At 52.9% G+C, this 114,229-nt stretch carries 110 protein-coding genes and 4 tRNA genes (1 of these 114 cut by a window edge); 71 read left to right on the forward strand and 43 right to left on the reverse strand.

The window, feature by feature from the left end; all coding sequences use genetic code 11:
- A partial coding sequence (locus tag OGY10_RS05860; protein WP_286576437.1) for a hypothetical protein occupies nt 1-274 on the reverse strand: 274 nt, incomplete at its 3' end.
- A gap of 135 nt (nt 275-409) precedes the next feature.
- Here OGY10_RS05860 and OGY10_RS05865 point away from each other — a divergent pair.
- Nucleotides 410-2,131, forward strand: coding sequence for a SulP family inorganic anion transporter (locus OGY10_RS05865; protein WP_008785980.1), 1,722 nt, complete (start codon nt 410-412; stop codon nt 2,129-2,131).
- A gap of 198 nt (nt 2,132-2,329) precedes the next feature.
- On the opposite strand, the gene OGY10_RS05870 is transcribed toward OGY10_RS05865, so the two are convergent.
- Nucleotides 2,330-3,991 (reverse strand): fatty acid--CoA ligase, encoded by a 1,662-nt coding sequence (locus OGY10_RS05870; RefSeq protein WP_079935388.1) that lies wholly within the window; start codon nt 3,989-3,991, stop codon nt 2,330-2,332.
- A 49-nt stretch (nt 3,992-4,040) separates the two neighbouring features.
- Between OGY10_RS05870 and OGY10_RS05875 the strand changes: the two genes are divergently transcribed.
- A complete protein-coding gene (locus tag OGY10_RS05875; protein WP_286576439.1) occupies nt 4,041-4,361 on the forward strand; it encodes a helix-turn-helix transcriptional regulator in 321 nt (106 codons plus the stop codon).
- Between the two features lie 82 nt (nt 4,362-4,443).
- Here the strand turns inward: OGY10_RS05875 and OGY10_RS05880 are convergent.
- The 6 genes from OGY10_RS05880 to aspA form a co-directional block, all read right to left on the reverse strand.
- Nucleotides 4,444-4,519 (reverse strand) — tRNA-Phe (locus tag OGY10_RS05880).
- A 152-nt stretch (nt 4,520-4,671) separates the two neighbouring features.
- A complete protein-coding gene (locus OGY10_RS05885; RefSeq protein ID WP_008785982.1) occupies nt 4,672-5,247 on the reverse strand; it encodes a transcriptional regulator in 576 nt (191 codons plus the stop codon).
- Nucleotides 5,248-5,283: 36 nt separating this feature from the next.
- A complete protein-coding gene (locus OGY10_RS05890) occupies nt 5,284-6,993 on the reverse strand; it encodes a protein-disulfide reductase DsbD (protein WP_286576440.1) in 1,710 nt (569 codons plus the stop codon).
- Nucleotides 6,969-7,316 carry a divalent cation tolerance protein CutA gene (gene cutA / locus OGY10_RS05895; protein WP_003025447.1) on the reverse strand — a complete coding sequence of 116 codons (348 nt, stop codon included), beginning with the start codon at nt 7,314-7,316 and terminating at the stop codon, nt 6,969-6,971. Before cutA ends, OGY10_RS05890 begins: the two co-directional genes overlap by 25 nt.
- Before the next feature lie 128 nt (nt 7,317-7,444).
- Entirely contained in the window at nt 7,445-8,746 is a 1,302-nt protein-coding gene (dcuA, locus tag OGY10_RS05900; protein WP_003830670.1) for an anaerobic C4-dicarboxylate transporter DcuA, read from the reverse strand.
- A 115-nt stretch (nt 8,747-8,861) separates the two neighbouring features.
- Nucleotides 8,862-10,298 carry an aspartate ammonia-lyase gene (gene aspA, locus OGY10_RS05905; RefSeq protein ID WP_003830668.1) on the reverse strand — a complete coding sequence of 479 codons (1,437 nt, stop codon included), beginning with the start codon at nt 10,296-10,298 and terminating at the stop codon, nt 8,862-8,864.
- Nucleotides 10,299-10,636: 338 nt separating this feature from the next.
- Between aspA and OGY10_RS05910 the strand changes: the two genes are divergently transcribed.
- Nucleotides 10,637-11,113: an FxsA family protein gene (locus tag OGY10_RS05910; RefSeq protein WP_003025457.1), complete on the forward strand. Its 477-nt coding sequence runs from the start codon at nt 10,637-10,639 to the stop codon at nt 11,111-11,113.
- 49 nt (nt 11,114-11,162) lie between these two features.
- On the opposite strand, the gene yjeH is transcribed toward OGY10_RS05910, so the two are convergent.
- Nucleotides 11,163-12,428 (reverse strand): L-methionine/branched-chain amino acid transporter, encoded by a 1,266-nt coding sequence (yjeH, locus tag OGY10_RS05915; RefSeq protein ID WP_057066611.1) that lies wholly within the window; start codon nt 12,426-12,428, stop codon nt 11,163-11,165.
- 275 nt (nt 12,429-12,703) lie between these two features.
- Here yjeH and OGY10_RS05920 point away from each other — a divergent pair, with 275 nt between their 5' ends.
- The 3 genes from OGY10_RS05920 (at nt 12,704) to OGY10_RS05930 (ending at nt 15,290) form a co-directional block, all read left to right on the forward strand.
- On the forward strand, nt 12,704-12,997 hold the full coding sequence (locus OGY10_RS05920) for a co-chaperone GroES (protein WP_000027827.1): 294 nt from the start codon (nt 12,704-12,706) through the stop codon (nt 12,995-12,997).
- A gap of 43 nt (nt 12,998-13,040) precedes the next feature.
- The gene (groL, locus tag OGY10_RS05925) at nt 13,041-14,684 is read left to right on the forward strand and encodes a chaperonin GroEL (protein ID WP_048236304.1); all 1,644 of its coding nucleotides are present in this window, start codon (nt 13,041-13,043) and stop codon (nt 14,682-14,684) included.
- Between the two features lie 252 nt (nt 14,685-14,936).
- Nucleotides 14,937-15,290, forward strand: a complete 354-nt coding sequence (locus OGY10_RS05930; protein WP_003025468.1) for a DUF4156 domain-containing protein — start codon at nt 14,937-14,939, stop codon at nt 15,288-15,290.
- Between the two features lie 88 nt (nt 15,291-15,378).
- Here OGY10_RS05930 and yjeJ read toward each other — a convergent pair whose 3' ends face one another.
- Together yjeJ and epmB are read right to left on the reverse strand one after the other, a co-directional pair.
- Nucleotides 15,379-16,242 carry a YjeJ family protein gene (gene yjeJ / locus OGY10_RS05935; protein ID WP_071446089.1) on the reverse strand — a complete coding sequence of 288 codons (864 nt, stop codon included), beginning with the start codon at nt 16,240-16,242 and terminating at the stop codon, nt 15,379-15,381.
- 183 nt (nt 16,243-16,425) lie between these two features.
- Nucleotides 16,426-17,454, reverse strand: coding sequence for an EF-P beta-lysylation protein EpmB (gene epmB, locus OGY10_RS05940; RefSeq protein ID WP_250671472.1), 1,029 nt, complete (start codon nt 17,452-17,454; stop codon nt 16,426-16,428).
- Between the two features lie 41 nt (nt 17,455-17,495).
- Between epmB and efp the strand changes: the two genes are divergently transcribed.
- From efp to ecnB, 3 genes are all read left to right on the forward strand, one after another.
- A complete protein-coding gene (efp, locus tag OGY10_RS05945) occupies nt 17,496-18,062 on the forward strand; it encodes an elongation factor P (RefSeq protein WP_003025478.1) in 567 nt (188 codons plus the stop codon).
- A gap of 57 nt (nt 18,063-18,119) precedes the next feature.
- Nucleotides 18,120-18,254: a lipoprotein antitoxin entericidin A gene (gene ecnA, locus OGY10_RS05950; RefSeq protein ID WP_048236299.1), complete on the forward strand. Its 135-nt coding sequence runs from the start codon at nt 18,120-18,122 to the stop codon at nt 18,252-18,254.
- Nucleotides 18,255-18,361: 107 nt separating this feature from the next.
- Nucleotides 18,362-18,508 carry a lipoprotein toxin entericidin B gene (gene ecnB / locus OGY10_RS05955; protein ID WP_003025482.1) on the forward strand — a complete coding sequence of 49 codons (147 nt, stop codon included), beginning with the start codon at nt 18,362-18,364 and terminating at the stop codon, nt 18,506-18,508.
- A 36-nt stretch (nt 18,509-18,544) separates the two neighbouring features.
- Here ecnB and OGY10_RS05960 read toward each other — a convergent pair whose 3' ends face one another.
- Nucleotides 18,545-19,144, reverse strand: coding sequence for a LuxR C-terminal-related transcriptional regulator (locus OGY10_RS05960; protein WP_048236298.1), 600 nt, complete (start codon nt 19,142-19,144; stop codon nt 18,545-18,547).
- A gap of 256 nt (nt 19,145-19,400) precedes the next feature.
- Between OGY10_RS05960 and sugE the strand changes: the two genes are divergently transcribed.
- Nucleotides 19,401-19,718 (forward strand): quaternary ammonium compound efflux SMR transporter SugE, encoded by a 318-nt coding sequence (gene sugE, locus OGY10_RS05965; RefSeq protein WP_000118520.1) that lies wholly within the window; start codon nt 19,401-19,403, stop codon nt 19,716-19,718.
- Here the strand turns inward: sugE and OGY10_RS05970 are convergent.
- Nucleotides 19,715-20,248: a lipocalin family protein gene (locus OGY10_RS05970; protein WP_286576445.1), complete on the reverse strand. Its 534-nt coding sequence runs from the start codon at nt 20,246-20,248 to the stop codon at nt 19,715-19,717. The genes sugE and OGY10_RS05970 overlap by 4 nt on opposite strands.
- Nucleotides 20,249-20,341: 93 nt before the next feature.
- Complete coding sequence (blaCMY, locus tag OGY10_RS05975) at nt 20,342-21,487, reverse strand: CMY-2 family class C beta-lactamase (RefSeq protein ID WP_048236297.1); 1,146 nt, start codon at nt 21,485-21,487, stop codon at nt 20,342-20,344.
- Between the two features lie 131 nt (nt 21,488-21,618).
- On the opposite strand from blaCMY, the gene ampR reads away from it, so the two are divergent.
- Nucleotides 21,619-22,494 carry a LysR family transcriptional regulator AmpR gene (gene ampR / locus OGY10_RS05980; RefSeq protein ID WP_020996269.1) on the forward strand — a complete coding sequence of 292 codons (876 nt, stop codon included), beginning with the start codon at nt 21,619-21,621 and terminating at the stop codon, nt 22,492-22,494.
- A gap of 41 nt (nt 22,495-22,535) precedes the next feature.
- On the opposite strand, the gene frdD is transcribed toward ampR, so the two are convergent.
- Genes frdD through frdA form a run of 4 tightly spaced genes read right to left on the reverse strand, consistent with a single transcriptional unit; the run spans nt 22,536 to nt 25,826 of the window.
- Complete coding sequence (gene frdD, locus OGY10_RS05985; protein WP_003025535.1) at nt 22,536-22,892, reverse strand: fumarate reductase subunit FrdD; 357 nt, start codon at nt 22,890-22,892, stop codon at nt 22,536-22,538.
- 10 nt (nt 22,893-22,902) lie between these two features.
- Nucleotides 22,903-23,298, reverse strand: coding sequence for a fumarate reductase subunit FrdC (gene frdC, locus OGY10_RS05990; RefSeq protein WP_003025537.1), 396 nt, complete (start codon nt 23,296-23,298; stop codon nt 22,903-22,905).
- A 10-nt stretch (nt 23,299-23,308) separates the two neighbouring features.
- Nucleotides 23,309-24,043 (reverse strand): fumarate reductase iron-sulfur protein, encoded by a 735-nt coding sequence (frdB, locus tag OGY10_RS05995; protein WP_003025540.1) that lies wholly within the window; start codon nt 24,041-24,043, stop codon nt 23,309-23,311.
- Entirely contained in the window at nt 24,036-25,826 is a 1,791-nt protein-coding gene (frdA, locus tag OGY10_RS06000; RefSeq protein ID WP_003830519.1) for a fumarate reductase (quinol) flavoprotein subunit, read from the reverse strand. Before frdA ends, frdB begins: the two co-directional genes overlap by 8 nt.
- 324 nt (nt 25,827-26,150) lie before the next feature.
- Between frdA and epmA the strand changes: the two genes are divergently transcribed.
- Together epmA and yjeM are read left to right on the forward strand one after the other, a co-directional pair.
- The gene (epmA, locus tag OGY10_RS06005) at nt 26,151-27,128 is read left to right on the forward strand and encodes an elongation factor P--(R)-beta-lysine ligase (protein WP_003830517.1); all 978 of its coding nucleotides are present in this window, start codon (nt 26,151-26,153) and stop codon (nt 27,126-27,128) included.
- Between the two features lie 214 nt (nt 27,129-27,342).
- The gene (yjeM, locus tag OGY10_RS06010; protein ID WP_198802538.1) at nt 27,343-28,845 is read left to right on the forward strand and encodes a glutamate/gamma-aminobutyrate family transporter YjeM; all 1,503 of its coding nucleotides are present in this window, start codon (nt 27,343-27,345) and stop codon (nt 28,843-28,845) included.
- Nucleotides 28,846-29,026: 181 nt separating this feature from the next.
- Here the strand turns inward: yjeM and mscM are convergent, their stop codons facing one another.
- From mscM to rsgA, 3 genes are all read right to left on the reverse strand, one after another.
- Nucleotides 29,027-32,341: a miniconductance mechanosensitive channel MscM gene (mscM, locus tag OGY10_RS06015; RefSeq protein WP_008785996.1), complete on the reverse strand. Its 3,315-nt coding sequence runs from the start codon at nt 32,339-32,341 to the stop codon at nt 29,027-29,029.
- Between the two features lie 17 nt (nt 32,342-32,358).
- A complete protein-coding gene (gene asd / locus OGY10_RS06020) occupies nt 32,359-33,327 on the reverse strand; it encodes an archaetidylserine decarboxylase (protein WP_048212901.1) in 969 nt (322 codons plus the stop codon).
- Between the two features lie 92 nt (nt 33,328-33,419).
- Nucleotides 33,420-34,472 carry a small ribosomal subunit biogenesis GTPase RsgA gene (rsgA, locus tag OGY10_RS06025; protein ID WP_170974257.1) on the reverse strand — a complete coding sequence of 351 codons (1,053 nt, stop codon included), beginning with the start codon at nt 34,470-34,472 and terminating at the stop codon, nt 33,420-33,422.
- A 105-nt stretch (nt 34,473-34,577) separates the two neighbouring features.
- Between rsgA and orn the strand changes: the two genes are divergently transcribed.
- From orn to OGY10_RS06045, 4 genes are all read left to right on the forward strand, one after another.
- On the forward strand, nt 34,578-35,123 hold the full coding sequence (gene orn / locus OGY10_RS06030) for an oligoribonuclease (RefSeq protein WP_020996267.1): 546 nt from the start codon (nt 34,578-34,580) through the stop codon (nt 35,121-35,123).
- 196 nt (nt 35,124-35,319) lie between these two features.
- Nucleotides 35,320-35,395, forward strand: a tRNA-Gly gene (locus OGY10_RS06035).
- Nucleotides 35,396-35,432: 37 nt separating this feature from the next.
- Nucleotides 35,433-35,508: transfer RNA gene (locus OGY10_RS06040), tRNA-Gly, on the forward strand.
- Between the two features lie 157 nt (nt 35,509-35,665).
- Nucleotides 35,666-35,741, forward strand: a tRNA-Gly gene (locus OGY10_RS06045).
- A gap of 269 nt (nt 35,742-36,010) precedes the next feature.
- Here the strand turns inward: OGY10_RS06045 and queG are convergent.
- Nucleotides 36,011-37,150 (reverse strand): tRNA epoxyqueuosine(34) reductase QueG, encoded by a 1,140-nt coding sequence (queG, locus tag OGY10_RS06050; protein WP_286576448.1) that lies wholly within the window; start codon nt 37,148-37,150, stop codon nt 36,011-36,013.
- Between queG and nnr the strand changes: the two genes are divergently transcribed.
- From nnr to OGY10_RS06125, 15 genes are all read left to right on the forward strand, one after another.
- A complete protein-coding gene (gene nnr, locus OGY10_RS06055) occupies nt 37,149-38,696 on the forward strand; it encodes a bifunctional ADP-dependent NAD(P)H-hydrate dehydratase/NAD(P)H-hydrate epimerase (protein WP_153753864.1) in 1,548 nt (515 codons plus the stop codon). The two genes, queG and nnr, sit on opposite strands and share 2 nt — an antisense overlap.
- A complete protein-coding gene (gene tsaE / locus OGY10_RS06060; protein ID WP_008786002.1) occupies nt 38,668-39,129 on the forward strand; it encodes a tRNA (adenosine(37)-N6)-threonylcarbamoyltransferase complex ATPase subunit type 1 TsaE in 462 nt (153 codons plus the stop codon). The genes nnr and tsaE overlap by 29 nt, the downstream gene beginning before the upstream one ends.
- A gap of 16 nt (nt 39,130-39,145) precedes the next feature.
- The gene (gene amiB / locus OGY10_RS06065; protein ID WP_286576451.1) at nt 39,146-40,477 is read left to right on the forward strand and encodes an N-acetylmuramoyl-L-alanine amidase AmiB; all 1,332 of its coding nucleotides are present in this window, start codon (nt 39,146-39,148) and stop codon (nt 40,475-40,477) included.
- Between the two features lie 9 nt (nt 40,478-40,486).
- Nucleotides 40,487-42,373 carry a DNA mismatch repair endonuclease MutL gene (gene mutL / locus OGY10_RS06070; protein ID WP_079934476.1) on the forward strand — a complete coding sequence of 629 codons (1,887 nt, stop codon included), beginning with the start codon at nt 40,487-40,489 and terminating at the stop codon, nt 42,371-42,373.
- A complete protein-coding gene (miaA, locus tag OGY10_RS06075) occupies nt 42,366-43,316 on the forward strand; it encodes a tRNA (adenosine(37)-N6)-dimethylallyltransferase MiaA (RefSeq protein ID WP_286576453.1) in 951 nt (316 codons plus the stop codon). The genes mutL and miaA overlap by 8 nt, the downstream gene beginning before the upstream one ends.
- An 84-nt stretch (nt 43,317-43,400) precedes the next feature.
- Nucleotides 43,401-43,709 carry an RNA chaperone Hfq gene (gene hfq / locus OGY10_RS06080; protein ID WP_003025584.1) on the forward strand — a complete coding sequence of 103 codons (309 nt, stop codon included), beginning with the start codon at nt 43,401-43,403 and terminating at the stop codon, nt 43,707-43,709.
- A 74-nt stretch (nt 43,710-43,783) separates the two neighbouring features.
- Nucleotides 43,784-45,064 carry a ribosome rescue GTPase HflX gene (gene hflX, locus OGY10_RS06085; protein ID WP_003830495.1) on the forward strand — a complete coding sequence of 427 codons (1,281 nt, stop codon included), beginning with the start codon at nt 43,784-43,786 and terminating at the stop codon, nt 45,062-45,064.
- A 189-nt stretch (nt 45,065-45,253) separates the two neighbouring features.
- On the forward strand, nt 45,254-46,507 hold the full coding sequence (gene hflK, locus OGY10_RS06090) for an FtsH protease activity modulator HflK (protein ID WP_008786005.1): 1,254 nt from the start codon (nt 45,254-45,256) through the stop codon (nt 46,505-46,507).
- Nucleotides 46,508-46,509: 2 nt separating this feature from the next.
- On the forward strand, nt 46,510-47,514 hold the full coding sequence (gene hflC / locus OGY10_RS06095; RefSeq protein ID WP_003830491.1) for a protease modulator HflC: 1,005 nt from the start codon (nt 46,510-46,512) through the stop codon (nt 47,512-47,514).
- A gap of 82 nt (nt 47,515-47,596) precedes the next feature.
- Nucleotides 47,597-47,794, forward strand: coding sequence for a DUF2065 domain-containing protein (locus OGY10_RS06100; protein ID WP_003025602.1), 198 nt, complete (start codon nt 47,597-47,599; stop codon nt 47,792-47,794).
- Nucleotides 47,795-47,896: 102 nt separating this feature from the next.
- Nucleotides 47,897-49,195: an adenylosuccinate synthase gene (gene purA, locus OGY10_RS06105; protein WP_003025606.1), complete on the forward strand. Its 1,299-nt coding sequence runs from the start codon at nt 47,897-47,899 to the stop codon at nt 49,193-49,195.
- 216 nt (nt 49,196-49,411) lie between these two features.
- The gene (gene nsrR / locus OGY10_RS06110; RefSeq protein ID WP_003830485.1) at nt 49,412-49,837 is read left to right on the forward strand and encodes a nitric oxide-sensing transcriptional repressor NsrR; all 426 of its coding nucleotides are present in this window, start codon (nt 49,412-49,414) and stop codon (nt 49,835-49,837) included.
- Nucleotides 49,838-49,875: 38 nt separating this feature from the next.
- Nucleotides 49,876-52,338 carry a ribonuclease R gene (rnr, locus tag OGY10_RS06115; protein ID WP_191226501.1) on the forward strand — a complete coding sequence of 821 codons (2,463 nt, stop codon included), beginning with the start codon at nt 49,876-49,878 and terminating at the stop codon, nt 52,336-52,338.
- Between the two features lie 72 nt (nt 52,339-52,410).
- Complete coding sequence (rlmB, locus tag OGY10_RS06120; RefSeq protein WP_003830482.1) at nt 52,411-53,142, forward strand: 23S rRNA (guanosine(2251)-2'-O)-methyltransferase RlmB; 732 nt, start codon at nt 52,411-52,413, stop codon at nt 53,140-53,142.
- A gap of 120 nt (nt 53,143-53,262) precedes the next feature.
- Nucleotides 53,263-54,885, forward strand: coding sequence for an isovaleryl-CoA dehydrogenase (locus OGY10_RS06125; protein ID WP_286576454.1), 1,623 nt, complete (start codon nt 53,263-53,265; stop codon nt 54,883-54,885).
- An 86-nt stretch (nt 54,886-54,971) separates the two neighbouring features.
- On the opposite strand, the gene yjfN is transcribed toward OGY10_RS06125, so the two are convergent.
- Together yjfN and bsmA are read right to left on the reverse strand one after the other, a co-directional pair.
- A complete protein-coding gene (gene yjfN, locus OGY10_RS06130) occupies nt 54,972-55,247 on the reverse strand; it encodes a DUF1471 family protease activator YjfN (protein ID WP_020996263.1) in 276 nt (91 codons plus the stop codon).
- Between the two features lie 147 nt (nt 55,248-55,394).
- Complete coding sequence (gene bsmA / locus OGY10_RS06135; protein ID WP_008786010.1) at nt 55,395-55,724, reverse strand: biofilm peroxide resistance protein BsmA; 330 nt, start codon at nt 55,722-55,724, stop codon at nt 55,395-55,397.
- A gap of 181 nt (nt 55,725-55,905) precedes the next feature.
- On the opposite strand from bsmA, the gene yjfP reads away from it, so the two are divergent.
- Nucleotides 55,906-56,655, forward strand: coding sequence for an esterase (gene yjfP / locus OGY10_RS06140; protein WP_191226499.1), 750 nt, complete (start codon nt 55,906-55,908; stop codon nt 56,653-56,655).
- Here yjfP and ulaR read toward each other — a convergent pair.
- Both ulaR and ulaG read right to left on the reverse strand, forming a co-directional pair.
- Nucleotides 56,652-57,407 carry an HTH-type transcriptional regulator UlaR gene (ulaR, locus tag OGY10_RS06145; RefSeq protein ID WP_003025646.1) on the reverse strand — a complete coding sequence of 252 codons (756 nt, stop codon included), beginning with the start codon at nt 57,405-57,407 and terminating at the stop codon, nt 56,652-56,654. The genes yjfP and ulaR overlap by 4 nt on opposite strands.
- 106 nt (nt 57,408-57,513) lie before the next feature.
- Nucleotides 57,514-58,578 carry an L-ascorbate 6-phosphate lactonase gene (gene ulaG, locus OGY10_RS06150; RefSeq protein WP_286576457.1) on the reverse strand — a complete coding sequence of 355 codons (1,065 nt, stop codon included), beginning with the start codon at nt 58,576-58,578 and terminating at the stop codon, nt 57,514-57,516.
- Between the two features lie 367 nt (nt 58,579-58,945).
- Between ulaG and ulaA the strand changes: the two genes are divergently transcribed.
- Genes ulaA through OGY10_RS06180 form a run of 6 tightly spaced genes read left to right on the forward strand, consistent with a single transcriptional unit; the run spans nt 58,946 to nt 63,355 of the window.
- Nucleotides 58,946-60,343 (forward strand): PTS ascorbate transporter subunit IIC, encoded by a 1,398-nt coding sequence (ulaA, locus tag OGY10_RS06155; protein WP_003830456.1) that lies wholly within the window; start codon nt 58,946-58,948, stop codon nt 60,341-60,343.
- Between the two features lie 15 nt (nt 60,344-60,358).
- Nucleotides 60,359-60,664 (forward strand): PTS ascorbate transporter subunit IIB, encoded by a 306-nt coding sequence (gene ulaB, locus OGY10_RS06160; RefSeq protein ID WP_003025655.1) that lies wholly within the window; start codon nt 60,359-60,361, stop codon nt 60,662-60,664.
- Nucleotides 60,665-60,674: 10 nt separating this feature from the next.
- The gene (gene ulaC / locus OGY10_RS06165; RefSeq protein WP_006686330.1) at nt 60,675-61,142 is read left to right on the forward strand and encodes a PTS ascorbate transporter subunit IIA; all 468 of its coding nucleotides are present in this window, start codon (nt 60,675-60,677) and stop codon (nt 61,140-61,142) included.
- 12 nt (nt 61,143-61,154) lie between these two features.
- Nucleotides 61,155-61,805: a 3-keto-L-gulonate-6-phosphate decarboxylase UlaD gene (gene ulaD, locus OGY10_RS06170; protein WP_286576458.1), complete on the forward strand. Its 651-nt coding sequence runs from the start codon at nt 61,155-61,157 to the stop codon at nt 61,803-61,805.
- A 9-nt stretch (nt 61,806-61,814) separates the two neighbouring features.
- Nucleotides 61,815-62,669, forward strand: coding sequence for an L-ribulose-5-phosphate 3-epimerase (locus tag OGY10_RS06175; RefSeq protein ID WP_003830452.1), 855 nt, complete (start codon nt 61,815-61,817; stop codon nt 62,667-62,669).
- A complete protein-coding gene (locus tag OGY10_RS06180) occupies nt 62,669-63,355 on the forward strand; it encodes an L-ribulose-5-phosphate 4-epimerase (protein WP_286576460.1) in 687 nt (228 codons plus the stop codon). The genes OGY10_RS06175 and OGY10_RS06180 overlap by 1 nt, the downstream gene beginning before the upstream one ends.
- 131 nt (nt 63,356-63,486) lie before the next feature.
- Here OGY10_RS06180 and yjfY read toward each other — a convergent pair whose 3' ends face one another.
- On the reverse strand, nt 63,487-63,762 hold the full coding sequence (gene yjfY / locus OGY10_RS06185) for a DUF1471 family protein YjfY (protein ID WP_191226496.1): 276 nt from the start codon (nt 63,760-63,762) through the stop codon (nt 63,487-63,489).
- A gap of 299 nt (nt 63,763-64,061) precedes the next feature.
- Between yjfY and OGY10_RS06190 the strand changes: the two genes are divergently transcribed.
- The 6 genes from OGY10_RS06190 to OGY10_RS06220 all read left to right on the forward strand — a co-directional run bounded on the left by OGY10_RS06190 (nt 64,062) and on the right by OGY10_RS06220 (nt 67,490).
- On the forward strand, nt 64,062-64,826 hold the full coding sequence (locus tag OGY10_RS06190; RefSeq protein ID WP_003830447.1) for a TSUP family transporter: 765 nt from the start codon (nt 64,062-64,064) through the stop codon (nt 64,824-64,826).
- Between the two features lie 158 nt (nt 64,827-64,984).
- On the forward strand, nt 64,985-65,380 hold the full coding sequence (rpsF, locus tag OGY10_RS06200) for a 30S ribosomal protein S6 (protein ID WP_003025672.1): 396 nt from the start codon (nt 64,985-64,987) through the stop codon (nt 65,378-65,380).
- 6 nt (nt 65,381-65,386) lie between these two features.
- A complete protein-coding gene (gene priB / locus OGY10_RS06205; protein ID WP_153687702.1) occupies nt 65,387-65,701 on the forward strand; it encodes a primosomal replication protein N in 315 nt (104 codons plus the stop codon).
- A 4-nt stretch (nt 65,702-65,705) separates the two neighbouring features.
- Entirely contained in the window at nt 65,706-65,933 is a 228-nt protein-coding gene (gene rpsR, locus OGY10_RS06210) for a 30S ribosomal protein S18 (protein WP_000135199.1), read from the forward strand.
- Nucleotides 65,934-65,974: 41 nt separating this feature from the next.
- The gene (gene rplI / locus OGY10_RS06215; protein ID WP_003025676.1) at nt 65,975-66,424 is read left to right on the forward strand and encodes a 50S ribosomal protein L9; all 450 of its coding nucleotides are present in this window, start codon (nt 65,975-65,977) and stop codon (nt 66,422-66,424) included.
- Nucleotides 66,425-66,566: 142 nt separating this feature from the next.
- The gene (locus OGY10_RS06220; RefSeq protein WP_008786017.1) at nt 66,567-67,490 is read left to right on the forward strand and encodes a DMT family transporter; all 924 of its coding nucleotides are present in this window, start codon (nt 66,567-66,569) and stop codon (nt 67,488-67,490) included.
- 64 nt (nt 67,491-67,554) lie between these two features.
- On the opposite strand, the gene OGY10_RS06225 is transcribed toward OGY10_RS06220, so the two are convergent.
- Nucleotides 67,555-68,205 carry a LysM-like peptidoglycan-binding domain-containing protein gene (locus OGY10_RS06225; protein ID WP_071446748.1) on the reverse strand — a complete coding sequence of 217 codons (651 nt, stop codon included), beginning with the start codon at nt 68,203-68,205 and terminating at the stop codon, nt 67,555-67,557.
- A 219-nt stretch (nt 68,206-68,424) separates the two neighbouring features.
- Between OGY10_RS06225 and bamJ the strand changes: the two genes are divergently transcribed.
- Entirely contained in the window at nt 68,425-69,045 is a 621-nt protein-coding gene (bamJ, locus tag OGY10_RS06230; RefSeq protein WP_032934269.1) for a BamJ family beta-barrel-assembly machinery protein, read from the forward strand.
- Nucleotides 69,046-69,353: 308 nt separating this feature from the next.
- Nucleotides 69,354-70,763, forward strand: a complete 1,410-nt coding sequence (cycA, locus tag OGY10_RS06235; protein ID WP_008786019.1) for a D-serine/D-alanine/glycine transporter — start codon at nt 69,354-69,356, stop codon at nt 70,761-70,763.
- 147 nt (nt 70,764-70,910) lie between these two features.
- On the opposite strand, the gene ytfE is transcribed toward cycA, so the two are convergent.
- Nucleotides 70,911-71,573, reverse strand: a complete 663-nt coding sequence (ytfE, locus tag OGY10_RS06240) for an iron-sulfur cluster repair protein YtfE (protein WP_003025690.1) — start codon at nt 71,571-71,573, stop codon at nt 70,911-70,913.
- A 244-nt stretch (nt 71,574-71,817) separates the two neighbouring features.
- Between ytfE and OGY10_RS06245 the strand changes: the two genes are divergently transcribed.
- Entirely contained in the window at nt 71,818-73,389 is a 1,572-nt protein-coding gene (locus OGY10_RS06245; protein ID WP_071446749.1) for a methyl-accepting chemotaxis protein, read from the forward strand.
- A 68-nt stretch (nt 73,390-73,457) separates the two neighbouring features.
- Here OGY10_RS06245 and OGY10_RS06250 read toward each other — a convergent pair whose 3' ends face one another.
- From OGY10_RS06250 to OGY10_RS06260, 3 genes are all read right to left on the reverse strand, one after another.
- A complete protein-coding gene (locus OGY10_RS06250; RefSeq protein WP_071446750.1) occupies nt 73,458-74,423 on the reverse strand; it encodes a DMT family transporter in 966 nt (321 codons plus the stop codon).
- A gap of 76 nt (nt 74,424-74,499) precedes the next feature.
- Nucleotides 74,500-75,324: an AraC family transcriptional regulator gene (locus OGY10_RS06255; RefSeq protein ID WP_071446794.1), complete on the reverse strand. Its 825-nt coding sequence runs from the start codon at nt 75,322-75,324 to the stop codon at nt 74,500-74,502.
- A gap of 81 nt (nt 75,325-75,405) precedes the next feature.
- Entirely contained in the window at nt 75,406-76,254 is an 849-nt protein-coding gene (locus OGY10_RS06260; protein WP_071446751.1) for an SDR family oxidoreductase, read from the reverse strand.
- A gap of 90 nt (nt 76,255-76,344) precedes the next feature.
- On the opposite strand from OGY10_RS06260, the gene OGY10_RS06265 reads away from it, so the two are divergent.
- Nucleotides 76,345-76,725 (forward strand): winged helix-turn-helix transcriptional regulator, encoded by a 381-nt coding sequence (locus OGY10_RS06265; RefSeq protein WP_071446795.1) that lies wholly within the window; start codon nt 76,345-76,347, stop codon nt 76,723-76,725.
- Nucleotides 76,726-76,772: 47 nt separating this feature from the next.
- Here OGY10_RS06265 and cpdB read toward each other — a convergent pair whose 3' ends face one another.
- A complete protein-coding gene (cpdB, locus tag OGY10_RS06270) occupies nt 76,773-78,716 on the reverse strand; it encodes a 2',3'-cyclic-nucleotide 2'-phosphodiesterase (RefSeq protein WP_286576467.1) in 1,944 nt (647 codons plus the stop codon).
- 188 nt (nt 78,717-78,904) lie between these two features.
- Between cpdB and cysQ the strand changes: the two genes are divergently transcribed.
- A complete protein-coding gene (cysQ, locus tag OGY10_RS06275; protein WP_008786026.1) occupies nt 78,905-79,645 on the forward strand; it encodes a 3'(2'),5'-bisphosphate nucleotidase CysQ in 741 nt (246 codons plus the stop codon).
- On the opposite strand, the gene OGY10_RS06280 is transcribed toward cysQ, so the two are convergent.
- The gene (locus OGY10_RS06280; protein ID WP_008786027.1) at nt 79,635-80,192 is read right to left on the reverse strand and encodes a YtfJ family protein; all 558 of its coding nucleotides are present in this window, start codon (nt 80,190-80,192) and stop codon (nt 79,635-79,637) included. The two genes, cysQ and OGY10_RS06280, sit on opposite strands and share 11 nt — an antisense overlap.
- Before the next feature lie 328 nt (nt 80,193-80,520).
- On the opposite strand from OGY10_RS06280, the gene OGY10_RS06285 reads away from it, so the two are divergent.
- Nucleotides 80,521-80,727, forward strand: a complete 207-nt coding sequence (locus tag OGY10_RS06285; RefSeq protein WP_003025710.1) for a DUF1107 domain-containing protein — start codon at nt 80,521-80,523, stop codon at nt 80,725-80,727.
- A gap of 66 nt (nt 80,728-80,793) precedes the next feature.
- On the opposite strand, the gene paeA is transcribed toward OGY10_RS06285, so the two are convergent.
- Together paeA and msrA are read right to left on the reverse strand one after the other, a co-directional pair.
- Nucleotides 80,794-82,134 carry a polyamine export protein PaeA gene (paeA, locus tag OGY10_RS06290; protein WP_003830418.1) on the reverse strand — a complete coding sequence of 447 codons (1,341 nt, stop codon included), beginning with the start codon at nt 82,132-82,134 and terminating at the stop codon, nt 80,794-80,796.
- Between the two features lie 150 nt (nt 82,135-82,284).
- Nucleotides 82,285-82,923 carry a peptide-methionine (S)-S-oxide reductase MsrA gene (gene msrA / locus OGY10_RS06295; protein WP_286576468.1) on the reverse strand — a complete coding sequence of 213 codons (639 nt, stop codon included), beginning with the start codon at nt 82,921-82,923 and terminating at the stop codon, nt 82,285-82,287.
- A gap of 212 nt (nt 82,924-83,135) precedes the next feature.
- On the opposite strand from msrA, the gene tamA reads away from it, so the two are divergent.
- From tamA to OGY10_RS06310, 3 genes are read left to right on the forward strand one after another with little or no spacing between them, the layout of a single operon-like run.
- The gene (tamA, locus tag OGY10_RS06300; protein ID WP_003025718.1) at nt 83,136-84,869 is read left to right on the forward strand and encodes an autotransporter assembly complex protein TamA; all 1,734 of its coding nucleotides are present in this window, start codon (nt 83,136-83,138) and stop codon (nt 84,867-84,869) included.
- Nucleotides 84,866-88,642 carry an autotransporter assembly complex protein TamB gene (gene tamB, locus OGY10_RS06305; RefSeq protein ID WP_286576470.1) on the forward strand — a complete coding sequence of 1,259 codons (3,777 nt, stop codon included), beginning with the start codon at nt 84,866-84,868 and terminating at the stop codon, nt 88,640-88,642. The genes tamA and tamB overlap by 4 nt, the downstream gene beginning before the upstream one ends.
- Nucleotides 88,643-88,644: 2 nt before the next feature.
- A complete protein-coding gene (locus OGY10_RS06310; protein WP_003025723.1) occupies nt 88,645-88,989 on the forward strand; it encodes a gamma-glutamylcyclotransferase family protein in 345 nt (114 codons plus the stop codon).
- Nucleotides 88,990-89,046: 57 nt separating this feature from the next.
- On the opposite strand, the gene OGY10_RS06315 is transcribed toward OGY10_RS06310, so the two are convergent.
- The 3 genes from OGY10_RS06315 to ppa all read right to left on the reverse strand — a co-directional run bounded on the left by OGY10_RS06315 (nt 89,047) and on the right by ppa (nt 92,938).
- Entirely contained in the window at nt 89,047-91,056 is a 2,010-nt protein-coding gene (locus OGY10_RS06315) for a TonB-dependent receptor domain-containing protein (protein WP_286576471.1), read from the reverse strand.
- A gap of 84 nt (nt 91,057-91,140) precedes the next feature.
- Complete coding sequence (gene yncE / locus OGY10_RS06320; protein ID WP_286576473.1) at nt 91,141-92,211, reverse strand: 7-bladed beta-propeller protein YncE; 1,071 nt, start codon at nt 92,209-92,211, stop codon at nt 91,141-91,143.
- Between the two features lie 199 nt (nt 92,212-92,410).
- Nucleotides 92,411-92,938 (reverse strand): inorganic diphosphatase, encoded by a 528-nt coding sequence (ppa, locus tag OGY10_RS06325; RefSeq protein WP_003025726.1) that lies wholly within the window; start codon nt 92,936-92,938, stop codon nt 92,411-92,413.
- A gap of 309 nt (nt 92,939-93,247) precedes the next feature.
- Here ppa and ytfQ point away from each other — a divergent pair, with 309 nt between their 5' ends.
- The 5 genes from ytfQ to OGY10_RS06350 all read left to right on the forward strand — a co-directional run bounded on the left by ytfQ (nt 93,248) and on the right by OGY10_RS06350 (nt 99,050).
- On the forward strand, nt 93,248-94,204 hold the full coding sequence (gene ytfQ, locus OGY10_RS06330) for a galactofuranose ABC transporter substrate-binding protein YtfQ (RefSeq protein ID WP_003025728.1): 957 nt from the start codon (nt 93,248-93,250) through the stop codon (nt 94,202-94,204).
- Nucleotides 94,205-94,307: 103 nt separating this feature from the next.
- Nucleotides 94,308-95,810 carry a galactofuranose ABC transporter, ATP-binding protein YtfR gene (gene ytfR, locus OGY10_RS06335; protein WP_048215067.1) on the forward strand — a complete coding sequence of 501 codons (1,503 nt, stop codon included), beginning with the start codon at nt 94,308-94,310 and terminating at the stop codon, nt 95,808-95,810.
- Nucleotides 95,811-95,823: 13 nt separating this feature from the next.
- On the forward strand, nt 95,824-96,846 hold the full coding sequence (gene ytfT, locus OGY10_RS06340) for a galactofuranose ABC transporter, ATP-binding protein YtfT (RefSeq protein WP_286576475.1): 1,023 nt from the start codon (nt 95,824-95,826) through the stop codon (nt 96,844-96,846).
- Complete coding sequence (gene yjfF / locus OGY10_RS06345) at nt 96,833-97,834, forward strand: galactofuranose ABC transporter, permease protein YjfF (RefSeq protein ID WP_008786036.1); 1,002 nt, start codon at nt 96,833-96,835, stop codon at nt 97,832-97,834. The genes ytfT and yjfF overlap by 14 nt, the downstream gene beginning before the upstream one ends.
- Nucleotides 97,835-97,937: 103 nt before the next feature.
- Entirely contained in the window at nt 97,938-99,050 is a 1,113-nt protein-coding gene (locus tag OGY10_RS06350) for a methyl-accepting chemotaxis protein (protein WP_206160191.1), read from the forward strand.
- Between the two features lie 76 nt (nt 99,051-99,126).
- Here OGY10_RS06350 and fbp read toward each other — a convergent pair whose 3' ends face one another.
- Nucleotides 99,127-100,125 (reverse strand): class 1 fructose-bisphosphatase, encoded by a 999-nt coding sequence (gene fbp, locus OGY10_RS06355; RefSeq protein ID WP_003830390.1) that lies wholly within the window; start codon nt 100,123-100,125, stop codon nt 99,127-99,129.
- A gap of 175 nt (nt 100,126-100,300) precedes the next feature.
- Here fbp and mpl point away from each other — a divergent pair, with 175 nt between their 5' ends.
- Nucleotides 100,301-101,677 (forward strand): UDP-N-acetylmuramate:L-alanyl-gamma-D-glutamyl-meso-diaminopimelate ligase, encoded by a 1,377-nt coding sequence (mpl, locus tag OGY10_RS06360; protein ID WP_003830388.1) that lies wholly within the window; start codon nt 100,301-100,303, stop codon nt 101,675-101,677.
- A 99-nt stretch (nt 101,678-101,776) separates the two neighbouring features.
- Here the strand turns inward: mpl and yjgA are convergent, their stop codons facing one another.
- Nucleotides 101,777-102,328, reverse strand: a complete 552-nt coding sequence (yjgA, locus tag OGY10_RS06365; protein ID WP_008786039.1) for a ribosome biogenesis factor YjgA — start codon at nt 102,326-102,328, stop codon at nt 101,777-101,779.
- 95 nt (nt 102,329-102,423) lie between these two features.
- On the opposite strand from yjgA, the gene pmbA reads away from it, so the two are divergent.
- From pmbA to OGY10_RS06420, 11 genes are all read left to right on the forward strand, one after another.
- A complete protein-coding gene (gene pmbA, locus OGY10_RS06370) occupies nt 102,424-103,776 on the forward strand; it encodes a metalloprotease PmbA (protein WP_003830385.1) in 1,353 nt (450 codons plus the stop codon).
- Nucleotides 103,777-103,862: 86 nt separating this feature from the next.
- On the forward strand, nt 103,863-104,249 hold the full coding sequence (gene cybC / locus OGY10_RS06375) for a cytochrome b562 (protein WP_003025756.1): 387 nt from the start codon (nt 103,863-103,865) through the stop codon (nt 104,247-104,249).
- A gap of 332 nt (nt 104,250-104,581) precedes the next feature.
- Complete coding sequence (locus OGY10_RS06380) at nt 104,582-104,890, forward strand: glycine dehydrogenase (RefSeq protein WP_003025758.1); 309 nt, start codon at nt 104,582-104,584, stop codon at nt 104,888-104,890.
- Between the two features lie 10 nt (nt 104,891-104,900).
- The gene (locus OGY10_RS06385) at nt 104,901-105,263 is read left to right on the forward strand and encodes an SFCGS family glycine-rich protein (RefSeq protein ID WP_003830384.1); all 363 of its coding nucleotides are present in this window, start codon (nt 104,901-104,903) and stop codon (nt 105,261-105,263) included.
- 2 nt (nt 105,264-105,265) lie between these two features.
- A complete protein-coding gene (locus OGY10_RS06390) occupies nt 105,266-105,565 on the forward strand; it encodes a DUF4312 family protein (protein ID WP_003025762.1) in 300 nt (99 codons plus the stop codon).
- Nucleotides 105,566-105,587: 22 nt separating this feature from the next.
- The gene (locus OGY10_RS06395; RefSeq protein ID WP_003025764.1) at nt 105,588-106,364 is read left to right on the forward strand and encodes a DUF4311 domain-containing protein; all 777 of its coding nucleotides are present in this window, start codon (nt 105,588-105,590) and stop codon (nt 106,362-106,364) included.
- 11 nt (nt 106,365-106,375) lie between these two features.
- The gene (locus tag OGY10_RS06400) at nt 106,376-107,020 is read left to right on the forward strand and encodes a DUF4310 family protein (RefSeq protein ID WP_003830379.1); all 645 of its coding nucleotides are present in this window, start codon (nt 106,376-106,378) and stop codon (nt 107,018-107,020) included.
- A gap of 79 nt (nt 107,021-107,099) precedes the next feature.
- Nucleotides 107,100-108,233, forward strand: coding sequence for an amidohydrolase/deacetylase family metallohydrolase (locus OGY10_RS06405; RefSeq protein WP_186413791.1), 1,134 nt, complete (start codon nt 107,100-107,102; stop codon nt 108,231-108,233).
- Nucleotides 108,217-109,335 (forward strand): DgaE family pyridoxal phosphate-dependent ammonia lyase, encoded by a 1,119-nt coding sequence (locus tag OGY10_RS06410; protein ID WP_032942188.1) that lies wholly within the window; start codon nt 108,217-108,219, stop codon nt 109,333-109,335. The genes OGY10_RS06405 and OGY10_RS06410 overlap by 17 nt, the downstream gene beginning before the upstream one ends.
- Complete coding sequence (gene dagF, locus OGY10_RS06415) at nt 109,332-110,072, forward strand: 2-dehydro-3-deoxy-phosphogluconate aldolase (protein ID WP_071446755.1); 741 nt, start codon at nt 109,332-109,334, stop codon at nt 110,070-110,072. The genes OGY10_RS06410 and dagF overlap by 4 nt, the downstream gene beginning before the upstream one ends.
- Before the next feature lie 21 nt (nt 110,073-110,093).
- On the forward strand, nt 110,094-112,007 hold the full coding sequence (locus OGY10_RS06420; protein ID WP_191238906.1) for a BglG family transcription antiterminator: 1,914 nt from the start codon (nt 110,094-110,096) through the stop codon (nt 112,005-112,007).
- Nucleotides 112,008-112,040: 33 nt separating this feature from the next.
- On the opposite strand, the gene nrdG is transcribed toward OGY10_RS06420, so the two are convergent.
- A complete protein-coding gene (gene nrdG, locus OGY10_RS06425) occupies nt 112,041-112,505 on the reverse strand; it encodes an anaerobic ribonucleoside-triphosphate reductase-activating protein (protein WP_048227187.1) in 465 nt (154 codons plus the stop codon).
- A 159-nt stretch (nt 112,506-112,664) separates the two neighbouring features.
- Nucleotides 112,665-114,229, reverse strand: partial view of an anaerobic ribonucleoside-triphosphate reductase gene (gene nrdD / locus OGY10_RS06430; protein WP_286576480.1) — the 3' portion only. It continues 574 nt past the right edge of the window; 1,565 of the gene's 2,139 nt are visible here — the last part of the coding sequence; its start codon lies beyond the right edge, outside the window; its stop codon occupies nt 112,665-112,667.

The following is a 114,229-nucleotide window of genomic DNA, read 5'->3' on the forward strand; positions in this document are numbered from 1 at the left end:
GGAGCGGATTTGAACGTTGCGCAGCAACGGCCCGGAGGGTGGCGGGCAGGACGCCCGCCATAAACTGCCAGGCATCAAATTTAATGAAGAAGCCCATCCTGACGGATGGGCTTTTTTGCGTCTGTGCGGGCTGAAAACCGCCGGATGCGGCGTACCGCCTTATCCGGCCTGCAGGGGCCGGGCTGAACGTATTTTGTAGGCCTGATAAGCGCAGCGCATCAGGCACATCACAACACCGCACCATCGGGTGCAAATCTATATCCTGAGCCTCCATAACACAAGCCATCCTGCGGTATATGCAGTAAACCCCCAATCTGAATTTTCTGTATTACCTCCCGAAAATATCAGGATCGCCTGCGACAGTTACGTGTACCTTTATCTATAAGTAAGGGTCTATCCGGAGAATAAAGTGTTCGGAAAAATGGTATTAAACTACATGCCAGGGCTAAAAAATTTATTAGCGTACGATAAAAGCTGGCTAAAACATGATGTTAAAGCCGGGTTATCCGTTGCTGCCGTAGCACTACCGGTTGCGATTGCTTACGCTGAGTTGGCGGGAGTCGGGGCTATCGTCGGGTTATATTCCTGCGTTTTGCCAATGCTAGCTTATGCGCTGTTTGGTTCTTCCCGCCAATTGATTGTTGGTCCTGATGCCACGACCTGCGCGGTGATTGCGGCCGTTGTGGTTCCTCTTTCTGCCGGAAACCCAGAACTTCACTGGCAGTTGACAATTGTCATGACTGTGATGATGGGGGGATGGTGCCTGCTTGCCAGTAAATTTCGCCTGGGTGCGCTTGCTGACTTGCTTTCGCATCCCATTCTAACGGGTCTGCTTAACGGGGTTGCCGTGACGATTATTGTCGGGCAACTCGGTAAGGTGTTGGGGATTACGCTTGATGAAGAGCAAGTGATTGAGAAGATCATTGCCCTGCCTGGCCGACTCTCAGAAATTCATTTATTAACCTTAGGTATCTCCATCCTAACGTTAGCGATTTTAATAGCTATCAAAACGTTTCGTAGCCAATGGCCAGCACCGTTGATTGCTATTGTGATAACAACGGCGCTGGTATGGATTACATCTGCGCAGCAGTATGGGATTGCCACTATTGGGGGATCGGGCTTTCAGTCTGGTTTGCCCGTCGTTCACTGGGGATCGTTTCAGCCTGGTCTGGCGCGTGATTTATTGATCCCTGCGCTGAACCTGGCGTTAGTCAGTTTTGTTAGCCTGATGCTAACCGCTCGCAGTTTTGCCGCAAAAAACGGATACGAAATAAATGCTGATGCTGAGTTCAGGGCTTTGGGTGTCGCGAATCTAATGTCTGGCTTATCTCAGGGGTTTGCGATTAGCGGAGCCGATTCCCGGACTGCGGTAAATGATTCCTCTGGAGGGAAAAGCCAGCTTGTTTCCGTTGTTGCTGCCTTAATCATCGGAATCGTCGTGGTATTTTTCACGCAGCCATTACAATTTATTCCGGTATCTGCATTAGGCATTGTTCTAATTTATGCATCGTGGTCATTAATTGATTTACGCGGACTCTGGAACCTGAGGCGAAGAAATAAACCCGCATTTCGCCTGGCGTTCTTCACCTTTGGCTGTGTTCTGATTATTGGTGTTATTCAGGGGATTGGCCTTGCGGTATTGCTGGGTCTGTTGCAGTTCCTGCGCACAGTTTTTCGTCCTACTGAACACTTATTGGGAATTGACGAACATGGAATGATTCACTCATTAGGTAATTCAACTGATGTGAAAATGATCCCTGGCGTGTTGATGTACCGATTTAACTCACCGCTGACTTATTTTAATGTGGCCTATTTTAAGCGCCGCGTTTTGAATTTAGTCGATGGTGCAGTACTACAACCTAAATGGGTGGTCATTGACGCCGTTTCTTGCTTTACCTATTCAGATATCAGCGTTCTGGCAACCATTAATGAGTTAAAACGGGACCTGAAGGGGCGGCAGATTAAGTTAATTCTTGCGGGCCGAAAAACGGAGTTAACACGCTGGTTTAAGGAGAGTCGACCGACAATGAAAGATGACGACATGATTCTGGCACCAGACCTTTATTTGGCGCTCCGGTTCATTCAAAGCAAAGAAAGCATGAGTGAGGGTGAATCTGGCGTTGTTGAATAATGCAGATTTAGGTAAGTGATCAGGCTGGATGGAAGGTCTGGGGGCGATGAACATGCCCAGGCACCCATTTTGCTAAAGGGCGATCAGCATCCGCGCGGGGACGGTGAGATCCCCGGCAGAGTATTGATACCGACATGCTACCTGAAATAGAGACAGCGTGACTGTTATTAACCTTACGCTATGAATGCGACAGATCGCTTAAATGCTTTCCTTCCCATTGCTGGCTTCGAGCTCGCGGATCAAGCGCTTGTTGATCTTGCCGACGCTGGTTTTGGGAATTTCTGGGACTATCCTTATCTGTCGTGGGATCGCCCATTTAGTGATGTGGCCGCGGTCGACGAATCCTTGTAGATGTGCCGCTATGGCCTGCGGCTCCAGGTCTTCCCCTTCCTTGCAAACCACCAGAGCCAGGGGGCGTTCGCCCCACTGTTCATCAGGTATCCCGACGACGGCTACCGACCTGACCGCCGCGTGTGAGCTGATGAGGCTCTCCAGCTCCAGCGTGCTTATCCACTCACCGCCCGTCTTGATTACGTCTTTGATGCGATCCTTTATTTCCACTATCCCATGGGGATCGATAGAGGCAATGTCGCCGGTATGCAGCCAACTGCCATTCCATAGCTCAGCTCCTTTCTCGGGTTCCTTCAGGTAGCCCTGAGTCAGCCAAGGGGCTCGCACCACTATTTCACCCAGGGCTTCGCCGTCGTGCACTACCTCCCGACCTTCGCCATCGACGATACGCAGATCCACCAACGGAACAGGCAGGCCGGTCCGAATCCGCAGGGGTAGCTGCTCATCCATGGGAAGGGCCAGCTCGGCATCGCTTAAGTGGGTCATACAGAGCAGGGGACAGGTTTCAGACATACCATAGCCAGCGTGAATGCGTATGCCCTTATGATGGGCCTGTGTCGCCAGTCCAAGGGACAGTGAACTGCCACCCAGCAACATCTTCCATCCTGACAGATCGGTCCGTGTGGCTTCGTCGCACTCGAGGATCATTTGCAAGATGGTTGGCACACAGTGCGAGAAGGTTACACCCTCATCGTGATAGAACCGCACCAGCTTGTTGGGTTCGTAACGACCGGGGTAGACCTGCTTCACACCCAGCATTGTTGCGACATAGGGAGCGCCCCAGGCGTGCACGTGAAACATAGGAGTGATCGGCATATAGACATCGTTCGATCGTAGCAGCGACTGTCCCTCGTGGGCTGCCAGGAGGCCCAGCTCATTGAGCGTGTGCAGGACCAGCTGACGATGGCTGAAGTAGACCCCCTTGGGATTGCCCGTGGTTCCAGTGGTGTAGAACAAGGTCGCTACCGAGTTTTCATCGAAGTCGGGGAAGTCAAAGCGATTTCCCGCGGCGGCCAGAAGGGTCTCATATTCCCCCAGCACCGGCAGGCTGGTTGCCTTCGATTCTTCGTCGCTAAGCTGGATGTATCCCCGGACAGTGGTCAGTGTCTCTGCCAGTGACTCGACAACCGGCAAGAAGTCGTCGTGCACCAGTACCAGGTTGTCCTCGGCATGATTCATGGTGTAAGCGATTTGGTCCGCCGAGAAGCGGACGTTCACCGTGTGTAGCACGGCACCAATCATAGGCACCGCGAAGAAGCACTCGAGGGCGCGATGGCTGTCCCAATCTAGCAGGGCGACGGTGTCTCCAGGCATGACACCGGCCGCTGTCAGCATGTTTGCCAGGCGATGGATGCGCTGTTTGAGGGTGCGATAGTCGTAACGCAGCTTGTCGGCGTAGACGATTTCTCGCTCGGGATGAGAACGCCCACCCGACAGCAGCAAGCTCTTGATCAGCAGCGGATAGGCATGGGCTCCCTGCGCTGACTGTATGACTCTTGTTTTCACCATCCAGGTTCCTCGTTGACTCATTATTTGCTCGGTATGACGGCAATTGTAGATGAAGGTTGGTATTTACTCCCTGGCGTTTGCTTCAGATGTCGAGGCGGCGCACCAACTCCAGCCCCTGGGGATGAATGTGCGTACCCTACAACGCCATCTGGAAGAGGGGGGGGCGACCTTCAGCGAGCTTATCAATGAAATGCGGCGCGACCTGGCGCTCCCGCAACAGTATTGTGCCCAAGGTTGTTCAGATAAATTACTCAAATCTGGCCTATGGATAAGCACGCCAGACAAAGAGGTGTGCCTGATACCGCTATATTTTTTGCAGTACCATCGTGGTTCCAGTGAAAGGTTTAAGTGTCGTGATGAGGTGGGGTAGGAGTCGCTGTTGGCAGAACGATAAGAAATCTCGCGGAGCCCAGAAAGCAAAAAACCCGCCATAGGCGGGTTCTTCTAAATAGTGGTGCCCGGACTCGGAATCGAACCAAGGACACGGGGATTTTCAATCCCCTGCTCTACCGACTGAGCTATCCGGGCAACGGGGCGCATTAAACCGTATTCACGTCTGTCAGTCAATCAAATTTCTGGAAACATTGTTCAACCGCTTAATATTGCGGCAATCTGCATGGTTATGCCTGAAGTTTGCACAAATATTTCCGACAGAGGCGACGAAAACAGATAATGCTCGCTTAGGTCAGCGCACCGCCCATTCGGCACTGGGCAAAGCGCAGGATATCTTCAGCCAGGCGGTGTGCCGTTTCGACATCAGCATGGCTACGATTAACCAGCATGCGGCTCAGGCAGCCTTCCAGCACCAGTTCCATCTGTTTGGCGACCATTGCCGGGTCGTCAACTTCCAGCGTCGTCAGCAGCTCATGGGTGAAGTCATGTGCCGCCTTTTTTTGCTGATCGGCTAACTGATGGATCGGATGCCCGGGATCGGGGTAAAACGTACAGGCGGCGATGAACAGACAGCCGGGATAGCGATTATTGCTCACGCATTCGGACAGCGCAGTGTAGCGCGCCAGTAATTTCTGCTCAGCGCTCAGCGTGTCATCCAGTAAAAGCTGACGCCGCCAGATATCCACCCGCTGGCTGAGGTAACGTAGCGCATCGTACAGAATGGCCTCTTTATCGGGCCAAAAGCGCTGCAGTTCATCCAGAGGATAATCGATGCGTTCGGCCACCATTTCCAGCGTGGTATTGGCTATCCCTTGCACCTCAAGTAATTTCAGGGCTTCTCCCAGGACATCTTCACGTTGCACGGTATTCTCCTCCGTATTTCCTGTTGCAAGTGTCGCTCACGGTTGGCGATCGCGCAAATGTGCGCTGAAGGTCGCGGCATCCATAAAGCCCGTAACCCGAGCTTCCGGGTGCTCTTTCCCCTCGGCATCAAAGAACAAGATAGTCGGCAAACCTAAAACCTGTAGATGTTTCAGGAGAGCGACATCCTGGGCATTATTTGCTGTCACATCCGCCTGCAATAGCACCGTGTTGCCTAGCGCTTGCTGAACCTGCGGATTACTGAACGTGTACTTTTCAAATTCCTTACAGGCTACACACCAGTCGGCATACAGATCCAGCATGACTGGCCTGCCTTTAGCTTGCGCCAGTGCTTGATTTAACGCATCTACCGATGCCACCGGCGTGAAGTTAAGATGTGCCTGGGTTTGAGCATGTGGCGCGCCGAACGCCCAGTCTTGCAATGGACGCACGCTTACCAGTGCTGCGGCTAACAGGACAATCTGCACGATACGCATCCAGGCGTGCTTTGCCTGTAGGCTGGTGATGAACGCCCAGCCAAAGAACGCGACGCCTAGCAGTGACCATAAGCGAACGCCCCACTCGTCGCCAACGATACGTTCGAGTAAGAAGACGGGAAGCGCCAGAATGACAAAGCCAAAAGCGGTTTTGACATGTTCCATCCATGGACCGCTTTTAGGCAGTAGGCGGTTGCCAAAGACGGTAATCAACATCAGTGGTAAGCCCATCCCCAGCGCGTACAGATACAGCGTACCGCCTCCCAGCCACATGTTCCCGCTCTGAGCGATATACAGCAAAATCGCGCTTAGCGGGGCCGTTGTGCAAGGAGAACAGATGAGACCAGCAATCGCCCCCATCGCAAAGACGCTGCCGGGAGATCCGCCTTGCTGGCGGTTACTCATTAGCGTGAGACGGGTTTGCAGTGATGAAGGCAATTGCAGCGTGAACAGGCCAAACATCGACAGAGCCAGCAGCGTAAAGATGACGGCAAGGCCAATCAGGACGTAGGGATGCTGAAGCGCAGCCTGGAACTGCAAACCGGCGGCTGCAACAACCAAACCCAGCGCGGTATAGGTGAGCGCCATCCCTTGAACGTAGATAAACGTCAGCAGCAGTGCCCGTCCGGTTGATAAGCGCTGCTTGCCACCCAGTACGATACCGGAAATCAACGGATACATCGGCAGTACGCAAGGCGTAAACGCGATACCAATTCCGATCAGCAATGCCCACAGTGCGGAGAAGGGGAGTTGGGCCGTGGGCTGCGGTTTCTCTTGCGGATCTGCAGTGGCTGGGGCTGGCGCAGAGGCGGCCGCGGAACCAGCAGACACTTCACTTAATGGCACCGTTTTTGTTTCTGGCGGATAGCAAAATCCGGCGTCGGCGCAGCCCTGATATGTGATCGTTAATGTTGCGCCAGACTTAGCCTGATTGACCGTGATCGGGACAGTCAGCTGTTTACGGTAAATCTCACTTTTGCCGTAAAACTCATCTTCATGCCAGACGCCTGGCGGCAGTTTTACCTCAGCAATATCGGCCTGAGATGGCATGATGCTTATCTGTTTGCGATACAGATAGTAGCCATCTTTAACCTGCCATGTGAGGTTCAGATCGTGTTGGTTTTGCTGAAAATCAAAAACAAACGCCCGATCGGCAGGAACAAACTGCGAGCGGCCAGGCGCGTCAAATAATCCGGCAAAGGTAGATGTGCTGCACAGCAGCAGGATCAGCGTAAGGATGCGTTGAGCCATGAGCGGTAATCAAAGTCTCCGTGAGTGACGGGTAAAACCAGAAGTTCAGGCGTTTGATACGGATGATGTGACTTCAGGCAATCGAGAAGGGCTTGCTGGTGTGTGACGGTGGTTTTTAAAATCATCTGGACTTCATATTCCTGTTCCAGTTTGCCTTCCCAATAGTAGAGGGAGGTCGCACCGGGTAGCAGGGTCACGCAAGCAGCCAGCTTTTCCGCCAGCACTTTGGCGGCGAGATCCTGGGCGGTTGCTTCATCCGGGGCGGTACAGAGCACCACAACGGTATCGGGGATGGAAATATCCTGACTCTTTACATCAAGCATAAACACCTCGAAAGAACAGAGTAACCAGCAAAAGAGTGGTCACTATACAACGGACGAGGGAAGGATGTTAGTTAAAGCGGGGTGGGGAGGAGGAACTGCAGGGCGCCCAGGCACCCTGCAGGAAAAACTTACAGCATGAAGCTGCCCAGCAAGAAGCCGAAGCAGACAGCCAGAACCACACCCAGAGTACCCGGGATGAAGAACGGATGGTTAAAGACGAATTTACCGATGCGAGTTGTACCGGTGTCATCCATCTGAACTGCCGCAACCAGAGTTGGGTAGGTTGGCAGAATGAACAGGCCAGAAACCGCGGCGAAAGACGCAACAGCAGTCAGTGGGGAAACGTTCAGGGCCAGAGCCATCGGCATCAGTGCTTTAGCGGTTGCAGCCTGAGAGTACAGCAGTGCAGAAGCAAAGAAGAAGATGACAGCCAGCAGCCACGGATGACCCTGAATTACGCTACCTGCAGTATCTTTGATCCAGTCAATGTTGTGAGATACGAAGGTATCACCCAGCCATGCAACACCCAGGATACAAATACAGGCGCTCATACCTGCTTTGAAAGTGCTGGAGTTCAGGATGGAGTCAGTTTCAACGCGGCAGATGATCGTGGTCAGCGTCGCGATGCTCAGCATGATGATCAGGATTGCGTTGGTGGTGTTCATCAGCGGCTTAGCGACCAGACCGAGGCTTGGGCTGTTGACGATCGCATATACGACGACACAAACCACGCCCAGCAGGAACAACCAAACAGAAGTTTTTGCGCCCGCTTTGATTTCAACTTGTCTTTCACCACGCAGTTCAACCAGGCCTTCTTCCAGACGCTTACGATAAATCGGGTCGTCAGACAGTTTGGAGTTGAACAGTGCAGTTACCAGGAAGGACATGACCAGAACAGCCAGCAGGGTGGATGGAATGACCACGGACAGCAGGTGAATGTAGCTGATGCCATGACCTTCCATTACAGAAGACATGTAAACCACGGCTGCGGAGATTGGAGAAGCCGTAATCGCAATCTGTGCAGAAACCACTGCAGTAGAGAGCGGACGGCAAGGTTTGATCCCTTGTTCTTTCGCAACTTCAGCGATAACTGGCAGCGTTGCCAGAGAGATGTTGCCGGTACCTGCGAAGATAGTCAGGAAATAGGTCACGATAGGTGCAAGGATCGTGATGTATTTCGGGTTTTTACGCAGCAGTTTTTCAGTTTGATGAACCAGATAGTCCAGACCACCTGCAATCTGCATAGCTGAAATGGCAGCGATAACCGCCATGATGATGGAAATAACATCGAACGGGATATTACCGGGTTTTACGCCGATAGCGGCGAGAACCAGAACACCCAGCCCACCTGCAAATCCAATACCGATACCCCCAAGTCTGGCACCTAAAAAGATTGCCAGCAAAACGATGATAAGTTCTAAAACTATCATATTAGCCTTCCTTGTTGTTTAACAAGTTGATATTAAATTGTTGTTTTTAAGTAACTTCGAGTAAGAAAAAAGGCACGTCATCATGACGTGCCTTCTCCGGTACTACCCTACACGATTACTGTTCGCTTTCATCAGTATAACGTTTTGCTTTATAAGCAGGGTGCATCAGGTTCTGTGCAGAGAAGATATCGTCCAGTTCAGACTCGGTCAACAGACCGCGCTCCAGGACAACTTCACGTACGCTCTTACCGGTTTCGGCACAAATTTTACCGACGATGTCGCCGTTGTGGTGACCAATGAACGGGTTGAGGTAAGTAACGATGCCGATGGAGTTGAATACAAACGCTTCACAGACTTCTTTGTTAGCAGTGATACCACTAACGCATTTTTCCAGCAGGTTGTAGCAAGCATTGCTCAGAATGTGAATGGATTCAAACATTGCCTGACCAATGACCGGCTCCATTACGTTCAGCTGCAGCTGACCAGCTTCAGATGCCATGGTTACAGTGATGTCGTTACCGATGACTTTGAAGCACACCTGGTTTACGACTTCCGGAACAACCGGGTTCACTTTAGCTGGCATGATAGAAGAACCAGCTTGCAATTCCGGCAGGTTGATCTCGTTCAGACCCGCACGCGGACCAGAGGAGAGCAAACGCAGGTCGTTACAGATTTTGGACATCTTCACAGCCAGACGTTTCAGTGCGCCGTGCACCATAACGTATGCGCCACAGTCAGAAGTTGCTTCAATCAGATCTTCTGCCGGAACACAGGCGAAGCCGGTGACTTCAGCCAGTTTCTGTACTGCCAGCGGAGAGTACTCTTTCGGTGTATTCAGACCAGTACCGATTGCTGTCGCGCCGAGGTTAACTTCCAGCAGCAGCTCAGCGGTACGGCTAATGTTTTTCACTTCTTCTTTCAACAGTACGCTAAAAGCATGGAATTCCTGACCGAGGGTCATCGGTACAGCATCCTGCAGCTGGGTACGACCCATTTTCAGGATGTCCTGGAATTCAACAGCTTTTTTCTCGAAGCCTTCGCGCAGCTGGTTCAGTGCATCAACCAGTTTGATGATGGATGCGTATACAGCGATACGGAAGCCAGTTGGGTATGCGTCGTTGGTAGACTGACATTTGTTAACGTGGTCGTTCGGGTTCAGGTACTGATATTCACCTTTCTGGTGACCCATCAGTTCCAGACCGATATTGGCCAGAACTTCGTTGGTGTTCATGTTGACGGAGGTACCCGCACCACCCTGGTAAACGTCTACCGGGAACTGATCCATGCATTTTCCGTTATTCAAGACTTCATCACACGCCGCGATGATGGCATTTGCCACACTCTTAGGAATGGTTTGCAGCTCTTTGTTGGCCATAGCCGCTGCCTTTTTAACCATTACCATACCGCGAACAAATTCAGGAATATCGCTGATTTTGTTGTTGCTAATGTAGAAGTTTTCAATCGCTCTCAGAGTATGGACACCGTAGTAGGCGTCCGCTGGAACTTCCCTGGTACCCAACAAGTCTTCTTCGATACGAATGTTGTTTAACATGTGAACCTTCTTTTTCAAGCTGCCAATGATTTGACTAAACACACAGGATATATGTGATTTCGATTGTTTCTCGACCGACGATTATCCCCTGCATCGGTCTGATACCCGAGATCATATGCTGGTTCAGGATTTCTACCGTAATCTGGATCACTTAAAGCGTGGAATTTACCCCTTATTTATTATTCTGTGAAATGGATCACCCCTTTGTGATTAACCCCAAATATTAGTGTACAAGCCACTTGAAATTTTGCTAACCACCACAATATCAAATCGATGCGATTAACATAATTTTTCGAACAGAAGTTGAACAAAACGGCTGTTATTAACAGGAGATCCCTTTGCGCTGGATACCATTACTTGCCATTTTTCTCTATGTTTACATAGAGATATCTATCTTTATTCAGGTTGCCCATGTGATGGGCGTCCTGATGACGCTGATTTTGGTTATTTTTACATCGGTTATCGGTATGTCTCTGGTTCGTAATCAGGGATTTAAGAACTTTTTACTGATGCAACAGAAAATGGCGGCAGGTGAAAGTCCGGCTGCAGAAATGATCAAAAGCGTATCGCTGATTATTGCCGGTCTGCTGTTGGTGCTGCCCGGATTTTTTACCGATTTCCTCGGTCTTCTTCTTTTATTACCCCCGGTGCAAAAACATCTGACGATGAAACTGCTGCCACATTTGCGTTTTTCGCGTATGCCTGGCGGTGGTTTTAGCGCCGGAACGGGTGGCGGTGAGACTTTTGATGGTGAATTTCAGCGCAAGGATGACAAGCGCGACAGCATCGAACATAAAGACGATCGTCGGGATTAAGCATCAGTATGTAGGCCGGATAAGCGTTAGCGCCATCCGGCAAAAGTGTTTATAGGCCGGATGATGGCGTCAACGTTGCCTTATCCGGCCTGCGGGGTAAAAACAGCCACAGTCCTGCCAGCATAATCAACGCGTACAGACTCTTCCAGCCGACCATCGCCAGTAGCAGTAGGCACAGCAGACCGCCAATGATCGCCAGTGCGCGATAATGCCCTTTCAGTAATCGACACCCCGCCAACATGCACAGCAAATAAATCATAATAAAGATGCCGTTGGCGTAGACGATTAACGCATCGAGATTGATTTGCAGCATATAGATGCACAGAGTACTGATTACGCAGCAGCCCAATACGGCGTTTAGCGCATTGCGCGGAAGGTGTCGGGGGGACAGACGAGCCAGATAACTCTCCGGCTTATACTGCGCTTGCGACCAGACCAGCCGGGCGAAGCTTTGTATATAAATGTTGAGGCTGGCAAAACAGGCCAGATAACCAATGATGCAGGCGACCCACAGAGCTTGTACGCCAAACAGTTGCACGACGATCTCTGGCAGCGACGCTGCGGCCGCCATTTGCTCGCCGTAGGCACCAAAATGGAGAACGACAACGGTGCATGCCCAATAAACAGACCCTGCCAGCAGCAGGCCGATCATCAGTGCGCGTGGGAAGTCTCGCTCCGGATTTTTGAATTCAGACGCCAGGTGAGCAAACGCTTCAAGGCCGACAAAGCACCAGAACATGACCGACAACGCGGCGAACAGGCCAGGAAGCTCAATATCGGTAATCGCAGGGAAGGGGATTTCGCCAGGTGTCAGATCGCCCGCCCACCAGATAGCAACAATCAGGGCAACAATCAGTCCTGCAATGACCGTTTGTAGATTCGCGCTGGAGCTTGCGCCGCGGGAGCCGATGTACCAAACCAATGCCAGCGTACCGAGCTCAGCCAGCAAAAGCTGCTCGTCATGCCAGCCAAACATCGCCTGACCGAATCCGGCGGCGATATGCAATGCCGCAGGCAAACCGACAGGAATGACCGACAAAAATAGCCATCCGGTGACGCGCTCCAGGCGTGAACCAAAGGCCATGCCGACAAAATGCGCCACACCGCCTGCGCTGGGAAAATGACGACCCAGTACGGCGAAGACAATCGCCACAGGAAAGACCAAAACAATCAGCACCGGCCATGCCCACAGGCTGTTGTTGCCCGCAACCAGTGCGGCCAGCGCGGGGACGGCAAAAACGCCTGTACCTAACAATGATGTCGACAACAGGCCAACGCCCTGAGCCAGTCCCAGCTCTTGTTTCAGTCCGCTCATAAGTTGTTATCCGGTTATGCCCATTGACCGGGCTACAGCGCAGATTTTTGATGGTATCACAATCAGATTTGCTTATGACGACATGACTGAAATCGTTATGAAATGTGAGGTGCGTCGGCGTTTTGACGGGATTTTCTGCTGATAAAAAATTTTTTTCGCTTGCCCCCTTGAAGGCACAAAACCCCATCCCCATCTCTCTGGTCACTAGCCGGGAAACCGTTTACGGGCCGGCGTCACCCATAACTGATAAAGACTTTCTCAAAGGAGAGCTATCAATGAGTATTCGTCCGTTACATGATCGTGTGATCGTCAAACGTAAAGAAGTTGAATCCAAATCTGCTGGCGGCATCGTACTGACTGGTTCTGCAGCAGGTAAATCAACTCGTGGCGAAATCATCGCTGTCGGTAAGGGTCGCATCCTGGACAACGGTACCGTACAGCCGCTGGACGTGAAAGTCGGCGATATCGTTATTTTCAACGATGGCTACGGAGTTAAATCTGAGAAGATCGACAATGAAGAAGTGTTGATCATGTCTGAAAGCGACATCCTGGCGATTGTTGAAGCCTAATCCGCGAACGACACTGAACATACGAATTTAAGGGAAAGAGAAAATGGCAGCTAAAGACGTAAAATTCGGTAACGACGCTCGTGTGAAAATGCTGCGCGGCGTAAACGTACTGGCAGATGCAGTGAAAGTTACCCTCGGTCCAAAAGGCCGTAACGTAGTTCTGGATAAATCTTTCGGTGCACCGACCATCACTAAAGATGGTGTTTCCGTAGCACGTGAAATCGAACTGGAAGACAAGTTCGAAAACATGGGTGCGCAGATGGTGAAAGAAGTTGCCTCTAAAGCGAACGACGCTGCAGGTGACGGTACCACCACCGCAACCGTACTGGCTCAGTCCATCATCACTGAAGGTCTGAAAGCCGTTGCTGCGGGCATGAACCCGATGGATCTGAAACGTGGTATCGACAAAGCTGTCGCTGCTGCTGTTGAAGAACTGAAAGCACTGTCAGTACCGTGCTCCGACTCTAAAGCTATTGCTCAGGTTGGTACCATCTCCGCTAACTCCGACGAAACCGTAGGTAAACTGATCGCTGAAGCGATGGACAAAGTCGGTAAAGAAGGCGTGATCACCGTTGAAGACGGTACCGGTCTGCAGGACGAACTGGACGTGGTTGAAGGTATGCAGTTCGACCGTGGCTACCTGTCTCCTTACTTCATCAACAAGCCGGAAACTGGCGCAGTAGAACTGGAAAGCCCGTTCATCCTGCTGGCTGACAAGAAAATCTCCAACATCCGCGAAATGCTGCCGGTTCTGGAAGCTGTAGCGAAAGCAGGCAAACCGCTGCTGATCATCGCTGAAGATGTTGAAGGCGAAGCGCTGGCAACTCTGGTTGTTAACACCATGCGCGGTATCGTGAAAGTCGCTGCGGTTAAAGCACCTGGCTTCGGCGATCGTCGTAAAGCAATGCTGCAGGATATCGCTACCCTGACCGGTGGTACCGTTATCTCTGAAGAGATCGGTATGGAGCTGGAAAAAGCAACTCTGGAAGATCTGGGTCAGGCGAAACGCGTTGTTATCAACAAAGACACCACCACCATCATCGATGGCGTGGGCGACGAAGCTGCAATCCAGGGTCGCGTGACTCAGATTCGTCAGCAGATCGAAGAAGCAACTTCCGACTATGACCGTGAAAAACTGCAGGAGCGCGTAGCGAAACTGGCAGGCGGCGTTGCGGTTATCAAAGTTGGTGCTGCGACTGAAGTTGAAATGAAAGAGAAGAAAGCCCGCGTTGAAGATGCCCTGCACGCTACCCGTGCTGCTGTAGAAGAAGGCGTGGTTGCTGGTGGTGGTGTTGCGCTGATTCGCGTAGCGTCTAAAATTGCCGGCCTGAAAGGTCAGAACGAAGACCAGAACGTAGGTATCAAAGTTGCGCTGCGCGCAATGGAAGCTCCGCTGCGTCAAATCGTTCTGAACTGCGGCGAAGAGCCGTCTGTAGTGGCTAACACCGTAAAAGCGGGTGACGGTAACTACGGTTACAACGCTGCAACTGAAGAATACGGCAACATGATCGACATGGGTATCCTGGATCCAACCAAAGTAACTCGTTCTGCTCTGCAGTATGCGGCTTCTGTTGCGGGTCTGATGATCACCACCGAGTGCATGGTTACCGACCTGCCGAAAGGCGATGCGCCTGACTTAGGTGCTGCCGGTATGGGTGGCATGGGTGGAATGGGCGGCATGATGTAATTGCCCACACCCTGCATCCTTCAGGCTGCAGATGCGTTGGCTGCGTTTGCTAACCCCAGTCACTTACTTGAGTAAGCTCCTGGGGATTAACAAACTGGCCGCCTTCCTGCAACCAGAATGATTTGGGTACTCATCTCCCAGAATTGAGAAACCCTCGGGCAGAAATGTCTGGGGGTTTTTCTTTTGGTCATCTTTTTAGTATATGATTCAGCTACGGACATAAGGTCCAACTAATTGAATATGGGGAATGACATGCACGTGAAATATTTAGCAGGGATCGTTGGTGCCGCGCTACTGATGGCGGGTTGTAGCTCCAGCAATGAACTGAGTTCAGCCGGGCAAAGCGTACGTTTTGTTGAAGACAAGCCTGGCGCAGAGTGCCAACTGATAGGCACCGCAACCGGTAAGCAAAGCAACTGGCTTTCAGGCCAGCACGGCGAAGAGGGCGGCTCAATGCGTGGCGCAGCAAACGATCTGCGTAACCAGGCTGCGGCAATGGGCGGCAACGTGATTTATGGCGTCAGCAGCCCATCGCAGGGAATGCTGTCCAGCTTTGTTCCTACCGCCAGTGAGATGATTGGACAGGTTTATAAGTGCCCTAATTGAGAACTGCTGCTGATGCCGGATGGCGACGCTAAAGCGTCTTATCCGGCCTACGGTACGAATGATCGTAGGCCTGATAAGCGCAACGCCATCAGGCATTCTGAGTCTTATGCGCAGACTGAACGCGTAAATGATGCAATGCGCGCAGGCACTGATCCTGATTGAGCTTTTGCGTCTTATCACCCGTCAACGTTCTGACAAACACCTGGCACGGTACACCGGCAAGTTTTTTCAGCCGCGGGCTGAAGTCGAGAAGACGGCGAGTAATGGCTTCGGCTTCTTTGCTACCGGAAAGGGCGCGAGTTTTCACTACCGAACCACAGAACTGGGCTTTTCCTTTATTGTCTGTATAGCGGTAAATAATCGCCAGATAATGATTAAACAGGTTATGTTTCCATTCGGGTTGTGTATAAGAGTCGTATTCCAGATTGTCGTTTTGCTGACAATCAACATCGTACAGCGGCAGGAAATCCAGCAGCGATGTTATTCGTAGCGCGAGTTCTCTCATGCCAGCATTATTTATTGCGTGAATAATTGCATGCGCCAACACCTGAATCTGTAATTCATTAACCAGTAATTCGCATGTTTGTCCGTCATGTAACGTCAGAGAAAATGTTAAATTCTCGCCTTTGTCATCCACTAACATCAGCGAATTTATGCGACGGTTAATATCCGCATTTTTTAGTTCATCTTCCTGAATTGACGGAATATTCTCGTGCATTTTTTTGCTGGCTTTATCACATGTCTTTTCATATTGCATACGCTCGTCTGTGTTTAGCTGTGAAATGGCGTACAGCCGGCTCTCCAGCGCGATAAGCAGGTCTCTAAGTCCAAGTGGAGAGAGAAAAAAGAGAGATTCTTTGTTTCTTGGTTCTTTTATTTTTAATGCCATGGCAACAAATTCATTCTTTTGGCGAATAATGCCAGTATTAACGCCCTTAATACTTATAGCCATAAAAGGTTCTCCCTAACCATATATTTATTAATATTCTGCATTTGAAACTATTGATAAAATTTACGAATGAATAATTGAACTGCGCTAATTAAAATAGCACAGATTAAAAGCGAGGCTCCACTTGTGGGTATTTAAATAATAAGTAATCGTGGTGAGTGTCCGGAATCGGACACTCAGTAATAGCTATTGTTGACGTAACTGCAGATCCAGCGGTGTTTTACTTGGCTCTCCACCAATTTCACGCGCCAGTTTGGGGACCATATAGCCGGAAACTAGCGTCAGAAGCTCACGCATAATGCGACGCGCTTCATCGTCGCCGACCATAAAGTGTGCGGCACCCTGCACTTTATCCAGCACGTGCAGGTAATAGGGCATCACACCGGCATCAAACAGTGCGTTGCTAAGGTTAGCCAGGGTTTGTGCGTTATCGTTCACGCCACGCAGCAATACGCTTTGGTTGAGTAACGTAACGCCCACGGCACGCAGACTGCTCATCGCCTGGCGAAACGTCTGATCAATTTCATTGGCATGGTTAATGTGATTGACCAGCAGAATCTGCAAGGAGGAGTGCGCAAAACGCTCGACCAGTCCTTCTGTAATGCGCGCCGGGATCACTATCGGCAAACGGCTGTGAATACGCAGACGTTTAATGTGCGGGATAGCTTCCAGTTGCGTGAGCAACCAGTCCAGTTCGTGGTCCTTGGCCATTAACGGATCGCCACCAGAGAAGATGATTTCATCCAGCTCAGGGTGCGCGTTAATGTAGTCGAGGGCGACCTGCCAGTTGCGCTTATTGCCCTGATTTTCGGCGTATGGGAAATGCCGGCGGAAGCAATAGCGACAATTTACCGCGCAACCGCCTTTAACCAGCAACAGTGCCCGATTGCGATATTTATGCAGCAGACCGGGAACCACGCTGTGCTGTTCTTCCAGTGGATCGGTTGAGTAGCCTGGCGCGGCCACAAACTCTTCCTGGGCAGTCAGTACCTGACGTAAAAGCGGATCGTCCGGGTTGCCTTTCTCCATGCGGGCAATAAACGCACGCGGCACGCGCAGGGCGAAAAGCCGTCTCGCGTCGCGTCCGGCCAACAGTTTTTCATCTGCATCTATGTTCAAAAGATGCAGAAGTTCATCGGGATCGGTCACAACATCGGCAAGTTGCGATAACCAATCTTCTCTGGATGGGGTATTTAGGGTTACAATATGCGCCATTTTGTGGCTTAGCTACCAGTTAACAATTTTCAGAGGGCCTTATGGCAACGTACTATAGCAACGATTTTCGTGCTGGTCTTAAAATCATGTTGGACGGCGAACCTTATGCGGTTGAAGCCAGCGAATTCGTTAAACCAGGTAAAGGCCAGGCGTTTGCGCGCGTTAAGCTGCGTCGCCTGCTGACCGGTACTCGCGTAGAGAAAACCTTCAAGTCTACTGACTCCGCTGAAGGCGCAGACGTAGCCGACATGAACCTGACCTTCCTGTATAGCGACGGTGAGTTCTGGCACTTTATGAATAACACCACTTTCGAACAGCTGGCTGCAGACGAGAAAGCGGTAGGCGATAACGCTAAATGGCTGCTGGACCAGGCTGAATGCATCGTGACCCTGTGGAACGGTCAGCCGATCTCCGTAACTCCGCCGAACTTCGTTGAGCTGGAAGTTGTTGAAACCGACCCAGGTCTGAAAGGCGATACCGCTGGTACTGGCGGCAAACCGGCTACCCTGTCTACCGGCGCAGTTGTTAAAGTTCCGCTGTTCGTACAGATCGGCGAAGTGATCAAAGTGGATACCCGCTCCGGCGAATACGTTTCTCGCGTAAAATAAGTTTTCCATTTGATCTTATGGCGCAGGTTGCTGCGCCATACTTTTTCCAGGGCAGGAATGATGAAACGTCTTCTCGGTCTTGTAATGCTACTCCTTTTCACCAGCACCCTCATGACGGGATGCAATACCGCGCGCGGCTTCGGTGAAGACATCAAACATCTTGGCAATTCAATTTCTCACGCCGCCAGCTAATCCTTTCATATAGTCTTAAAAACGGTTGTTTATCCATCACACTCCCGGATCTTGTCTATTATTAAGTAGCTATACACAAACAATATTGGCTAGAAAAGGAAGACGTTATGGTTAAGAAGACAATTGCTGCGATCTTTTCTGTGTTGGTACTTTCTTCCGTTTTAACCGCGTGTAATACCACACGAGGCGTAGGACAGGATATCTCTGAAGGCGGTAGCGCAATCTCTGGTGCAGCGACAAAAGCTCAGCAATAGCAATAATGAAGAACGGTACGACGTCGTGTCGTACCGTTAATCACCCTTCCTTGGGAGTGACAGGAACGGCGAGAAGCGGTTCCCCAGGTGCAGTTTCATACGGATATTCCGCTTATAGGTGTAGACCGTTTTGCCATGAATGCTGAGCGCGGCGGCAATGGCATTGTTACTCACACCATCCATCCACATTGATAATACTTTCTCCTCTTGCGGCGTAAGCAAAGGCGTGGCGTTTTTGGCTATTTCTAATGCGGGGCGAACCTGAAGCGCTTCCTGAATTGTGTGGGAGAGTGTGTTCAGCGTGGTGTGCTTGGTCAAGACCGAATGGGCTACGGATTGAGAGGGCACGATGGGGGCATGCTGTCTGTCTGCTGATTGCAGTAAAATCAGTGGGATGACGCCACAACTCATAAAAAAAGGTTTAATTGGCGGACTGGAGTGCGTCTCGCTAATAAAACTGTATAAATCCGCGATCACCAGATGCGGTTTCCATTGCAAAATATGCTCTTTTGCTAACAGGAGATTATTGATTCCTGATACCAGAAATGAGGAGCTGAACCTGCCAGAATGATTAAGCAAGGCCTCTATCCCTGTGCGGGTAAAGTGGCACCGGTCAATCACTAAAATTTTAAGCATAAACGTTTCGCATTCAGAAGAGGGGCAATCGACTTTCTGGTTTCAGAAAGCCCTTCATCATAGAGAACTCCGATGAGTGCCAAATGCGGGAACTACGCCGCTAATTATGCTTAATTCTTGCTTTTAGCAGGCAGTGAATAAAAAGGTTGAAATTCATTTTCTTCCGGGCAAAAATGCCATTTCACACATCAGCTTTGCAGGACGACCTGCAAACGCTTCATTCACCGGGGACGGCCCCATAGTTCTGGAGCCTGATATGTCCTGGATCGTTTTATTAATTGCAGGTTTGCTCGAAGTCGTATGGGCGATTGGCCTGAAATACACCCACGGTTTTACGCGTCTTACGCCAAGCATTATCACTATTGCGGCGATGATCGTCAGCATCGCCATGCTCTCCTGGGCAATGCGCACGTTGCCTGTTGGAACAGCTTATGCGGTCTGGACCGGTATTGGCGCTGTTGGGGCGGCCATTACAGGGATTTTGCTGCTGGGTGAGTCTGCCAGCCCGGCACGTTTGCTGAGCCTTGGGCTGATCGTTGCTGGTATTATTGGTCTGAAGCTGAGCACTCACTAAGCGCTAGGCTGTTTCACCCAAATCAGTTTATTCACTTCAAACCCTTCCCGGGTCGCGATGGCTAACATTTGCTGTTTCATTTCATCTGAAATAGTAGGGGTCCGTGAAAGGATCCACAGGTAGTCGCGATCCGGACCACAAACCAGCGCGTGACGATATTCCCGGTCGAGTGCAATTACGTTATACCCGCCATAGAAGGGGCCGAAAAAAGAAACTTTAAGCGCGGCTCTGCTTGGGTCGCCGGTGAAATAGGCTTTCCCTTCCGTTTTCTGCCACATCTCCCTGTCAGGGTTATAGCCCTTGTTAATAACGTTGATCCCGCCGTCGTCGCGCAAGCTGTATGTTGCGGTCACTTTATCCAACCCGCGCTCGAAACGATGGTCGAAGCGTGCAATTTCATACCAGGTTCCCAGATAGCGTTTGGCATCAAAGTTATTTACCACGGTAACGCCTTTCGGCGCTGTCGGGGAGCTACACGCGACAACCAGGAATGCAGCCGTAACTGCAGCAACGACGGGCAAAATGCGCATGGGATTTTCCTTGCTGTATTTTTGTTAAGTGTAGATGACAACAGGAAAAAAAGAGAAAGAAAGGAGGCCCAATATCCTGGGCCTCATCGTTAGTTATTGCAGCTTTTCAAGAATGCGCCAGGCCGCCTCGACACGGACAGGGTTAGGATAGCTTTTGTTTGCCAGCATCACGATGCCAAGGTTTTTTTCTGGAATGAAGGCTACGTAGCTGCCAAATCCTCCAGTGGATCCCGTTTTATGCACCCATGAGGCTTTCACTGCGGGGGCGGGCGGGTTTACCTCAACGGCGGGAAGCGCTGCCAATGCCACTTTGCTGTCGCTACCGTTGATGATCGAATCAGCTTTCAGCGGCCAGTTCAGCATCTCCCAGCCTAATCCCTGGTACATATCGCCAATACGCCAGTAGCGAGACTGCGCAAGCGCAATGCCTTGCTGGAGCGTTTTCTCCTGAACGCGGCTGGCGTCCATGTTGACCTGAACCCAGCGTGCCATATCGGTAACGTTGGATTTCACGCCATAGGCTTCGGCATCAAGTTGTCCCGGAGAAACGTGTACAGGCTTCCCTTCGCGATAGCCCCAGGCATAATCTTTTTGTTCGCTTTGCGGAACTGTAATCCAGGTATGCGCCAGTTTTAATGGCTGCAGGACGCGTCTGGTCATTGCCTCTTCGTAGCTCATACCTGAGGGTTTCACCGCCAGCGCACCAAACAGACCAATGCTGGAGTTAGCGTAAAGACGCTTAGCGCCCGGAGTCCATTGCGGCTGCCAGTTTTGATAAAAACGCAGTAATGCGGCTTTATCTGTAACGTCATCGGGGATCTGCAGCGGTAGGCCGCCTGCCGTATAGGTGGCTAAGTGCAGCAGGCTGATACCCTGCCACTGTTTGCCTGTCAGTTCTGGCCAGTATTTCGTGACCGGATCGCTGAGCTTAATTTCGCCGCGGGCGATAGCATCGCCGCCCAACACGCCGTTAAACGTCTTACTGACCGACCCTAGCTCAAACAGAGTTTGCTGCGTGACTGGGTGGTTATTGGCGATATCGGCTTTACCCCAGGTGAAATAATAGGGTTTTCCCTGGTAGATAACGGCAACGGCCATACCCGGAATAGCCTGCTCCTGCATCAACGGGGTGATGGTGCGATTAACGATATCGGCAATCTGTTGTTCTGTTTTGGCGGCGGCAAACGTGGAGAATGAGACTGTCAGCAGCAGAGCGCAGCATAACGATTTTTTCATCATGAAATCAGTTCCGTAATTAAAAGCAAAAGGGTGTCCGGGCCCGTCAGACGCAATCAGTGTGTTTGATTTGCGCCGTGTTGACAAACGGTTAAATTTAGCAGCAGATATAAGTTTTTCTAACAGGCCGGATGATGACGCGTAGCTATATCCCTCTTAACTCGCTGCGGGCTTTTGAAGCCGCGGCCAGACATCTCAGTTTTACCCGCGCCGCGATTGAGCTCAACGTGACGCATTCTGCCATCAGTCAGCATGTAAAAGCGCTGGAGCAGCAGCTAAATTGTCAGCTTTTTGTGCGCGGTTCTCGTGGATTAATGTTGACGACTGAAGGGGAAAGTCTGTTACCTGTACTTAATGACTCTTTCGATCGTATGGCGGGGATGCTGGATCGTTTTGCCACCAAACAGACCCAGGAAAAACTTAAAATTGGCGTGGTGGGGACCTTTGCGGTTGGGTGTCTGTTTCCTCTACTGGGCGATTTTAAGCGCAGTTACCCGCATATTGATTTGCATATTTCTACCCATAATAACCGCGTGGATCCCGCTGCCGAAGGACTGGATTATACCATTCGCTACGGAGGGGGAGCCTGGCATGATACCGACGCGCAATATTTATGTAGCGCGTTGATGTCTCCACTGTGTTCGCCAACATTGGCTTCGCAGATTCAAACGCCTGCGGACATCCTGAAATTTCCGTTATTACGATCGTATCGGCGGGATGAATGGACGCTTTGGATGCAGGCTGCCGGAGAGGCGCCCCCGTCACCGACGCACAACGTGGTGGTGTTTGATTCGTCCGTCACCATGCTGGAAGCCGCGCAGGCGGGGATCGGTGTGGCAATTGCACCAGTCAGAATGTTCACGCATTTACTCAGTAGGGAACGAATCGTTCAACCATTTTTAACGCAGATTGATTTGGGAAGTTACTGGATAACGCGTTTGCAATCGCGTCCGGAGACACCGGCGATGCGTGAATTTTCCCGTTGGTTGACAGGAATGCTGCACAAATAAAAAGGCCCGCCAATGGCGGGCCTGATAATTAACGCATGTACTTAGATGGTCAGAATACCAATAGCCGTTACAACGGTCAGGATTGCTGCCAGTCCATAGAATACCCATTTGCCAGCAGGCACGTGGATTTTCAGGTCATGCATCGCGTGGTGCATACGGTGTAAACCACACCACAGCGGCAGAACGATCATCAGGAACAGAAACGCACGTCCGATGAAGCTCTGAGCGAATGCCAGTACGCGTTCATAGCTGAAAGCATCAGGAACAAAGCCCAGCGGCAGCATAATGCCTACCAGCAGGATCATTACCGGCGCAATGATTGCGCTCCACATACCGCCTGCACCAAACAGGCCCCAGAATACGGGTTCGTCAGAGCGTTTTGGATTTGGATTAATCATTCCGGACTCCTTACCAGAACAGGGCAACAAACAGTATGACTACTGTCGCAACCACAGTAACTGCCCAGAGACCTTTGATGATCGGCTCTGGCCCCATTTTTTCGTCTTTTACGATGATGTTGGCTGCTTTTGGCGCCAGCTCAAACCAGGTTTTGGTATGCAGCAGCGCTGCTGCCAGGGCGATAATGTTAAGGATTACCACCACCGGGTTTTGCAAAAAGGCGACAAAGCCCATCCAGGACTCTGCACCATGCTTGAGTGCAAACAGGCCGATAATCAGTTCAATGCTGAACCAGACTGCCGGAACTGCCGTGCCTTCACGCAGCATGTAAAAACGATAAAATGGCAGCTTTTTCCACCAGGTGGACGTCATTGGCCGCACATAGGCTTTACGTTTAGTCGTCATCGTGCACTCCTTAGCGTGGTTTCAGGGTAGCGATAAGAAAGTCTTTTGAACTTTCAACTTTACCCTGCTGAATGGCCGCAGCCGGATCGACGTGTTTCGGGCAGACTTCGGAGCAGTAGCCCACGAAAGTACAGGTCCAGACGCCGTTCGGGCTGTTCAACTGAGCCATACGCTCCTTCTTACCGTGGTCGCGGCTATCTTCGTTGTAACGATGCGCCAACGTAATCGCAGCCGGTCCAATGAACTCAGGGTTCAGGCCGAACTGCGGACACGCGGCATAGCACAGACCACAGTTGATGCAACCGGAGAACTGATGATACTTCGCCATCTGCGCCGGAGTCTGGGTGTTTGGACCCTGATCCGGTGTACGCGGGTTACCGATAATGTACGGTTTGATCGCTTCCAGGCTTTCGATAAAGTGCGTCATGTCGACGACCAGATCGCGCTCAATCGGGAAGTTGCCCAGCGCTTCAACCTTCATGCCGTTGGTGTAATCACGCAGGAAGGTTTTGCATGCCAGTTTCGGTACATTGTTGACCATCATGCCGCAGGAGCCGCAGATCGCCATACGGCAGGACCAGCGGTAGCTCAGGTCCGGTGCCAGGTTATCCTTGATGTAGCCCAGCGCATCCAGCAGTGACGTGGTTTCATCATAAGGAACTTCGTAGAAAGCACTGTGCGGCGCGGTATCGGTTTCCGGGTTATAGCGCACCACCTCAACTTTCAGGTTTTTCATCTCAGCCATTCGCCTTCTCCTTCTTATCGGCTGCTTCCGCTTCGCCACCGTAAACACGTTTAGCTGGTGGCAGAGTGGTGATTTTCACGTCGCTGTATTCCAGGCGAGTCGTGCCGTCAGCATCGCGGAAGGCGAGGGTGTGTTTGAGGAAGTTCACATCGTCACGCTCGGTGCAGCCTTCATCCAGACGCTGGTGCGCGCCGCGGGATTCTTTACGCGCCAGAGCAGAGTGCGCCATACATTCAGCAACGTTCAGACCGTGACCCAGTTCGATGGTATACAGCAGGTCGGTGTTGAAGACGCTGGAGGTATCAGTGATACGTACGCGCTTGAAGCGTTCCTGCAGTTCCGCCAGCTTATCAACGGTTTTCTGCATGAGTTCCGGCGTACGGTAGATACCGCAACCTTCTTCCATGGACAGGCCCATTTCGTCACGGATCTTAGACCAGTTTTCGTTACCTTCCTGGTTAACCAGATCTTTCAGACGTTTTTCAACGCCAGCAACCTGTGCATCAAGAGCGGCACTGTTTGCAGCGCCAGCCGTTGCAGCGCGTTCTGCTGCCTGCTCACCGGCCATACGACCGAAGACCACCAGTTCTGCCAGGGAGTTAGAGCCCAGACGGTTAGCGCCATGCAGACCAACAGAGGAACATTCGCCTACAGCGAACAGACCTTTAATGCGGGTTTCACAGTGCTGATCGGTTTCGATACCGCCCATGGTGTAGTGCGCGGTCGGACGTACCGGGATCGGTTCTTTAACCGGATCGACACCCACGTAAGCTTTCGCCAGTTCGCAGATGAACGGTAAACGTTCGAGCAGTTTTTTCTCGCCGAGGTGACGCAGGTCGAGGTGAACCACATCGCCACGCGGAGTTGAAATGGTGTTGCCTTTGCGCCATTCGTGCCAGAACGCCTGAGAAACTTTGTCGCGCGGACCGAGTTCCATGTATTTGTTTTTTGGCTCGCCCAGCGGGGTTTCCGGACCCATGCCGTAGTCTTGCAGATAACGGTAGCCGTTTTTGTTGACCAGAATACCGCCTTCACCACGGCAGCCTTCAGTCATCAGGATACCGGATCCTGGCAGACCTGTTGGGTGATACTGAACGAATTCCATATCACGCAGCGGAACGCCGTGGCTCAGCGCCATGCCCATACCGTCGCCGGTTACGATGCCGCCGTTGGTGTTGTAACGGTAGACACGACCTGCGCCGCCCGTTGCCATCACGACAGCGTTAGCACGGATTTGCACCAGCGTGCCTTCCATCATGTTCATGGCAACCAGGCCGCGAGCATGACCGTCGTCAACCAGGATATCCAGAACGAAGTGTTCGTCAAAGCGCTGAATCTGCGGGAACTGCAAAGATGTTTGGAACAGCGTATGCAGCATGTGGAAGCCGGTCTTATCCGCGGCAAACCAGGTACGCTCGATTTTCATACCGCCGAAGCGACGTACGTTGACGCTACCGTCTTCACGACGGCTCCATGGGCAGCCCCATTGTTCCAGTTGCGTCATTTCAGTTGGGCAGTGGTGGACAAAGTAATCCACGACATCCTGCTCACACAGCCAGTCTCCGCCTGCTACCGTATCGTGAAAATGGTAGTCAAAGCTGTCATGATCCTGCGCGACAGCAGCAGAGCCGCCTTCGGCAGCAACGGTATGGCTGCGCATTGGGTACACTTTTGAGATCAGTGCGATTTTAGCGTTGGGATTTGCTTGTGCGGCAGCAATTGCAGCACGTAATCCCGCGCCACCGGCGCCTATAATGGCAAGATCGGCTTGAAAGGTTTGCACGACATTCCTCCAGATTGTTGTTATTTCATCCCTGCCTGAAATCAGATGCTTCATCGGCTTCAAACAGGTTATGAACGCGTTTCCACTGCTCCTTTATAGGTACAATAGTATAGTCTTAGGGATGTGCGGGAAATTTGACGTGTTCGATTTTTTTAGCGTGTCATAGGGGGGAATTATCATTGAATTTGATTAATTTAATTACTAAACCACCCTAAGTCGCTTTTTTTATCCAATTGCCAGTGATGATTAGTGCTGCCTGAAATTTGTCTCGTTAGCGCGATACGAGTAGACTTCGTGCCCTTGTCATAAATCGGAGAAACAACCATGAGCGAAACGGCAACCTGGCAGCCGAGCGCGTCCATCCCCAATCTGTTGAAACGTGCAGCAATTATAGCGGAGATTCGCCGCTTTTTTGCCGATCGTGGCGTGCTTGAGGTTGAGACCCCTTGTATGAGTCAGGCAACGGTAACGGACATCCACCTGTTCCCGTTCGAAACGCGTTTCGTTGGCCCTGGACACTCCCAGGGAATGAATCTCTATTTAATGACCAGCCCTGAATACCATATGAAGCGCCTGCTGGTGGCAGGATGCGGCCCGGTGTATCAACTGTGCCGCAGCTTCCGTAATGAAGAGATGGGGCGCCATCATAACCCTGAATTCACCATGCTTGAGTGGTATCGTCCGCACTACGATATGTATCGCCTGATGAATGAAGTGGATGATTTGCTCCAGCAGGTGCTGGACTGCTCACCTGCGGAAAGCCTTTCTTACCAGCAGGCCTTCCAGCGCCATCTGGAGATTGACCCGCTGTCTGCGGATAAAACCCAACTGCGGGAAGTGGCGGCGAAATTGGATCTCAGCAATATCGCTGATACCGAAGAAGACCGGGATACCTTACTGCAACTGCTGTTTACGATGGGTGTTGAACCACATATTGGTAAAGACAAGCCGACGTTTGTGTATCATTTCCCGGCCAGCCAGGCATCACTGGCGCAAATCAGTACCGAAGATCACCGCGTGGCTGAACGTTTCGAGGTTTATTACAAAGGTATTGAGCTGGCGAATGGTTTCCATGAATTGACCGACGCGCGCGAACAGCAGCAGCGGTTTGAACAGGATAACCGCAAACGTGCCGCACGAGGCTTACCACAGCAACCTATCGATACCAACCTGCTGGAAGCGCTGAAAGTCGGCATGCCGGATTGCTCAGGCGTGGCGCTGGGCGTTGACCGTCTGGTGATGCTGGCGCTGGGCGCAGAGAGCCTGGCCGAGGTAATCGCATTTACCGTCGATCGCGCATAACTTACTCTTCTGCAATACAAAGTGGTGGCTTAATCGCCACTTTGTAGCATATTTTTTCATTTCCCCTCTAATAGCCACAATTTACACCTGGATATTTGATATCGTTTAGGTATCAATTCTGTGTTGTTTTTTTTATCGCTGAACTCTGCAAAGAGAGCAGTGCCAACCGGTGAGCGGCGTTTGTTAAACGCTTGCCAGAGTAAGGGATGGTTTAATGACCCAAACAATAAAAAAGATGAGCCTGATAGGTCTCATTCTCATGATATTTACGTCAGTTTTCGGTTTTGCTAATAGCCCCTCCGCGTTCTATTTAATGGGGTATAGTGCAATACCGTGGTATATATTTTCTGCATTATTATTCTTTATTCCATTTGCTTTAATGATGGCGGAAATGGGTTCTGCCTATCGGAAAGAAGAGGGGGGAATCTATTCGTGGATGAATAATAGCGTTGGACCACGCTATGCGTTTATCGGCACGTTTATGTGGTTTTCTTCTTATGTGATATGGATGGTTAGTACTGCGGCGAAAGTCTGGGTACCTTTTTCAACCTTCTTGTTTGGCGCAGACATGACGCAGCACTGGCGTATTGCAGGGCTTGAGCCTACGCAGGTTGTCGGACTGCTCGCAGTCGGTTGGATGATCCTGGTGACCTGCGTGGCATCCCGGGGTATTAATAAGATTGCGCGTATTACGGCTGTAGGTGGAATTGCCGTAATGTGTCTTAATTTAGTTCTGTTGTTAGTGAGTGTCGCTATTTTGTTATTAACTGGTGGCCACTTTGCACAGGATATTAATTTCATCTCTTCGCCTAATCCAGGATATCAGTCTGGACTGGCAATGTTGTCATTTGTTGTGTTTGCCATTTTTGCTTACGGCGGAATTGAAGCTGTGGGGGGACTGGTTGATAAAACAGAAAAACCAGAAAAGAACTTTGCTAAAGGTATTGTCTTTGCCGCTATTGTCATTTCTGTTGGTTATTCACTGGCCATCTTTTTATGGGGCGTTAGCACCAACTGGCAGCAGGTATTAAGTAATAGCTCAGTTAACCTCGGGAATATTACCTATATCCTGATGAAAAGCCTCGGAATGACGTTGGGTAACGCGCTACATCTTTCCCCTGATGCCGCAATGGTGATGGGCGTATGGTTTGCACGTATTACCGGGCTTTCCATGTTCCTTGCCTATACCGGCGCTTTTTTCACCCTCAGCTACTCACCGCTGAAAGCGATTATTCAGGGCACGCCGAAGGCGTTGTGGCCCGCGCCGATGACCAAACTGAATGCCGTAGGGATGCCGACGACGGCAATGTGGTTACAGTGCCTGCTGGTGAGCCTGTTTATCCTGTTGGTTTCATTTGGTGGCGATACGGCTTCAGCGTTCTATAACAAACTGACGCTGATGGCGAATGTCTCGATGACGCTGCCATATCTGTTCCTGGCGCTGGCGTTTCCGTTCTTTAAATCCCGTCCGGGTCTGGAAAGGCCGTTTGTTGTCTTTAAAACCCGAGTGGCGACGCTGCTGGCAACGGGAGTGGTCGTGCTGGTGGTGACGTTTGCCAACGTGTTCACCATCATCCAGCCGGTAATTGAAGCCGGAGACTGGAACAGCGCACTGTGGATGACCGGCGGTCCGATCTTCTTCTCACTGCTGGCGATGGCGATTTATCAGAACTACAGCCGTCGCACGACCAACGAGCCTGAGTGGGCGGTGGAATAAAGGCCATCTGGCGTTTATTGCCTGTTGCCGATCCGGACGCATATTAAGCCCGAAAATGTCTGTGGTCGGCGATGAAATGCCCGATGGCGCAAGCTTATCGGGCCTACAGGTTAATTGCAGACCCGTAGGCCGGATTAGACCCAACGGGTCGCCATCCGGCATTTCTTGCCTGCATTGTGCGTTACAAACTACCCGCCGGGCGACTGCCTCTGCCCGCAGAACTTAACGTTCTCCCTGTTTGCTTACCGCCGAGGCTCTCCAGACGCATCTGGAACGGAGGGAACGGCATATCAATACCGTGCTCGCGGAAGCCTGCCAGAATTAGCTGGTGGATTTCATGGCGCAGCGGCATGCGATGCCCCATTTCTGCGGCATAAATACGCAGTTCGAAGATTTGAATCCCCTGCTGCAGGTCAACCAGGAAGACTTCAGGTGCCGGATTATCGATAACCAGCGAACAGCGCTGTGCGGCAGTCAGCAGGATCTGCGTAACCTCCTCGCTGTTCGCCTCCGACGGTGCCGGGATGGTTAACACCACACGGGTAACGGAATCGGATAACGACCAGTTGATAAACTGTTCGGTGATAAAGGCTTTGTTGGGCACGATGATCTCTTTACGGTCCCAGTCGCTGATAGTGGTGGCACGGGTATTAATCTTCGTCACGCTACCGGTAAGATCGCGAATCGTCACCGTGTCGCCAATGCGGATTGGTTTTTCAAACAGGATAATCAGGCCGGAAATAAAGTTGGCGAAGATCTCCTGCAAACCAAAGCCCAGACCGACACCGAGAGCCGCCACCAGCCATTGCAGTTTGGACCATTCAATACCGATCATCGAGAAGCCAACCAGACCGCCAATCAGCATCAGCAGATACTTAGTGATAGTGGTGATGGCATAACCGGTGCCGGGGGTTAAATCCAGATGTTGCAGTAGTGCCAGCTCCAGCAGTGCGGGTAGGTTGCGCACTAACTGGGTGGTGATGATAAATACCAGAATCGCGATAAGCACCGCGCCCAGCGTTATCGGTTCTAAGCTTTCCACGCCCTGAACCGTGGAGGTGACATCCCACAACGAGATGTTTTCCAGGAAGCCGAAAGCGGAATGAATTTCTGACCACAGTACAATGACCGAGAGCAGGGCGATAAGCATCAGGATAGAACGCACCAGGCGCAGCGATTGCGCGCTGATAGCATCCAAATCCACTTCGCTTTCATCAACGTCAATCGCGCCTTCAAGGCTGGTGGAATGCGGTGGTTCTTCTTCGCCCCGCGCGCGCTGCGCCAGCATTTCAGCGCGTCGATGCTTGGCGCGGTCGAACGCCAGGCGGCGGCGCTGGATCAGCATCCAACGGCGGATAACGTGATACACCACCAGTAATAAGAACCAAATCGCTACAGACGTTTCCAGACGTGCCAGCAGGGCTTGTGACGTGGCGAGGTAGCCTACTGCCGCGGCGAGAATGGCAATCAGCGGCGCACCCATCAGCATATTCCACAGCATGCTGTTGACCATGTTATCGCTGTTGCCCTCTTTATCGAGGTACAGCGGTATCCCGGCGCGTTTCAGGCTCAGGGTTACGACCGCCAGCGCACCGCAAATCAGAATAAAGCACAGACGTCCCAGTGAGGCGGAGAATTCCCGGTCATTGAGGTTATCAAACATAATCACCGCCATGATCAGCGGGACAATCAGCCCAATGCTCATCAGGTAATAGTGCATAGCTTTCGCGACGCGGTTCCGCGGCCAGCCAAAGTGGGCAATGAACAGACCGTTGGGGCGTGCAAAGGTGGCGCAGATCATTACCGCCCACAGCATGGGCACCGTGGCGGTAACGCCATCGCCGATCGCGACAGCCAACGGATAAGGCCAGGCTTCCTGCAATCCGTAACCGAGCGTTGCCCACAACACTGGCAATGGTGAAGCGACGAGTATTGACCAGAATACCGTGCGTATTGTCAGCCAGAAGTGGTCCTGGGTGACTTTCCCGACCCGCGCGGACGAGCGTTCAAGGAAACGGGTGAAGTGCTTGCGCGAAGAGAGGCTAAAGCCAACTAACACCAACGCCGCGAACAGCGGTAGCAGCGTTTCTTTGCTGGTCAGCATCATGATGCTGGCTTTGCCCAACTGATTAAACGTATCTAATGAGATCAGACGCCGCAGATCCTGAACGATGTCGACAGGCCAGGAGAGGGAGATAGGGCTAACGTCTGACGTCCAGAACAGGTAGCGGTGCGTCGCTTCGTTGACCTCTTTTAGCGCATCTTCCAGTTGACTGTTGGAAACTTTGAGCTTGGTCAGCTCAAGGATCAGCGTATCGCCGCCCTGCAACAATGAGTTCAGCAGCTCACGCTGGGTGCGTAGCTGGGCGTTGAGGATGCTGCTCTGTTCAGCGGTGAGAGGTTGTCCATCGGCCTGATGAATTTGACGCAGCTGCGGCTGTTTGTTGAGGAGATCCTCATAGCGCATGCGGTGTACGCGAAGCTGCGCCATTTCGGTATCCAACTGCTGAGGCTTGGGCATTTCCGGTAAACGGGATACCTGCGCTCGCAGCGCTTCTCCCAGCATATTTGAAACCCCAAGCCACTGAGACTGCTCTCGCAGCGTATTCAATGCCTGACGCACCTGCAGCGTTTGGCTGGCGGCCTGACGCTGCTGCGAAGCGACCAGGTCCATACGCTGTGCTTGCTGGTTTAAGGCCTGAGACAGCTCGCGGTTTACCTTGAACTGGTCGACAATGCCTTCCGGCAGTCCCGCGCTGTTTTCCGCCAGCAGTTCAGTGCTTTCCAGCGCTCGCTCAGCTTCACGCTGACGTTGACTGTTAAGCTGGTTGCGCAAAGCCTGCAGGTAAGCGTCGAGTTGTTGACTCTGTTTTTCCGCCAGTTCGGAGCGCATACGCGCCAGTTCCTGACGGTTATTGGCGGAAAGCTGCGCCAGCTCCAGTTCATCGACCTGGGCTTTAAGTTTGGCGGATTCAGCCTGCATCGCCTGATTCTGTGCGGAATTACCGTTGGCGGTACCAATGCGTCGCTCAAGCTCATTGAGCTGGCGGCGGGCATCGGTTTGCTGTTGAGGAAGCTGGCTTAACGAGTCGGCGATTTCCCGGGCGCGATCCTGCTCCTGCTGGGCCTGACGACTCTTTTCCAGCAGTTGGCTGCTAACCTGGAGGATCTCCTGGTTTAACGCATCGGTAGTGAGTCCGGTTGGCACATTGCGCGGTTCATCACGCAGGTTGCTAAGCTGCGCGCGTAACGTTGCGGACAGCTTGGGGAAGTTATCAATAACCTGCTGATATTGCTGGGCACGCTCGAGAGAGCCTTTACGCTCCTCAAGGGCATTCAGCGCGGACTGGAGCGCCTCGACGGTTTCTGGCTGAGCAGGTTTTGCCGCTTTTGCCTGCTCCAGTTCCTGGGTGAGTTGTTTGGCATCGGGGGCCGTCGCAGCGTACGCCCCCAGGCTGAGGCACCAGGCCATCAGAAAAGTGATAATCAGGCGCACAGCAGCGATTCCTATGTTTAACTTTCGTCTTTTTTGTCGTCAACCAGCGGGCTGGCGTCGTGTTCTGCTTCGATCTCTTCTTTCGCCAGCGGGGCCGGTTCTGCCTCTGGCGTCACGAAAGTCTCGGTTGAGATGGCCATTGGTTGGCCGATTTTGGTCACGGACAGATCCTGCAACTGCTCAACCAGGTTAACTTTGCCAGGTGCGAACAGGTTGATGACGGTGGAACCGAGCTTAAAGCGGCCCATTTCCTGACCTTTCAGCAGCGCCACCGACCCTTCGCTTTCGCCTTCCGGCCAGGTCCAGCGCTTGATGACGCCTTCACGCGGTGGGGTAATGGTGCCAGCCCATACGGTCTCAATGCTGCCGACGATGGTCGCGCCGACCAGAATCTGCACCATCGGGCCAAATTCGGTATCAAACAGACAGATTACACGTTCGTTGCGGGCAAACAGGTTCGGTACGTTTTGCGCAGTCAGGATGTTTACAGAGAAGAGATCGCCCGGCACATACATCATTTCACGCAGGATACCGTTACACGGCATGTGTACACGGTGGTAATCGCGTGGAGACAAGTAAGTGGTTACAAACGTACCGTTGCGGAATTTGTCCGCCATCTGATAGTTGCCAGCCAGCAGCGCTTCAAGGGTATAGCTGTGCCCTTTAGCCTGCAGCAGTTTGTCTTCCTCGATGTTGCCTAACTGGTTAATCACACCGTCAGCGGGCATGACCAGTACGTTTGGATCGGTATTAATCGGGCGAGCATCATCGCGCAGCGGGCGAACAAAGAAGTCGTTGAAGGTGCGATAGCTGGCGGTGTCCGGCTTTTGCGCCTCTTTCATATCGACCTTGTAATATTTCACGAACAGATCGATAACCAGTTTGGTCAGCCATCCCGCTCGTTTGCTCGCACCCCAACCCGCCAGGCGAGTGAGCCATAGTTTCGGCAGAATGTATTGTAGCGAAAGCTTAAATGAGTTTAACAAGGTAGCCTCCAGGCCATAATTTGTTCCCAATCCGGCATACGGGCCGGATCCTGAAAAAAGGGGGACGATTCTAGCGATGCTTAGCTTAGTTGTCAGTTGTCTGTATCAGAAAAGTTTTTACGCGTTTTTACCTGCGCCATGCTTTCCAGGATGCGGTGATAATTTTCAAACCGGGTTTCGGCTATGGCCCCTTTTTCTACAGCCTCACGGATAGCGCAGCCTGGATCGGTATCATGCTTGCAGTCGCGGTATTTGCAATGGCCCAGGTAGTCATGAAATTCGACAAAGCCATGCGTGATTTGTTCCGGCTCCAGATGCCACAGTCCAAACTCACGTACGCCAGGGGAGTCGATAACGTCGCCGCCGTGCGGGAAGTGATACAGGCGAGAGGCCGTGGTGGTGTGCTGTCCAAGGCCGGAGTTGTCAGAGACATCATTGGTCAGGATCTCTTCCTGCAGGCCGAGGAGATTATTGAGCAGGCTGGATTTACCTACGCCCGATTGACCGGCAAAAATGCTGATGCGATCGGTTAATGCTTCTTCAAGCGGTTTCAGGCCGTCTTTTGTGCGGCTTGATACCATCAACACCCGATAGCCAATGTTGCGATAGATATCCATCTGTTCGTTAACGAAGGCCATGCCTTCATCATCCAGCAGATCGATCTTATTCAGCACGATAATCGGTTCAACGTGTAGCGTTTCGCAGGCTACAAGATACCGGTCGATAATATTGAGTGACAGCTCGGGTAAGATGGCTGAGACAATAACGATCTGGTCGATGTTGGCGGCAATAGGCTTTACCCCGTCGTAAAAGTCGGGGCGTGTCAGTACTGAGGTACGATCGTGTACCGCTTCAACGATACCTTTGACATTCACGCCTTCAGCTGCCGCTTTACCCGGGCGCCAGACTACGCGATCGCCAGTAACCAGCGAGCGAATTGTACGGCGGATGTTGCAGCGGTGAATTTCACCGTCAGCAGACTCTACGTCGGCATGCATGCCAAAACGGCTGATAACGATGCCTTCAGCGGTTTCGCCAAACAGGTTGTCGTCGTAGTCGGGCTTCTCCGTGGACGTTTTAAGACGACGCTGGTGATTGGCGTTCACACGGCGCTGTTGGCCTTTGGAGAGTTTATTCTTACTCAATCGGACTGGCTCCTGGTCGCCCATGATGGGCAAAACATTTATGATACACACAATTTTAGATCAATGTAGTCACACTGAATGTGACGCTGAAGGGTGGAAAATAGCATGAGTGCCAATGAAAACAACCTGATTTGGATCGATCTGGAGATGACAGGTCTGGATCCCGAGCGCGATCGCATTATTGAGATCGCCACGCTGGTGACGGATGCCAACCTGAATATTCTGGCTGAAGGACCGACAATTGCGGTGCACCAGTCCGACGAACAGCTGGCATTAATGGATGACTGGAACGTACGTACGCATACCGGTAGCGGGCTGGTGGAGCGCGTGAAGGCGAGCACCATGGGCGATCGTGAAGCTGAACTGGCCACGCTGGCTTTTTTGAAAGAGTGGGTTCCGGAAGGGAAATCACCTATCTGCGGCAACAGCATCGGGCAGGATCGTCGTTTCCTGTTTAAATACATGCCGGAGCTGGAGGCGTATTTCCATTATCGCTATCTGGACGTCAGCACGCTCAAAGAGCTGGCGCGTCGTTGGAAGCCGGAAATCCTCGCGGGCTTCACCAAGCAGGGAACACATCAGGCGATGGACGACATTCGTGAATCTGTTGCTGAGCTTGCTTACTATCGCGAACATTTTATTAATCTTTGATTTTGTTCTCCGGTGGCTTGCGCCACCGTTTTTTTGACGCTAAATTGTTCAGCTTGATTGCAAATTAATCACTTGAACGAATTTTCGAAAAAAACGCTTTCAGGGGGGTTGCAGCTAAACGGATTTCTCGTATAATGCGCCTCCCGTAACGACGCAGAAATGCGAATTACGACAGCAACAAAAGCAGTACAGATTTGCGGGAATAGCTCAGTTGGTAGAGCACGACCTTGCCAAGGTCGGGGTCGCGAGTTCGAGTCTCGTTTCCCGCTCCAAAATTTGAAAATGCTTATTAAGCAAAGACACACCCAAGCGGGAATAGCTCAGTTGGTAGAGCACGACCTTGCCAAGGTCGGGGTCGCGAGTTCGAGTCTCGTTTCCCGCTCCAAAATTTGAAAGTGCTTGTTAAGCACAGACCACCAAATCGCAGGATTTCGAATTGCGACAAGGCGGCAACTGAATGAGTCCTTAGGAGCTTACTGAAGTAAGTGACTCAGGCGAATGAAGGCAGCCAACGCAGTAGTGGTTCGAAAGACGAAGATTAAGCGGGAATAGCTCAGTTGGTAGAGCACGACCTTGCCAAGGTCGGGGTCGCGAGTTCGAGTCTCGTTTCCCGCTCCAAATTCTTACCCCAATAAAAATATCCACAACGAATAATCGCGTTGGGGACGTTTTGTTTCGTCATTGACATACTCTTGTAAACAGACTTATCCACAGGTTCGGGTATTATTCCTGGAATGCAAAAAACTTCGCCGGGTGAATAGTATCATTTTAACTATTTGAAATTATTAATTTAATTATCATTGCAAATTGTTAATGCGATCACTTGACGATTTTTTCCCTCTTGAATATCAATGTGTTTTTATTTTTATACACAAGCTGTGGATGACTTAAGCGTCGCGCGGCAGACCCTTCTCAATGACCCTGACCAAACGTTGTTTCTGCGGTAGCTGCACCTCAACTACGCAGGCATTTCGCTTCTCAAATTGCTGAGCAACCGCCCACTCTATGTGTTCGTCGAGAAGTGGGTGCTCACCTCTGCGACTTTCCAGTGCGCGAAGAATGGCTTCATTCCAGGGAGCATTGCCCAACGCAACGGCGATATTTCGCAGCCAGCGCAGGTGGCCAATACGACGAATGGCAGACCCCTCCGTGACTTTTAAAAACCACGCTTCGCTCCAGCGAAACAGCTCTATTAACTCCGGAGCATGAAGCTGCTTGCGCGGGTTGAAGTCATCCTCTGCCGTCAACTGTGAATAGCGGTTCCACGGGCAAATGAGCTGGCAATCATCGCAGCCGTAAATTCGATTCCCTAACAATGGACGAAATTCTTCCGGGATCGCGCCTTCCAGTTCGATAGTGAGATAAGAGATACAGCGGCGCGCATCCACCGTATAGGGTTCAACAATGGCCCCGGTGGGACAGATGGTCATGCAGGCGACGCATTTCCCGCATCCTTCTTCTACTGGTTGGTCGATCGGCAAGGGTAAGTCGATCAGTAATTCCCCGAGGAAGAAAAATGAACCGGCTTCGCGATTGAGGATAAGTGAGTGCTTACCTGTCCAGCCAAGCCCGGCTTTTTCCGCTAACGGACGCTCAAGAATGGGCGCAGAATCGACAAAAGGTCTAAAATTCAGCGAAACGCAGTGCTGTTGAATCATCTCTCCCAGCTTTTTTAAGCGGTTACGTAGCAGCTTATGGTAGTCGCGCCCCAGCGCGTAACGGCTGACGTAACCCAGAGAAGGATTCTTCAACGTGCTGGCGAAGGCCGCATTGGCAGGAAGATAGTTCATACGTACGCTGATGACACGTAGCGTACCGGGCAATAATTCGTGAGGTCGGGCGCGCATCATGCCGTGACGGGCCATCCAGTCCATCTCGCCGTGGTATTGTTTATCCAGCCAGGCCTGCAGTTTGGGCTCCGCTTCGCTGAGGTCGGTATCGGCAATACCGACCTGCTGAAAGCCAAGCTCCAGCCCCCACTGCTTAATATTTTGCGCTAACTGATTGAGATCGAGGGGCTCTGACATGACGGACCATACAATGAAGAAAAACCCCGCAAGTATACCACACTCCATCTGGCACGCCGATGACATCAGGCGGATGGAGCGAGAGGCGGCAGACAGTTTAGGGCTGACGTTGTACGAACTCATGCAACGGGCGGGAGAGGCGGCATTTCAGGTCACTCGTGAGGCTTATCCGAATGCCCGGCACTGGCTGGTGCTATGTGGTCATGGCAACAACGGCGGTGATGGTTACGTAGTGGCAAGACTTGCCAAAGCGCTGGGTCTTGAAGTTACGTTGCTGGCGCAGGAAAGTGACAAACCGCTCCCCGAGGAGGCGAAGCAGGCACGTGATGCCTGGCTTAACGCTGGTGGCGTCATTCACGCGGCGGATATCAATTGGCCAAATAACGTGGATGTCATTATTGATGCGCTGTCAGGCACTGGCTTAAAACATGCGCCGCGTGAGTCTCTCTCGGTATTGATTGAATGTGCTAATTCTCACCCAGCCCCCACTGTGGCGATAGACATTCCCTCCGGCCTGCTGGCGCAGACGGGAGCGACGCCGGGCGCGGTCATCAACGCAGCGCATACCATTACCTTTATTGCACTCAAGCCGGGCCTGCTCACCGGTAAAGCGCGCGATGTCACCGGGCGTCTGCATGTTAACGCACTTGGGCTGGGCGACTGGCTGGCGGGGCAGAATGCGCCAATACAACGTTTTGATGCTCAACAGCTTGCGCACTGGCTAACGCCGCGTCGACCCACCTCGCACAAAGGCTCCCACGGGCGGCTGGTGATTATCGGCGGTGACCACGGTACGGCTGGCGCAATACGCATGGCCGGGGAAGCCGCGCTGCGAGCAGGTGCCGGGCTGGTCAAAGTGCTGACGCGCAGTGAAAACATTGCGCCTATTTTGACAGCCAGACCGGAACTGATGGTCGATGCGCTGACGCCGCAGACGCTGGAAGAGAGCCTGGCGTGGGCGGATGTAGTGGTGATAGGCCCCGGGCTTGGTCAGCAGGAGTGGGGCAAAAAAGCGCTGCAAAAAGTGGAGAATTTTCGCAAACCGATGCTCTGGGATGCGGATGCGCTGAACCTGCTGGCAATCAACCCCGATAAACGTCACAATCGCGTGATCACGCCGCATCCAGGTGAAGCCGCGCGACTGCTGGGTTGTTCCATTGCAGAAATTGAAGACGATCGCTTACTTTGTGCACAACGTCTGGTAAAACGGTACGGAGGCGTGGTGGTGCTGAAAGGCGCGGGTACGGTTGTTGCTGCTGAACAGGCGGAGTTGGGTATTATTGATACCGGCAATGCCGGGATGGCCAGCGGCGGAATGGGGGATGTGCTTTCCGGTATTATTGGCGCATTGCTCGGACAGAAGCTTACCCCGTATGATGCAGCATGTGCGGGATGTGTAGCGCACGGAGCGGCGGCGGATGTGCTGGCGGCGCGTTTTGGTACGCGCGGCATGCTGGCGACGGATCTCTTTACCACGCTACAGCGTATTGTTAACCCTGATGTGATTGACGTTTATCATGATGAATCGAGTAATTCCACTACCTGATGAGCAGGCGACTTTAGACCTGGGACTGCGGGTAGCCAAAGCCTGTGACGGCGCGACGGTTATATATTTGTACGGCGACCTGGGGGCGGGTAAAACCACCTTCAGCCGGGGATTTCTGCAGGCGTTAGGTCATAAAGGTAATGTAAAAAGCCCCACCTACACGCTGGTTGAACCCTATTCACTCGATAACTTGATGGTATATCACTTCGATTTATACCGACTTGCGGACCCAGAGGAGCTGGAATTTATGGGGATCCGCGATTATTTTGCCAATGATGCCATCTGCCTGGTGGAATGGCCGCAACAAGGTAAAGGTGTACTGCCAGACCCGGACGTCGAAATACACATTGAATACCAGGCGCAAGGTCGAGAGGCGCGTGTAAGCGCAGTCTCCTCATCAGGTGATTTATTGCTGGCGCGTTTAGCCGATTAACCTTAAGGGTGGCGGGATGATTTATCGCATCAGAAACTGGCTGATGGCAACCCTGGTCCTGCTGTGCGCGCAGGCAGGGGCCGCCAGCCTCTCCGATCTTCAGGTGTCCAATGGCGATCAACAGGCGCGGATTACGCTGAGCTTTATTGGCGATCCTGAATATGCCGTTTCGCAGGACGGGAAACGAACCGTCGCGCTGGATATTAAACAAACCGGAGTGATTCAGGGGTTACCGCTGCTGTTTAGCGGCAATAATCTGGTGAAATCTATCCGTTCCGGCACGCCAAAAGATGCGCAGTCTCTGCGCCTGGTGGTGGATTTAACCGAGAACGGTAAAGCCGAAGCAGTAAAACGCCAGAACGGCGGCAATTATACCGTCGTGTTTACCATCAACGCTGATGCGCCACCGCCGCCGCCTCCACCTCCCGTGGTTGCAAAGCGTGCTGAAGCGCCGATTGTTGCCCCACGTCCTGTCGAGCCAGCGCGAAATCCGTTTAAAGCAGAAAACGATCGCACTACGGCTGTGACTAACAGCAATACCTCCACGCGCCCTGCGGCGCGCGCCAGTTCCAGCAACGGCGATAAAGTGGTGATTGCCATTGATGCCGGACACGGTGGACAGGATCCTGGCGCTATTGGTCCTGGCGGCACGCGTGAGAAAAACGTCACGATTGCCGTGGCGCGCAAGCTGCGCAGTTTGCTCAATGATGATCCGATGTTTAAAGGCGTACTCACCCGTGATGGTGATTACTTTATCTCGGTGATGGGGCGTTCAGACGTCGCGCGTAAACAAAACGCCAATTTCCTGGTTTCTATTCACGCGGATGCCGCGCCAAATCGTGATGCCACAGGTGCTTCCGTTTGGGTGCTGTCAAACCGTCGGGCGAACAGTGAGATGGCTGGCTGGCTGGAACAACACGAGAAGCAATCGGAGTTGTTGGGCGGCGCGGGCGATGTGCTGGCAAACAGCCAGTCCGATCCTTACCTCAGCCAGGCTGTACTGGATCTGCAGTTCGGTCATTCGCAGCGCGTCGGGTATGATGTGGCGACCAGCATGATCGGCCAGTTAGAACGTATTGGTTCGATGCATAAGCGTCGTCCAGAACACGCCAGTCTTGGCGTACTGCGTTCGCCTGATATCCCGTCAGTGCTGGTTGAAACCGGCTTTATCAGTAACAACAGCGAAGAACGTCTGTTGGCGAGCGATGATTACCAGCAGCAACTGGCTGAGGCGATTTACAAAGGATTGCGTAACTATTTCCAGGCGCACCCGATGCAAACCGGGCCGCAGGGCGCACCGGCGCAAACCGCCAGCACCATATCGCCGGGTAACACGTTAACAAATTAAGGATTAGCCATGCCGATTCAGGTTCTACCGCCACAGCTGGCGAACCAGATTGCCGCAGGCGAGGTGGTAGAACGGCCTGCGTCAGTGGTGAAAGAGCTGGTGGAAAACAGCATTGATGCCGGTGCGACGCGCATTGATATCGATATTGAACGCGGCGGCGCGAAGCTTATCCGTATTCGTGACAACGGCTGCGGGATTAAAAAAGACGAGCTGGCGTTGGCGTTGGCGCGTCATGCCACCAGTAAAATAGCCTCGCTTGACGATCTTGAAGCCATCGTAAGCCTCGGATTTCGCGGCGAAGCGTTGGCCAGTATCAGCTCCGTGTCTCGCTTAACCCTGACGTCGCGTACGCAAGAACAACCCGAAGCCTGGCAGGCGTATGCCGAAGGGCGTGACATGGATGTCACAGTTAAACCCGCTGCGCATCCGGTGGGAACCACGCTGGAGGTGCTAGATCTGTTCTACAACACCCCGGCGCGGCGCAAATTTATGCGCACCGAGAAAACCGAATTTAATCATATCGACGAGATTATTCGCCGCATTGCGCTGGCACGTTTTGATGTGACGATAAATTTGTCGCACAACGGCAAAGTGGTGCGACAGTACCGGGCAGTGGCCGCGGATGGGCAGAAAGAGCGCCGACTGGGCGCGATTTGCGGCACGCCGTTTCTGGAGCATGCGCTGGCGATCGAATGGCAGCATGGCGATTTAACATTGCGCGGCTGGGTGGCCGATCCTAACCACACAACGGCAGCACTGGCAGAAATCCAGTACTGCTATGTGAATGGTCGGATGATGCGCGACCGGCTGATCAACCATGCTATCCGCCAGGCCTGTGAAGATAAGCTGGGAGCCGATCAACAGCCCGCTTTTGTGCTGTATCTGGAAATCGATCCGCATCAAGTGGATGTCAACGTACACCCAGCTAAACACGAGGTCCGTTTCCATCAATCCCGGCTGGTGCACGATTTTATTTATCAGGGCGTGTTGAGCGTCCTGCAACAGCAGCTTGAAACGCCGCTGCCGTTGGCTGATGACGACGAACCCGCCCCAAGGCACATCCCGGAAAACCGCGTTGCTGCTGGACGCAACCATTTTGCCGAGCCGGCTCCCGCGCGTGAACCTGCGACACCGCGGTACTCAGCATCCGCTGGCACTGGAAGTGGCAGTAGCGGTGGCAGTAGTGGTGGCGGTGGCCGTCAGGCGGGGGCCAGTTGGCCTCATGCTCAACCCGGATACCAAAAGCAGCAGGGCGAAATTTATCAGCAACTGATGCAGACGCCTGCTCCAACGCGTAAAACGCCGGTCTCTGAAACGCCATCGACGCCTCTGACTGGCAACAGTCAGGGCTTTGGCCGGGTGCTAACGATTGTTGGTGCAGACTGCGCGTTACTCGAGTGTGATGGCCATATTCGGTTGTTGGCATTACCGGTGGCTGAGCGTTGGTTGCGTCAGGCGCAGTTAACGCCGGGTCAGGGAGCGGTTTGTGCTCAACCGTTACTGATCCCTTTACGTCTAAAAGTGACCGCCGATGAAAAAGCAGCACTGCAAAAAGGACAGAGCCAACTGGCTGAGTTGGGCATTGAATTTCAGCTGGATGCGCAGCATGTGACCATCCGGGCGGTGCCTTTACCCTTACGCCAACAAAATTTACAAATCTTGATTCCTGAACTGATAGGCTACCTGGCGCAGCAATCCGTATTCGAGCCGGGCAATATTGCACAGTGGATCGCACGTAACCTGATGAGCGAGCATCCACAGTGGAGCATGGCACAGGCGATTACGCTGTTAGCGGATGTTGAGCGGCTCTGCCCACAACTCGTGAAGGCACCGCCGGGTGGTCTGTTACAACCTGTTGATTTACATTCGGTAATGAATGCCCTGAAACATGAGTGATACCCGTAAGGCGAGCCTGCCAAAGGCGATTTTTTTGATGGGGCCAACGGCCTCCGGTAAAACGGCATTAGCAATTGAATTGCGTAAAGTTTTGCCCATAGAGTTGATAAGCGTTGATTCCGCCCTTATTTACAAGGGGATGGATATCGGTACAGCTAAGCCTGATGCAGCTGAATTACAGGCCGCACCGCACCGATTGCTGGATATCCGCGATCCATCGCAGGCGTACTCCGCTGCGGATTTTCGTCGCGATGCGTTAGCCGAAATGGCCGACATCACCGCCACGGGCCGTATCCCGTTGCTGGTGGGCGGCACAATGTTATATTTCAAAGCCTTGCTTGAAGGACTGTCGCCGTTACCGTCGGCGGACCCGGAAGTCAGGGCCAGAATTGAGCAGCAGGCGGCAGAGCAGGGTTGGGACGCGTTACACCGACAGCTTCAGGACATCGATCCCGTGGCAGCGGCGCGTATTCATCCAAATGATCCGCAAAGACTTTCCCGGGCACTGGAAGTTTTTTTCATTTCGGGTAAAACTTTAACGGAGCTGACGCAAACGTCAGGAGATGCTTTGCCGTATCAGGTGCATCAGTTTGCAATCGCCCCGGCGAGCCGTGAACTGCTCCATCAGCGAATTGAGCAGCGTTTTCATCAGATGTTAGCTTCAGGTTTTGAAGCAGAAGTCCGGGCGCTTTTTGCCCGTGGAGATTTGCATACGGATTTGCCTTCCATTCGTTGTGTAGGGTATCGCCAGATGTGGTCATACATTGAAGGTGAAATTTCATACGATGAAATGGTTTATAGAGGTGTTTGCGCCACGAGGCAGTTGGCGAAGCGACAGGTAACCTGGTTGCGTGGTTGGGAAGGGGTGCACTGGCTTGACAGTGAAAAGCCTGACCAGGCGCGAAACGAAGTATTACAGGTTGTTGGTGCTATCGCGAACTGAATGTGTACAATTGAAACGTATCGTGCGCAATTTTTCAGAATCGAAAGGTTCAAAGTACAAATAAGCATATAAGGAAAAGAGAGAATGGCTAAGGGGCAATCTTTACAAGATCCGTTCCTGAACGCACTGCGTCGGGAACGTGTTCCAGTTTCTATTTATTTGGTGAATGGTATTAAGCTGCAAGGTCAAATCGAGTCTTTTGATCAGTTCGTGATCCTGTTGAAAAACACGGTCAGCCAGATGGTTTATAAGCACGCGATTTCTACTGTTGTCCCGTCTCGTCCGGTTTCTCATCACAGCAATAATGCCACCGGCGGCACAGGCAGCAACTACCATCACGGTAGCAACGCGCAAGGTTCATCTGCGCAACAGGACAGCGAAGAAACCGAATAAGGTTATTAGCTGTTTTACATACGGGGAGCCAGCGATCCTGTGTTCCCCGTTGATTTATATTAAGGGGTTGACGCTTGTTTGACCGTTATGATGCCGGTGAGCAGGCGGTACTGGTACACATCTATTTTTCGCAAGACAAAGATATGGAAGACCTCCAGGAGTTTGAATCTCTGGTTTCTTCCGCCGGTGTCGAAGCAATGCAGGTGATTACCGGGAGCCGTAAAGCACCGCACCCGAAGTATTTTGTTGGTGAAGGTAAGGCAATCGAAATTGCCGAAGCCGTAAAAGCGACTGGCGCTGCGGTGGTGATTTTTGATCATGCTCTAAGCCCTGCCCAGGAACGTAACCTGGAACAGTTGTGCCAGTGTCTTGTTATCGACAGGACTGGTCTCATTTTAGATATTTTTGCCCAGCGTGCGCGAACCCATGAGGGTAAGTTGCAGGTTGAGCTGGCGCAGTTGCGCCATATGGCTACGCGTCTGGTCCGTGGCTGGACTCACCTTGAACGGCAAAAGGGCGGGATTGGTTTGCGCGGTCCGGGTGAAACCCAGCTCGAAACCGACCGTCGTTTGCTGCGTAATCGCATTTTGCAGATACAGTCGCGCCTGGAAAAAGTTGAAAAGCAACGTGAGCAGGGGCGACAGTCGCGCAAGAAAGCGGATGTCCCAACCGTATCACTGGTGGGATATACCAACGCCGGAAAATCCACCCTGTTCAACCAGATCACCGAAGCCCAGGTCTACGCAGCGGATCAGCTGTTTGCGACTCTGGACCCGACGCTGCGCAGAATAGACGTGGCGGACGTGGGTGAGACCGTGCTGGCGGATACCGTAGGATTTATCCGTCATTTGCCGCACGACCTGGTGGCGGCGTTTAAGGCCACCTTGCAGGAAACACGTCAGGCGACATTGTTGCTGCACGTTATTGATGCAGCAGATTTTCGTGTGCAGGAAAACATTGAGGCCGTCGACACGGTGCTCGAAGAGATCGATGCGCATGAGATCCCGACCCTGCTGGTGATGAATAAAATCGATATGTTGGATGACTTTGAGCCGCGTATCGACAGAGATGAAGAGAATAAACCCATTCGCGTTTGGGTATCAGCGCAAACGGGGATTGGTATACCACAACTTTTTCAGGCTTTGACTGAGCGACTTTCCGGTGAGGTGGCGCAGCATACGTTGCGTTTGCCGCCGCAGGAAGGGCGTTTGAGAAGCCGGTTTTATCAACTTCAGGCAATAGAAAAAGAGTGGATGGAGGAGGACGGCAGCGTAGGTCTGCAGGTTCGTATGCCGATCGTAGACTGGCGTCGCCTCTGTAAACAAGAACCGGCACTGGAAGACTATGTTGTCTGATCTGACGGATATGGCCTGAAGATTTTTTCGCCTCTATACCTTGTGGATTTTGTGCGGCAGGAAGGCGGCAAGTCCTGAAATCTCCAGGAGCATAGTCAACTATGTGACTGGCGTTGAGGGACGCAGCCAACGCAACGGCAGCACAAAAGACGCAGGTATAGCATCGCATAACAAATATGGAGCACAAAAATGGCGTGGAATCAGCCCGGTAATAACGGACAAGACCGCGACCCCTGGGGAAGCAGCAAACCTGGCGGCAACCCTGAGGGAAATGGAAACAAAGGTGGTCGCGAGCAGGGACCTCCCGATCTGGACGATATCTTCCGCAAACTGAGTAAAAAGCTCGGTGGTCTGGGTGGCGGTAAAGGTACTGGCTCTGGCGGCGGTAGTTCATCGCAAGGCCCGCGTCCGCAACTGGGCGGTCGAGTCTTTACTATCGCAGCGGCCGCTATCGTCATTATCTGGGCGGCCAGCGGTTTCTATACCATTAAAGAAGCGGAACGCGGCGTGGTGACACGCTTCGGTAAATTCAGCCATTTGGTTGAACCGGGTCTGAACTGGAAACCGACCTTTGTCGACGAAGTGACACCGGTCAACGTTGAAGCCGTGCGTGAACTTGCCGCATCCGGCGTCATGCTGACCTCTGACGAAAACGTCGTGCGCGTCGAAATGAACGTACAGTACCGCGTGACCGATCCGCAGCGTTACCTGTTTAGCGTAACCAGCGCGGATGACAGTCTGCGTCAGGCTACCGACAGTGCCCTGCGTGGGGTTATCGGTAAATACACCATGGACCGTATCCTGACCGAAGGTCGTACCGTTATTCGTAGCGATACCCAACGTGAACTGGAAGAAACGATCCGTCCGTACAACATGGGTATCACTCTGTTGGACGTCAACTTCCAGGCTGCACGCCCGCCGGAAGAAGTAAAAGCCGCGTTTGACGATGCTATCGCAGCACGTGAAAACGAACAGCAGTACATCCGTGAAGCGGAAGCGTACACCAACGAAGTTCAGCCGCGTGCAAACGGTCAGGCGCAGCGTATTCTGGAAGAAGCGCGTGCGTATAAGACTCAGACAATCCTGGAAGCACAGGGTGAAGTGGCTCGCTTCGCAAAAATTCTGCCGGAATATAAAGCCGCACCGCAAATTACCCGCGAGCGTCTGTATATCGAAACCATGGAAAAAGTGCTGAGCAATACCCGCAAAGTCCTGGTTAACGATAAAGGCAGCAATTTGATGGTTCTGCCGCTGGATCAAATGCTGAAAGGTGGTAGTGCACCAGCAGCAAAGACTGACAGCAGTTCAAACCTGCTGCGTCTGCCGCCAGCAACGACTTCCAGCACTGGAGCAAGCAACACATCGTCCACCAGTCAGGGCGATATTATGGACCAACGCCGCGCGAATGCGCAGCGTAACGACTACCAGCGTCAGGGGGAATAACGATGCGTAAGTCAGTTATTGCGATTATCATCATCGTTCTGGTAGTTCTGTTCATGTCTGTCTTTGTGGTCAAAGAAGGCGAGCGCGGTATTACTCTGCGCTTTGGTAAAGTTCTGCGTGACGATGAAAACAAGCCGCTGGTCGTTGCACCAGGCCTGCACTTCAAGATTCCGTTTATTGAATCTGTGAAGATGCTGGATGCGCGTATTCAGACCATGGACAACCAGGCCGATCGCTTTGTTACCAAAGAGAAGAAAGACCTGATCGTTGACTCCTACATCAAGTGGCGCATCAGTGACTTTAGCCGTTACTACCTGGCAACGGGCGGTGGCGATGTTTCTCAGGCGGAAGTCCTGCTGAAACGTAAGTTCTCTGACCGTCTGCGTTCTGAAATTGGTCGTCTGGACGTGAAGGACATCGTTACCGATTCCCGCGGTCGTTTGACCCTGGAAGTTCGTGACGCGCTGAACTCCGGTTCTGCTGGCACGGAAGATGAAGTGGCGACTCCGGCAGCAGATAGCGCGATTGCCGAAGCGGCTGAACGTGTTCAGGCTGAAACGAACGGTAAAGTACCGGTCATCAACCCGAACAGTATGGCGGCATTAGGCATCGAAGTGGTTGACGTGCGTATTAAGCAAATCAACCTGCCTGCTGAAGTGTCCGAGGCTATCTACAACCGTATGCGCGCTGAGCGTGAAGCGGTAGCGCGTCGCCATCGTTCACAAGGCCAGGAAGAGGCGGAAAAACTGCGTGCAACGGCTGACTATGAAGTCACTAAAACGCTGGCAGAATCTGAGCGTCAGGGCCGTATTATGCGCGGTGAAGGCGATGCAGAAGCCGCTAAGCTGTTTGCCGATGCGTTCAGTCAGGATCCGGACTTCTACGCCTTCATCCGTAGCCTGCGTGCTTACGAGAAGAGCTTTGAAGGGAATCAGGACGTAATGGTCATGAGCCCGGACAGCGATTTCTTCCGCTACATGAAGACACCAAATACCGCGACACGCTAATCGCGTTCCAGCGGTTTTAAAGCAGCAAAACCACCGGCATCTCCAGGGATGCGGTGGTTTTCTTTTTATATAAGGGCGATGGATGAATTCAACAATTTTGCTGGCGCTCGCGCTGGTTTTGGTGCTGGAAGGGCTGGGTCCGATGCTTTATCCCAGCGCATGGAAGAAAATGATCTCTGCAATGGCGCAACTTCCCGAAAATATTTTGCGTCGTTTTGGTGGAGGTCTTGTGGTTGCGGGCGTTGTGGTCTACTACATGTTGAGGAAAACGATTGGCTGATCAATAAGTAGACTAATTTGCGGATTTTCGCATGCAAAAAGTGCTGTATATCTGAAAAAGCGGTGGTAGAATCCATTTTTAAGCAAACGGTGATTTTGAAAAATGGGTAACAACGTCGTCGTACTGGGCACCCAATGGGGTGACGAAGGTAAAGGGAAGATCGTCGATCTTCTGACTGAACGGGCTAAATATGTTGTGCGCTACCAGGGTGGTCACAACGCAGGCCATACTCTCGTAATCAACGGTGAAAAAACCGTCCTCCATCTTATTCCATCAGGCATTCTTCGCGAAAACGTAATCAGCATCATCGGTAACGGTGTTGTTCTGTCTCCGTCCGCGCTGATGAAAGAAATGAAAGGACTGGAAGATCGTGGTATCCCGGTTCGCGAGCGCCTGCTGCTGTCTGAAGCTTGTCCGCTGATCCTTGATTATCACGTTGCGTTGGATAACGCTCGTGAGAAAGCGCGTGGCGAGAAAGCGATCGGTACTACCGGTCGTGGTATCGGTCCGGCTTATGAAGACAAAGTAGCTCGTCGCGGTCTGCGTGTTGGCGATCTGTTTGATAAAGCAACTTTCGCTGAAAAACTGAAAGAAGTGATGGAATATCACAACTTCCAGCTGGTGAATTTCTATAAAGTTGAAGCTGTTGACTACCAGAAAGTGCTGGATGATGTGATGGCTATCGCCGACATCCTGACCTCAATGGTTGTTGATGTTTCCGATCTGCTGGACCAGGCGCGTAAGCGTGGCGATTTCGTCATGTTTGAAGGTGCGCAGGGTACGCTGCTGGATATCGACCACGGTACCTATCCGTACGTAACGTCCTCCAACACCACCGCAGGTGGCGTGGCAACCGGCTCCGGCCTGGGCCCACGTTATGTGGACTACGTTCTGGGTATCATCAAAGCTTACTCTACTCGTGTAGGTGCGGGTCCGTTCCCGACAGAGCTGTTTGATGACGTTGGCGAGTTCCTGTGCAAACAAGGTAACGAGTATGGCGCGACCACCGGTCGTCGTCGTCGTACCGGTTGGCTGGACTCCGTTGCTGTACGCCGTGCAGTACAGATTAACTCCCTGTCTGGCTTCTGCCTGACCAAACTGGACGTACTGGACGGTTTGAAAGAGGTGAAAATCTGTGTCGCTTACCGTATGCCGGATGGCCGCGAAGTAACGACTACTCCGCTGGCAGCTGACGACTGGAAAGGTATCGAGCCGATTTACGAAACCATGCCGGGTTGGTCTGAATCCACCTTCGGCGTGAAGGAACGTAGCGGTCTGCCGCAGGCAGCACTGAACTACATCAAGCGTATTGAAGAACTGACCGGTGTGCCGATTGATATTATTTCAACTGGCCCAGACCGTACTGAAACCATGATCCTGCGCGACCCGTTCGACGCATAATTCTGGTTATAGCGTAGCGTCAAACGGCGCTGCGCTTGCACTAATTTAGGCCGGAGAAGGTGCTTTGCATCAGAATCCGGCTTAAAATCACGTAAGTTCCTCGCTTTTTTCCTTCCCGAACTGAAATAAATTAGCGACCTGGCTGGTGGCTGGTTTATCATCAATGTAATTAATACTACCAGGTTTATCCGTTTTATCCCTTTTCCTGAGGTTGATGTGCAGTTAACAAGTTTCACCGATTACGGATTACGTGCGCTAATCTACATGGCGTCACTTCCCGAAGGACGTATGACCAGTATTTCTGAGGTGACAGAAGTCTACGGCGTGTCCCGTAATCATATGGTCAAAATAATCAATCAACTTAGCCGGGCGGGCTTTGTTACTGCTATTCGAGGAAAAAATGGCGGTATCCGCCTGGGTAAACCTGCTAAGGATATTGGTATTGGTGATGTGGTTCGCGAGCTGGAACCCTTATCGTTGGTCAACTGTAGCAGCGAGTTTTGCCACATTACCCCGGCCTGTAGACTCAAACAGGCGCTTTCTAAAGCAGTGCAAAGTTTTCTCACGGAACTGGACAACTACACACTTGCTGATTTGGTTGAAAAGAATCAACCGCTTTATAAATTATTGCTGGTGGAGTAACGACTCCCGCCAGCAGCGATGATGACGGAGGAACCGACATGTCACAAGATCCTTTCCAGGAACGCGAAGCAGAAAAATACGCGAATCCTATCCCGAGCCGGGAATTTATCCTCGAACATTTAACTAAACGTGAAAAGCCGGCCAACCGCGATGAGCTGGCCGCTGAACTCAATATTGAAGGTGAAGAGCAGCAAGAAGCGCTGCGTCGTCGCCTGCGCGCGATGGAGCGTGACGGACAACTGGTCTTCACCCGTCGTCAATGCTATGCGCTGCCGGAGCGTCTCGACCTGCTGAAAGGTACCGTTATTGGCCACCGTGATGGCTACGGCTTTCTGCGCGTTGAAGGCCGCAAAGATGACCTGTATCTGTCCAGCGAGCAGATGAAAACCTGCATTCATGGCGATCAGGTGCTGGCGCAGCCGCTGGGCGCGGACCGTAAAGGTCGCCGCGAAGCGCGAATTGTGCGCGTACTGGTGCCGAAAACCAGCCAGATTGTCGGTCGCTACTTCACCGACGCTGGTGTTGGGTTTGTCGTCCCAGACGACAGCCGCCTGAGCTTCGATATTCTGATCCCGCCGGAAGAGGTAATGGGCGCTCGTATGGGCTTTGTGGTCGTCGTTGAACTGACCCAGCGTCCAACTCGCCGCACCAAAGCGGTGGGCAAAATTGTTGAAGTGCTGGGCGATAACATGGGAACCAGCATGGCCGTGGATATGGCCCTGCGTACTCATGAAATCCCATATATCTGGCCTCAGGCGGTTGAGAAACAGGTCGCCGGACTGAAAGAAGAAGTGCCGGAAGAGGCGAAAGTAGGACGTGTCGATCTGCGCTCCCTGCCGCTGGTGACTATCGATGGCGAAGATGCGCGCGACTTCGACGATGCGGTTTATTGCGAGAAGAAACGCGGCGGTGGTTGGCGTTTATGGGTGGCGATTGCTGACGTAAGCTATTACGTTCGCCCGCCGACTCCGCTGGACCAGGAAGCTCGTAGCCGTGGCACATCCGTTTACTTCCCGTCGCAGGTTGTTCCGATGCTGCCGGAAGTGCTGTCTAACGGATTGTGTTCACTCAACCCGCAGGTGGACAGGTTGTGTATGGTCTGTGAAATGACCATTTCGTCGAAAGGCCGCTTAACCGGCTTTAAATTCTACGAAGCGGTCATGAGTTCCCACGCACGTCTGACCTACACCAAGGTCTGGCACATGCTGCAGGGCGACCAGGAGCTGCGTGAGCAGTACGCACCGCTGGTTAAACACATTGAAGAGTTGCATAACCTCTACAAAGTGCTGGATAAAGCCCGTGAAGAGCGTGGCGGTATCTCGTTTGAAAGTGAAGAGGCGAAGTTTATCTTCAATGCTGAACGCCGTATTGAGCGTATCGAGCAGACGCAGCGTAACGACGCACACAAGCTGATTGAAGAGTGCATGATCATGGCGAACATCTCAGCGGCGCGATTCGTTGAGAAAGCCAAAGAGCCAGCGCTGTTCCGTATTCACGATAAGCCGACGACCGAAGCGATTAACTCGTTCCGTTCCGTCCTGGCAGAGCTGGGGCTGGAGCTGCCTGGTGGCAACAAACCTGAGCCGCGTGATTACGCTGAACTGCTGGAGTCGATTGCTGACCGTCCTGACGCAGAAATGCTGCAAACCATGCTGCTGCGTTCGATGAAGCAGGCGATTTACGATCCGGAAAACCGTGGTCACTTTGGCCTGGCGCTGCAATCTTATGCACACTTTACTTCACCGATCCGTCGTTACCCGGATCTCTCCTTGCACCGGGCGATTAAGTATCTGCTGGCGCAGGAGCAGGGCCATAAGGGCAACACCACGGAAACCGGTGGCTACCATTATTCGATGGAAGAGATGCTGCAACTGGGTCAGCACTGTTCGATGGCCGAGCGCCGTGCTGATGAAGCCACGCGCGATGTCTCTGACTGGCTGAAGTGCGACTTCATGCTGGACCAGGTGGGTAATGTCTTCAAAGGCGTGATTGCCAGCGTGACCGGATTTGGTTTCTTTGTCCGTCTCGATGAACTGTTTATCGATGGTTTGGTGCATGTCTCCTCTCTGGATAACGACTACTATCGTTTCGACCAGGTTGGGCAGCGCCTGACGGGGGAATCCAGCGGCCAGATGTATCGCCTGGGCGATCGCGTGGAAGTTCGCGTGGAAGCAGTCAACATGGACGAGCGTAAGATCGACTTCAGCTTGATCTCCAGTGAACGTGCGCCGCGTAATGAAGGTAAAACCGCGCGCGAAAAAGCCAAAAAAGGCGATGCGGGTAAAAATACCGGTAAACGTCGTCAGATGGGCAAAAAGGTGAATTTCGAGCCGGACAGCGCTTTCCGCGGCGAGAAGAAAGGCAGAACCAAACCTCAGGCGGATAAGAATGCGGCTGAGAAGAAAGGTGATAAAAAAGCGAAAAAGCCTTCGGCAAAAACGCTTAAAATTGCTGCCGCCACTAAAGCTAAACGTGCGGCGAAAAAGAAAGTCGCACAATAACAGCCATAGACTGTAAGTCGGGCAACCTTCGCGTTGTCCGGCGTTACGCATAAACTATTAACGAGTACATTCATGAGTGAAATGATTTACGGCATCCATGCGGTGCAGGCCCTGCTGGAACGTGCGCCTGAGCGCTTCCAGGACGTCTTTATTCTCAAAGGTCGTGAAGATAAACGCCTGCTGCCGCTGATCCATGCACTGGAAGCACAGGGTGTTGTCATTCAACTGGCTAACCGTCAGTTTCTGGATGAGAAAAGCGAGGGTGCGGTACATCAGGGAATTATTGCTCGCGTGAAGCCGGGTCGTCAGTATCAGGAAAACGATCTGCCGGATCTGATTGCCACGCTCGATCAGCCGTTCTTTTTGATCCTCGATGGCGTCACCGATCCGCATAACCTGGGTGCATGCCTGCGTAGCGCCGATGCCGCTGGCGTACATGCTGTAATCGTACCGAAGGATCGTTCCGCACAGTTGAATGCGACGGCGAAAAAAGTGGCCTGTGGTGCGGCAGAAAGCGTACCGCTGATCCGCGTGACCAACCTGGCGCGCACCATGCGTATGCTGCAGGAAGAGAATATCTGGATCGTCGGAACCGCAGGTGAAGCCGACCATACTCTCTATCAGAGCAAAATGACCGGTCGTCTGGCGCTGGTGATGGGCGCAGAGGGTGAAGGTATGCGCCGTCTGACCCGCGAACACTGTGACGAACTGATCAGCATCCCGATGGCAGGGAGCGTTTCGTCATTGAACGTTTCAGTTGCGACGGGTATCTGCCTGTTTGAAGCCGTCCGCCAGCGCGGCTAATTCATTCTCTATGTCTCCTAAGCCATCCCTCGGGATGGCTTTTTTGTGACCTGAATCCCAGGCACTCTCTTGTCTGGCTGACCATACTTAAAGCGACGGCCATTGACGGAGGGAGACACAATGCACTGGCAAACGCATACCGTTTTTAACCAACCTGTACCGCTCAATAACAGTAACTTATATTTGTCCGATGGCGCGCTGTGTGAAGCGGTTATCCGCGAAGGCGCTGGCTGGGACAGCGATCTTCTCGCCAGTATTGGTCAGCAGCTAGGGACTGCCGAGTCGCTCGAACTGGGCCGTCTGGCCAATGCTTTTCCACCTGAACTGTTGCGCTACGACCCGCAGGGGCAGCGGCTGGATGATGTGCGTTTTCATCCTGCCTGGCATTTGCTGATGCAGGGATTATGCGCCAACCACGTACATAATCTGGCCTGGGAAGAAGATGCGAGGCAGGGAACATTTGTTGCCCGGGCGGCCCGTTTCATGCTGCATGCGCAGGTGGAAGCTGGCACGTTGTGTCCGGTGACCATGACTTTTGCCGCCACGCCGCTGTTACTTCAGATGTTACCCGCCCCCTTTCACGACTGGCTTACGCCGCTGCTAAGCGACCGTTATGACTCGCATTTACTGCCTGGTGGGCAAAAGCGTGGGCTGCTTATCGGCATGGGCATGACTGAGAAACAGGGTGGTTCAGATGTGCTGAGCAATACCACTCAGGCAGAACGTCTTGCTGACGGCTCGTATCGGCTGGTGGGACATAAGTGGTTTTTCTCCGTGCCGCAAAGCGATGCCCATATAGTGCTGGCCCAGGCTAAGGGAGGATTGTCCTGCTTTTTTGTGCCGCGATTTTTACCTGACGGGCAGCGTAATGCTCTCCGTCTTGAGAGATTGAAAGATAAGTTAGGCAACCGCTCCAACGCCAGCTGCGAGGTTGAATTCCACGATGCGATTGGCTGGCTATTGGGTGAAGAAGGGGAAGGTATACGCCATATCCTGAAAATGGGGGGGATGACGCGTTTTGACTGTGCGCTCGGTAGTCACGGTATGATGCGGCGTGCTTTTTCCGTCGCGATTTACCATGCTCACCAGCGGCAGGTCTTTGGCAAGCCATTGATTGAACAGCCGATGATGCGTCAAGTGTTAGGTCGGATGGCGCTCCAACTGGAAGGTCAAACGGCGTTACTGTTTCGACTGGCGCGGGCCTGGGACCGCCGTGCTGATGCTAAAGAAGCGCTATGGGCCAGGTTGTTCACGCCAGCGGCGAAATTCTCCGTTTGCAAAAGCGGTATGCCATTTGTGGCAGAGGCGATGGAAGTGCTGGGTGGGATTGGCTATTGCGAGGAGAGCGAGCTGCCGCGTTTGTATCGTGAAATGCCGGTAAACAGTATCTGGGAAGGCTCTGGCAACATTATGTGCCTTGATGTGTTGCGTGTACTGACCAAACAACCCGGCATATACGAGATGCTCAGTGAAGCCTTTGCGGAAGTCAAAGGGCAAGACCGACATTACGATCGAATGGTACGTCAGCTCCAGCAGCGTTTACGTAAACCTAGCGAGGCATTGGGGCGGGAGATTACGCAGCAGCTTTTCCTGCTCGGTTGCGGAGCGCAGATGTTGCGCTATGCCTCTCCACCTGTGGCGCAGGCCTGGTGCCAAATGATGCTTGATACGCGGGGGGGACTACGATTGTCTGAGCAGGTGCTGAACGATTTGCTTCTGCGGGCAACGGGGGGATTACGGTAATAATATGCCTGATGGCGACGCTTTCGCGTCTTATCATGTCTACAGTTCACTGTAGCTCAGATAAGTTTACGCCATCCGGCAATGTGTTAAGCATAGAGTATGGCCTGTACGCGCCAGTTGTCGGGCTGCTGATCTTCGTACATTTGAATGATCCGATACCATGAGGCACCTTGTTCATCCGCTTTTAACGCGACTATACGTTCTACATCCTGCGGATTTCCTGCAATGTTACTGACAGATATCTGGCCAATTTCATTCAGGCCCGTAACACAGTCAGCACTGGCGAATTCGGCAGACTGCGCCGTAGTACCTACCAGTCCGGCAGAAAGCAGCAGTGAGGATAAGGCAAGTGATTGTTTCATCGTCAGCTCCATTATTCGTACCCCTACACACGGCAGGGCATTCCATCGCGATAATAAACCTCAAGCTTCCTGCTGTTGGTTTATTGTGCACAGGTAAACGCATAGGGGCGCAAAGCAATGTAAAGCTGACTAAATTTCAACCCAATGTTATTTACGATACAAAATAGCCTGTGAATACCATTGGCCTGTCACGATGGTTTCATCCACTAATAAAACCACGTAGTAATCAGCTTTAGCCGCGGCGGCTTTGGCACGGATCTCTGCCAGCGCATCATCCGGAGAGCCTCTTACCAGTGCGCTAACCGTCCCTAATCGCTGTAACCCATTACTCTGGTCACGGCGGATCTCCTGCGGGTGGTCGGCAACGGGCGGTGCGGGTTGCGGCGTTCCCTGTAGCACGCTACAGGCGCTTAAAAACATAACCAACAACACAGAGGCAAACCGACGCATAACTCTATCTCGTTTCCTGATAGCCATAGTGTAGTGCCTTATTAATTTCCCTTTAGGGGAATGTTCCCGAATTGTTATCTCTCACGCGATTTTCGAATGAAAATGTTGCGAAAGCGTAACCCAGTTCTCAACATTATGAATCATTGCCGAACACATTCGCTTGCGTTAAGTATTGCTGCATGGCATACCAGAAAGAAAGAGGCGACAAATGATCGAAATTGAAACACGACGGCTAGCTGGTATCCCTGTCCTGCACGCCGTTCCGGCTGGCAAACGCGAATGTTCACTCCCTTGTATTATCTTCTATCACGGGTTTACATCTTCAAGTCTGGTTTACAGCTATTTTGCCGTTGCGCTGGCTCAGGCCGGGTTCCGTGTCGTCATGCCAGATGCGCCAGACCACGGTGCCCGCTTCAAAGGTGATGCTCAGGGGCGAATGTTCCGCTTCTGGCATATTTTGCAGCAAAATATGCAGGAGTTTGCGACGTTACGTGCGGCGCTGGTGGCGGAAAATTGGCTTTCAGATGAGCGGCTTGCCGTCGGTGGGGCGTCGATGGGGGGAATGACAGCACTGGGCATAATGGCGCGCCATCCTGAGGTTAAATGTGTAGCCAGCCTGATGGGTTCAGGCTATTTTACCCGGCTTGCGCAGATGCTTTTTCCCCCTTTACTGGTTCAGACCCCAGAGCAGCAGGCGGAATTTGATGCCGTTATCGCCCCGCTTGCCGAATGGGATGTTACGCATCAGTTACCACGCCTCGCTGACAGGCCGTTGCTGCTGTGGCATGGACAGGATGATGATGTTGTACCCGCTGTTGAAACCTTCCGCTTACAGCAAGCGCTGATTCAGGCAGGTTTGGACAACAATCTGACCTGCCTGTGGGAAGCGGGCGTACGACATCGCATCACGCCAGAAGCGTTGGCCGCAACAGTGACGTTTTTCCGCCAGCACCTTTAAACGCGCATAATGCTCACGCCCTGGGCTTCAAGCTGTTGCAGAATCTCAGGGTTTGCATTTTTGCCAGTAATCAGCATGTCGATTTGGTCGGCGCGACTGAACAGCATTCCCGCACGTTCACCGACTTTACTGCTATCGACCAGTACCACCAGTTTGCCCACCACGTTAAGCATCTTCTGCTCGGCCATCGCGGTCAGCATATCGGTTTTATACAGTCCGTCCGCGGTCAAGCCTTTGCCGCTGGTGAACATCCAGTGCCCGGCATACAGGCTATTTTCACTGCCTTGCGGGCTAAGCGTGATGGATTGGCTTTTGTTATATTGCCCTCCCATGATGATCACGCTGTCATGCTCCTGGTCGATCAGATAGTTCGCCAGCGGCAGATAATTAGTGATGATCTGCACCGGCTTGCCGCACATTTCGCGACCCAGTAGAAAGGCGGTCGATCCGCAGTTGATCACCACGCTTTCACCCGCATTCACAAGCTGGGATGCCGCCTTGGCAATGCGAACTTTTTCATCGTGGTTCTGTGCCTGGTGCAGATTCATTGGCGTCCAGCGCGGTCGCTGCTGGGTAATAGCTTCTGCGCCGTTGCGGACTTTCTTGAGTTTGCCGCTTTCATCGAGTTTGTTGATATCCCGGCGTGCTGTGGCGGGTGAAATCCCCAGACGCTCAATCACGTTCTCAACGGTAACAAAGCCCAACTGCGCCAGCATATCCAGCAATATTTGATGTCTTTGTGCTTCAGTCATGAGCTATTCCGATACAAATTGATTTGAAAAGATGATATTTGAAATAGCCTGGAAATACTAAAGTAAATGGGAAAAAATGCCGGGATGACCCGGCATTTTGTGTGGATCACAAGAACGATTTAAACGGTAAATCCGGTTCAATCGTGAAGCAGTCGTCAAAGCCGCGCGGATAGTGATATTCATAGTTATCTTTGTCCAGCGGCCAGGTGAACTTGCCACCCACCTGCCAGATAAAAGGCTTAAAGCCATACTTCAGCCGATCTTTTTTCATCTCCCACAGTACGCGGATCTCCTGAGGATCGGCCTGGAAGTTTGACCAGATATCGTGATGGAAAGGGATCACCACTTTTGTATTCAGGGCCTCCGCCATACGCAGCATGTCGGAACTGGTCATTTTGTCCGTAATACCCCGTGGGTTCTCGCCGTAGGATCCGAGCGCGACGTCGATCTGGTGCTCATTGCCATGCTTTGCATAGTAGTTGGAGTAGTGTGAATCACCGCTGTGATAAAGCGTACCGCCCGGCGTTTTGAACAGATAGTTTACGGCGCGGGCATCCATACCATCCGGCAGCACGCCTGCCGCTTTTTGATCGGCAGGAAGCGTGATCAATGCCGTACGATCAAACGCATCAAGCGCATGAATTTCAATATCTTTCACTTTCACCACATCGCCAGGTTTTACCACGATGCAGCGCTCTTTTGGTACACCCCAACTGATCCACAGATCCACACAAGTCTGCGGTCCAATAAACGGCACGTCGTCGACACAGTTCTGCATGACGGCTGCTGCAACATTTACGTCGATGTGATCGTTATGATCGTGCGTGGCCAGCACCGCATCGATCTGACGAATGGCAAACGGATCAAGAACAAACGGCGTGGTGCGCAGGTTTGGCTGCAGCTTCTTCACGCCCGCCATGCGTTGCATCTGGTGACCGGTTTTCATCAGCGGGTTACCGTGACTCTGTTTACCCGTACCGCACCAGAAATCGACGCAGACGTTAGTTCCGCCTTCAGACTTTAGCCAAATTCCGGTACAGCCAAGCCACCACATAGCGAAAGTGCCAGGTGCGACCTGTTCCTGCTCGATCTCTTCATTGAGCCAGCTTCCCCACTCCGGGAATGTGCTCAGAATCCATGATTCACGCGTGATGCTTTTTACTTTACTCATCGCAATTACCTTCATGTTTATTCAGATTGAATCAAATGATGATTTATTTTGATTGATACTGACATCATTTTCTCAAGAAGGCAATGCGCTGATTTTTGGTGTTGAATGGGAAAATGTGAACAAATTACAACGTGACAAGAGGGTTTATATGAAATGTATTTTTGTATTTTATTGTTTTAAATGAATTTATTTTGACGTGTATGAATTTGAAGTAAATCCACTCTGCAAGTAAGAGAATTATTTGCGTACTTCATCACATTTAATCAAATTCAATCTTGTTGTGATTACTTTTGAAAACTAGAGTGAGGGCACAACATCCTGGGCATCTGTAATGAATGTTCAGCAACTTCGTCTACTGGAGATCGTTATGGAGATCCTCTACAACATCTTTACCGTCTTTTTTAATCAGGTCATGACCAATGCACCGTTGCTGTTGGGTATTGTGACCTGCCTCGGCTACATCCTGTTGCGTAAAAGTGTCAGCGTCATTATCAAAGGCACGATCAAAACGATTATCGGTTTTATGTTATTGCAGGCAGGGTCGGGCATTCTGACCAGCACGTTTAAACCGGTGGTGGCGAAGATGTCTGAGGTTTACGGTATCAATGGCGCGATCTCCGATACCTATGCCTCCATGATGGCAACCATCGAACGAATGGGTGATGCATACAGTTGGGTAGGGTACGCCGTACTGTTAGCGCTGGCGCTGAACATTTGTTACGTACTGCTACGGCGTATTACCGGCATTCGAACCATCATGCTGACTGGGCACATCATGTTCCAGCAGGCGGGGCTGATTGCTGTCTCTTTCTACATCTTTGGTTACCCGATGTGGACCACCATCATCTGTACCGCGGTGCTGGTGTCGCTCTACTGGGGCATTACCTCCAATATGATGTACAAACCGACGCAGGAAGTAACTGACGGCTGCGGTTTTTCCATCGGTCACCAGCAGCAGTTCGCCTCCTGGATTGCTTACAAAGTCGCGCCGTATCTGGGTAAGAAAGAGGAGAGCGTAGAAGATCTCAAGCTGCCAGGCTGGCTGAATATCTTCCATGACAACATCGTTTCCACCGCGATTGTGATGACCATCTTTTTCGGGGCGATCCTGCTCTCTTTCGGCATAGATGTGGTTCAGGCGATGGCGGGTAAAACCCACTGGACGGTGTATATCCTGCAAACCGGTTTTTCGTTTGCTGTCGCTATCTTCATCATCACCCAGGGCGTACGTATGTTCGTTGCTGAACTTTCAGAAGCGTTCAACGGTATCTCTCAACGTCTGATCCCCGGCGCGGTGTTGGCTATCGACTGCGCAGCGATTTACAGCTTTGCCCCCAACGCGGTGGTTTGGGGCTTTATGTGGGGCACCATCGGCCAACTGATCGCGGTAGGTATTCTGGTTGCCTGCGGCTCTTCCATCCTGATTATCCCAGGCTTTATCCCGATGTTCTTCTCGAACGCCACTATCGGCGTATTTGCTAACCACTTTGGCGGCTGGCGCGCGGCGCTCAAGATTTGCCTGGTGATGGGGATGATCGAAATCTTCGGCTGCGTCTGGGCGGTTAAGCTCACCGGTATGAGCGCCTGGATGGGCATGGCGGACTGGTCAATTCTGGCACCGCCGATGATGCAAGGCTTTGCCTCCATCGGCATCGTGTTTATGGCCGTCATTATTTTGATTGCACTGGCTTATATGTTTTTCGCAGGACGCACGTTGCGCGCTGAGGAAGACGCAGAAAAACAACTGGCAGAACACTCTGCTTAATAAGGAGTTCCGATTATGACCGTACGTATTCTGGCTGTGTGTGGCAATGGGCAGGGCAGTTCCATGATCATGAAAATGAAGGTGGACCAGTTTTTAACCCAGTCAAATATTGACCATACGGTAAACAGCTGCGCCGTGGGTGAATACAAAAGTGAACTGAGCGGTGCGGATATCATCATCGCTTCTACGCATATCGCCGGTGAGATTACCGTTTCTGGCAATAAATATGTCGTCGGCGTACGCAACATGCTGTCTCCTGCCGATTTTGGGCCAAAACTGCTGGAAGTGATCAAAGCGCATTTCCCGCAGGACGTGAAGTAAGGGGCGGCATATGAAATTACGTGACTCGCTGGCAGACAATAATTCCATCCTTTTGCAAGCCGAGGCCAGTACCTGGCAGGAAGCGGTAAAGCTTGGTGTGGATCTGCTGGTTAAGGCCGATGTGGTTGAACCACGCTACTACCAGGCCATCCTTGATGGCGTTGAGCAGTTTGGCCCGTACTTTGTGATTGCACCAGGCCTGGCAATGCCGCACGGCCGTCCGGAGGAAGGAGTTAAGAAAACCGGTTTTGCGCTGGTGACGCTGAAAACGCCGCTGGTGTTTAACCACGAAGATAACGACCCGGTCGATATTCTGATAACGATGGCGGCAGTTGACGCCAACACGCATCAGGAAGTGGGCATCATGCAGATCGTGAATCTCTTTGATGACGAAGCCAATTTCGACCGTTTACGCGCCTGTCGCACCGCGCAGGAAGTGTTGGATTTAATTGATAACGCCACTGCGGCGGCTGTTTAAAAGGATACCAAAATGTCATTACCTATGTTGCAGGTTGCGCTGGATAACCAATCAATGTCTTCCGCGTATGAAACGACGCGTCTGATTGCCGAAGAGGTCGATATCATTGAGGTGGGCACCATTCTTTGCGTGGCAGAGGGTGTGCGCGCCGTTCGCGATCTGAAGGCGCTTTACCCGCATAAAATTGTGCTGGCGGACGCCAAAATTGCCGATGCGGGAAAAATCCTCTCCCGCATGTGTTTCGAAGCCAACGCTGACTGGGTCACCGTCATCTGCTGTGCGGATATCAACACCACCAAGGGGGCACTGGAGGTGGCGAAAGAATTTAACGGTAATGTACAGATTGAACTGACGGGTTACTGGACCTGGGAGCAGGCGCAAGAGTGGCGTGACGCGGGCATTGGGCAAGTTGTGTATCACCGCAGCCGTGATGCGCAGGCAGCAGGTGTGGCGTGGGGAGAGGCGGATATCAGCGCGATCAAACGCCTGTCCGAGATGGGCTTTAAAGTCACCGTCACCGGCGGTCTGGCGCTGGAAGATCTGCCGCTGTTCCAGGGAATTCCGATTCACGTATTTATTGCCGGTCGCAGCATTCGCGATGCCGCCTCTCCGGTGGAAGCGGCCCGTCAGTTCAAACGTTCTATCGCCCAGCTGTGGGGATAAGGAGCGACTATGTTGTCGAAACAGGTCCCGCTCGGTATTTATGAAAAGGCACTCCCCGGCGGGGAGTGCTGGCTGGAGCGCTTGCAGTTGGCGAAGGAACTGGGCTTTGACTTTGTCGAAATGTCGGTTGATGAAACCGACGCTCGCCTGGCGCGTCTTGACTGGAACCGCGAGCAGCGACTGGCGCTGGTGGCCGCTATCGCCGAGACAGGGATACGGGTACCGTCCATGTGCCTGAGCGCTCATCGTCGTTTCCCGCTTGGCAGTGAAGATGATGCGGTGCGCGAACAGGGGCTGGAGATCATGCGTAAAGCCATTCAGTTTGCGCAGGATATCGGTATTCGCGTTATTCAACTGGCGGGTTATGACGTTTATTACCAGCAGGCCAATAACGAAACGCGTCGTCGGTTTCGCGATGGGCTGAAAGAAAGCGTAGAGATGGCGAGCCGTGCACAGGTGACGCTGGCGATGGAAATCATGGATTATCCACTGATGAATTCGATCAGTAAGGCGCTGGGATACGCCCACTATCTCAACAATCCGTGGTTCCAGCTGTATCCCGATATCGGCAATTTGTCGGCGTGGGACAACGACGTGCAGATGGAGCTGCAGGCGGGAATGGGCCATATCGTTGCCGTACACGTGAAAGATACCAAACCCGGTGTATTCAAGAATGTGCCGTTTGGTGAAGGGGTTGTCGATTTCGAACGTTGTTTTGCGACGCTCAAACAGAGTGGGTATTGCGGGCCATACCTGATTGAGATGTGGAGTGAAACGTCGGACGACCCGGCACGTGAAGTGGTGAAGGCGCGCGACTGGGTGAAAGCGCGTATGGCCAGCGCCGGTCTGGTGGAGGCGGTGTAATGCAAAAACTCAAACAGCAGGTTTTTGAGGCTAATATGGATCTGCCGCACTACGGGCTGGTGACGTTTACCTGGGGTAATGTCAGCGCCATCGACCGCGAACGCGGGATGGTGGTGATTAAGCCCAGCGGCGTCGACTACCAGACAATGACAGTGGACGACATGATAGTTGTGGATCTGCACGGCAACGTGGTGGAAGGACGCTATCGTCCTTCTTCCGATACCGCCACCCATCTGGCGCTGTATCGTCGCTATTCCTCTCTTGGCGGCGTGGTGCATACCCACTCAACCCACGCGACGGCATGGGCGCAGGCAGGTCTGGCAATTCCTGCGCTAGGCACGACGCATGCGGACTACTTCTTTGGTGATATCCCCTGCACCCGGGCGTTAACTGAAGCGGAAGTTCAGGATGAGTATGAGCTGAATACCGGCAGGGTGATTGTTGAAACGCTGGGGGAGGTGGAACCTTTGCATACGCCAGGCGTAGTGGTGTACCAGCATGGCCCGTTTGCCTGGGGCAAAGATGCTCATGACGCGGTACATAACGCGGTGGTGATGGAAGAGGTGGCAAAAATGGCATGGATTGCGCGTGGCATTAATCCGGCTCTTAGCCCCATCGACAGTTATCTGATGAATAAACACTTCATGCGTAAGCACGGCCCAAATGCCTATTATGGGCAGAAGTAGGAAAAAACGTTCCGGAGCCAACTCTTCATGGGGATGAGATCGGTCTGGCTTCGGGATTGTTTTGCAAAAAAAGCCCCCAGTGAAGGGGGCAAGTCAAACTGTGGCAATGTTCTCGTTGGTTATTTCTGGTGTTAACGATAAATATATGCACTGGCGTGCATATTTCCGTTACTACCGGGTTCCCTGGTGAGGATCACGTGGTAGTAGGTTGCGCCTTGCGCATCGGTCTCTTCATTCAGGGCCTGAGTGGCTTCACTTTCAGTGGCGAAGTTATGATTTATGTAAATGACGCCTAAGCTCTGCACATCATCCATGTTCCTGGCCTGATGGTTATCAATTTTGATGGCTGCCGTTGCATTTGCACTGAGCAAAAGCACAGCCAGAAGGGTCAAAACACGGGCTCGCATATGTACCTCCTCGACTGCGGTCTCTGGTTGCCTCTCTCCTGTGAGTGATTAACTTCTGATGTAATTTTAACCGCTACCAGCGCAGTCGATAGCGACCATTTCTGATGCAGTTGTTCAAAAAATTACCGCATAGCCATCTTTTCTTTAATTAACAGTCTGCTGGTGTATACCGCTGCGGTGAAAAAATACCTGCCTTTCGCGCATAAGCTCTTACTAAATAGTCAATTTAATCGGGTGAGTACGCCGTTTATAGTGAGCCGGATAATTAATATAACTTTATGATAATAAGGCAAAAACTTATGGATACTTCATTCATGGATTTCAGCTATTTCGTGGTTATGTTTATGGTCGCGCTGGTGGCTGGCTTTATTAACGTGGTGTCGGGTGGTGGTGGATTTCTCTCTATTGGCGCACTCTTAATTTCTGGTTTACCCCCGGCTAATGCGCTGGCAACCAATAAAATTCAGGCTCTGGGTAGCTCGCTGACCTCCGGAATTTACTTTTTACGCCGAGGACATATCAACGTGCAGGAGCACAAGTATGTGTTTTTATCTGCCTTTATCGGTTCTGCGCTGGGAACGACGCTTATCCAGTTCATTGAACCGGAACTGCTGAAGAAACTGCTCCCAATCCTGATTATCGCAGTCGCCATTTACTTTATTTTTGCGCCAAACCTTAGCGAACCGAAAAGAAAGCAGCAGGTATCCCTGTTTCTCTTCTCGTTGATCGGTGGGGGATGTATTGGTTTTTATGATGGCTTTCTCGGTGCTGGGGCAGGTTCCTTTTATACCCTCAGCTATATTCTGCTGTGGGGATACAGTATTGATAAAGCGCAAATCCACTCGAATTTTATTAACCTGGCGTCGAACATCGCCTCGATTTTGTTCTTCATTTTCGGCGGTAAAATGATCTGGTCGCTGGGTTTGGTGATGTTTGCAGGGCAATCCCTTGGCGCACGTCTTGGTGCGACAGTCGTACTGACGCGCGGTAAGAAAGTCATCCGACCCATGATTGTCATTGTCTCCATTTGTATCAGCATCAAAATGCTGCTGGATATGTATTAATGGCAACATGATAAATAATCGTACAAGCACCTTGAGTTTACCTGCTGGCCCCAGTATTATGACGCGTCATTTTTCAGCCGACCTTTAACACGTTCCTTGCCTCCATGGGCCTCGGCTGACCCAGACAGGAGGCTGAATAATCCGTAAGGAGCAATTCGATGCGTCATTACGAAATCGTTTTTATGGTCCATCCTGACCAGAGCGAACAGGTTCCGGGTATGATCGAACGCTACACTGCTGCCATCACTGGTGCAGAAGGCACGATCCACCGTCTGGAAGACTGGGGCCGCCGTCAGCTGGCTTACCCGATCAACAAACTGCACAAAGCTCACTACGTTCTGATGAACGTTGAAGCGCCGCAGGAAGTGATCGATGAGCTGGAAACTACCTTCCGCTTCAACGATGCCGTTATCCGCAGCATGGTTATGCGTACTAAACACGCTGTTACCGAAGCATCTCCGATGGTTAAAGCGAAAGACGAGCGTCGTGAACGTCGCGATGATTTCGCTAACGAAACCGCAGATGATGCTGAAGCTGGGGATTCTGAAGAGTAATTTCTGATGACCAACCGTCTGGTGTTGTCCGGCACTGTGTGCAGGGCCCCCCTTCGAAAGGTCAGTCCATCAGGAATTCCTCATTGCCAGTTCGTGCTTGAGCATCGTTCTGTGCAGGAGGAAGCCGGGTTTCACCGGCAGGCGTGGTGCCAAATGCCCGTTATTATTAGCGGACACGAAAACCAGGCCATTACTCACAGTATAACGGTCGGTAGCGCAGTGACCGTTCAGGGGTTCATCTCTTGCCACAAGGCAAAGAACGGCCTGAGCAAAATGGTTCTGCATGCCGAGCAGATTGAATTGATAGATTCTGGAGACTAGCCATATGGCACGTTATTTCCGTCGTCGCAAGTTCTGCCGTTTCACCGCGGAAGGCGTTCAAGAGATCGACTATAAAGATATCGCTACGCTGAAAAACTACATCACCGAAAGCGGTAAGATTGTCCCAAGCCGTATCACCGGTACCCGTGCAAAATACCAGCGTCAGCTGGCTCGCGCTATCAAACGCGCTCGCTACCTGTCCCTGCTGCCGTACACTGATCGTCATCAGTAATCGGTCACGGTCCATTAATACGACTTTGAGAGGATAAGGTAATGCAAGTTATTCTGCTTGATAAAGTAGCAAACCTGGGTAGCCTGGGTGATCAGGTTAACGTTAAAGCGGGCTATGCTCGTAACTTCCTGGTACCACAGGGTAAAGCTGTTCCTGCTACCAAGAAAAACGTTGAATTTTTCGAAGCGCGTCGCGCTGAGCTGGAAGCTAAACTGGCTGACGTTCTGTCCGCTGCTGAAGCTCGTGCTGAGAAAATCAACGCACTGGAAACCGTAACCATCGCGTCTAAAGCTGGCGACGAAGGTAAACTGTTCGGTTCCATCGGTACTCGCGACATCGCTGACGCTGTAACTGCAGCTGGCGTTGAAGTAGCTAAGAGCGAAGTTCGTCTGCCGAACGGCGTTCTGCGTACCACTGGCGAGCACGAAGTGAGCTTCCAGGTTCACAGCGAAGTGTTTGCTAAGCTGACTGTAAACGTAGTTGCAGAATAAGTTTTTATTCTGATGACCGCGTAAAAGCGCCGGCCCTGTGCCGGCGTTTTGCTTTTCTGTTCCCCCGCTTTTCTCTCTGGCTATTCTTTATCCTTTTCGGGATAATCACAAAAATAAAACATTATTTCAAAGTGGTGATGGAATGGAACCAACGCACCAACCTCTGTTTGCGCGTAAAAATGTTGTCTACCTGAGCGCGGCGTTCTGCTGCCTGCTGTGGGGGAGCGCCTATCCGGCGATCAAAAGCGGATATGAGATCTTCCAGATTGCCACGGATGACATTCCCTCAAAGATTGTCTTTGCCGGATATCGCTTTCTGTTTGCGGGATTATTGCTGCTACTGCTGGCGGTAGCGCAGCGTAAACCGATTGGCCGGTTAAGCCCGCGTCAGTACGGCCAACTCACGCTGTTGGGGCTGACGCAAACCTCGCTGCAATACATCTTCTTTTACATTGGCCTGGCGTTCACGACGGGAGTGAAAGGGTCCATCATGAATGCGACCGGGACCTTCTTCAGCGTGCTGCTGGCCCATTTTATCTACCATAACGACAAACTGAGCTACAACAAAGCGCTGGGCTGTATTCTGGGCTTTACCGGTGTAATGGTGGTGAACTTTAGCAGTGGAATGGATTTTAGCTTCAGCCTGTTAGGCGACGGTTCAGTAGTGATGGCAGCCTTTATTCTCTCTGCTGCCACGCTATATGGAAAACGTATTTCTCAGACGGTGGACCCGACGGTAATGACAGGGTACCAGTTGGGCGGTGGCGGCCTGGCGTTGGTTATCGGCGGCTACGCTTTTGGCGGCACGCTAACCGTACACGGTGCGTCTTCGGTGGCGATTCTCGGCTACCTGACGTTACTCTCTTCGGTCGCTTTCGCCTTGTGGAGTATTCTGCTCAAGCATAATCGCGTGGGGATGATTGCGCCGTTTAACTTCCTGATCCCGGTTTCGGGTGCAGTGCTGTCGGCAATATTCCTCGGTGAAAACATCCTCGAATGGAAATATGCGGTAGCGCTGGTGCTGGTGTGTTCGGGGATCTGGTGGGTGAACAAGGTGAAACGCTGACGTTTCACCTTGATGCCTGATGGCGCTATCGCTTATCAGGCCTGGAATCGCGGGGGCACAGCGCTTAACGGGCGCGGATAAAACTGCCGTTAGGTTGGCGGGTAAACAGGACCTGCTGGCCATTTCCGGTATCAATGGTTAATCCTGTCACTACGCCATTGGCATTCTGCCTGATCTGTATCATCTGACCGTCTTTCAGATTGCTCAGTGGTTTTCCGGCGCCTTCAACCTGTGCCATCGCATACACATCGGTTGGCGGGAGGTTATGGTCACGGAATACCTGCGCCAGCGTTTTACCTGAGTCTACGCGGTAGGAGCGCCACTGCTGGTCAATTCCGCTATCCTGTTGGAAAGGTTGTGTCTGCGGCTGAGATTGCTGGACCTGAGGTTGTGCATCAGGTTCGCCTTCCTGGATTGGCTCTGGCGCAACCGGAGCGACCTGGCCGGGATCGTTTTGCGGCGGGATAAGCTGTGCCTGCAGCTGAGCCTCGGTCGGTGGCTGCGACTGTGACTGTAAATCCAGCTGGGCAGTACGCGTCACCACAGGGGTATCGCTGGTGTCACTGGAAGGGAGCAGGAAACCTATCACCAACACAATAGCAGCAATAATAATGCCGCGGCGGTGCATAGGCGGTAGCGGGTCCATAATGCGAAAATTGTCCGGTGCATGCCAGATTTTCGCCAGGGTTGGTTTTAATTCAAAGCGCCCGGGCATGGCTTTCCTCCTGCTCCGCGTCTCGTTCCTCGATCATAGAGTATAGATGGCTAACGCTATGATGTTCGTCATATTACCCGCTTTCGTGACGTCAACGCGGGATATTCCTATTGTTTATGTTTCCTCGCGATTTGTCATCTGTTCCCGAGACAAAGTTTTACCGGATGCGGCATGGCTGATATGCTGCCCGCTACTTTACATCCGATGAAAGGAAATATGATGGCTAACCCGACTTTTGACACTATCGAAGCGCAAGCAAGCTACGGCATTGGTTTGCAGGTAGGACAACAGCTGAGCGAATCCGGACTGGAAGGACTGTTGCCTGAAGCGCTGGTAGCGGGTATCGCTGACGCGCTGGAAGGTAAGCACCCGGCAGTGCCGGTTGATGTTGTGCATCGCGCACTGCGTGAAATCCACGAACGTGCTGATGCAGTTCGTCGCGAGCGTTTCCAGGCTATGGCGGCTGATGGCGTCAAATATCTGGAAGAAAACCGTGAGAAAGACGGTGTGAACAGCACTGAATCCGGTTTGCAGTTCCGTGTTCTGACCCAGGGTGAAGGTGCTATTCCGGCACGTACTGACCGCGTTCGCGTGCACTACACCGGTAAGCTGATCGACGGTACCGTGTTTGACAGCTCTGTCGCACGTGGCGAACCGGCTGAATTCCCGGTTAACGGCGTAATCCCAGGCTGGATTGAAGCGCTGACCCTGATGCCGGTAGGTTCCAAATGGGAACTGACTATTCCTCAGGAACTGGCTTACGGCGAGCGTGGCGCTGGCGCGTCCATTCCTCCGTTCAGCACGCTGGTATTCGAAGTTGAGCTGCTTGAGATCCTGTAAGCAGTGACTTCTGTTCCCCCCGAGGCCGGGGGGAGCAAAAAAATAGCGTGAAAAGCTATAGTTACGTCGTTGTCGATATTTTATCTTGAAAATGCCCCGTCAGCGTGTATTTTTGTGAGCTGATTCGCGCTATCAGAGTGATATGACACTCACTTTAAACATTAAATTAACATTATATCTAAATCTTAGTATTCATCCCGCCAATTCTTACCTAATATCGATGAGTCCTGATAACAGGATCGTCGTATCATAGACACACTAAAGGCCGTAGAGCCTGAACAACACAGACAGGTACAGGAAGAAAAAACATGGTAGATCAGGTAAAAGTCGACACCGCTGAAGAGGCGTCGTCTGAACAGTCGCTACGGCGCAATCTCACAAACCGTCATATTCAACTTATTGCTATTGGTGGCGCTATCGGTACTGGCCTGTTTATGGGCTCCGGTAAAACCATCAGTCTCGCCGGACCGTCGATCATTTTTGTGTATATGATCATCGGTTTTATGCTGTTTTTCGTGATGCGTGCAATGGGTGAATTGCTGCTCTCGAATCTGGAGTACAAATCGTTTAGTGATTTTGCCTCTGACCTGCTCGGGCCATGGGCTGGGTATTTTACCGGCTGGACCTACTGGTTCTGCTGGGTTGTTACCGGGATGGCAGACGTGGTCGCGATTACCGCGTATGCGCAATTTTGGTTCCCCGAACTGTCAGACTGGGTCGCCTCGCTGGCGGTGATTGTGCTGCTGCTGAGCCTCAACCTCGCCACCGTAAAAATGTTCGGTGAGATGGAGTTCTGGTTTGCGATGATCAAAATCGTTGCCATCATCGGCCTGATTGTCGTCGGTCTGGTGATGGTGCTGACGCACTTCCAGTCGCCAACCGGCGTTCAGGCATCGTTCACGCACTTGTGGAATGACGGTGGCTGGTTCCCGAAAGGTCTGAGCGGCTTCTTTGCCGGCTTCCAGATAGCGGTGTTCGCATTTGTGGGTATTGAGCTGGTGGGTACGACCGCAGCAGAAACCAAGGATCCGGAGAAATCTCTGCCGCGCGCCATTAACTCGATTCCAATCCGTATCATCATGTTCTACGTGTTCGCGCTGATCGTGATTATGTCCGTTACGCCGTGGAGCTCGGTAGTGCCAACCAAGAGCCCATTCGTTGAACTGTTTGTGTTGGTTGGTCTGCCTGCTGCGGCGAGCCTGATCAACTTTGTGGTGCTGACTTCAGCTGCCTCTTCTGCAAACAGCGGCGTGTTCTCTACCAGCCGTATGCTGTTCGGTCTGGCGCAGGAAGGCGTTGCGCCTAAAGCGTTTGCCAAGCTGTCTAAACGCGCAGTTCCGGCGAAGGGTTTAACCTTCTCCTGTATCTGTCTGCTGGGCGGCGTGGTGATGCTGTACGTGAACCCGAGCGTGATTGGCGCCTTCACCATGATCACCACCGTATCGGCGATTCTGTTCATGTTCGTCTGGACCATCATTCTTTGCTCGTACCTGGTGTACCGCAAGCAGCGTCCTCACCTGCATGAAAAATCAATCTACAAGATGCCGTTAGGCAAGCTGATGTGCTGGGTATGTATGGCGTTTTTCGTCTTCGTACTGGTACTGCTGACGCTGGAAGATGATACCCGTCAGGCGCTGATCGTCACGCCGCTGTGGTTCATCGCGCTGGGTCTGGGCTGGTTGTTTATCGGTAAGAAACGTATGGCAGGCGTGCGTTAATCGCTAAGACGTGAGATGTAGGCCGGATAAGGCGTTTACGCCGCATCCGGCACTATGCTGGCGGGATTGCCTGATGCGGCTTCGCCTTATCAGGCCTACGTTCGAGGTCGTTGTAGGCCCGGTAAGCGCTAGCGCCACCGGGCTTTTTTATTCACCTGCGAGGGCACGCGGGAACAACACATTGTTTTCCAGGCTGATGTGTTCCATCAGGTCGTCGATCATCTCGTTAATGCCGTTATACATGGCTTTCCAGGTAGTGCAGGCCTCTGGTGGCGGCGTTACGTTATGGGTGATGTGTTTGATCACTTCCACCAGTTCACCCGCATCGTCATGTTCGCTTTCCATCACGCTGATTGGCCCCATCGCCTGGCTACCCATGCCCTGTTTGATCATCGGGAACAGGATCTGCTCTTCTTTCATCATGTGGCTGGACAGCTCTTCATGCAGCATGGTCAGGTTTTTCGCCAGACCGCGCGGTACGTTCGGTTTGTCTGCGTGAACGCGTTCAACTTTAGTGGCCTGCAGGATCAGCTCCGGCAGCTGTTCGCGGTGTCTGTCGTGATAACGCACGATGATATGGTCGATGATTTCAGCCAGAGCCACGGTACGCCAGTCTTTCTCCAGCGGCTGTTCAGCCAGCTGCGCGAGCTGCGCCTCAATAACGTCTAAATCCAGCTCTTTACGCGCGGCAGCGCGTGCCAGCGTTTGCTTACCGCCGCAGCAGTAATCCATATCGTATTTACGAAACAGGGCCGAAGCGCGAGGAATAGAGAGCGCCAGTTCACCTAAAGGTTGATCGCGATAAGACATTGCCGTTACCTCATTCTCAATAATATAAGATGTATTTTAAATGCAACTTATGGCGAAGGATATAACCCTTTCGGGGTGGGGTGTTTTGTGATGGGCGTCACGAAAATTTCTTATCTCGTTAAGATGCTGAATCTTATTGGAAAGGAGAAGTACGGCGAAAAAAGCCGCACGACAGGATTAAATAAGCGCACGCCGCTGCCGATAGTTAGACCTCAGACAATACCTGCATAATAAAAGGCTACAGATGTTCAAACGAATCAAAGTGATAACCTTACTTATCACCGTGTTACTCGCGCTGGGCGCAATGCAGCTCATCTCCGCGGGCGTCTTTATTGGCGCACTCAATAACGATAAGCAGAACTTTAACGTGTCTCAACTTTCCAGCCAGAACGTGGCCGAGTTTACCGATGCGTGGATTAGCCTGAACCAGGCTCGCGTCACGCTCAACCGGGGCATGCTGCGTTTACAGGGAACGATGGCCAGCGAGATTAACGGCGGTCAATTGAAGGAGCTGGTGAACACGGCAAATCGCCTGTTGGCCGAATCGAAAGAGCATTACGATAAATACTACGCTCTGCCGGAAACGCCGGGGCAGGATGAGCATCTGGCCGATCGACTGGAAGAGCAGTACGGCATCTATTCTGCGACGCTGGCAAAAATGAACGCGCTGCTGGCTGAAGGAAAGCTGGAAGAGATGTTCAAGCAGAATGCCGAGCAAAAGCAAACGGCCATGCAGGACGTTTATCGGGAATGGCGTAGCGCGCAAACGGCGCTGGCCGCTGCCGGAGTGCAGGACAATGAGAGTGATTACCAGAAGATAATCTGGCTGCTGTCCGCGGTGATGCTGATTGTCGTCACCGTGATTATCGCCAGTTGGCTGGCGATGCAGCGAGTGCTGCTCAAGCCGCTCCACGAGGTGATGGGACATATTCGCTACATTGCCGCCGGTGACCTGACGCACCCCATCAGCGCCGATGGCAGCAATGAAATGGCGCTGCTGGCAAGTAACGTCCGTGACATGCAGCAGGCGCTGGCGAATACGGTCAGCGTGGTGCGTGACGGGGCCGATACCATCTATACCGGTGCGGGTGAAATCGCCGCAGGCAGTAACGATCTCTCTTCACGTACCGAGCAGCAGGCCGCCTCTCTGGAAGAGACCGCAGCCAGCATGGAACAACTTACCGCAACCGTGAGACAGAACGCAGATAACGCGCGTCAGGCGACCAGTCTGGCAAAAAATGCTTCACAGACGGCGCAAAAAGGCGGAACCGTGGTTGATGGTGTGGTGCGTACGATGGATGAAATCGCCACCAGTTCCAGCAAAATCGCGCAAATTACCAATGTTATCGACGGTATTGCCTTCCAGACCAATATCCTTGCGCTAAACGCGGCGGTGGAAGCGGCGCGTGCGGGCGAGCAGGGGCGCGGATTTGCCGTGGTCGCAGGCGAGGTTCGGACGCTGGCGCAGCGTAGCGCTCAGGCGGCGAAGGAGATCAAAGCGCTGATAGATGACTCAGGGAATCGGGTCAATGCCGGTACGGCGCTGGTGCATGAAGCGGGTGAAACGATGGCGGAAATAGTTAGCGCCGTGACCCGCGTGACCGACATCATGGGGGAGATTGCCTCAGCTTCTGATGAACAAAGTCGGGGTATCGATCAGGTAGGCCAGGCGGTTGCCGAAATGGATCGCGTCACGCAGCAAAACGCCTCGCTGGTAGAAGAGTCCGCTTCCGCCGCTGCCGCGCTTGAAGAGCAGGCCGCGCGGTTGAACCAGACGGTAGCGGTGTTTAAAGTGTCTCGCCGGATGGCAGCGTAAACGCCTTATCCGGCCTACATGAGATCGTACAGTCCTTGTAGGCCGGATAAGCAGTGCCATCCGGCATATTATGATTGTGAAACCACCACGACGCTCGGTTTTTGCGGCTTGGCTCTGACGGCTATCACCACCCCAACCATCAGTAGCGCAATACCGCTAACCGTCAGCAGAGGTGGAAATTCCTGACGCAGAATAAAGGTGTACAACAAACCGGCCAGCGTTTCGAAGACAATCAGCGGGCCGAGGATCACCGTCGGCAATTTTTGGCTGGCGACGTTCCAGCACAGTGCGCCAACCCACGAACACAATACCGCAATGGCTATCATCAGACCGATAAACACGCCCGGACGCGGACCGAAGGGTAGAGCGAAGTCCGGTGTTTGCCCGTTCAGCCACAGGCAGGCGGCAATGTAACCGAGCAGAGAAACGGGCAACGTTACCAGAGCCTGGGCCGTCGCCCACATCATCGGGTGCTTATCCGGATTCTCGCGCAGCCAGCGGGCATTACGCAGCGCATACCATGCCCAACACACCACCGAGACAAGCGCCAGCGCGATGCCGGCACCATAACGCCAGCCACTAAAGTCTGGTAACCCCTGATTCAGCTCCGAGATATTCACGCACAGCAGTCCTATACCAATCAATACCAGCGCAGGCGACAGACGCCACCATGATAATTTGCCGTCACGCTGGCTGTAGAGCAGGTTAGCGAAGACTGGGATCACCACCGGTAATGTACCAATAATCATCGTGGAGACCGGTGCGCCGGTGCGCTGGATGGCGCTTGCCAGGCAAACGTAATAAATCAGATTCCCCATCATTGTTAGCGTCAGCGCAGTTACCCAGTCTTTCCGCATGAGTTGACGCAGGCGCGCACGTCCCAGCCAGGCAATCGGCAATGCGATCAGCCCCAGCGCCAGATAACGCCCCATCGACTGCAATACCGCCGGGTATTCCGGTACGATCAGCGGTCCAACAAAAATTAATCCCCACATCAGCCCGGCCAACAGGGCATACAACACACCGCTAATCATTTTGGACATCCACATCGTTTAACAATAAGTCGAGTGTAGGCAGGAAAAATGCTGCCGTATTGTATGAGATTGCTGATCAACGCCGGACGACTTGTTTCTGATAACGTACCGGCGTAATGCCGTAGCGAAGGGTAAACGCGCGGGTGAGATGCGACTGGTCGGTGAGGCCGGTTGCGGCGGCGACCTCTGCGGCGGGCATACCGTAAGTGAGAAAACCTTTGGCTCGCCACAACCGGATCGCCATCAGCATCTGGTGCGGCGTGACGTGGAAATGAGACTTAAACTGGCGCTGAAAATGCCAGGGACTCAGCGATGCAACCCGCGCCAGCTCGTCGAGCGTGACCGGATGCATATAATTATCGTGCAGATACTCACGTACCCGTTCAAAGCGATGCGCCCCCTCCGTTAATATTGGCGCATGGCGGGCCAGCGGCTGGAACGTGTCGATCAGATCGAGTAGAAGGCCTTTTTGCGCCAGCGGATCTTCAGTGTTCCACAGGCCGTGGATCAGCGAGCAGATCTGGCGCGAGCGCAGCGGATCGTGACGCGTTACGTCATGAAACCACCAGTGGCGGATCCCGGTGACCTCTTCCAGAAGGTCGGGTTCAAGATAAATCATCCGATAGCGCCAGCCGTCGGCGGTTTCGGCTTCGCCGGTATGCAGCTCATCGGGATTCATGGTGACGACGGAATGGGCGGGGGCAACATACTGCGTGCCGCGATAACGAAAACGTTCGGCTCCGGCTTCTATCGCGCCAATGCCAAACGCTTCATGGGTGTGCGGCTCGAAAGCGTAACGCGAGATGTGTGCATGATACAGCTCAACGCCCGGCACCTGCGCCAGATGGCGAAAGCGGGCGCTGTCTTTCTCATCAATAAACTGCTCAGGTACACCTTGCACGTTTTCTCTCCCCACGCATCATCCTGTCATTATCAGAGAGGATGCGCGGGGATGCCACCACAATTAACTAATTTTTAACACTTACACGATGCCTTTGACGCTGTCAGACAACGAGGTGGTCGGGCGACCAATCAGTTTGCTCAGTGTATGGCTGTCGTCGAACAGACCACCTTTGGAGGCGCCAGTGTCTGAGTCAGCCAGCATGTCCGCCAGCCCGGCAGGCAGGCCTACACCTTTAAGTGCGGCGGCAAAATCTGCTTCGCTCAGGTTCTGATACACCACTTTTTTACCACTCTGTTTTGCCAGCTCGGCAGCCAACTGGCTCAGGGTCCAGCCTGCGTCGCCCGCCAGCTCATAGGTTTTACCGGAATGACCGTCTTCACTGATGACGCGCGCGGCGGCAGCGGCATAGTCGGCGCGGGTCGCTGAGGCGATTTTGCCTTCACCTGCAGCCCCGATAAACACGCCGTGTTCCAGTGCAGCCGGTGCGCTGGCGAGATAGTTTTCGGTGTACCAGCCGTTACGCAGCAGCGCGTAGCCGATACCGGATTCAGCCAGCATCTTCTCTGTTGCCACATGCTCATCAGCCAGCCCCAGCGGGGAGGTGTCGGTGTGCAGCAGGCTGGTGTAGGCGATGAATTTCACGTGCGCGGCTTTCGCTGCGTTGATCACGTTACGATGCTGCGGGGCGCGTTGTCCCACTTCGCTGGAGGAGATTAGCAGTAGCTTGTCGATGCCCTGTAAGGCAGCCGTCAAGGCGGCTTCATCGCTGTAATCCGCCTGACGAACGATAATGCCCTGCTGGCTAAGCGCCGTCGCTTTAGCGGGATTACGCACAATTGCCACAATCTGGCTGGCAGGAACGGTTTTCAGCAGAGATTCAATAACGTGTTGGCCCAGTTGGCCGGTGGCGCCGGTAATTGCGATCATGGAGTGACTCCTTGGTATTGGTCTTGTGTTTAATCACGCTAACACCTAAACTTACTTTTAGTAAGTACGAACAAAAAGGTTAGTATGAAAATGACAGCATCGACGCTCTCCCAGCAGTTACGCGATGGCAACTTGTTTGCCGAACAGTGTCCCTCCCGTGAGGTGTTAAAACACGTCACCAGCCGCTGGGGCGTGTTGATTCTGGTGGCGCTGCGCGACGGTACGCACCGTTTCAGCGATTTGCGCCGTAAGATGGGCGGGGTCAGTGAAAAGATGCTGGCGCAATCCCTGCAAGCGTTAGAGCATGACGGGTTTATCAATCGGGTGTCGTATCCGGTGGTGCCGCCGCACGTGGAGTATAGCCTGACGCCGTTGGGTGAGCAGGTGAGTGATAAAGTCGCCGCGCTGACGGACTGGATAGAACTGAATTTGCCGCAGGTTTTAGCGCAGCGGGACGAACGGGCTGCGTAGTTTTGTAGGCCGGATAAGACGCTATTGCGCCGCATCCGGCACGAAAATTACTTACTTAAATCCAGCTGATAAATAGCGAAACCGATGTCATCGGTCGCGACTTTCTTCAGCGGATACTGGCCTTTCTCTTTAATAAATGCCGCGGCTTTATCAGACGGTGATGTTTCAAAGCGAATATCCAGTGGTGTATCGCTATGAATTGGCGCCAGACGCCAGTTGTTATCTGCCGCCGGGTGAATTTCACCGGCACGCTTCGTCTCAGCACCAATCCAGGCCGCCAGCACCGAGCGGTTTTCATCCGGAGAAGCAAACGCGATGTGGCTGTCGCCGGTTCCGGCAAACTTACCGCCGTAGGCGCGGTAGTTGTTGGTCGCGACGAGGAAGGTGGCATTCGGATCGATTGGTTTGCCGTTAAAGGTCAGATTTTTAATACGTTCCGCTTTCGGGTTAATGGTCTGACATTCACCGTCGTAGCGAGCAGGTTGTGAAACATCAATCTGATAATTCACGCCGTCAATCACGTCGAAATTATAGGTACGGAAGCCATCCCAGTTAATCAACGACTGTGGTTTGCTGCTGTGGATATCAATCTGATTGAACTGCCCGGCAGAACATTCCAGCCACTCTTTCACCTCTTTACCGCTGGCTTTCACTACCACCAGAGTGTTGGGATAGAGATACAAATCAGCGGCGTTACGGAAGGTTAACTGACCTTTTTCGACTTCTACGAAGCTTGCCGGATCGTTCTTGCGTCCACCGACCTTAAACGGCGCGGCGGCGGAAAGTACCGGTAGTTTTGCCAGATCCGGATCGCCCTGAATAAAGTGTTCTACATAGGCTTTCTGCGCGTTGTTCACCACCTGTACGGTCGGGTCATCCTGTACCAGCGCCAGATAGCTGTACATGTTGTCGGCGGATTTACCGATCGGTTTGCTGACAAACTCACGCGTGGCGTCGTGATCGGCTTTCAGGATCTCAACGATTTTTTTGTCTTCTGCTGCCAGTGATTTTTTGGCTGCGGCGTCATAGATCGGGCGCGCCTCGGCTTTCGCCTGAGTGACTTGCCATTTACCGCTGTCGTTATTCAGCACTAAATCCACCACGCCCAGGTGATCGCCCCACATACCCGGCATCACAGCAGGAACCCCATTCAGCGTACCTTTTGTGATATCTGCGCCTTTAATATTGACAAAGTCTTTACCCGGGAAGACGGCGTGAGCGTGACCAAACATAATGGCATCCACGCCCGGTACTTCGCTGAGGTAATAAACGGAGTTTTCCGCCATGGTTTGATATGGGTCGGCTGAAAGCCCGGAGTGAGCAACCACCACCACGACATCGGCGCCTTTTTCTCTCATTTCCGGAACGTATTTGCGTGCAGTTTCCGTAATGTCGTTCACCGTGACTTTGCCGCTGAGGTTGGCTTTATCCCAGGTCATAATCTGCGGTGGAACAAAGCCGATATAGCCAATCTTCAGCGTCTGCTTGTTCCCTTCCTTGTCGACCACTTCAGTGTCTTTGATCAAGTAAGGCGTAAACAGCGGCTTTTTGGTCTTCACGTCGATGATATTGGCGTTAACGTAAGGGAACTTCGCTCCGGCTAGCGTGTTGTGCAGATACTCCAGACCGTAGTTGAATTCATGGTTGCCGAGGTTACCCACCGCGTAATCCAGGGTATTCAGCGCCTTATATACCGGGTGAGTTTCGCCCGCTTTCAGCCCCTTGGCCGCCATGTAATCCCCGAGCGGGCTACCCTGAATCAGATCGCCATTATCAACCAGCACGCTGTTTCTGACTTCACCACGCGCAGCGTTGATCAGACTTGCCGTACGTACCAGACCGAATTTTTCAGTCGGTGTATCTTTGTAATAATCGAAATCCATCATATTGCTATGCAAATCAGTGGTTTCCATTATACGCAGATCGACGGTCGCGGCATTGACGCTGGCTGCAATCAGCGTTGCCAGAAGCGTTGCACTAAACTTAATCATCAGGGGCATCCTTTTAAGATCTAAGCCACAAAAGAAAATGTATATAAATCTTCTTGCTTACAGAACTGTGAATCATGACATGAATATAGCGTTTAAAACCGCAGACGCTATCACAGTTGGCGGATCCCCTGACGATCGGGTATAAGTAAAACAACGAGTTAACACCACTGACAGAAACGAGGTGGAGAATGCTAGAACATGTATGCCAGCTTGCACGGAACGCGGGCGATGCCATTATGCAGGTCTACGATGGAATCAAACCGATGGAGATTACCAGCAAGCAGGATGATTCTCCGGTCACGGCGGCAGATATCGCCGCACATACGGTGATCCTCGAAGGATTACTGGCGCTGACGCCGGATATTCCGGTTCTGTCTGAAGAGGCGCCTCCTGGCTGGGATGTTCGCCAGCATTGGCAGCGCTACTGGCTGGTGGACCCGCTGGACGGGACCAAAGAGTTCATTAAGCGTAACGGTGAATTTACCGTCAATATTGCGCTGATCGAGAAAGGAAAGCCGGTTCTGGGCGTGGTTTACGCGCCGGTAATGAAAGTGATGTACAGCGCAGCAGAAGGTAAAGCGTGGAAAGAAGAGTGCGGCGTACGCAAACAAATTCAGGTTCGTGACGCGCGTCCGCCGCTGGTGGTCATTAGCCGCTCGCATGCCGACAATGAGTTAAAAGAGTATCTGCAACAGTTGGGCGAGCACCAGACCACCTCGATTGGCTCATCGCTGAAGTTCTGCCTGGTGGCGGAAGGGCACGCACAGCTGTATCCGCGTTTTGGGCCAACCAACGTTTGGGACACCGCCGCTGGCCATGCCGTTGCCGCCGCAGCCGGAGCGCACGTTCACGACTGGCAGGGGAAACCTCTGGATTACACCCCACGTGAATCGTTCCTCAACCCCGGCTTCCGCGTCTCTATTTACTGAGTAATTTGTGCAGCAGGGCAATTACCTGCTGCACCTCTTCCTGCGTTAATGCGCCATCTTTTGCCCACTGCACGCGTCCGTCCTTGTCGAGTACGACGATAGCGGAGCTCTCTTCATCCAGTTGCCAGGCTTTACGCGCAATGCCATTGCTGTCGACAATGAATTGCGACCACGGGTAGAGCTTCTTATTGCTCTCCAGACTGCTGCGCACAAACATACCGGAGCCGGGAATGGCGTCATCCGTGTTGACGATAGTGGTGGTTTGGTATTTGTCGTGCGGCAGGTTGGCGGCTTTGATTGCCTCGATCAGCGTCGCATTTTTCTCTTTGGCGGAGGTGCGTCCGGCAATGTGTTGCACAATTCGCACTTTGCCTGGCAACTGCGCGCTATTCCAGCTTTTGTAGCTAAACTTATCGTTATCGAGAATCAGTTCGCCGCGATCGGCGATCCCCACCGGCGGTACGCGCTGGTCAGTCTCAAACTTATGTGCGGAGGCAATCATCGGCAGTAGCAGGCACGACAGCGCCAGCAGATTTCGTAAGGTCATAGGTTTTCCTTCTTTCTTTTATTTTGCAGGTGATCCGACCACTTGGGTCTGGAATTTAATCATATGTGCGAATGATGCTTTTTCCCGCAAGCGCGATGCCAGTTTGCGGACGGGCGCACAAATCCTGCGAAAAATGAAGGCTTATACTGAAGACAGCGAAGCGTTGAAAAGATAATTCTGAATAATTGTAACTTGAAGGTAAATAAACTTATACACGCTGGAAACATCAACGAGATAGTCTATAGTCATAGGGCATTAAAATTTGCGCCTGAGGATTGTCGGACCGATTGTGGTACCGCAAAGGCGTAATGCTCAGCAGGAGACAACAATGAAAATTTTCCAACGATACAACCCGCTGCAGGTGGCGAAGTACGTGAAGATCCTGTTTCGTGGACGGTTATATATCAAGGATGTAGGCGCTTTTGAATTTGATAAGGGTAAGATTCTTATCCCAAAAGTGAAGGACAAACTGCATTTTTCCGTGATGTCCGAAGTTAACCGTCAGGTCTTGCGTCTGCAAACTGAGATGGCTTGATCAAAGTGCTATGCAGTAGTTAAAAAAACGGCTCCTGATGGGAGCCGTTGATGTTTCTGTAAGGCGTTAAGACGCCTTTGCCTCTTCTTTTGCATCTGGCAGTTTTGGTACCAGAACGGTAGGTTTACTGTCCAGACGCGTCACCAGCAGCTGATCGATCTTGTAGTTATCGATATCCACCACTTCAAATTTGTAACCTGAATACTTCACCGAGTCGGTGCGTTTCGGGATTTTACGCAGCATGAACATCATAAAGCCGCCGATGGTTTCATAGTTGCCGGACTGCGGGAACTCGTCGATATCCAGCACGCGCATCACGTCATCAATCGGTGTACCGCCGTCGACTAACCATGAGTTTTCATCACGTGCCACAATCTGCTCTTCCAGACCCTGACCTACCAGATCGCCCATCAGCGTCGTCATAACGTCGTTGAGCGTGATAATCCCCACCACCAGCGCGTACTCGTTCATGATGACGGCAAAGTCTTCGCCTGCGGTTTTGAAGCTTTCCAGCGCTTCAGAGAGCGTCAGCGTGTCCGGGACGATCAGCGTATTGCGGATCTGTACGCCGCTGTTCAGCGCCATGCTTTGGTTTGCCAGTACGCGGTTGAGGAGATCCTTTGAATCAACATAACCAATGATGTGGTCGATATCTTCGTTACACACCAGGAATTTGGAGTGCGGATGTTCCGCCACCTTGTTCTTCAGGCTTTGCTCATCTTCATGGAGATCGAACCAGATAATATTCTCGCGCGAGGTCATTGAAGACGGGACGGTACGGGATTCCAGTTCGAACACATTTTCAATCAGCTCATGCTCCTGCTTGCGCAGAACACCCGCCAGCGCACCCGCTTCGACCACGGCGTAAATGTCGTCCGAGGTGATGTCGTCTTTACGCACCATTGGGATCTTAAATAGACGGAAAATGTTGTTTGCCAGACCGTTAAAGAACCACACCAGCGGGCGGAAGACCAGCAGGCAGAAGCGCATCGGGTTGATGATACGCAAAGCCACAGCTTCTGGCGCAATCATACCGATGCGTTTCGGGGTTAAATCCGCGAACAGGATGAACAGGCCAGTAACCAGCGAGAACGACAGAATAAAGCTTAACTGTTCGGACAGCTCTGGAGTGAAGTACTTCGAGAAAAGGCTGTAAAACGCCGGGGAGAATGCTGCATCACCGACGATACCGCCGAGAATGGCGACCGCGTTAAGGCCAATTTGCACGACGGTAAAAAACATGCCGGGGTTTTCCTGCATCTTCAAAACACGTTGTGCGTTTACGTTGCCTTCATCGGCAAGCAGTTTAAGTTTTATTTTGCGTGATGCAGCAAGCGAGATCTCAGATATCGAGAAAAACGCACTCACGGCGATCAGGCAGAGAATGACTAAAATACTGTTTAACATATCTTATCCGACCGTTCAGGTCAGATCCTCGGAAGGGAGAAGTTGATAAATCCGTGTGAAATACACATTGAAAACCGGCTCGTGGAAGTGAGCCGGTAAATTCAGAAGCTAGTATAGCGTAAGGCACTGTAAAGTCGCCAGAGGGGGAAATTATCCTTGTGGCGGCAGGCAAACACCAATACCACCAATGCCACAATAACCGTAAGGATTTTTGTGCAGATACTGCTGGTGATCGTCCTCGGCATAATAGAACGGGGTTGCCGTAGTGATTTCCGTGGTAATGGTGCGCTCGTCGCCTGCGGCGGTCATTGCTGCCTGAAAACGTTCAAGGCTGGCCTGTGCGGCGGCGGTTTGTTCCGGCGTTAACGGGTAAATGGCGGAGCGATACTGCGTGCCCTGGTCGTTCCCCTGACGCATGCCTTGAGCCGGGTCGTGATTTTCCCAGAACACCTGCAGCAGTTGTTCGTAGCTGATAACATGCGGGTCATAGACGATGCGTACCGCTTCGGCATGCCCGGTATCGCCAGAACACACTTCACGATAGGTTGGGTTTGGGGTGTAGCCGCCGGTGTACCCGGCTACGGTGCTGTATACCCCGGGTAATGACCAGAATAAACGTTCAACGCCCCAGAAGCATCCCATGGCGAAATAAGCTATCTCCATACCGTCGGGCACGTTGGTCATCGAATGTTGGTTAACCGCATGCAGCGTTGCCACTGGCATCGGGGTGTTGCGTCCAGGTAGCGCATCTGCTTGAGTAACAAGATGCTTTCTATCAAATAAACTCATGGCCGTTCTCCCGAAATCAGTCATTTGGGTTAAGGTTGTAACGAGACGCGTCTTTGCCCACAATAAACGGCGTGAATACGTCTAGAGTTAAACATAAGAAATATTTGGGTTGTCGTCTGTTTTTCAACTCTTATTGTTGATTTTTTGTTAAGCCGAGGAACGGCATAGTATTTTTTTCCAGGGGTGGGAAAAAAGGATATTCAGGAGAAAATGTGCCACATATCCGTCAGTTATGTTGGGTGGGATTACTGTGCTTAAGTGGCTCCGCCGCCGCCGCGAATGTTCGCTTACAGGTCGAAGGATTATCAGGACCGCTGGAGAAAAACGTCCGTGCGCAGCTGTCCACGATTCAAAGTGATGAAGTCACTCCAGACCGACGCTTTCGTGCGCGCGTTGATGATGCCATCCGCGAAGGGCTAAAAGCGCTGGGCTACTTTGAGCCGACCATTGATTTTGAACTGCGTCCACCGCCGGCAAAAGGCCGCCAGGTGCTGATTGCCAAAGTGACCCCTGGCGAGCCGGTGCTGATTGGTGGCACTGAGGTGATTTTGCGCGGTGGCGCGCGTACGGATAAAGATTATCTGGATCTGCTGAAAACGCGCCCGGCAATCGGCACCGTGCTGAATCAGGGGGACTATGACAACTTCAAAAAGTCACTCACCAGCGTGGCGCTGCGTAAAGGTTATTTCGACAGTGAATTTAATAAAAGCCAGCTCGGGATAGCGCTTGAGCGCCGCCAGGCGTTCTGGGATATCGATTACAACAGCGGCGAACGCTATCGCTTTGGGCATGTCACCTTTGAAGGCTCGCAAATTCGCGATGAGTATCTGCAAAATCTGGTGCCCTTTAAAGAAGGTGAAGAGTACGAGTCGAAAGATCTGGGCGAACTGAACCGTCGTCTGTCGGCGACCGGATGGTTTAATTCTGTGGTTGTCGCGCCAGAATTTGATAAAGCCCGCAAAACCAAGGTGCTGCCGCTGAAAGGCGTGGTCTCACCGCGAACCGAAAACACCATCGAAACAGGGGTCGGTTATTCAACTGACGTCGGGCCACGGGTGAAGACCTCGTGGAAAAAACCGTGGATGAACTCCTACGGGCACAGCCTGACGACCAGCGCCAGTATCTCGGCGCCAGAGCAGGTGCTTGATTTCAGCTATAAAATGCCGCTGTTAAAGAACCCGCTGGAACAGTATTACCTGGTACAGGGCGGCTTTAAGCGTACCGATTTAAACGACACCGAGCAGGATTCCACAACGCTTGCGGTTTCCCGTTACTGGGACCTCTCCAGCGGCTGGCAGCGCGCGATTAACCTGCGCTGGAGCCTCGACCACTTTACCCAGGGTAATGTCACCAACACCACTATGCTGCTCTATCCGGGCGTGATGATCAGCCGGACGCGTTCACGCGGCGGCCTGATGCCTGTCTGGGGCGATTCCCAGCGCTACTCTATTGATTACTCGAACACGGCCTGGGGTTCAGATGTTGATTTCTCCGTTTTCCAGGCGCAAAACGTCTGGATCCGCACGCTGTACGACAGGCATCGCTTTGTGATGCGCGGTAATCTCGGCTGGATTGAAACCGGAGACTTCGACAAAGTGCCGCCGGACCTGCGTTTCTTTGCCGGGGGCGATCGCAGTATTCGCGGCTATAAATACAAATCTATTTCGCCGGAAGGCAGCGACGGCAAGCTGAAAGGGGCCTCCAAGCTGGCAACCGGCTCGCTGGAATACCAGTACAACGTGACCGGTAAATGGTGGGGGGCGATGTTTGTCGATAGCGGTGAAGCGGTCAGCGACATTCGCCGAAGCGATTTCAAAACCGGTGCCGGGGTCGGCGTACGCTGGCAATCGCCGGTTGGACCTATCAAGCTCGACTTTGCCGTCCCGGTCGGTGACAAAGATGAACATGGTTTACAGTTTTACATCGGTCTGGGGCCTGAATTATGAGTTTATGGAAGAAGATAAGCCTCGGCGTGCTGGTTTTTATCCTGCTGTTGTTAGGCACGGTGGCGTTCCTCGTTGGTACCACCTCGGGCCTGCATCTGATCTTCAAAGCCGCTAATCGTTGGGTTCCGGGTCTGGAAATTGGTCAGGTCACCGGCGGCTGGCGGGATCTATCACTGAAAAATATTCGCTACGACCAGCCTGGCGTGGCGGTGAATGCTGGTGAAGTGCATTTGGCCGTGGGGCTTAACTGTCTGTGGGACAGCAGCCTGTGCGTCAACGATCTGGCGCTGAAAAACATCAACGTGGCGATCGACAGCAAAAAGATGCCGCCATCCGCGCCGGTAGAGGAAGAAGAGAGCGGTCCGCTTAATCTTTCCACGCCTTACCCCATCACGCTTTCGCGCGTGGCGCTGAACAACATCAATATCAAAATCGATGACACCACGGTTTCAGTGCTGGATTTTACTTCCGGCCTGAACTGGCAGGAAAAAACGCTGACGCTGAAGCCAACGTCATTACAGGGGCTGCTGATTGCTCTGCCTAAAGTGGCGGAAGTGGCACAGGAAGAGGTTGTCGAACCGAAGATTCAAAACCCGCAGCCGGATGAAAAGCCGCTCGGGGAAACGCTAAAAGATCTGTTCTCAAAGCCGGTACTGCCGGAAATGACCGATGTCCATCTGCCGCTCAATCTCAATATTGAAGAGTTTCGCGGCGAGCAGCTGCGTGTGACCGGGGATACGGATTTAACGGTACATAGTATGCTGCTGAAAGTGAGCAGCATAGACGGCAACATGAAGCTCGACGCGCTGGATATCGACTCGAATCAGGGAACGGTAAAAGCCAGCGGCACAGCGCAACTGACCGACACGTGGCCGGTTGATATTACGTTAAACAGCACGCTAAACATCGACCCGTTAAAAGGCGAAAAGGTGAAGCTGAAGGTCGGCGGTGCGCTGCGCGAACAGCTGGAAGTCGGCGTCAATCTGTCTGGTCCGGTAGATATGGACCTGCGTGCACAGACGCGCCTGGCAGAAGCCGGATTGCCGCTCAACATTGAGGTGGTAAGTAAGCAGGTTTATTGGCCGTTTACCGGTGAGAAACAGTTCCAGGCCGATGACATCAAGCTCAAACTGACCGGCAAGATGACCGACTATACGCTGTCGATGCGTACCGCCGTGAAAGGTCAGGATATTCCTCCGGCTACTATCACGCTGGACGCCAAAGGCAACGAGCAGCAGATTAATCTCGACAAACTCAGCGTTGCGGCGCTGGAAGGGAAAACCGAGCTGAAAGCGCTGGTGGACTGGCAGCAGGCGATCAGCTGGCGCGGGGAGCTAACGCTGGATGGTATCAATACCGCGAAAGCGATCCCGGACTGGCCGTCAAAACTGAATGGCCTGGTGAAAACGCGCGGCAGTCTGTATGGCGGAAGCTGGCAGATGGAGGTTCCGGAGCTGAAGCTGACCGGCAACGTGAAGCAGAACAAGGTCAATGTGAACGGTTCGCTGAAGGGGAACAGCTACCTGCAGTGGACGATTCCGGGCCTTCATCTGGAGCTGGGACGCAACAGTGCGGACGTAAAAGGCGAACTGGGGGTTAAAGACCTCAACCTCGACGCGACGATTGATGCCCCAAGCCTGGATAACGCGCTGCCGGGGCTGGGCGGTACGGCGAAAGGGCTGGTAAAAGTTCGCGGTACGGTTGAAGCACCACAGCTGCTGGCGGATATTACCGCCCGTGGTCTGCGCTGGCAGGAACTTTCCGTTGCTCAGGTGCGCGTCGAAGGCGATGTGAAATCGGCCGAGCAAATCGCCGGTAATCTCAACGTTCGCGTAGAGCGGATTGTACAACCTGACGTGAATATTGGTCTGCTGACGCTCAACGCCAAAGGCAGTGAAAAGCAGCATGAACTGCAGTTACGCATTCAGGGTGAGCCGGTTTCAGGGCAACTGGATCTTGCCGGGAGCTTTGATCGCAAAGAACAGCGCTGGAAAGGGGAGTTAAGCAATACCCGCTTCCAGACGCCGGTCGGTCCGTGGTCGCTCAACCGGGCTATCGCGCTGGATTATCGTAATCAAGAACAGAAAATTAGTATCGGGCCGCACTGCTGGAACAACCCGAATGCGGAGCTGTGCGTACCACAAACCATTGATGCCGGTGCAGAAGGTCGCGCGGTGGTGAATCTTAACCGCTTCGACCTGGCGATGCTAAAACCGTTTATGCCGGAGACAACCCAGGCCAGCGGTGTGTTCACTGGCAAAGCTGATGTGGGCTGGGACACCACCAAAGAGGGGCTGCCACAGGGGCAGGTCACCCTGAGCGGACGTAACGTCAAGGTCACGCAAAGCGTGAATGATGCCCCGCTCCCCGTGGCGTTTGAAACGCTGAATCTGACCGCCGACCTGCACAACAACCGTGCCGAGTTGGGCTGGCTGATTCGTCTGACCAACAACGGGCAGTTTGACGGACAGGTGCAGGTAACGGACCCGCAAGGGCGTCGTAATCTGGGCGGTAACATCAATATTCGCAACTTCAATCTGGCGATGGTGAACCCCATCTTCTCGCGCGGTGAAAAAGCGGCAGGGATGATCAACGCCAACCTGCGGCTGGGCGGCGATGTACAAAGCCCGCAGCTGCTCGGACAGCTGCAACTGAGTGGTCTGGATATTGACGGTAACTTCATGCCGTTTGACATGCAGCCAAGCCAGTTAGCCGTTAACTTCACCGGAACACGCTCAACGTTGGCGGGCGTGGTGCGTACGCAGCAGGGAGAAATTAACCTGAGCGGCGATGCCGACTGGAGTCAGATAGACAACTGGCGGGCGCGTGTTGCGGCTAAAGGCAGCAGGGTGCGTATTACCGTACCGCCGATGGTCCGCCTAGACGTATCGCCGGACGTGGTCTTTGAAGCCACGCCGAGCCTGTTTACTCTCGATGGTAACGTGGATGTGCCGTGGGCGCGTATTGTGGTACATGACCTGCCGGAAAGCGCGGTTGGGGTTTCCAGCGATATGGTTATGCTTAACAACAACCTGCAGCCCGAGAAACCGCAGACCGCCGGTATTCCGATCAACAGCAACCTGAATATCCACGTCGGTAACAACGTGCGTCTTGACGCCTTTGGTCTGAAAGCGCGTCTGACGGGCGATCTGAAAGTGGTGCAGGATAAGCAAGGTCTGGGGCTTAACGGGCAAATTAATATTCCGAGCGGTCGCTTCCACGCCTATGGTCAGGATCTGATTGTGCGTAAGGGCGAGCTGTTGTTCTCCGGTCCGCCGGATCAGCCGTTGCTCAACATCGAAGCGATTCGTAACCCAGATGCCACCGAAGACGACGTGATCGCTGGCGTTCGCGTCACCGGTACCGCCGATGAACCGAAGGCGGAGATCTTCTCCGACCCGGCAATGTCGCAGCAAATGGCGCTTTCCTACCTGCTACGTGGACAAGGGCTGGATAGCGAACAGAGCGATAGCGCAGCGATGACTTCAATGCTTATTGGTCTGGGGGTTGCACAAAGTGGTCAGGTTGTGGGTAAAATCGGGGAGACATTTGGCGTAAGCAATCTGGCACTGGACACGCAAGGGGTGGGCGACTCATCTCAGGTGGTTGTCAGCGGATACGTACTGCCAGGTCTGCAGGTGAAATATGGTGTGGGTATATTTGACTCCTTAGCGACACTCACGCTACGTTATCGTCTGATGCCTAAGCTATATCTGGAAGCAGTGTCTGGCGTAGATCAGGCACTTGATTTGCTCTATCAGTTCGAGTTTTAGCAATGCGAATATTTGTCTACGGCAGTTTACGAACCAAACAAGGCAACAGCCACTGGATGACCAATGCCCTGTTGCTGGGAAATTTCAGTATCGACAACTACCAGTTGTACAGCCTGGGCCACTATCCAGGCGCGGTTCCGGGAAATGGAACAGTACACGGGGAAGTTTATCGTATTGATAACGCCACGCTGGCAGAGCTTGACGCTCTGCGTACCCGCGGCGGTGAATACGCACGCCAGTTAATTCAAACGCCGTACGGAAGTGCATGGATGTACGTGTACCAACGTCCGGTTGATGGCTTAACGCTGATTGAAAGCGGTAACTGGTTAGACAGAGACCAGTACTGATATATCGTCTACCAGAATAAACAACGCCACCTTCGGGTGGCGTTGTTTATTAAAGGCTTAAAACTCCACGCGCGCGCCGAGGTTATAGCGGCGTCCTTCCACCTGCGCGGATTCATTCCATGCAGTCGTCAGTTTCGGATCTTCATCCAGCACGTTGTAGATCCCTGCCATCAGCTGCGTGTGCTTATTGAGCTTATAACGTACGCCTACGTCGACCATCGTGTAGTCATCGTACTTATAGTTATTGCCGCTGTTGCGGTTACTGCTGCGGTAATTCACCGTACTCCATACGTCCAGACTCTGCGTTGCCGCCCAGTTCAGCGACAGGTTCGCCATATGGCGCGGATAATCGTTGAGCGCGTAGCCTTTGTTTACGCCGCTTTTCTGTTCGCTATGGTTCCAGGTGTAGTTAGCGTTGGCTTTTACATCGGCGCTAATCTGCCAGTCGGCATTCAGTTCTATGCCGTACACGTCCGCTTTGCTGACGTTGAAGTATTTACTGACGGAGTCCGCCTTGTAGCCATTCACGGAGCACTGATTCGTCGATGTAGTTTCGCAAATGGTTTGTTCAGCAATTTTGTCTTTGAACTGCGTATAGAAGACGGTGCTATCCAGTGACAGCGCATTCCCCGTCCAGTAGAGGCCCAGCTCAGAGTTAACGCTTTGTTCTGGTTTCAGATCGTCGTTACCGACGGTCAGGAAGGGATAAGGTACGGTCGAGCCGTATGGGGTGACAAAGTCGCTGGATGTCGCACGCAGCTCAGGTTTTTTATAACCTGCGGAAATGCCGCCCTTCAGCGCCCAGTCATTGCTGAAGGCCCAGTTACCGTACATTTTCGGCGTAATATGTGTGCCAAAGTTATCATCCTGGTCCATACGCGCTGATGTGGTCAGGATGAAGTCGTCAATGCTCCAGCCGTCTTCAGCAAACAATGCCCAACCGTTACGGCTGATTTTTGTCACTGGCTCAGATCCGGGCAGCGTTTTGTTGGCCACATCAAAGCGGTCATTCAGCTCTTCGCGGGTGAAATTCGCCCCAACGGTCAGTTTATGGTTGTCGAGCGTGAAGGTGGTTTGCGAATTAGCGACGTAGTTCTCCATCTGCACATACTGCGGCGACTGGCCGTCATAAACGTACTTCGAACGGCCTTTTTCATAGTTTATGTAGTTGGTCGTTGCAATGGTGTCGTCGGCATACCAGCCGGTATGCGTTAGGGTGGCGGCGTTACGATCGAACAGCCATGACCACGGCGCGCCGCGCTTCTGGGTACGGTTTTTCTCCTGCTCACCGGTGACCACATTGAGGTCGAACAGGTTATTTTCGCTAGCGGCCAGGCCCAGCGTCATATCAACGGATTTACGGTTGTGTTTACCGAAATAGTTATTGCGATCGTCATCGCGACGGTCGAGCCAGTCGGCCGCTACGCTAAGGCCGAGAACATCGGGCACAATCGGCCCCATGGTAAACAGATTCATCTGGCTGGTATTACCCAAATACTGGTGTTCCTGAAGCCAGGTATTGGCGGCAATTGCCGTCGTCCACTCTTTTGCGCCATACGGTTTTTTGGTAATCACGTTGACCACACCGCCGATGGCATCTGAGCCGTACAGCGAGGACATGGGCCCGCGGATAACTTCGATACGCTCAATGGCCTCCATCGGCGGTAAGAAGTTGGCTTCAGTACCGATGTCATGTCCGTAAGGGCGAGATTCACCGGTATTTTGTTTGACGCTGTTGACCATAAACGCGGTATAGGACGGGTCCATGCCGCGAATCATAATGCTGCCAGCGTTCATACCGCTGCTGTTGGTGACCGAGACGCCAGGAAGGTTTTTAATCGCTTCACCAATGCTACGGTCCGGCTGAATATCCAGCGTTTTACGATCGATAACGGAAATGGTGGCCGGCGCTTCGCGCTTTTGCTGCGAGAACCCGGATGCGGTGATCACCATTTCATCTTCGCTATTGCGTGAGGTTTCGGTGAGTTCTTCTGCCTGAGTGGGGAAAATAACACCGCCTGAGAATGCAACGATCCCTGTCAGCGTAATAAGTTGACGCGTTTTCATAATATAGACACCTGAAAAGTAAAAAATAAAAGCATCACCTTGCAGCCCAGAAAAGCTGCAAGGTGTCAGAAGCGTTTTTAATTATTAATATTTGGAGAGGTCGATTTTCAGCACGTAGTCGGGCTTCACACCGGTCATTTTTTCCGGCTGTTTGACGCTGACATACAGGGTGTTGGCATCAGACGAGAGCGCCAGGCTGTTAGGTAACGCATTGGTTTCAATGCTTTGTTTTACCTGATAAGTCTTGCTGCCCACAATGCTGATGCGCTTTGCATTACGGTGGGTGATATACACTTCCTGGCGCTTTTCATTATATATCACTGCCAGCGAGTTGATAACCTTAATGGGCGCAATAACCTTACCGGTATTAATATCAACAACCAGTACATCCGCTAAATCAGGATCGGTCAGGAATGCGCGATTATTTTTTGCATCCAAAGCAATATTCAGGAAAAAATGTTTTTTGCCTGGCTCAATACTAAAGCGGTTAATAATTTGATGGTTAGTGGTATCCAGCGTAATAAGTTCGTTGCGGCCATTTACGACATACAGGCGGTTCTTATTGGCATCTACGGCCATACCGGTCGGATACTGGCCCATGTTTTCAAGGGTGGCGATTTTCTCGCGCTTTTGCGTATCCACCACCCAGACAATGCCCTTTTCAGCCACGCCGGAAACGTACAGGCGGTGATGCTGTTTATCGAGCACCATTTCGCGGGTATGGACAATTTCTTTCGGGTTTTTGGCTTCGCTCAGTTGCAGTATCGCCAGCTCTTTACCGCTGCGGGTATCAATGAGCGTGACCGAACCCTCCAGCGTGTTGCCGACATAGAGCACCTGGTTTTCTGCATCCAGGGCAGTGGCAAAGGCACGACGGCTGGTTTCGATAACTTCAGTCGTGGTGAGTTTCTCCAGATCGAGTTTATAGATAAGCCCGCTGGTTTTATCTTTATCAAACGACGGCGACGAGGCAGCAAAAAGCGCATTCTGCTGGCTATCAACCGCCAGTTCATACACGCCGTTGCCAACGTCGCGGGTCAGAAAATCTTGCTCAGGTAGCGTCTGCGCCACGCTGGACAGGCTGGTAAATAACAGTGCTGTGGCGAGAGCCACGCAGGAATAGCGTTTCAGGGACTTCACATTGTGGAGGTTCATTGACTTTTATTCACATTTATTTACATGCTGAGAATGATAATGAGATCTAATCTCATTCGCAATTAAGATAAATGAAATGTGACTACCCAATCTGGTAGGTCAAAAAGAAAACAGCGAAGGGGAGGGGGAAAAGAAAGTAGAAATTAAAAAACCCTTACTAACCAGGGGCTGGCGTTCAGGGCTTTACGCTAACGCGAACTTACTTCTTCGCGCGCTCGAAGGAAGCAACGATTTCAGCTTTAGCAGCTTCAGCGTTGTCCCAACCGTCAACTTTCACCCATTTGCCCGCTTCGAGATCTTTGTAGTGTTCGAAGAAGTGGGTGATCTGCGCTTTCAGCAGTTCCGGCAGGTCGGTCACATCTTTGATGTGATCGTATTCTTTGCTCAGCTTGGTGTGCGGTACCGCAACCAGTTTCGCATCTTCACCGGATTCGTCGGTCATTTTCAGTACGCCAACCGGACGGCAGCGGATCACTGAACCTGGCTCCAGCGGGTACGGAGTCGGGACCAGAACGTCTACCGGGTCACCATCCAGAGACAGGGTGTGGTTGATGTAACCGTAGTTGCACGGATAGAACATCGCGGTGGACATGAAGCGGTCAACGAACAGGGCGCCGCTCTCTTTGTCAACTTCGTATTTGATCGGATCTGCGTTCGCAGGGATCTCGATAACAACGTAGATATCTTCCGGCAGGTCTTTACCGGCAGGGACGTTGAGTAAGCTCATGTCTGTTTCCTTTAAATAAGCTATGGCAAACAAGTGGCGGGTATTATAGCCAACTCGCGCGGAATGTCTCCGCTTGTTTTCGCTTTCTCTGCGTGCATTTTCTTCTTTTTACCTCTCTCTCGTGACAGAAAAATCCATATCTTCAGCCGCATTTTTCATAGCGAGATGAAAGCGATTACAAAGTTGTGATTAACGTTTTATTTACTTTTTTGAAGTGTGATGTAACGCAATCCGTTACATGCTCAATTGTCTATAGTTTTTTCGCAACGGTTAATTAACCAACAATAATCACCCTACGAGGACGCACTTATGTGGAAGCGCTTACTTTTAGTCACAGCAGTTTCGGCAGCCATGTCGTCTATGGCAATGGCAGCCCCTTTAACCGTAGGATTTTCGCAGGTTGGCTCTGAATCCGGCTGGCGCGCCGCAGAAACCAACGTCGCGAAAAGCGAGGCCGAAAAGCGGGGAATTACGCTGAAAATCGCTGATGGCCAGCAAAAGCAGGAAAACCAGATTAAAGCAGTCCGCTCATTTGTTGCGCAGGGCGTTGACGCCATCTTTATTGCGCCGGTCGTGGCAACGGGTTGGGAGCCGGTTTTAAAAGAAGCTAAAGATGCCGACATTCCGGTCTTTTTGCTCGATCGTTCCATCGATGTAAAAGACAAATCTCTCTATATGACCACCGTCACCGCCGACAACGTGCTGGAAGGTAAATTGATCGGCGACTGGCTGATTAAACAAGTGGACGGCAAGCCGTGTAACGTCGTTGAGCTACAAGGGACCGTTGGTGCCAGCGTGGCGATCGATCGTAAGAAAGGCTTTGCTGAAGCCATTGCCAGTGCGCCAAACATCAAAATTATTCGCTCTCAGTCCGGTGACTTCACCCGCAGTAAAGGGAAAGAAGTGATGGAGAGCTTTATCAAAGCGGAAAACAACGGCAAGAACATCTGTATGGTTTACGCCCACAACGATGACATGGTGATCGGTGCGATTCAGGCGATCAAAGAAGCGGGACTGAAACCTGGCAAAGATATCCTCACCGGTTCTATCGATGGCGTACCGGATATCTACAAAGCGATGATTGACGGCGAAGCCAACGCCAGCGTCGAACTGACGCCGAATATGGCCGGCCCGGCATTCGACGCGCTGGAGAAATTCAAAAAAGACGGCACGATGCCTGAGAAGCTGACCATTACCAAGTCGATCCTCTATCTGCCGGATACGGCAAAAGAAGAGTTAGAGAAGAAGAAAAACATGGGCTACTAAGCCTTCATGAAAATGCCGGGGGCGCTGCGCTTGCCCGGCCTACATTACGCTCTTTTGTAGGCCGGATAAGCGTAGCGCCATCCGGCGTGATGCAGGGGGAACCATGACCACCGACCAACATCAGGAAATCCTCCGCACCGAAGGATTAAGCAAATTCTTTCCCGGCGTCAAAGCGTTGGATAACGTGGATTTCAGCTTGCGTCGTGGCGAGATTATGGCGCTGCTGGGAGAAAACGGAGCCGGCAAATCGACGCTCATCAAAGCGCTGACCGGCGTTTACCATGCCGATCGCGGCACTATCTGGCTCGAAGGCCAACCGATCACCCCCAAAAATACCGCCCATGCACAACAACTGGGGATTGGCACCGTGTACCAGGAAGTGAACCTGCTGCCCAATATGTCGGTTGCCGATAACTTATTTATTGGTCGTGAACCGCGGCGCTTTGGCCTGCTCCAGCGCAAGCAGATGGAAAAACGTGCGACGGAGCTGATGGCGTCATACGGTTTTTCCCTCGACGTGCGCGAGCCGCTGAACCGCTTTTCCGTGGCGATGCAACAAATCGTCGCCATCTGTCGGGCGATCGATCTCTCCGCAAAAGTGCTGATCCTCGATGAGCCGACCGCCAGCCTTGATACTCAGGAAGTTGAAATGCTGTTTGGCCTGATGAGACATCTGCGCGATCGGGGCGTCAGTCTGATCTTCGTCACCCACTTTCTCGATCAGGTTTATCAGGTCAGCGATCGCATTACCGTTCTGCGTAACGGCGGCTTCGTTGGCTGCCGTGAAACCCGAGAACTGCCTCAGATCGAACTGGTCAAAATGATGCTGGGCCGTGAACTGGATACCCATGCGCTACAGCGTGCGGGCCGCACGTTGCTGAGTGATAAACCGGTGGCGGCATTCAGCGGCTTTGGCAAAAAAGGCACCATCGCGCCATTTGATCTACAGGTGCGTCCCGGTGAGATCGTCGGTCTCGCCGGACTACTGGGGTCCGGGCGAACGGAAACGGCGGAGGTGATCTTCGGTATTAAACCCGCCGACAGCGGAAGTGCGCTGATCAAAGGCAAACCGCAGACCTTGCGATCGCCACATCAGGCTTCGTGTCTGGGGATCGGTTTCTGTCCGGAGGATCGCAAAACGGATGGCATTATTGCTGCTGCTTCGGTGCGGGAAAACATCATTCTGGCATTGCAGGCGCAGCGCGGCTGGCTGCGGCCTATTCCCCGGAAAGAGCAAAACGAGATTGCCGAGCGTTTTATCCGCCAGCTTGGTATTCGTACTCCGAACGCTGAGCAGCCGATCGAATTTCTCTCCGGCGGCAATCAGCAAAAAGTACTGCTCTCGCGTTGGTTACTGACCAAACCGCAGTTCCTGATCCTCGATGAACCCACGCGTGGGATCGACGTTGGCGCGCATGCGGAGATCATCCGTCTGATCGAAACGCTGTGCGCGGATGGCCTGGCGCTGCTGGTCATTTCATCCGAACTGGAAGAGTTAGTGGGCTATGCCGATCGGGTCATTATTATGCGCGATCGCAAACAGGTGGCCGAGATCCCCCTGGCTGAACTGTCCGTACCGGCGATCATGAACGCCATTGCGGCCTAAGGAGACTATGGTGATGCCTCAATCTCTCCCTCAATCCAATCCGTCTAAACGGCGGTTCCGTTGGCCAAAGGGGATGCCACAGCTGGTGGCGTTACTGCTGGTGCTGCTGGTGGATAGCCTGGTCGCCCCGCATTTCTACCAGGTGATTTTGCAGGATGGTCGGCTGTTCGGTAGCCCGATTGATATTCTCAACCGTGCCGCGCCCGTGGCGCTGTTGGCGATTGGTATGACGCTGGTGATTGCTACCGGCGGCATCGACCTTTCCGTGGGGGCAGTCATGGCTATTGCTGGCGCTACTACTGCGGCGATGACGGTGGCCGGGCACAGTCTGCCGGTGGTGCTGCTTGCCGCCTTAGGCTCCGGCATTCTGGCTGGGTTGTGGAATGGGATTCTGGTGGCCATCCTCAAGATCCAACCGTTTGTCGCCACGCTAATCCTGATGGTGGCCGGGCGCGGGGTGGCGCAGCTTATCACTTCCGGGCAGATCGTCACCTTTAACTCGCCCGAACTGTCATGGTTTGGCAGCGGCTCGTTCTTACTGTTCCCTACGCCGGTAATTATTGCACTGCTCACGCTGGTGGTGTTCTGGCTGCTGACGCGGAAAACGGCGCTGGGTATGTTTATCGAAGCGGTGGGTATCAACATTCGTGCGGCAAAAAACGCCGGGGTGAACACCCGCATTATCGTGATGCTCACCTATGTGCTGAGCGGCCTGTGCGCGGCTATCGCTGGCATTATCGTCACGGCGGACATTCGCGGGGCAGATGCCAATAACGCCGGATTATGGCTGGAGCTGGATGCCATCCTGGCGGTGGTTATCGGCGGCGGGTCGCTGATGGGCGGGCGCTTTAACCTGCTGCTGTCGGTGGTAGGCGCATTGATTATTCAGGGCATGAACACCGGGATTTTGCTGTCGGGCTTCCAGCCGGAACTGAATCAGGTGGTCAAAGCCGTGGTGGTGTTGTGTGTGCTGGTCGTGCAGTCGCAACGCTTTATCAGCCTGATAAAAGGAGTGCGTGGTCATGATAAAACGTAATTTACCGCTGATGATCACCCTCGGCGTGTTTGTGCTGGGTTATCTCTACTGCCTGACGCAGTTTCCCGCTTTTGCTTCCACCCGGGTCATTTGCAATATCCTGACCGATAACGCCTTTCTGGGCATCATTGCCGTAGGCATGACTTTCGTAATCCTCTCTGGCGGGATCGACCTTTCCGTTGGCTCGGTGATCGCCTTTACCGGCGTATTTCTGGCGAAGGCCATTGGCTATTGGGGCATTTCTCCGCTGCTGGCGTTCCCTTTGGTTTTGCTGATGGGCTGCGCGTTTGGTGCGTTTATGGGGTTACTGATTGATGCGCTGAAGATCCCGGCATTTATTATCACCCTGGCGGGAATGTTCTTCCTGCGCGGCGTCAGCTATCTGGTCTCTGAAGAATCTATACCGATTAATCATCCGGTTTATGACACGCTCTCAAGCCTGGCATGGAAAATTCCCGGCGGTGGTCGCCTGAGCGCGATGGGATTGCTGATGCTGGCGGTTGTCGTCATCGGCATATTCCTGGCGCACCGTACGCGCTTTGGTAATCAGGTTTACGCGATTGGCGGCAACGCCACTTCTGCCAACCTGATGGGCATCTCAACCCGCAGCACCACCATCCGCATTTATATGCTGTCTACCGGGCTTGCGACGCTTGCCGGCATTGTCTTTTCCATTTACACCCAGGCGGGCTATGCGCTGGCGGGCGTTGGCGTCGAACTGGATGCGATAGCCTCAGTTGTGATTGGCGGAACGCTGCTCAGCGGTGGGGTCGGTACAGTGTTAGGGACGTTGTTTGGCGTCGCCATTCAGGGGCTGATCCAGACCTACATTAATTTTGACGGCACATTAAGTTCCTGGTGGACGAAGATCGCGATTGGCATTTTATTGTTTATATTTATAGCGTTACAACGCGGTCTGACGGTGCTTTGGGAAAATCGTCAAAGCTCGCCGGTTACCCGAGTGGGTACGGCGGCAACACCAAAGTAACATCCTGATTTTGCACAAAACATTTAAATACCTAAACTTTTTCCGGTTGTAGTCGATAGGTTCTGTACAGGTCTGTTTTAACCCTACAACCGGAAATATAACGATGCCAAAATCCCTTTCAATTCGATCAAGTTTGTTGGTGTTATTGTCTCTGCTGACGTTCCTTCTGCTACTGACCGGTGGCATGGGACTATATGCTTCTACCCGTGTCATTACATCGTTGATTTATCACGGTATTATGAGCGCTGCGATGTTGGCTGCTATCGCATTGCTGGCGGTCATTTGGTTTATGCTGCGAAATAAGTTTCTCAAACCGTTGGATAACATGGTTGAGCAACTGGAACGTCTGGCAACGGGGGATTTGTCGCCGGTTAATGCGTTGTCGGCCAGCGCCGAATTCAACCGCCTGAATGCGGCAATGGATGACATGCGCCATGCGCTGGGCGACTCGGTACAGCGCGTACGCGATGCCAGCTCGCAAATTGATATTGGCAGTCGTGAACTGACGGCCGGTAACCAACATCTGGCGCAACGCACTGAATCGACAGCCACTTCGCTGGAGCAGACCGCCGCCAGCATGGAAGAACTCACGGCGACGGTGAAACAGAATGCGCAGAACGCGGAACAGGCGCACCAGCTGGCAAAATCGGTGTCGGATACTGCCGATCGCGGTAGCGAAATGGTGTGCTATGTGATCGAGAAAATGCGCGATATTTCCGGCAGTTCCAGCCGAATCGCCGATATCCTCAGCGTGATTGACGGCATTGCTTTCCAGACCAATATTCTGGCGCTCAATGCTTCCGTTGAAGCGGCGCGAGCTGGTGAGCAGGGGCGGGGCTTTGCTGTTGTGGCAGGTGAAGTGCGTAATCTGGCCAGCCGCAGCGCCGAGGCGGCCAAAGAGATCCGTACGCTAATCAGCGATTCGCACACCCATGTGGGGGAAGGCAGTGAACTGGCGCAACAGGCGGGCGAAACCATGGATGAAATCGCGACCGAGGTTATGCGTATGACCAAACTGATGCGTGAAATTGCCAGTGCGTCCCAGGAACAGAGTCGCGGCATAGAGCAGGTGAATATCGCGGTAATTCAGATGGATGAAACGGCGCAGCAAAACGCGGCGCTGGTGCAGCAGTCTTCAGCGGCTACCCGCTCGCTGGAAGAGCAGTCTTCAGCGCTAATCGAAGCAATGGCCGTATTTAAGCTACAGAAAGCGTAAGCAGACGATGGATTTTGTAGGCCGGATGGCAACGCTACGCGTTTTATCCGGCCTACGTCCGTGCGATGAATGATACTTACGCGTCCGGGAACTCGCGGATAAAGCGTTCTACATCTTCAACCATATGGTCGTTACCCACGAAGAAGGAGCGGCGCTGGTGCAGACTTTCTGGGGTGATATCCAGAATGCGTTCTTTACCATCGCTGGCTTTGCCGCCCGCCTGCTCGGCCAGGAAGGCCATCGGGTTGCATTCATACAGCAGACGCAGTTTCCCTTGCGGGTGGCTGGCGGTGCTTGGGTACAGGTAGATCCCGCCTTTCAGCAGATTGCGATGGAAATCTGCAACCAGAGAGCCAATGTAGCGCGAGGTATACGGGCGCTGGGTTGGCTTATCTTCTTCCTGGCAGAATTTAATGTACTTCTTCACGCCGTTCGGGAATTTGATGTAGTTACCTTCGTTAATGGAGTACGTGCTGCCTTTCGCCGGGAAGCGCATACGTTCCTGGCTGAGGCAGAATACGCCCAGAGAAGGATCGTAAGTGAAGGCATGTACGCCACAGCCGGTGGTATACACCAGCATGGTGGAAGAACCATAAACAACGTAACCTGCAGCAACTTGCTTGTTGCCCGGTTGCAGGAAATCCTCTTCCGTGACCGGTGTGCCGACTGGGGTTACGCGGCGGTAAATAGAGAAAATCGTACCGACAGAGACGTTAACATCGATGTTGGATGAGCCATCCAGCGGATCCATTAGCACAACGTATTTAGCGTGTTCACAGCCTTCAAAGACGACGATTTCATCTTCTTCTTCTGAGGCAATGCCCGCCACAATGTCGCGCGCCTTCAGTGCAGCTTTCAGTTTTTCGTTCGCGAACAGATCGAGTTTTTGCTGAACCTCTCCCTGCACGTTCTCAGCACCGCTGGCACCCAGGATATCGACCAGACCGGCCTTATTGATATCGCGGTGGATGATCTTGGCGCCCAGCTTTATTGCCGACAACAAAGCAGTGAGCTCACCGGTAGCATGAGAAAACTCGTGCTGCTTTTCGACAATAAATTCACCTAACGTTTTCATAACACTTTCCCTGCAATTTATGTGGAGTAAAGCGACCGCAACAATATTAACAAATATTTCCTTTGTTGCGCTTAGGTGAATCGCGCCAGCAAACTGCGGAATATCCTGAAATGCGTTTCTCACTTGCCGGACATGTGCGTAAAATGGCCCCCAGATTAAAAAAGGATAGTGACGTATGCGCATTCATATTTTGGGAATTTGTGGCACTTTCATGGGCGGTCTGGCGATGCTGGCGCGCTCGCTCGGTCATGAAGTAACCGGTTCGGACGCCAATGTGTATCCGCCGATGAGTACCTTACTTGAGAAGCAAGGCATTGATCTGATTCAGGGTTACGATGCCAGCCAGCTCGACCCACAGCCGGACCTGGTGATCATTGGCAATGCCATGACCCGTGGTAATCCGTGCGTGGAAGCGGTGCTGGAAAAGAACATTCCGTACATGTCAGGCCCGCAGTGGCTGCATGACTTTGTCTTGCGCGATCGCTGGGTACTGGCGGTTGCGGGTACGCACGGTAAAACCACCACCGCCGGGATGGCGACCTGGATCCTCGAAGCCTGCGGCTATAAACCTGGCTTTGTGATCGGCGGCGTTCCGGGCAACTTTGAGGTTTCCGCGCGCCTCGGCGAGAGCGACTTCTTCGTGATTGAAGCGGATGAGTACGACTGTGCGTTCTTCGACAAGCGTTCTAAATTCGTACATTACTGCCCGCGCACGCTGATCCTCAATAATCTTGAGTTCGATCACGCGGATATCTTTGACGATCTTAAAGCTATTCAGAAACAGTTCCACCATCTGGTGCGTATCGTGCCGGGCCAGGGACGCATCATCTACCCGGAAAACGACATCAATCTGAAACAGACGATGGCGATGGGCTGCTGGAGCGAACAAGAGCTGGTGGGCGAACAAGGTCACTGGCAGGCGAAAAAACTGACCACCGATGCTTCCGAGTGGGAAGTGTGGCTGGACGGTGAAAAAGTTGGTGAAGTGAAGTGGGGCCTGGTGGGCGAGCACAACATGCACAACGGCCTGATGGCGATTGCAGCCGCGCGTCATGTTGGCGTCGTGCCTGCGGATGCGGCCAATGCATTGGGCTCGTTCATCAACGCTCGTCGCCGTCTTGAGCTGCGCGGTGAAGCCAATGGCGTGACGGTGTATGACGATTTTGCCCATCACCCGACGGCCATTCTGGCAACGCTTGCGGCACTGCGCGGTAAAGTGGGCGGCACGGCGCGCATCATCGCGGTGCTGGAACCTCGCTCGAACACCATGAAAATGGGCCTGTGCAAAGATGACCTGGCGCCGTCGTTAGGGCGTGCAGACGAAGTGTTCCTGCTGCAACCCCCGCACATTCCGTGGCAGGTAGCAGAAGTCGCTGAAGCCTGCGTTCAGCCGGCACACTGGAGCGGCGATGTGGATGCACTGGCAGATATGGTGGTGAAAACCGCACAGCCTGGCGATCACATTCTGGTGATGAGCAACGGCGGGTTTGGCGGTATTCATCAAAAACTGCTGGATGGTCTGGCGAAGAAAGCTCAGGCAGAAGAAGAGTAAAAAAATGCCCGGTGGCGCTACGCTTACCGGGCCTACAACGGATCGTAGGCCGGATAAGGTATTTGCACCGCCATCCGGCACTTTCGGCGGACGAAGAGGTTAGGCCTCGTTTTCCGCCAGTTCACGCAGATACTGGAAGATCTGGCGGGAAGATTTTGGCGGCTTGTTGCCCGCTTTTTCTTTCCTGGCGTTACGCACCAGCGAACGCAGTTGCTGACGGTCGGCGTCAGGCCACAGGTTCATCACTTCTTCGATAGCTTCATCGCTACCGTCAACCATACGGTCACGCAGTTGCTCCAGCTTATGGAAGACAACGACCTGTTGGTTGTGACGGTTTTTCAGCTTGTCCAGCGCCTGACGGATAGGATCAACATCGCGCTGGCGCAACATTTTGCCAATCAGCTGCAGCTGACGACGGCGACCTTCCATCTTAATACGCTGGGCCAGCTCAATCGCGGCACGTAAATCCGCATCGAGCGGGATTTTATCCAGCGCGTTTTTCCCCAGTTTTACCAGTTCCACACCCAGGTGTTTTAACTCCTCGGCGTCACGTTTTATTTCACTTTTACTGACCCAGATAATTTCATCGTCTTCGTCTTCGATGTCATCACCGGGAACGTCGTCGAGCCAGTCTTCGGGCTGCTTAGTCATGTCAGGCTCCTTAAAAAAAGAGGCTAATGTTACCAGTTAAGATGCGCACTGAAAAACGGTTCTCTGTTAGACTTCAGAGAAACTCTCTCTACATTATGGCATTTGCGATGAAAGTAATCTCACAAGTTGAAGCGCAGCGTAAGATTCTGGAAGAAGCAGTCTCGACAGCACTGGAATTAGCGTCAGGTAAGTCGGATGGCGCGGAAGTCGCTGTAAGCAAGACCACGGGTATTAGCGTCAGCACCCGTTATGGTGAAGTGGAGAACGTCGAATTCAATAGCGATGGTGCACTGGGGATTACGGTTTACCACCAGAACCGTAAGGGCAGCGCATCGTCCACCGATTTAAGCCCGCAGGCGATTGCACGCACCGTGCAGGCCGCGCTGGACATTGCACGTTACACTTCGCCGGACCCGTGCGCGGGCGTGGCAGATAAAGAACTGCTGGCCTTTGATGCGCCCGATCTGGACCTGTTCCACCCGGCGGAAGTTTCCCCTGACGAAGCTATCGAACTGGCTGCCCGCGCTGAACAGGCGGCACTACAGGCCGACAAACGCATCACCAATACCGAAGGCGGCAGCTTTAACAGCCACTATGGCATCAAAGTGTTTGGCAACAGCCACGGTATGCTGCAGGGCTACTGCTCCACGCGCCATTCCCTTTCCAGCTGCGTAATTGCAGAAGAAAATGGTGATATGGAGCGTGATTACGCCTACACCATTGGTCGGGCGATGGGCGATCTGCAAACGCCGGAATGGGTGGGGGCAGATTGTGCTCGCCGTACCTTATCTCGCCTGTCTCCGCGTAAGCTGTCCACCATGAAAGCGCCGGTGATTTTCGCCAATGAAGTGGCGACCGGACTGTTCGGACACCTGGTTGGCGCCATTGCGGGCGGCTCGGTGTACCGCAAATCCACCTTCCTGCTCGACTCGCTGGGTAAGCAAATTCTGCCGGAATGGCTGACCATTGAAGAACATCCGCACCTGCTGAAAGGGCTGGCGTCTTCACCGTTCGACAGCGAAGGCGTACGGACCGAACGCCGCGACATTATTAAAGACGGTGTGCTGACTCAGTGGCTGCTGACCAACTATTCCGCACGTAAGCTGGGGCTTAAGAGCACCGGTCATGCAGGCGGGATCCACAACTGGCGAATTCCGGGACAGGGTCTAAGCTTCGAGCAGTTGCTCAAAGAGATGGGCACAGGTCTTGTGGTTACCGAGCTGATGGGACAGGGCGTAAGCGGCATTACCGGCGATTACTCGCGCGGCGCGGCGGGCTTCTGGGTCGAAAACGGTGAAATTCAGTACCCGGTGAGTGAAATTACCATCGCCGGTAACTTAAAAGAGATGTGGCGTAATATCGTCACCGTCGGCAACGATATTGAAACGCGCAGTAATATTCAGTGTGGTTCGGTCCTGTTGCCGGAGATGAAGATCGCCGGGCAATAATATCCGTCATACTTCAAGCTGTGGCGTGAATTATTGAGGGTATCTGGCGTTTGTTTATTTTTGAATAATAAAAAAGGAAGTGAGCAATGCGTAAACACCTGTTAGCGATCGTCGCAGCTTCAACGCTGGTTCTTGGTTCTTCTGCGTTTGCAGCCGATCTTGAAGACGATATGGGGATCCTCAACGACAACCTGAAAATCGTCGAAAAAACGGACAATGCGACTGAACTGAAAGATGCGTTAACCAAAATGCGTGCAGCCGCGCTGGACGCGCAAAAGGGAACGCCGCCGAAGCTGGAAAACAAATCCCCGGACAGCCCGGAGATGAAGGATTTCCGCCACGGCTTTGACACGCTGATCGGTCAGATCGACGGTGCGTTGAAGCTGGCGAACGAAGGTAAAGTTAAAGAGGCGAAAGCCGTTGCGGAAGAGCTGAAAACCACGCGCAACGAAAACCACAAGAAGTTCCGCTAATCTGCGCTATCCGGCCTGCATACCCGTAGGTCGGATACAACACCCCGCTACTGCACGTCCCATAAGTAAACGCTATCCCCATCACATTTTTTCATTTTTATCGCCCATTCATTGTTCGCACTTCCTTCCATTTTTCTGTTCGCTCTTGCGATCTCAATCACATTCTTCCAGTGATAAATCGTGGTTCCAGCTCTTTTTGCGGCACAGATCACTATCGCTGCACACCTTTCCACTTCGAAGTGGAAAACAACTCGCTACAAACTCATAACCTCCGTCGCTAATTTACCCTCAGAGACATTAACGGGGTAAGACGAGTGAATAACGGAGCTGTAATGAATGACATGGGGGAATCGGTGGAACTGGCCGACCGCATGCTGGCGCAGGTGTATGCCTTGCTGCGTGAACGCAACATTATTCCCAACGCCGTACAGGAACAGATGCTGACGTCGCATGTTCGCGCCATGGCGCACCGCTCGGTAACGGGTGAACCCTTACCAGAGGTCGATGCCAGCTTGTTTGATGAAATATCTGCCGAATCAATGGCGCTTGCCCGCGACGTGGTCGCCGAGTTTGGCAATCTTCCTGAGGAAGAGGCCTGGCTGCTGTCGGTGCACTTCGAAGTCGCGAAAGACAACCTTTAAGGAGCAAAAGATGGAACAGATTACCGTAGTGATTGGCGATCGTCTGGGTAAAGGCCAGAAAGTGGCGGCAGGCGTAGAGAAAGCGGGTGGCCGTGCCGTTGTGGTGCCGGGTGTTGCAGCAGATATGAAGCTGGGTGACGTGATGAAAGCGGAAAACGCCACCTTTGGTATCTCGTTTTGCGGCAGCGGTGGTGCGGGTGCGATTACCGCGCAGACCAAATACGGCTACAAGGCGAAATACGGCATGCGCTCGGTCGATGAAGGGGTAACCGCCATCAACGAAGGGTGCAACGTACTGGGATTCGGCTTTATGGACAAAGAAGAGCTCGGCGAGCGCCTGGTGCAGGCGTGGCAAAAGAAACACGGCGCTTAAGCATGAAAGAGCAATTCACCACCACGGTGAGAGTCACGGGTAAGGGCGAGACCAAAGCTCGCGCCTTTGCCGATGCCCTGAACCACGTTCAGGCTGCGGTGATGAAAGCGTCGCCGCATATCTTACTGCGTATTGAGCCACAGGATGTGCAGGTTGTTCAAGCGCGTGAATCGGTGCGTAAAGAGGCGTTTTTATTCCTCTTTTTGCGCCGGGAAAGACGCACTTTCAGCGTGGAGCTGGACGTGACCGTCAACGTGACTGCCATCAATCTCGACAAGGTGGATTTCGTTACGCAACGCTGATTTTCTATTAAAAGGCATAATTATGTTCCTGATAATATTAATAAAATCGCTCATCATCGGCGCGTTGGTTGGCGTTGGTGTCGGCGCTGGGGCTGCACGCATGTTTCATGCGCCTACCACTCAAGGGATGGGCGCGTTTCGTACTCTGGGAGAACTGAATTCCTGCGAAGGGGATCCGGCTTCTCACTTCTCGTTCGGCCTGGGTTTCTTCTTTAACGCCTGGGCTTCCTCTGTTGCGGCGGGGGCGTTCACGCAGGACGTCGACCATCGCATCATCCCCAACTGGGGCGCCGCCGCGCTGATGATTAAAAATCGCAACGTCGGTGAAACGCTGCACGACCCCAAACGCATGGCAATTGCCTGCGGCGTTATCGGGATGATCGTGGTGACCTTCCTGAACCTCACCGCATCATCCGTACCGGAAGCGTTGCAGGTTACCGCCGTCAAGGTGCTGGTGCCCGCGGCTAACCTGCTGGTTAACACCGTGATGCCAGTAATCTTCTGGCTGGCGGCGATTGACGCCGGTAAGAAATCTGGCTTCTGGGCCACCGTTTTTGGCGGCGCGGCGCAGCTGATCATGGGTAACGCCGTTCCGGGTCTGGTTCTCGGCATTCTGATCGGCAAAGGTGTTGAAGAGAGCGGCTGGAACCACGTCACTAAAGTGATGATGGTGGCTATCGTCGCGCTGTTTGTCCTGAGCGGCTTCTTCCGTGGCTTCGACATGAAGATGATCGAATCCTTCCATCTGACCGTGCCTAACTGGCTCGAACTTATCCACAACTCGCTCAGCGGCAAATAACGGAGGTCATCATGGAACAGAATAAAGGTTTTTGGTTCGCTGACTGGTCGTTCCCGATCTTCGTGGGCCTGCTCTCCTCTGGCGTGTTTGCCGGAACACACATGTACTACCTGTACGGTATTGGCGCATTTAACGAAGTGGCTTTTGTGGCGATGCTGAAGGCGGGAATGGATACCGGCTCCTACGGAGCGGTGGCGGCATTTGGCGCAAGCTTCCTGTTTGCCCGCATCATTGAAGGTTCGCTGGTGGGGATTTTGGATATCGGCGGGGCGATTCAAACCGGGGTTGGGTTAGGTGTTCCGGCGCTGCTGCTGGGCGCGGGCATTATCTTCCCGGTCGCCAACTTCGCCGCCTCGCTGGTCACCGGTCTGGTGATTGGTCTGGCGATTGGCTACATCATCATTCTGGCGCGTAAGTTCACCATCAACCAGAGCGACTCGACCTACGGTGCGGACGTCATGATGGGGGCCGGTAACGCCTCCGGACGCTTCCTCGGACCGTTGATTATCCTCAGCGCGATGACGGCTTCTATTCCTATCGGAATCGGTTCTCTGGCAGGCGCGCTGCTGTTTTACCTGTGGCAAAAACCGATTACCGGCGGGGCGATCCTCGGCGCAATGATCCTCGGGTCTATTTTCCCGATTGCCATTAGTTGATGGTGTGTCGTTGTAGGCCGGATAAGGCGCAGCCGCCATCCGGCCTACACGACCGCCCCCATTTCAACAGGAGAGAGACATGTTTGATTTACTCCTGCGCCGTGCGCGCCTCGTTGACGATACGGTGAGCGATATTGCGCTCAAAGACGGCAAGATCGCGGCGTTGGGTGACGTTGATGGCCCGGCGCTGAAAACCATCGAGCTGGGCGGTGAGTGCTACGTCAGCGCAGGCTGGATTGACTCCCACGTTCATTGCTACCCGAAATCCCCGATTTACCACGACCAGCCGGATAGCGTTGGTATTGCGACCGGCGTCACTACCGTAGTGGATGCGGGCAGCACCGGAGCGGATGACATCGACGATTTTTACACCCTGACCCGGGAAGCTGCCACCGAAGTGTACGCGTTGCTGAATATCTCCCGCGTTGGGCTTATTGCCCAGAACGAGCTGGCCAACATGGCCAATATTGACGCTGATGCGGTGCGAGAGGCGGTGAAACGCCACCCTGATTTTATCGTCGGTCTGAAGGCACGTATGAGCAGCAGCGTAGTCGGTGAAAATGGCATCACGCCGCTGGATCGCGCCAAAGCGATGCAAGCGCAGAACGGTGACCTGCCGCTGATGGTGCACATCGGCAACAACCCGCCGGACCTGGATGAGATCGCCGAGCGCCTGAGCGCGGGTGACATCATTACCCACTGTTACAACGGTAAGCCGAATCGCATTCTGACGCCGCAAGGTGAGCTACGGGCGTCAGTGACGCGGGCGATTTCACGCGGCGTGCGTCTGGACGTTGGGCATGGCACCGCCAGCCTGAGCTTTGCGGTGGCAAAACGCGCTATCGAACTGGGTATTTTGCCGCACACCATTAGCTCCGATATTTACTGTCGTAACCGTATCAGCGGCCCGGTGCATTCCCTGGCGAATGTGATGTCGAAATTCCTCGCCATTGGGATGTCGCTTCCGCAGGTCATTGAATGCGTTACCGCCAATGCCGCCGATGGTCTGCGCCTGAAACAGAAGGGGCGGCTGCAGATCGGTCTGGATGCCGATTTAACCCTCTTTACGCTTAAGCGCCAGCCAACCGTGCTGGTAGATGCAGAAAACGACAGCCTGCAGGCTGAACAACTGCTGGTGCCGCTTGCCGCAATACGTGCGGGCAAGGGCTATATGACCGAACAAGGGAGCGCGGAACATGCCTTCGATTTTTGAGAAATACGATTTAAAACAGGTGATTAATACCTCCGGCCGCATGACGGCGCTCGGCGTTTCCACGCCGCGACCAGAAGTGGTTGAAGCCGCGATGGCGGGGATGAACCAATATTTCGAGATGAAAGACCTGGTCAATAAAACCGGCGACTACATCGCGAAATTACTGGAAGTGGAAGGGGCAACGGTTGTCTCTTGCGCCTCGGCCGGGATCGCCCTGTCGGTGGCTGGCGTATTGGTTAAAGACAGCGACTGGCTGCTGGAGAACCTGCACGTCACGCCCATCGAGAACAACGAAATCGTGCTGCCCAGAGGTCACAACGTCAACTTTGGCGCACCGGTGGGCACCATGGTAGCGCTTGGCGGCGGCAAGTTAGTGGAAGCCGGTTATGCCAACGAATGTTCCGCGGCACAGCTGGCGGCGGCCATTACACCGCGTACGGCGGCCATTCTGTATATCAAATCTCACCACTGCGTCCAGAAAAGTATGCTCAGCGTGGAGCAGGCTGCGGTGGTGGCGCGTACGCATAATCTGCCGCTGATAGTGGACGCGGCGGCGGAAGAGGATTTGCAGTGCTACTACCGGGTTGGTGCAGATCTGGTGATTTATAGCGGCGCCAAGGCGATAGAAGGACCAACCAGCGGTCTGGTGATTGGTAAAACCCAATACGTTGAGTGGGTGAAGCGCCAGACGGCGGGGATTGGCCGGGCGATGAAGGTGGGCAAAGAGGGAATTCTTGGACTGACCTGCGCCATCGAACTGTATCTGAACGCGCAGAAAGAGAGCGGCGCGGAGATGGTCGAGAAAATGACGCCGTTCATTAATGCCTTGAACCAGCTTAACGGCGTGAGCGCCCGCGTGGTGTGGGATAGTGCAGGGCGCGACATCGCACGCACGGAAATTAAGTTTGATGAAGCGGTAACCGGGATCGCTACGGGGGAACTGGTCGACGCGCTGAAACAGGGGGAGTACGCGATTTACTTCCGTGGTTACAAAGCCAATGAAGGCATTATCGAAGCCGATGTGCGCAGCGTCGATCGCGCGCAGCTGGAGATTGTGGCCCGTCGAATTGGTGAAGTGATTTCGCAGGAGAAAAACGCATGAAACTGACCCCTAACTTTTATCGCGACCGCGTCTGTCTGAACGTACTGGCAGGCTCCAAAGAAAATGCCCGGGATATTTATGCGGCGGCGGAAGGACACGTGCTGGTTGGCGTGTTGTCAAAAAATTACCCGGATGTCGCAAGCGCGGTAGCGGATATGCGTGAATACGCGGCCCTTATCGACAATGCGCTCTCCGTGGGGCTGGGGGCGGGCGATCCTAACCAGTCGGCGATGGTCAGTGAAATCTCTCGTCAGGTGCAGCCACAGCATGTCAATCAGGTCTTTACCGGCGTGGCCACCAGTCGCGCGCTGCTGGGTCAGCAGGAGACAGTGGTCAATGGTCTGGTCTCGCCAACCGGCACGCCGGGCAGGGTGAAAATCTCCACTGGTCCGCTAAGCAGCCAGTCGCCGGACGGTATTGTGCCGGTAGAAACCGCGATTGCGCTGCTCAAAGACATGGGCGGTAGCTCAATTAAATACTTCCCGATGGGCGGCCTGAAATGCCGTGACGAGTACATTGCGGTCGCGCAGGCCTGCGCCCGTCATGACTTCTGGCTGGAGCCAACCGGCGGTATCGATCTGGATAATTTCACTGAAATCCTGCAAATTGCCCTCGATGCCGGAGTGAGTAAAATCATTCCTCACATCTATAGTTCGATTATTGATAAGGTGAGTGGTAACACTCGTCCGGACGACGTACGCCAGCTGATGGCGATGACCCGGGCCTGCGTAGGCTAACTGACTGATGAGGAAACTGACGTGCGATTCCCCAACCAACGTTTAGCACAGCTGTTTGCCATGTTGCAAAACGAAGCGCTTCCACAGGACGAGCTGGCGCAGCGGTTGTCGGTTTCCACACGCACCGTACGGGCGGATATCACCGCGCTAAACGCGCTGCTCACCCAGTATGGCGCACAGTTTGTCCTCAGCCGGGGTAATGGATATCAGCTCAAAATTGACGACCCGGCAAGCTTTCACACCCTGCAAACGCAGCAGCCCAATACGTTGCTGCGCATCCCACGCACCAGCCAGGAACGGATACACTGGCTGGTGGTACGTTTTCTGACATCGGCTTTCTCACTGAAGCTGGAAGATTTAGCTGATGAATGGTTTATCAGCCGAGCGACGCTGCAAAACGATATGGCTGAGGTGCGCGAGCATCTGCAACGTTATCATCTGACGCTGGAAACGCGTCCCCGTCACGGCATGAAGCTGTTCGGCAGCGAAATGGCGATCCGCGCCTGTTTGACCGATCTGCTGTGGACGCTGGCGCAGCAGGATCCGCAGCATCCGTTAGTGACGCAAGAAGCGCTGAATGCGGGGCTTCCTGAACAGTTGCAACCTGTTTTGCAGGACATTTTTGCCCGTTTCCATATTCGTCTGACCGATGAGGGCGAGCTGTTTTTACGCTTGTACTGCGCGGTGGCGGTACGGCGGATTAGCGAAGGATATCCACTCCCGGATTTTGCCGCAGAAGAAGCCGATCAATCGGTGTGCCTGGCCACGCGGGAAATCGCGGCGGTACTGCACCGCCTGGCAGACAAACCGCTTTCCGTTTCCGAAGAAAACTGGCTACAGGTGCATATTGCTGCCCGCCAGGTTCAGGAGATCGCGCCCAGTGCTATCAATGCGGATGATGACGAAGCGTTGGTCAATTACATCCTGCGTTTTATCAACACCCAGTACAACTACAACCTGTTGAATGATAAACAGTTGCATGCTGACCTGCTGACGCATATTAAGACGATGATCACCCGGGTGCGTTACCAGATAATGATCCCCAATCCGTTGTTGGAAAATATTAAACAGCACTACCCCATGGCGTGGGACATGACGCTGGCCGCCGTCTCTGGATGGGGAAAATATACGCCGTACACCATCAGTGAAAATGAGATTGGCTTCCTCGTGCTGCATATTGGCGTCGGGCTGGAGCGTAGTTACAACATCGGTTACCAGAGGCAGCCGAAGGTTCTGCTGGTATGCGATGCCGGAAATGCGATGGCGCGGATGATTGAAGCGGTACTGGCGCGTAAGTATCCGCAGATAGAGATCGTCGATACCGTAACGCTTCGTGACTACGAACAGCGGGAAAGCATCAGCGAAGATTTTGTCATCTCAACCGCGCGGATTGGTGAAAAAGATAAGCCGATGGTGATGATTGCGCCATTCCCTACCGATTATCAGCTGGAGCAGATTGGCAAACTGGTGCTGGTCGACAGAACCCGTCCGTGGATGTTGAACAAATTCTTCGATGCCGCCCATTTTCGTGTGATTGACGAGTCAATGGATCAACAAACGTTGTTCAAAACCTTATGCCGTCAGTTGCAGGATGAAGGTTTTGTCGATGCGGAGTTTCTTGATTCGGTGGTTGAGCGTGAGGCCATCGTCAGCACCATGCTGGGTGACAGCATTGCCTTGCCGCACGCCCTTGGTCTGCTGGCAAAGAAAACGGTGGTCTACACCATCCTCGCCCCACAGGGTATCGCCTGGGGCGATGAAACGGCCCACGTGATCTTCTTGCTCGCCATCAGCAAGAGTGAATACGAAGAGGCGATGGCTATCTACGATATCTTCGTCACCTTCCTGCGCGAACGCGCGATGACGCGACTCTGCGCGTGCCGGAATTTCACCGAGTTCAAAGCGGTTGCGATGGAGTGTGTGAGCCGTTTTTGAGAGGCGGATAACAGAATGTTTACCGCCTGAAAGTTAACGCAAATGATGTACAACCTGGTTGCTGCTACCGCGCCAGATCAGCGCCGGGTCTTTAAGATCCTGCACAAATTTACCATCGACCAGCACGTTGATGAGATCCACCACCTGCATTTGTGCGGCGTTGAGTTCATCAAGCTTGTAGCCGGTCCACACCCAGATATCTTTCCCCGGACACTCAGCGTGAATACGCTGTACCAGTTGCAGGATATCCGGCACGTTTTGCGGATGCAGCGGATCGCCGCCGGACAGCGAAATACCCTGGCGAGGGATTCGCGTGTCGTTCAGATCGGCAATGATCTTGTCTTCCATCTCTTTGGTAAACGGCTGGCCGGAATTGAGTCGCCAGGTGCTTTTGTTATAGCAGCCAGGGCATTCATGCACGCATCCCGACACAAACAAGGTGCAGCGAGTGCCGGGGCCGTTGACGATATCGACAGGATAGTATTGATGGTATCGCATTTTCGCTTCTCAATTGACGCCATTACTGCGTTGTCTGCGCTCGCTCACCCGGGTCACTTACTTATGTAAGCTCCCCGGGATTCGCTTGCTTGCCGCCTTGTCCTGGCGCCAATTGCTTTGCGAAAAGCGTCACATCGCCAGGCAATAATACTGTCGAAATTAACCGATCTGCCCATTACCTAAATGCTTAACGCGGCGCTTCACTTCTTCCTGCTTACCGGCGTTAAACGGACGAGCGTCCGGGCTGCCTAAATAACCGCATACGCGGCGGGTGACCGACACGCGCGCGGCGTCGTGGTTACCACATTTCGGGCAGGTAAAGCCTTTGCTGGTGCACTCGAACTCACCGGTAAAGCCGCACTCGTAGCATTCATCGATTGGCGTGTTGGTCCCGTAATACGGCACGTGCTGATAGCTGTAATCCCAGACGTCTTCCAGTGCTTTCAGGTTGTGCTGAATGTTCGGGTACTCGCCGTAGCAAATGAAACCTCCGTTCGCCAGCGGCGGGTACGGCGCTTCGAAATCGATCTTGTCGTACGGGTTAACCTTTTTCTCCACGTCGAGGTGGAAGCTGTTGGTGTAGTAACCTTTGTCGGTAACACCCGGCACCACGCCAAACTCGGCGGTATCCAGACGGCAGAAACGATCGCACAGGTTTTCACTTGGTGTACTGTACAGACTGAAGCCGTAGCCGGTTTCGTCTTTCCACTGATCGACCGCCTGACGCAGACGTTCCACAATGGTGATAGCTTTAGCGCGAAGCTGCTCGCTGTCGTACAAGTGTTTGTCGCCAAACAGCGCGTTGATGGTTTCGTGAATGCCAATGTAACCCAGAGAAATCGATGCGCGGCCGTTTTTAAAGATTTCTGACACGTCATCGTCTGCTTTCAGACGCACGCCGCAGGCCCCTTCCATATACAGGATTGGTGCAACGCGGGCCTTCACGCCTTCCAGACGCGCAATGCGGGTCATCAGCGCTTTACGCGCCAGGATCAGACGGTCGTCGAGCAGTTTCCAGAAGGTGGTTTCATCGCCATGAGCTTCCAGCGCGATACGCGGCAGGTTAAGGCTGATAACGCCGAGGTTGTTACGGCCATCGTGGACCTGTTCGCCGTTCTCGTTTTCCCATACGCCCAGGAAGCTGCGGCAGCCCATCGGCGTTTTGAAGGAGCCGGTCACTTTAACCACCTGATCGTAGTTCAGGATATCCGGATACATACGCTTGCTCGCGCACTCCAGCGCCAGCTGCTTGATGTCATAGTTCGGATCGCCAAACTTGTGGTTCAGACCGTCACGAATCGCAAACACCAGTTTCGGGAACACGGCGGTTTTACGATTTTTACCCAGGCCGGCAATGCGGTTATGCAGAATGGACTGCTGGATCAAACGCGATTCCCAGCTGGTTCCCAGGCCGAAACCGAAGGTGACGAACGGCGTCTGACCGTTGGCGGTATGCAGGGTATTCACTTCATACTCAAGGGACTGGAATGCGTCGTAGCACTCTTTCTCGGTACGGGAATGCGCATAACCGTCGGCATCTGGGATCTGCCACTCTTCAGCGGTTTTGCGATGCTTATTAAAGCTCTCGGTCACGAACGGTGCGAGAACTTCGTCAATACGGTTAATGGTGGTACCGCCATAAATATGACTGGCAACCTGCGCGATAATTTGCGCGGTGACGGCCGTCGCGGTGGAGATGGATTTTGGCGGCTCAATCTCCGCGT

Source organism: Citrobacter sp. Cpo148, from assembly GCF_030332375.1.
Lineage (GTDB): Bacteria > Pseudomonadota > Gammaproteobacteria > Enterobacterales > Enterobacteriaceae > Citrobacter > Citrobacter portucalensis.

Bases quoted from the DNA above. Each gene is read 5' to 3' on its own strand.
- OGY10_RS05870 (WP_079935388.1), bottom strand. From the start codon at position 3,991: ATGGTGAAAACAAGAGTCATACAGTCAGCGCAGGGAGCCCATGCCTAT.
- OGY10_RS05875 (WP_286576439.1), top strand. From the start codon at position 4,041: ATGAAGGTTGGTATTTACTCCCTGGCGTTTGCTTCAGATGTCGAGGCG.
- OGY10_RS05890 (WP_286576440.1), bottom strand. From the start codon at position 6,993: ATGGCTCAACGCATCCTTACGCTGATCCTGCTGCTGTGCAGCACATCT.
- cutA (WP_003025447.1), bottom strand. From the start codon at position 7,316: ATGCTTGATGTAAAGAGTCAGGATATTTCCATCCCCGATACCGTTGTG.
- dcuA (WP_003830670.1), bottom strand. From the start codon at position 8,746: ATGATAGTTTTAGAACTTATCATCGTTTTGCTGGCAATCTTTTTAGGT.
- aspA (WP_003830668.1), bottom strand. From the start codon at position 10,298: ATGTTAAACAACATTCGTATCGAAGAAGACTTGTTGGGTACCAGGGAA.
- yjeH (WP_057066611.1), bottom strand. From the start codon at position 12,428: ATGAGCGGACTGAAACAAGAGCTGGGACTGGCTCAGGGCGTTGGCCTG.
- OGY10_RS05920 (WP_000027827.1), top strand. From the start codon at position 12,704: ATGAGTATTCGTCCGTTACATGATCGTGTGATCGTCAAACGTAAAGAA.
- groL (WP_048236304.1), top strand. From the start codon at position 13,041: ATGGCAGCTAAAGACGTAAAATTCGGTAACGACGCTCGTGTGAAAATG.
- OGY10_RS05930 (WP_003025468.1), top strand. From the start codon at position 14,937: ATGCACGTGAAATATTTAGCAGGGATCGTTGGTGCCGCGCTACTGATG.
- yjeJ (WP_071446089.1), bottom strand. From the start codon at position 16,242: ATGGCTATAAGTATTAAGGGCGTTAATACTGGCATTATTCGCCAAAAG.
- epmB (WP_250671472.1), bottom strand. From the start codon at position 17,454: ATGGCGCATATTGTAACCCTAAATACCCCATCCAGAGAAGATTGGTTA.
- efp (WP_003025478.1), top strand. From the start codon at position 17,496: ATGGCAACGTACTATAGCAACGATTTTCGTGCTGGTCTTAAAATCATG.
- ecnA (WP_048236299.1), top strand. From the start codon at position 18,120: ATGATGAAACGTCTTCTCGGTCTTGTAATGCTACTCCTTTTCACCAGC.
- ecnB (WP_003025482.1), top strand. From the start codon at position 18,362: ATGGTTAAGAAGACAATTGCTGCGATCTTTTCTGTGTTGGTACTTTCT.
- OGY10_RS05960 (WP_048236298.1), bottom strand. From the start codon at position 19,144: ATGCTTAAAATTTTAGTGATTGACCGGTGCCACTTTACCCGCACAGGG.
- sugE (WP_000118520.1), top strand. From the start codon at position 19,401: ATGTCCTGGATCGTTTTATTAATTGCAGGTTTGCTCGAAGTCGTATGG.
- OGY10_RS05970 (WP_286576445.1), bottom strand. From the start codon at position 20,248: ATGCGCATTTTGCCCGTCGTTGCTGCAGTTACGGCTGCATTCCTGGTT.
- blaCMY (WP_048236297.1), bottom strand. From the start codon at position 21,487: ATGATGAAAAAATCGTTATGCTGCGCTCTGCTGCTGACAGTCTCATTC.
- ampR (WP_020996269.1), top strand. From the start codon at position 21,619: ATGACGCGTAGCTATATCCCTCTTAACTCGCTGCGGGCTTTTGAAGCC.
- frdD (WP_003025535.1), bottom strand. From the start codon at position 22,892: ATGATTAATCCAAATCCAAAACGCTCTGACGAACCCGTATTCTGGGGC.
- frdC (WP_003025537.1), bottom strand. From the start codon at position 23,298: ATGACGACTAAACGTAAAGCCTATGTGCGGCCAATGACGTCCACCTGG.
- frdB (WP_003025540.1), bottom strand. From the start codon at position 24,043: ATGGCTGAGATGAAAAACCTGAAAGTTGAGGTGGTGCGCTATAACCCG.
- epmA (WP_003830517.1), top strand. From the start codon at position 26,151: ATGAGCGAAACGGCAACCTGGCAGCCGAGCGCGTCCATCCCCAATCTG.
- yjeM (WP_198802538.1), top strand. From the start codon at position 27,343: ATGACCCAAACAATAAAAAAGATGAGCCTGATAGGTCTCATTCTCATG.
- orn (WP_020996267.1), top strand. From the start codon at position 34,578: ATGAGTGCCAATGAAAACAACCTGATTTGGATCGATCTGGAGATGACA.
- nnr (WP_153753864.1), top strand. From the start codon at position 37,149: ATGACGGACCATACAATGAAGAAAAACCCCGCAAGTATACCACACTCC.
- queG (WP_286576448.1), bottom strand. From the start codon at position 37,150: ATGTCAGAGCCCCTCGATCTCAATCAGTTAGCGCAAAATATTAAGCAG.
- tsaE (WP_008786002.1), top strand. From the start codon at position 38,668: ATGATGAATCGAGTAATTCCACTACCTGATGAGCAGGCGACTTTAGAC.
- amiB (WP_286576451.1), top strand. From the start codon at position 39,146: ATGATTTATCGCATCAGAAACTGGCTGATGGCAACCCTGGTCCTGCTG.
- mutL (WP_079934476.1), top strand. From the start codon at position 40,487: ATGCCGATTCAGGTTCTACCGCCACAGCTGGCGAACCAGATTGCCGCA.
- miaA (WP_286576453.1), top strand. From the start codon at position 42,366: ATGAGTGATACCCGTAAGGCGAGCCTGCCAAAGGCGATTTTTTTGATG.
- hfq (WP_003025584.1), top strand. From the start codon at position 43,401: ATGGCTAAGGGGCAATCTTTACAAGATCCGTTCCTGAACGCACTGCGT.
- hflK (WP_008786005.1), top strand. From the start codon at position 45,254: ATGGCGTGGAATCAGCCCGGTAATAACGGACAAGACCGCGACCCCTGG.
- hflC (WP_003830491.1), top strand. From the start codon at position 46,510: ATGCGTAAGTCAGTTATTGCGATTATCATCATCGTTCTGGTAGTTCTG.
- OGY10_RS06100 (WP_003025602.1), top strand. From the start codon at position 47,597: ATGAATTCAACAATTTTGCTGGCGCTCGCGCTGGTTTTGGTGCTGGAA.
- purA (WP_003025606.1), top strand. From the start codon at position 47,897: ATGGGTAACAACGTCGTCGTACTGGGCACCCAATGGGGTGACGAAGGT.
- rnr (WP_191226501.1), top strand. From the start codon at position 49,876: ATGTCACAAGATCCTTTCCAGGAACGCGAAGCAGAAAAATACGCGAAT.
- rlmB (WP_003830482.1), top strand. From the start codon at position 52,411: ATGAGTGAAATGATTTACGGCATCCATGCGGTGCAGGCCCTGCTGGAA.
- OGY10_RS06125 (WP_286576454.1), top strand. From the start codon at position 53,263: ATGCACTGGCAAACGCATACCGTTTTTAACCAACCTGTACCGCTCAAT.
- yjfN (WP_020996263.1), bottom strand. From the start codon at position 55,247: ATGAAACAATCACTTGCCTTATCCTCACTGCTGCTTTCTGCCGGACTG.
- bsmA (WP_008786010.1), bottom strand. From the start codon at position 55,724: ATGGCTATCAGGAAACGAGATAGAGTTATGCGTCGGTTTGCCTCTGTG.
- yjfP (WP_191226499.1), top strand. From the start codon at position 55,906: ATGATCGAAATTGAAACACGACGGCTAGCTGGTATCCCTGTCCTGCAC.
- ulaR (WP_003025646.1), bottom strand. From the start codon at position 57,407: ATGACTGAAGCACAAAGACATCAAATATTGCTGGATATGCTGGCGCAG.
- ulaG (WP_286576457.1), bottom strand. From the start codon at position 58,578: ATGAGTAAAGTAAAAAGCATCACGCGTGAATCATGGATTCTGAGCACA.
- ulaA (WP_003830456.1), top strand. From the start codon at position 58,946: ATGGAGATCCTCTACAACATCTTTACCGTCTTTTTTAATCAGGTCATG.
- ulaB (WP_003025655.1), top strand. From the start codon at position 60,359: ATGACCGTACGTATTCTGGCTGTGTGTGGCAATGGGCAGGGCAGTTCC.
- ulaC (WP_006686330.1), top strand. From the start codon at position 60,675: ATGAAATTACGTGACTCGCTGGCAGACAATAATTCCATCCTTTTGCAA.
- ulaD (WP_286576458.1), top strand. From the start codon at position 61,155: ATGTCATTACCTATGTTGCAGGTTGCGCTGGATAACCAATCAATGTCT.
- OGY10_RS06175 (WP_003830452.1), top strand. From the start codon at position 61,815: ATGTTGTCGAAACAGGTCCCGCTCGGTATTTATGAAAAGGCACTCCCC.
- OGY10_RS06180 (WP_286576460.1), top strand. From the start codon at position 62,669: ATGCAAAAACTCAAACAGCAGGTTTTTGAGGCTAATATGGATCTGCCG.
- yjfY (WP_191226496.1), bottom strand. From the start codon at position 63,762: ATGCGAGCCCGTGTTTTGACCCTTCTGGCTGTGCTTTTGCTCAGTGCA.
- OGY10_RS06190 (WP_003830447.1), top strand. From the start codon at position 64,062: ATGGATACTTCATTCATGGATTTCAGCTATTTCGTGGTTATGTTTATG.
- rpsF (WP_003025672.1), top strand. From the start codon at position 64,985: ATGCGTCATTACGAAATCGTTTTTATGGTCCATCCTGACCAGAGCGAA.
- priB (WP_153687702.1), top strand. From the start codon at position 65,387: ATGACCAACCGTCTGGTGTTGTCCGGCACTGTGTGCAGGGCCCCCCTT.
- rpsR (WP_000135199.1), top strand. From the start codon at position 65,706: ATGGCACGTTATTTCCGTCGTCGCAAGTTCTGCCGTTTCACCGCGGAA.
- rplI (WP_003025676.1), top strand. From the start codon at position 65,975: ATGCAAGTTATTCTGCTTGATAAAGTAGCAAACCTGGGTAGCCTGGGT.
- OGY10_RS06220 (WP_008786017.1), top strand. From the start codon at position 66,567: ATGGAACCAACGCACCAACCTCTGTTTGCGCGTAAAAATGTTGTCTAC.
- OGY10_RS06225 (WP_071446748.1), bottom strand. From the start codon at position 68,205: ATGCCCGGGCGCTTTGAATTAAAACCAACCCTGGCGAAAATCTGGCAT.
- bamJ (WP_032934269.1), top strand. From the start codon at position 68,425: ATGGCTAACCCGACTTTTGACACTATCGAAGCGCAAGCAAGCTACGGC.
- cycA (WP_008786019.1), top strand. From the start codon at position 69,354: ATGGTAGATCAGGTAAAAGTCGACACCGCTGAAGAGGCGTCGTCTGAA.
- ytfE (WP_003025690.1), bottom strand. From the start codon at position 71,573: ATGTCTTATCGCGATCAACCTTTAGGTGAACTGGCGCTCTCTATTCCT.
- OGY10_RS06245 (WP_071446749.1), top strand. From the start codon at position 71,818: ATGTTCAAACGAATCAAAGTGATAACCTTACTTATCACCGTGTTACTC.
- OGY10_RS06250 (WP_071446750.1), bottom strand. From the start codon at position 74,423: ATGATTAGCGGTGTGTTGTATGCCCTGTTGGCCGGGCTGATGTGGGGA.
- OGY10_RS06260 (WP_071446751.1), bottom strand. From the start codon at position 76,254: ATGATCGCAATTACCGGCGCCACCGGCCAACTGGGCCAACACGTTATT.
- OGY10_RS06265 (WP_071446795.1), top strand. From the start codon at position 76,345: ATGACAGCATCGACGCTCTCCCAGCAGTTACGCGATGGCAACTTGTTT.
- cpdB (WP_286576467.1), bottom strand. From the start codon at position 78,716: ATGATTAAGTTTAGTGCAACGCTTCTGGCAACGCTGATTGCAGCCAGC.
- cysQ (WP_008786026.1), top strand. From the start codon at position 78,905: ATGCTAGAACATGTATGCCAGCTTGCACGGAACGCGGGCGATGCCATT.
- OGY10_RS06280 (WP_008786027.1), bottom strand. From the start codon at position 80,192: ATGACCTTACGAAATCTGCTGGCGCTGTCGTGCCTGCTACTGCCGATG.
- OGY10_RS06285 (WP_003025710.1), top strand. From the start codon at position 80,521: ATGAAAATTTTCCAACGATACAACCCGCTGCAGGTGGCGAAGTACGTG.
- paeA (WP_003830418.1), bottom strand. From the start codon at position 82,134: ATGTTAAACAGTATTTTAGTCATTCTCTGCCTGATCGCCGTGAGTGCG.
- msrA (WP_286576468.1), bottom strand. From the start codon at position 82,923: ATGAGTTTATTTGATAGAAAGCATCTTGTTACTCAAGCAGATGCGCTA.
- tamB (WP_286576470.1), top strand. From the start codon at position 84,866: ATGAGTTTATGGAAGAAGATAAGCCTCGGCGTGCTGGTTTTTATCCTG.
- OGY10_RS06310 (WP_003025723.1), top strand. From the start codon at position 88,645: ATGCGAATATTTGTCTACGGCAGTTTACGAACCAAACAAGGCAACAGC.
- OGY10_RS06315 (WP_286576471.1), bottom strand. From the start codon at position 91,056: ATGAAAACGCGTCAACTTATTACGCTGACAGGGATCGTTGCATTCTCA.
- yncE (WP_286576473.1), bottom strand. From the start codon at position 92,211: ATGAACCTCCACAATGTGAAGTCCCTGAAACGCTATTCCTGCGTGGCT.
- ppa (WP_003025726.1), bottom strand. From the start codon at position 92,938: ATGAGCTTACTCAACGTCCCTGCCGGTAAAGACCTGCCGGAAGATATC.
- ytfQ (WP_003025728.1), top strand. From the start codon at position 93,248: ATGTGGAAGCGCTTACTTTTAGTCACAGCAGTTTCGGCAGCCATGTCG.
- ytfR (WP_048215067.1), top strand. From the start codon at position 94,308: ATGACCACCGACCAACATCAGGAAATCCTCCGCACCGAAGGATTAAGC.
- ytfT (WP_286576475.1), top strand. From the start codon at position 95,824: ATGCCTCAATCTCTCCCTCAATCCAATCCGTCTAAACGGCGGTTCCGT.
- yjfF (WP_008786036.1), top strand. From the start codon at position 96,833: ATGATAAAACGTAATTTACCGCTGATGATCACCCTCGGCGTGTTTGTG.
- OGY10_RS06350 (WP_206160191.1), top strand. From the start codon at position 97,938: ATGCCAAAATCCCTTTCAATTCGATCAAGTTTGTTGGTGTTATTGTCT.
- fbp (WP_003830390.1), bottom strand. From the start codon at position 100,125: ATGAAAACGTTAGGTGAATTTATTGTCGAAAAGCAGCACGAGTTTTCT.
- mpl (WP_003830388.1), top strand. From the start codon at position 100,301: ATGCGCATTCATATTTTGGGAATTTGTGGCACTTTCATGGGCGGTCTG.
- yjgA (WP_008786039.1), bottom strand. From the start codon at position 102,328: ATGACTAAGCAGCCCGAAGACTGGCTCGACGACGTTCCCGGTGATGAC.
- pmbA (WP_003830385.1), top strand. From the start codon at position 102,424: ATGGCATTTGCGATGAAAGTAATCTCACAAGTTGAAGCGCAGCGTAAG.
- cybC (WP_003025756.1), top strand. From the start codon at position 103,863: ATGCGTAAACACCTGTTAGCGATCGTCGCAGCTTCAACGCTGGTTCTT.
- OGY10_RS06380 (WP_003025758.1), top strand. From the start codon at position 104,582: ATGAATGACATGGGGGAATCGGTGGAACTGGCCGACCGCATGCTGGCG.
- OGY10_RS06385 (WP_003830384.1), top strand. From the start codon at position 104,901: ATGGAACAGATTACCGTAGTGATTGGCGATCGTCTGGGTAAAGGCCAG.
- OGY10_RS06390 (WP_003025762.1), top strand. From the start codon at position 105,266: ATGAAAGAGCAATTCACCACCACGGTGAGAGTCACGGGTAAGGGCGAG.
- OGY10_RS06395 (WP_003025764.1), top strand. From the start codon at position 105,588: ATGTTCCTGATAATATTAATAAAATCGCTCATCATCGGCGCGTTGGTT.
- OGY10_RS06400 (WP_003830379.1), top strand. From the start codon at position 106,376: ATGGAACAGAATAAAGGTTTTTGGTTCGCTGACTGGTCGTTCCCGATC.
- OGY10_RS06405 (WP_186413791.1), top strand. From the start codon at position 107,100: ATGTTTGATTTACTCCTGCGCCGTGCGCGCCTCGTTGACGATACGGTG.
- OGY10_RS06410 (WP_032942188.1), top strand. From the start codon at position 108,217: ATGCCTTCGATTTTTGAGAAATACGATTTAAAACAGGTGATTAATACC.
- dagF (WP_071446755.1), top strand. From the start codon at position 109,332: ATGAAACTGACCCCTAACTTTTATCGCGACCGCGTCTGTCTGAACGTA.
- nrdG (WP_048227187.1), bottom strand. From the start codon at position 112,505: ATGCGATACCATCAATACTATCCTGTCGATATCGTCAACGGCCCCGGC.